88 protein-coding genes and 1 tRNA gene (2 of these 89 cut by a window edge) are annotated in these 115,343 nt (G+C 41.9%); 68 read left to right on the top strand and 21 right to left on the bottom strand.

The window, feature by feature from the left end:
* From hemH to LCH52_06210, 22 genes are all read left to right on the top strand, one after another.
* A protein-coding gene (gene hemH / locus LCH52_06315) for a ferrochelatase (GenBank protein ID MCA0388094.1) crosses the window boundary here: on the top strand, positions 1-695 show its 3' portion. The gene continues 310 nt to the left of window position 1, outside the view; the window shows 695 of its 1,005 coding nt (coding positions 311-1,005); the start codon falls outside the window, past its left edge; the stop codon is at positions 693-695.
* Between the two features lies 1 nt (position 696).
* Positions 697-2,073 (top strand): protoporphyrinogen oxidase, encoded by a 1,377-nt coding sequence (hemG, locus tag LCH52_06310; GenBank protein MCA0388093.1) that lies wholly within the window; start codon positions 697-699, stop codon positions 2,071-2,073.
* Between the two features lie 74 nt (positions 2,074-2,147).
* Positions 2,148-3,293: a HAMP domain-containing histidine kinase gene (locus LCH52_06305; protein ID MCA0388092.1), complete on the top strand. Its 1,146-nt coding sequence runs from the start codon at positions 2,148-2,150 to the stop codon at positions 3,291-3,293.
* A 6-nt stretch (positions 3,294-3,299) separates the two neighbouring features.
* Positions 3,300-4,364 carry a cobalamin-dependent protein gene (locus LCH52_06300; GenBank protein MCA0388091.1) on the top strand — a complete coding sequence of 355 codons (1,065 nt, stop codon included), beginning with the start codon at positions 3,300-3,302 and terminating at the stop codon, positions 4,362-4,364.
* Between the two features lie 14 nt (positions 4,365-4,378).
* A complete protein-coding gene (locus LCH52_06295; protein ID MCA0388090.1) occupies positions 4,379-5,569 on the top strand; it encodes a HAMP domain-containing histidine kinase in 1,191 nt (396 codons plus the stop codon).
* On the top strand, positions 5,570-5,842 hold the full coding sequence (locus tag LCH52_06290; GenBank protein MCA0388089.1) for a circadian clock KaiB family protein: 273 nt from the start codon (positions 5,570-5,572) through the stop codon (positions 5,840-5,842).
* A 19-nt stretch (positions 5,843-5,861) separates the two neighbouring features.
* Complete coding sequence (locus LCH52_06285) at positions 5,862-8,597, top strand: response regulator (protein MCA0388088.1); 2,736 nt, start codon at positions 5,862-5,864, stop codon at positions 8,595-8,597.
* A gap of 72 nt (positions 8,598-8,669) precedes the next feature.
* A complete protein-coding gene (locus tag LCH52_06280) occupies positions 8,670-9,164 on the top strand; it encodes a MarR family transcriptional regulator (protein MCA0388087.1) in 495 nt (164 codons plus the stop codon).
* A 75-nt stretch (positions 9,165-9,239) separates the two neighbouring features.
* Positions 9,240-9,983 carry a 3-oxoacyl-ACP reductase FabG gene (gene fabG / locus LCH52_06275; GenBank protein MCA0388086.1) on the top strand — a complete coding sequence of 248 codons (744 nt, stop codon included), beginning with the start codon at positions 9,240-9,242 and terminating at the stop codon, positions 9,981-9,983.
* 4 nt (positions 9,984-9,987) lie between these two features.
* Entirely contained in the window at positions 9,988-10,977 is a 990-nt protein-coding gene (locus LCH52_06270; GenBank protein MCA0388085.1) for a ketoacyl-ACP synthase III, read from the top strand.
* 12 nt (positions 10,978-10,989) lie between these two features.
* The gene (locus tag LCH52_06265; GenBank protein MCA0388084.1) at positions 10,990-12,498 is read left to right on the top strand and encodes a sodium:solute symporter; all 1,509 of its coding nucleotides are present in this window, start codon (positions 10,990-10,992) and stop codon (positions 12,496-12,498) included.
* A complete protein-coding gene (locus tag LCH52_06260; protein MCA0388083.1) occupies positions 12,495-14,003 on the top strand; it encodes a long-chain fatty acid--CoA ligase in 1,509 nt (502 codons plus the stop codon). The genes LCH52_06265 and LCH52_06260 overlap by 4 nt, the downstream gene beginning before the upstream one ends.
* A 12-nt stretch (positions 14,004-14,015) precedes the next feature.
* Positions 14,016-14,942, top strand: a complete 927-nt coding sequence (locus LCH52_06255; GenBank protein ID MCA0388082.1) for a hypothetical protein — start codon at positions 14,016-14,018, stop codon at positions 14,940-14,942.
* A gap of 79 nt (positions 14,943-15,021) precedes the next feature.
* Positions 15,022-16,563, top strand: coding sequence for a hypothetical protein (locus LCH52_06250; GenBank protein ID MCA0388081.1), 1,542 nt, complete (start codon positions 15,022-15,024; stop codon positions 16,561-16,563).
* Between the two features lie 11 nt (positions 16,564-16,574).
* Positions 16,575-17,516 carry an alpha/beta hydrolase gene (locus LCH52_06245; protein MCA0388080.1) on the top strand — a complete coding sequence of 314 codons (942 nt, stop codon included), beginning with the start codon at positions 16,575-16,577 and terminating at the stop codon, positions 17,514-17,516.
* Positions 17,516-18,382 (top strand): alpha/beta hydrolase, encoded by an 867-nt coding sequence (locus tag LCH52_06240; GenBank protein MCA0388079.1) that lies wholly within the window; start codon positions 17,516-17,518, stop codon positions 18,380-18,382. The genes LCH52_06245 and LCH52_06240 overlap by 1 nt, the downstream gene beginning before the upstream one ends.
* Before the next feature lie 261 nt (positions 18,383-18,643).
* Positions 18,644-21,907, top strand: a complete 3,264-nt coding sequence (locus LCH52_06235) for a choice-of-anchor A family protein (GenBank protein MCA0388078.1) — start codon at positions 18,644-18,646, stop codon at positions 21,905-21,907.
* Positions 21,908-22,062: 155 nt separating this feature from the next.
* Positions 22,063-22,959 carry a succinate--CoA ligase subunit alpha gene (sucD, locus tag LCH52_06230; protein ID MCA0388077.1) on the top strand — a complete coding sequence of 299 codons (897 nt, stop codon included), beginning with the start codon at positions 22,063-22,065 and terminating at the stop codon, positions 22,957-22,959.
* A gap of 19 nt (positions 22,960-22,978) precedes the next feature.
* Positions 22,979-23,413 (top strand): nucleoside-diphosphate kinase, encoded by a 435-nt coding sequence (ndk, locus tag LCH52_06225; GenBank protein MCA0388076.1) that lies wholly within the window; start codon positions 22,979-22,981, stop codon positions 23,411-23,413.
* Positions 23,413-23,961, top strand: a complete 549-nt coding sequence (locus LCH52_06220; protein MCA0388075.1) for an NUDIX hydrolase — start codon at positions 23,413-23,415, stop codon at positions 23,959-23,961. The genes ndk and LCH52_06220 overlap by 1 nt, the downstream gene beginning before the upstream one ends.
* 11 nt (positions 23,962-23,972) lie before the next feature.
* Complete coding sequence (locus LCH52_06215; GenBank protein ID MCA0388074.1) at positions 23,973-25,241, top strand: DUF1343 domain-containing protein; 1,269 nt, start codon at positions 23,973-23,975, stop codon at positions 25,239-25,241.
* A 22-nt stretch (positions 25,242-25,263) separates the two neighbouring features.
* Entirely contained in the window at positions 25,264-26,298 is a 1,035-nt protein-coding gene (locus LCH52_06210) for a DUF6263 family protein (protein ID MCA0388073.1), read from the top strand.
* 64 nt (positions 26,299-26,362) lie between these two features.
* On the opposite strand, the gene LCH52_06205 is transcribed toward LCH52_06210, so the two are convergent.
* A complete protein-coding gene (locus tag LCH52_06205) occupies positions 26,363-27,685 on the bottom strand; it encodes a nodulation protein NfeD (protein ID MCA0388072.1) in 1,323 nt (440 codons plus the stop codon).
* A 130-nt stretch (positions 27,686-27,815) separates the two neighbouring features.
* Between LCH52_06205 and LCH52_06200 the strand changes: the two genes are divergently transcribed.
* From LCH52_06200 to LCH52_06115, 18 genes are all read left to right on the top strand, one after another.
* Positions 27,816-29,183 (top strand): GDSL-type esterase/lipase family protein, encoded by a 1,368-nt coding sequence (locus LCH52_06200; GenBank protein ID MCA0388071.1) that lies wholly within the window; start codon positions 27,816-27,818, stop codon positions 29,181-29,183.
* 13 nt (positions 29,184-29,196) lie between these two features.
* Positions 29,197-30,903, top strand: a complete 1,707-nt coding sequence (locus LCH52_06195; protein ID MCA0388070.1) for an AMP-binding protein — start codon at positions 29,197-29,199, stop codon at positions 30,901-30,903.
* 15 nt (positions 30,904-30,918) lie between these two features.
* Complete coding sequence (locus LCH52_06190) at positions 30,919-31,149, top strand: acyl carrier protein (protein MCA0388069.1); 231 nt, start codon at positions 30,919-30,921, stop codon at positions 31,147-31,149.
* A 12-nt stretch (positions 31,150-31,161) separates the two neighbouring features.
* On the top strand, positions 31,162-32,673 hold the full coding sequence (locus LCH52_06185) for an MBOAT family protein (protein ID MCA0388068.1): 1,512 nt from the start codon (positions 31,162-31,164) through the stop codon (positions 32,671-32,673).
* A 65-nt stretch (positions 32,674-32,738) separates the two neighbouring features.
* On the top strand, positions 32,739-33,878 hold the full coding sequence (locus LCH52_06180; GenBank protein ID MCA0388067.1) for a C40 family peptidase: 1,140 nt from the start codon (positions 32,739-32,741) through the stop codon (positions 33,876-33,878).
* Positions 33,879-33,885: 7 nt separating this feature from the next.
* Positions 33,886-35,016: a dipeptide epimerase gene (locus tag LCH52_06175; GenBank protein ID MCA0388066.1), complete on the top strand. Its 1,131-nt coding sequence runs from the start codon at positions 33,886-33,888 to the stop codon at positions 35,014-35,016.
* Positions 35,017-35,033: 17 nt separating this feature from the next.
* Positions 35,034-36,362 (top strand): insulinase family protein, encoded by a 1,329-nt coding sequence (locus tag LCH52_06170; protein ID MCA0388065.1) that lies wholly within the window; start codon positions 35,034-35,036, stop codon positions 36,360-36,362.
* Position 36,363: 1 nt separating this feature from the next.
* Positions 36,364-37,866 (top strand): insulinase family protein, encoded by a 1,503-nt coding sequence (locus LCH52_06165; GenBank protein ID MCA0388064.1) that lies wholly within the window; start codon positions 36,364-36,366, stop codon positions 37,864-37,866.
* 57 nt (positions 37,867-37,923) lie between these two features.
* The gene (locus LCH52_06160) at positions 37,924-38,532 is read left to right on the top strand and encodes a sterol desaturase family protein (GenBank protein ID MCA0388063.1); all 609 of its coding nucleotides are present in this window, start codon (positions 37,924-37,926) and stop codon (positions 38,530-38,532) included.
* Positions 38,529-40,232: a glycoside hydrolase family 9 protein gene (locus LCH52_06155; GenBank protein ID MCA0388062.1), complete on the top strand. Its 1,704-nt coding sequence runs from the start codon at positions 38,529-38,531 to the stop codon at positions 40,230-40,232. The genes LCH52_06160 and LCH52_06155 overlap by 4 nt, the downstream gene beginning before the upstream one ends.
* A gap of 164 nt (positions 40,233-40,396) precedes the next feature.
* Positions 40,397-41,695 (top strand): hypothetical protein, encoded by a 1,299-nt coding sequence (locus tag LCH52_06150; protein MCA0388061.1) that lies wholly within the window; start codon positions 40,397-40,399, stop codon positions 41,693-41,695.
* Between the two features lie 8 nt (positions 41,696-41,703).
* Entirely contained in the window at positions 41,704-44,598 is a 2,895-nt protein-coding gene (locus LCH52_06145; GenBank protein ID MCA0388060.1) for a tetratricopeptide repeat protein, read from the top strand.
* 125 nt (positions 44,599-44,723) lie between these two features.
* Positions 44,724-46,121, top strand: coding sequence for a glycosyltransferase family 2 protein (locus LCH52_06140; protein ID MCA0388059.1), 1,398 nt, complete (start codon positions 44,724-44,726; stop codon positions 46,119-46,121).
* A gap of 18 nt (positions 46,122-46,139) precedes the next feature.
* Positions 46,140-46,616 carry a hypothetical protein gene (locus LCH52_06135; GenBank protein ID MCA0388058.1) on the top strand — a complete coding sequence of 159 codons (477 nt, stop codon included), beginning with the start codon at positions 46,140-46,142 and terminating at the stop codon, positions 46,614-46,616.
* A 53-nt stretch (positions 46,617-46,669) separates the two neighbouring features.
* Positions 46,670-48,499: a polysaccharide deacetylase family protein gene (locus tag LCH52_06130; protein MCA0388057.1), complete on the top strand. Its 1,830-nt coding sequence runs from the start codon at positions 46,670-46,672 to the stop codon at positions 48,497-48,499.
* 17 nt (positions 48,500-48,516) lie between these two features.
* The gene (locus LCH52_06125; GenBank protein ID MCA0388056.1) at positions 48,517-49,818 is read left to right on the top strand and encodes a hypothetical protein; all 1,302 of its coding nucleotides are present in this window, start codon (positions 48,517-48,519) and stop codon (positions 49,816-49,818) included.
* Between the two features lie 9 nt (positions 49,819-49,827).
* Entirely contained in the window at positions 49,828-53,229 is a 3,402-nt protein-coding gene (locus LCH52_06120; GenBank protein ID MCA0388055.1) for a PAS domain S-box protein, read from the top strand.
* A 4-nt stretch (positions 53,230-53,233) separates the two neighbouring features.
* A complete protein-coding gene (locus LCH52_06115) occupies positions 53,234-53,974 on the top strand; it encodes a glycosyltransferase family 2 protein (GenBank protein MCA0388054.1) in 741 nt (246 codons plus the stop codon).
* Position 53,975: 1 nt separating this feature from the next.
* Here the strand turns inward: LCH52_06115 and LCH52_06110 are convergent, their stop codons facing one another.
* The 4 genes from LCH52_06110 to rplU form a co-directional block, all read right to left on the bottom strand.
* Complete coding sequence (locus tag LCH52_06110) at positions 53,976-55,643, bottom strand: glycosyltransferase family 39 protein (protein MCA0388053.1); 1,668 nt, start codon at positions 55,641-55,643, stop codon at positions 53,976-53,978.
* Between the two features lie 100 nt (positions 55,644-55,743).
* Complete coding sequence (gene mdh, locus LCH52_06105) at positions 55,744-56,670, bottom strand: malate dehydrogenase (protein ID MCA0388052.1); 927 nt, start codon at positions 56,668-56,670, stop codon at positions 55,744-55,746.
* Positions 56,671-56,684: 14 nt separating this feature from the next.
* Entirely contained in the window at positions 56,685-56,945 is a 261-nt protein-coding gene (gene rpmA / locus LCH52_06100) for a 50S ribosomal protein L27 (GenBank protein ID MCA0388051.1), read from the bottom strand.
* Between the two features lie 11 nt (positions 56,946-56,956).
* Positions 56,957-57,265 (bottom strand): 50S ribosomal protein L21, encoded by a 309-nt coding sequence (gene rplU / locus LCH52_06095; protein ID MCA0388050.1) that lies wholly within the window; start codon positions 57,263-57,265, stop codon positions 56,957-56,959.
* A 223-nt stretch (positions 57,266-57,488) separates the two neighbouring features.
* Here rplU and LCH52_06090 point away from each other — a divergent pair, with 223 nt between their 5' ends.
* From LCH52_06090 to LCH52_06075, 4 genes are all read left to right on the top strand, one after another.
* Positions 57,489-59,879 (top strand): sodium-translocating pyrophosphatase, encoded by a 2,391-nt coding sequence (locus LCH52_06090; GenBank protein ID MCA0388049.1) that lies wholly within the window; start codon positions 57,489-57,491, stop codon positions 59,877-59,879.
* A 123-nt stretch (positions 59,880-60,002) separates the two neighbouring features.
* The gene (locus LCH52_06085) at positions 60,003-62,480 is read left to right on the top strand and encodes an AMP-binding protein (GenBank protein ID MCA0388048.1); all 2,478 of its coding nucleotides are present in this window, start codon (positions 60,003-60,005) and stop codon (positions 62,478-62,480) included.
* Between the two features lie 193 nt (positions 62,481-62,673).
* On the top strand, positions 62,674-68,391 hold the full coding sequence (locus LCH52_06080) for a choice-of-anchor J domain-containing protein (GenBank protein ID MCA0388047.1): 5,718 nt from the start codon (positions 62,674-62,676) through the stop codon (positions 68,389-68,391).
* 201 nt (positions 68,392-68,592) lie between these two features.
* Positions 68,593-71,895, top strand: coding sequence for a T9SS type A sorting domain-containing protein (locus LCH52_06075; GenBank protein ID MCA0388046.1), 3,303 nt, complete (start codon positions 68,593-68,595; stop codon positions 71,893-71,895).
* Between the two features lie 114 nt (positions 71,896-72,009).
* On the opposite strand, the gene LCH52_06070 is transcribed toward LCH52_06075, so the two are convergent.
* From LCH52_06070 to LCH52_06050, 5 genes are all read right to left on the bottom strand, one after another.
* Positions 72,010-72,420 carry an ATP-binding protein gene (locus tag LCH52_06070; protein ID MCA0388045.1) on the bottom strand — a complete coding sequence of 137 codons (411 nt, stop codon included), beginning with the start codon at positions 72,418-72,420 and terminating at the stop codon, positions 72,010-72,012.
* Positions 72,421-72,478: 58 nt separating this feature from the next.
* Entirely contained in the window at positions 72,479-74,389 is a 1,911-nt protein-coding gene (locus LCH52_06065; protein ID MCA0388044.1) for a hypothetical protein, read from the bottom strand.
* Positions 74,386-75,336, bottom strand: a complete 951-nt coding sequence (locus tag LCH52_06060) for a hypothetical protein (GenBank protein MCA0388043.1) — start codon at positions 75,334-75,336, stop codon at positions 74,386-74,388. The genes LCH52_06065 and LCH52_06060 overlap by 4 nt, the downstream gene beginning before the upstream one ends.
* A 151-nt stretch (positions 75,337-75,487) precedes the next feature.
* Complete coding sequence (locus LCH52_06055) at positions 75,488-76,594, bottom strand: hypothetical protein (protein ID MCA0388042.1); 1,107 nt, start codon at positions 76,592-76,594, stop codon at positions 75,488-75,490.
* A 74-nt stretch (positions 76,595-76,668) separates the two neighbouring features.
* A complete protein-coding gene (locus LCH52_06050) occupies positions 76,669-78,069 on the bottom strand; it encodes an MBL fold metallo-hydrolase (GenBank protein MCA0388041.1) in 1,401 nt (466 codons plus the stop codon).
* A 137-nt stretch (positions 78,070-78,206) separates the two neighbouring features.
* On the opposite strand from LCH52_06050, the gene LCH52_06045 reads away from it, so the two are divergent.
* The 6 genes from LCH52_06045 to nuoF are packed head-to-tail and all read left to right on the top strand — an operon-like array spanning position 78,207 to position 82,635.
* Positions 78,207-78,575: an NADH-quinone oxidoreductase subunit A gene (locus LCH52_06045; GenBank protein MCA0388040.1), complete on the top strand. Its 369-nt coding sequence runs from the start codon at positions 78,207-78,209 to the stop codon at positions 78,573-78,575.
* Positions 78,566-79,087: an NADH-quinone oxidoreductase subunit NuoB gene (nuoB, locus tag LCH52_06040; GenBank protein MCA0388039.1), complete on the top strand. Its 522-nt coding sequence runs from the start codon at positions 78,566-78,568 to the stop codon at positions 79,085-79,087. Before LCH52_06045 ends, nuoB begins: the two co-directional genes overlap by 10 nt.
* Complete coding sequence (locus LCH52_06035; protein ID MCA0388038.1) at positions 79,077-79,565, top strand: NADH-quinone oxidoreductase subunit C; 489 nt, start codon at positions 79,077-79,079, stop codon at positions 79,563-79,565. Before nuoB ends, LCH52_06035 begins: the two co-directional genes overlap by 11 nt.
* Positions 79,566-79,573: 8 nt before the next feature.
* On the top strand, positions 79,574-80,827 hold the full coding sequence (nuoD, locus tag LCH52_06030) for an NADH dehydrogenase (quinone) subunit D (protein ID MCA0388037.1): 1,254 nt from the start codon (positions 79,574-79,576) through the stop codon (positions 80,825-80,827).
* A gap of 13 nt (positions 80,828-80,840) precedes the next feature.
* Positions 80,841-81,314: an NAD(P)H-dependent oxidoreductase subunit E gene (locus LCH52_06025; protein MCA0388036.1), complete on the top strand. Its 474-nt coding sequence runs from the start codon at positions 80,841-80,843 to the stop codon at positions 81,312-81,314.
* 10 nt (positions 81,315-81,324) lie between these two features.
* On the top strand, positions 81,325-82,635 hold the full coding sequence (gene nuoF / locus LCH52_06020) for an NADH-quinone oxidoreductase subunit NuoF (GenBank protein MCA0388035.1): 1,311 nt from the start codon (positions 81,325-81,327) through the stop codon (positions 82,633-82,635).
* A gap of 748 nt (positions 82,636-83,383) precedes the next feature.
* On the opposite strand, the gene LCH52_06015 is transcribed toward nuoF, so the two are convergent.
* Positions 83,384-85,087, bottom strand: a complete 1,704-nt coding sequence (locus tag LCH52_06015; protein MCA0388034.1) for an AMP-binding protein — start codon at positions 85,085-85,087, stop codon at positions 83,384-83,386.
* A 187-nt stretch (positions 85,088-85,274) separates the two neighbouring features.
* Between LCH52_06015 and LCH52_06010 the strand changes: the two genes are divergently transcribed.
* Positions 85,275-85,712, top strand: a complete 438-nt coding sequence (locus tag LCH52_06010) for an Rrf2 family transcriptional regulator (protein MCA0388033.1) — start codon at positions 85,275-85,277, stop codon at positions 85,710-85,712.
* Positions 85,713-85,716: 4 nt separating this feature from the next.
* Here the strand turns inward: LCH52_06010 and LCH52_06005 are convergent, their stop codons facing one another.
* Complete coding sequence (locus LCH52_06005) at positions 85,717-86,778, bottom strand: GDSL-type esterase/lipase family protein (protein ID MCA0388032.1); 1,062 nt, start codon at positions 86,776-86,778, stop codon at positions 85,717-85,719.
* Positions 86,779-86,874: 96 nt separating this feature from the next.
* On the opposite strand from LCH52_06005, the gene LCH52_06000 reads away from it, so the two are divergent.
* The 12 genes from LCH52_06000 to LCH52_05945 all read left to right on the top strand — a co-directional run bounded on the left by LCH52_06000 (position 86,875) and on the right by LCH52_05945 (position 101,474).
* On the top strand, positions 86,875-88,491 hold the full coding sequence (locus tag LCH52_06000; protein MCA0388031.1) for a hypothetical protein: 1,617 nt from the start codon (positions 86,875-86,877) through the stop codon (positions 88,489-88,491).
* 21 nt (positions 88,492-88,512) lie between these two features.
* Complete coding sequence (locus LCH52_05995; protein ID MCA0388030.1) at positions 88,513-90,696, top strand: LysM peptidoglycan-binding domain-containing protein; 2,184 nt, start codon at positions 88,513-88,515, stop codon at positions 90,694-90,696.
* A gap of 18 nt (positions 90,697-90,714) precedes the next feature.
* Positions 90,715-92,193 (top strand): MBOAT family protein, encoded by a 1,479-nt coding sequence (locus tag LCH52_05990; GenBank protein MCA0388029.1) that lies wholly within the window; start codon positions 90,715-90,717, stop codon positions 92,191-92,193.
* Positions 92,194-93,573, top strand: a complete 1,380-nt coding sequence (locus LCH52_05985) for a M20/M25/M40 family metallo-hydrolase (GenBank protein ID MCA0388028.1) — start codon at positions 92,194-92,196, stop codon at positions 93,571-93,573.
* A gap of 115 nt (positions 93,574-93,688) precedes the next feature.
* Positions 93,689-94,159 (top strand): transcription elongation factor GreA, encoded by a 471-nt coding sequence (gene greA / locus LCH52_05980; protein MCA0388027.1) that lies wholly within the window; start codon positions 93,689-93,691, stop codon positions 94,157-94,159.
* 4 nt (positions 94,160-94,163) lie between these two features.
* The gene (ribD, locus tag LCH52_05975) at positions 94,164-95,261 is read left to right on the top strand and encodes a bifunctional diaminohydroxyphosphoribosylaminopyrimidine deaminase/5-amino-6-(5-phosphoribosylamino)uracil reductase RibD (protein ID MCA0388026.1); all 1,098 of its coding nucleotides are present in this window, start codon (positions 94,164-94,166) and stop codon (positions 95,259-95,261) included.
* On the top strand, positions 95,261-95,899 hold the full coding sequence (locus tag LCH52_05970; GenBank protein MCA0388025.1) for a riboflavin synthase: 639 nt from the start codon (positions 95,261-95,263) through the stop codon (positions 95,897-95,899). Before ribD ends, LCH52_05970 begins: the two co-directional genes overlap by 1 nt.
* The gene (tilS, locus tag LCH52_05965) at positions 95,892-97,250 is read left to right on the top strand and encodes a tRNA lysidine(34) synthetase TilS (GenBank protein MCA0388024.1); all 1,359 of its coding nucleotides are present in this window, start codon (positions 95,892-95,894) and stop codon (positions 97,248-97,250) included. Before LCH52_05970 ends, tilS begins: the two co-directional genes overlap by 8 nt.
* On the top strand, positions 97,243-97,794 hold the full coding sequence (gene hpt, locus LCH52_05960) for a hypoxanthine phosphoribosyltransferase (protein ID MCA0388023.1): 552 nt from the start codon (positions 97,243-97,245) through the stop codon (positions 97,792-97,794). The genes tilS and hpt overlap by 8 nt, the downstream gene beginning before the upstream one ends.
* A gap of 15 nt (positions 97,795-97,809) precedes the next feature.
* Positions 97,810-99,819, top strand: coding sequence for an ATP-dependent zinc metalloprotease FtsH (gene ftsH / locus LCH52_05955; GenBank protein ID MCA0388022.1), 2,010 nt, complete (start codon positions 97,810-97,812; stop codon positions 99,817-99,819).
* Positions 99,812-100,480, top strand: a complete 669-nt coding sequence (locus tag LCH52_05950; protein MCA0388021.1) for a dolichol kinase — start codon at positions 99,812-99,814, stop codon at positions 100,478-100,480. The genes ftsH and LCH52_05950 overlap by 8 nt, the downstream gene beginning before the upstream one ends.
* The gene (locus tag LCH52_05945; GenBank protein ID MCA0388020.1) at positions 100,467-101,474 is read left to right on the top strand and encodes a DUF4837 family protein; all 1,008 of its coding nucleotides are present in this window, start codon (positions 100,467-100,469) and stop codon (positions 101,472-101,474) included. Before LCH52_05950 ends, LCH52_05945 begins: the two co-directional genes overlap by 14 nt.
* A 2-nt stretch (positions 101,475-101,476) precedes the next feature.
* Here the strand turns inward: LCH52_05945 and LCH52_05940 are convergent, their stop codons facing one another.
* On the bottom strand, positions 101,477-104,260 hold the full coding sequence (locus LCH52_05940; GenBank protein MCA0388019.1) for a cation-translocating P-type ATPase: 2,784 nt from the start codon (positions 104,258-104,260) through the stop codon (positions 101,477-101,479).
* 148 nt (positions 104,261-104,408) lie between these two features.
* On the opposite strand from LCH52_05940, the gene LCH52_05935 reads away from it, so the two are divergent.
* The 3 genes from LCH52_05935 (at position 104,409) to LCH52_05925 (ending at position 105,598) form a co-directional block, all read left to right on the top strand.
* Positions 104,409-105,014, top strand: coding sequence for an SCO family protein (locus tag LCH52_05935; protein ID MCA0388018.1), 606 nt, complete (start codon positions 104,409-104,411; stop codon positions 105,012-105,014).
* 2 nt (positions 105,015-105,016) lie between these two features.
* On the top strand, positions 105,017-105,460 hold the full coding sequence (locus LCH52_05930) for a copper chaperone PCu(A)C (protein ID MCA0388017.1): 444 nt from the start codon (positions 105,017-105,019) through the stop codon (positions 105,458-105,460).
* 65 nt (positions 105,461-105,525) lie between these two features.
* Positions 105,526-105,598, top strand: a tRNA-Ala gene (locus LCH52_05925).
* A gap of 5 nt (positions 105,599-105,603) precedes the next feature.
* Here the strand turns inward: LCH52_05925 and LCH52_05920 are convergent.
* Positions 105,604-105,999, bottom strand: a complete 396-nt coding sequence (locus LCH52_05920) for a helix-turn-helix domain-containing protein (GenBank protein ID MCA0388016.1) — start codon at positions 105,997-105,999, stop codon at positions 105,604-105,606.
* A 415-nt stretch (positions 106,000-106,414) separates the two neighbouring features.
* Here LCH52_05920 and LCH52_05915 point away from each other — a divergent pair, with 415 nt between their 5' ends.
* Entirely contained in the window at positions 106,415-108,307 is a 1,893-nt protein-coding gene (locus tag LCH52_05915; GenBank protein MCA0388015.1) for a T9SS type A sorting domain-containing protein, read from the top strand.
* A 151-nt stretch (positions 108,308-108,458) separates the two neighbouring features.
* Here the strand turns inward: LCH52_05915 and LCH52_05910 are convergent, their stop codons facing one another.
* The 7 genes from LCH52_05910 to LCH52_05880 all read right to left on the bottom strand — a co-directional run bounded on the left by LCH52_05910 (position 108,459) and on the right by LCH52_05880 (position 114,867).
* Positions 108,459-109,277 carry a sterol desaturase family protein gene (locus LCH52_05910; protein MCA0388014.1) on the bottom strand — a complete coding sequence of 273 codons (819 nt, stop codon included), beginning with the start codon at positions 109,275-109,277 and terminating at the stop codon, positions 108,459-108,461.
* A gap of 11 nt (positions 109,278-109,288) precedes the next feature.
* The gene (locus LCH52_05905; GenBank protein ID MCA0388013.1) at positions 109,289-110,170 is read right to left on the bottom strand and encodes an N-acetylneuraminate synthase family protein; all 882 of its coding nucleotides are present in this window, start codon (positions 110,168-110,170) and stop codon (positions 109,289-109,291) included.
* A 67-nt stretch (positions 110,171-110,237) separates the two neighbouring features.
* On the bottom strand, positions 110,238-110,768 hold the full coding sequence (locus LCH52_05900) for an HAD hydrolase family protein (protein MCA0388012.1): 531 nt from the start codon (positions 110,766-110,768) through the stop codon (positions 110,238-110,240).
* Complete coding sequence (locus tag LCH52_05895; protein ID MCA0388011.1) at positions 110,762-111,583, bottom strand: SDR family oxidoreductase; 822 nt, start codon at positions 111,581-111,583, stop codon at positions 110,762-110,764. The genes LCH52_05900 and LCH52_05895 overlap by 7 nt, the downstream gene beginning before the upstream one ends.
* A gap of 1 nt (position 111,584) precedes the next feature.
* Positions 111,585-112,922 (bottom strand): aminotransferase class III-fold pyridoxal phosphate-dependent enzyme, encoded by a 1,338-nt coding sequence (locus tag LCH52_05890; protein MCA0388010.1) that lies wholly within the window; start codon positions 112,920-112,922, stop codon positions 111,585-111,587.
* Between the two features lie 27 nt (positions 112,923-112,949).
* The gene (locus LCH52_05885; GenBank protein MCA0388009.1) at positions 112,950-113,759 is read right to left on the bottom strand and encodes a glycosyltransferase family protein; all 810 of its coding nucleotides are present in this window, start codon (positions 113,757-113,759) and stop codon (positions 112,950-112,952) included.
* Position 113,760: 1 nt separating this feature from the next.
* The gene (locus tag LCH52_05880; protein ID MCA0388008.1) at positions 113,761-114,867 is read right to left on the bottom strand and encodes a hypothetical protein; all 1,107 of its coding nucleotides are present in this window, start codon (positions 114,865-114,867) and stop codon (positions 113,761-113,763) included.
* Between the two features lie 115 nt (positions 114,868-114,982).
* On the opposite strand from LCH52_05880, the gene LCH52_05875 reads away from it, so the two are divergent.
* Positions 114,983-115,343, top strand: partial view of an LD-carboxypeptidase gene (locus tag LCH52_05875; protein ID MCA0388007.1) — the 5' end (the start) only. It continues 563 nt past the right edge of the window; only the first 361 of its 924 coding nucleotides appear in the window; its start codon is at positions 114,983-114,985; its stop codon lies off the right edge, out of view.

Below are 115,343 nucleotides of genomic sequence, written 5' to 3'. Positions count from 1 at the left end.
TGCGTTACTGGAATCCACTGACGGCAGAGACAGCACAAAAAGTTGCTGCAGGAAACTATGACAAGGTTATACTGCTTCCCCTCTACCCGCATTACTCCATCACGACAACCGGTTCATCATTCAATGAGTGGAAACGGGTGTACAAGGGCGACATGTCCCGGGTTGCTTATATCAGAAACTACTACAACCAGCCTCTTTATGTGAAAGCCATTAATGAGCGAATCGATGAGTGTCTTCTCAAATTTCCAGAAGAACGAAGGAATATGGTGAATATTCTTTTCAGTGCACACGGCACCCCCGTCAGTCTCGTAAAAAAAGGTGACCCGTACAGCGGTGAAATTCGAAACACCATGGAGACGGTGATGAAACTGCGCAGTTATTCCCACATGTATCATCTTTCGTTTCAGAGTAAGGTAGGTCCCGTAAAATGGCTGGAACCGGCGACTGACGACAAACTAATGGAACTTGGAAGCAAGGGAGTGAAGGATGTGCTTGTTGTCCCGATAAGTTTTGTCTCCGATCATGTTGAGACATCATTCGAACTGGACATCGAGTACCGGCATAATGCTGAAGAGGCTAAAATTGAAAATTACATAGTAATGACAGGATTGAACGACTCAAAAACTTTCGTGGAAGGTCTTGCTGAGCTTGTTTCATCTGAACTTACCGGAAAAAAAGAAATATTGAACCCCTGATATGAAAAATATTGTAATACTTGGCGCAGGAATTTCTGGGCTTACAGCAGCTCACTGGTTGTTTCGTGATAGAGTGGATTTCACGATACTCGAAGCGGGTGATAAACCGGGCGGAAGTATAAGGACTGAAAAGGAAAATGGCTTCCTGATGGATTTTGGTCCCAACAGCGGACTCGAAACTTCCCCCTACATTCGTGAAATGGTCAGCCAGCTTGGGCTCGATGATGAGATGATTTACGCAAGTGAGACTTCGAACAAAAGGTACATCCTTAAAAATGATGAACTGATGTCGTTGCCAACAAGTCCGGGTGCTTTCCTTAAAACGAGGCTCTTCTCACCAATGGCAAAAATCAGAGTGATGAAAGAACCGTTTGTTGGAAAATCGAAGGATGGATACAATCAGAGTCTCGCCGAATTTGTAACGAGAAGACTCGGAAGGGAATTTCTTGATTATGCGATCGATCCCTTCGTTTCTGGTGTTTTTGCAGGAGACGCCGAGAAACTGAGTGTGAAATCAGCCTTTCCAAAACTCTACCGTTTAGAGGAGTTATACGGCGGACTGATAAAGGGCGTGATAAAAGGCGCAAAAGAGCGTAAACAGGCAAAAGCCCGCAATGAGGAGTCGAAACAGAGTGCGAAAATGTTTTCGTTCCGGTCGGGGATGGGGATTCTTCCTGACACAATAGCTGCACAATTTCCTGACAGAATTCACTACAATTGTAAAGTTTCCAAGGTGACCAGGGAGGGGGATGGATATTCCGTTACATATGAGAAGAACGGTACTCCTCACACGATCAAGTGCGACATACTTCTCTCGACACTTCCTGCACATGTCTCGGCAGATGTGTTTGCAGATTTTGACCGGGAACTTTCATCACATTTCAAAGAAATCTACCATCCTCCTGTAAAAGTACTCTTCGTCGCCTTCAAAAAGAGCGAAATCAGAACACCTCTTGACGGGTTTGGTTTTTTGATTCCAAGCAAGGAAAAGAAAATTTTCCTCGGTGCGATCTGGAGTTCCGTAATTTTTGAAAACAGGTGTAACTCGAATCTTGCCGCCTTCACTGTTTTTATCGGTGGTGCCAAGAACTTCGATGTGTTCCGTCGTTTTGGCAACGAAATCGAATCGAAAGTGATTGAGGAATTGCGCCACATCATGAAAATTTCAGGTGAACCTGTTTTTTCCAAATCAAGGATGTGGGACAGGGCGATACCGCAGTATAACCTTGGTTATTACCTGCACGATATTTATTTCAACAAAATTGAAGCAGAAAATCCAGGGCTCTTATTCTCCGGAAATTTCAGGGAAGGCATTTCGATAGGTGATTGCTTTAAAAACTCAAAACCGGCGGCGGAAAAGGTAAAAAAATACTTGTAGTCTCTGAATTTTCTTGAATATTAGTTAAAATTATTTTAACTTGAAGTAGAGATAATTTAAATAACGAGACAACTATGAGTACCGCACTCAAAACATCGTTCGCACCTCCCGAACGGACCCCTGAACATATTCTTCTGGCTCAAATTAATAAAATTGAGTCTCATTCAGACATAACTTCCGTCTTACACGCAATTCCTGAATTTGTCATGATATTAAACAAAGAACGGGAGATAGTTTTTGCCAACAAGAGCCTGCTGAATTATCTTGCCGCTGAAGACGATTTTCTAAAACGGGGATTCAGACCCGGTGAGGCTATAAACTGCCAGCATGCCTTCGAGAATGAAGCCGGATGTGGAACATCAGAATTTTGTAAAACCTGCGGAGCGGTGATATCCATTCTCAATTCACAAAGCGGGCAGTATGAAGATGTTCAGGAATGCAGGATCATTCAAGGTGACGGGTGTACCGCGCTTGACTTGCGTGTGAAATCGACTCGACTCTCACTTGAAGGAGAGGATTTCACAGTATTTACCGTTGCCGACATTTCCAACGAAAAGAGGCGTCAGGCTCTCGAAAGAATTTTCTTCCACGACATTCTCAACACTGCAGGTGGTATTTTAGGTTACACCCAGATTCTCCGGGAAGCGGAACCTGATGAACTCGAAATCTTCAGTGAAAGCATCGAAGAATTATCCAATCGTCTTATCGAAGAAATACAGGCTCAAAAACAGCTTATAGCTGCTGAAGGTGGGCAACTCGATATCCGTCCCGCAACATTCAGCAGTGCCAGGATGGTTCACGAGACAATCGAGCTTTACAAAAATCATGTTGTCGCAGAAGGGAAATCACTCGTTCCGGGAGAAGTGACAGATATTGAAATAGTAAACGACCGAAGCCTGCTTGGGAGAGTTCTTGGAAACATGGTAAAGAATGCCCTTGAAGCAGATCCCGTCGGTTCTGTAATAACGGTGTCGTGTGTGGAAAAAGAGGGCAAAATTATTTTCTCTGTGAATAATCATTCCTTTATGCCGAGTATCGTTCAACTTCAAATTTTTAACCGTTCTTTTTCGAGCAAGGGAAAAGGAAGAGGACTTGGGACTTACAGCATGAAACTTCTCTCTGAAAAGTATTTGCAGGGAAAAGTCTATTTTGAATCTTCCAATGAAAAGGGCACAACTTTTTATGCCGAGTATCCTGTATCAATTAATCAGAATGAGTAACCCGTTATGAAGGAAAAATCGAATTTAATCGGCAGGAAGCTTGAGGGAAACAAAAAAATGATTTCCCGGATGGTATTGGACAACCATTTTGAAGTCTCCCCATCGTTCAAGAAAAGCTACACTCAGAGACACATCGATCTCTATCTGCAGGATTGCGAATACAAGCTCAGCTATCTTGCAGAAGCTGTCAGACTTTCGCAGCCCGAATTGTTTATCGAATACATGAGATGGGCAAAAATCTTTTTTTCCTCTCTAAATATTGTAAACGACGAGTTTTATCGGTTCTTCGACCTGGTGCGGGATAATTTGAGGAAATTTCTTTCAGAGGAGGAATTTCTTGTGACAGCGACAGTTTTCGACCAGGGTGTTGCTGCATTTAGAGAGAATTCGCCCGCTGATTACAGCTATTTTGATGAGGAAAATCCTCTTAGGGAAAATGCTGCTGAATATCTCGACTATCTCTTAAAAGGGGACAGAAGATCGGCGATGAACATTGTTATGAACATGTATCATTCGGGCACACCGATCAAGGATATTTATCTTAATGTTTTTCAACCGGCGATGCTGGAGACAGGACTGCTTTGGCAGAGGGGCAAAATTACCGTTGCCCATGAGCATTTTGTTACAGCAGCGACCCAACTTATAATGTCACAGCTTTACCCTTTTCTTTTCAACTATGACAACTCGGTAAACAGAAATATCGTTGTCAGTTGTGTCGCGAATGAATTGCACGAGATAGGTGCGAGGATGGTAGCCGATTTTTTTGAAATGGAGGGGTGGAGCAGTTACTATTTCGGAGCGAATACCCCGGTTGACAGTATTCTCAGAGCTCTCGAGAACCACAATGCCAAAGTGCTGGCAATTTCTGCCACCATGACCTATCATATTAAAGATGTTGAAAGTTTTATTTCCAAAGTAAAAAACACCCCCGGTTTTGAGAATATCAAGGTACTTGTCGGTGGGTATCCGTTTAAGATCGCAAAAAACCTTTGGAAAGAAATAGGTGCCGACGGTTTCGCAGAAGATGCAAAAGGTGCCATCGAATTAGCTAACGGCTTTATTCTGAACTAATAGAAACAGACATTATGGAAAATACCGGACTTGTACTCACTTGTGATATTTCCGGACGGGTTTTATCGGTAGAGATAAACAATACCGGACTTGAAAACAACCGTTTTATTGACCGGCTTTTAATCGAAATATTTTCAAACGAAGATATCGCGAAAGTCCTGGAGTTCTTCGTTGAAACCAAATCCGTTGGTGCATCCTTCAGTAAACAACTCTCCATTATCAGTGGTGAAAAAACAGCAAAGTTCTTTTTCAATTCGGTCAAGATCGACAACAAAATCATAATTCTGGGAACAAATCACAGGGCAAACTTTGATGACATGATGTCTCAGATGATGTCGATAAATAATGACCAGACCAATATGCTCCGTCAGTTGTTTAAAGCACAGATGGCCCCTGAGGATAAAAAAGAACGGGTAATCGAGACAGTCCTTTATGAAGAACTAAGCCGGGTGAATAACGATCTGGTTAATATTCAAAGAGAACTGGCTAAAAAAAATCATGAACTTGAGGCTCTGAACAAACTAAAAAATCAGTTTTTGGGGATGGCGGCTCACGATTTACGAAATCCGCTCGGGGTTATAATGAATCTTTCAGAGTTTATACTGGAGGAGAAGGAAAAACTTTCGGAAGAGGCAGTCAGTTTTTTGGAAAAAATTGATTCTTTGTCAAAGTTCATGCTAAACATGGTGACTGAGTTGCTGGATATCTCCAGCATAGAGTCCGGACAAATGAATCTGAACAAGACACGGTTTGATCTTGTACAACTCGTGAGGGATGCAGTTACCCTTAATAAATCGCTTGCAGAAAAGAAGAATATCTTCATAAATTTTGTCTCTTCGGAGGAATCACTTCCACTATACGCCGATCTGAACAAGATAGATCAGGTCATCACCAACCTTTTAACAAACGCTGTAAAATACTCATACCAAAACACCACCACAGTTGTTGCCATCATGAAAGACCTGAAAAAGGCGAGGCTGGTGGTAAAAGATCAGGGGCAGGGGATTCCCTCGAATGAAATTATAAAACTTTTCAAACCATTTGCCAAGACGAGTGTAAAAAGTACAGGTGGTGAAAAAAGTACCGGACTGGGTTTGATGATCGTTAAGAAAATCGTTGACGGTCACGGCGGGACAATTACGGTGGAAAGTGAAGTGGGAGCGGGGACAACTTTTACCGTGGAATTACCCCTGGCGGAGGAATAAATGAGGAAATATCAACTAAAACTCTATATAACAGGTAAAACTGCCCGCTCGGAACAGGCGGTGTCAAATCTGAAAAGCCTTTGTAAATCAAATTTAAATGATGACTATGAACTTCTTATTATAGATGTTCTGGACAGTCCTGAACTTGCCGTGCAGGATCAGGTGCTCGCAACCACGACATTGATAAAAATTCTTCCTCTTCCGGTAAGAAGAATTGTTGGTGATCTCACTGATACTCAAAGAGTATTGCTTGGACTTGAAATAAAAGTGTAAATTGAAATTAAAAGAGAAAATGAAGAACGAAACTATCTCAGTACTTATTGTTGACGATAATCCCGATTTAATTCAGAGTCAGGAATATATTCTCAAGAAGGCCGGATTTAGAACATTCACTGCGGTTGGGGGAAAAGATGGTCTGAGGATGGCTCAGAGCATCTTTCCTGATATCATATTGCTTGACATCGAAATGCCTGATCTCTCCGGCATAGAACTCCTCAAAATCCTCAAAGCGGATACCCTTACCAGTAATATATTTGTAATACTGATAACCGCATACCTTAAAGAAAGTGACCATCAGGTCAAAGGACTTGAATCGGGCGCCGATGCGTATCTAACGCGTCCGCTCCCCTCCAAACTTTTTCTCGCACAATTCCAGGTTTACGCCGATCATGTGATGGCTCTGAATCTGGTCAAAAAGTCGGAAGCAAAACTAAACAAGGTAATTCAGCAAAATCCTGATCCGATGCTTGTGGTCAATCAGGAGGGGATTATCATCTTTTCAAATCCGGCTGCTGAGGAGATGTTCAGGTTGAAAACCTCACTGCTTGGAAAAGAATTCGGATTCCCGGCGGTAGCAGGCACCAAATCAATAATCAATATATTGACCGGTACCAATGAAATTAAAACCTGTGAATTAAGGGTCACTCCGATCGAATTTGATCAAAGACAGTCATACCTTTGCTCGATTAGAGATGTTTCTCATCTGATTCGATACGAAAATGAGCTTGAGAAGCTTAACAGGTTATACAGAGTTCTGAGCATGGTAAACAGAAGCCTGATGACTATCGAAGAGGAAACGGTTCTGATACAAACGATTGGTTCCATTTTCCTTGAAACTGCCGAATTTGATCTTGTAACCCTTCTCCTGTGTCCCTGTCATTTCAAGACAGCAGAACCGGAAAAATTTGTTTTTGGTAATGATCAAAAAAGGATCCCTGAATCCGATCTGTTTCTTTACCTTGATGAACCCATGGTGAGAGAGAATATTCTTACTCACAAGAAGCAATTGATTTTTAATTCGATCAAAAATTCTGTCATCAATCAGTATGAACTCCGTTCCCTTGGTATTTTCCCGGTGGTAGTTAATGAAGAAGTAAGATTTATTCTTCAACTCTTCTCGAAAGAGCCCGGATTTTTTGATAAAAGTGAGATAGACCTGATAAATGAGATATCGGGTGATATTTCCTTTGTGCTCAAACATGTAGAGAGCGAGAGAATCCGAAAAGAAGACGAGCAGCAACTCGCAGCACAGAAGGAGCTGTTTGAGAGGATAATCAACACTATTCCAGTTATGATTACCCGGTTTGACCCGAAAACTAATGTAACAATGGTCAATGCCGAGTTCGAAAAGAAGACGGGTTATTCGAACGATCTGATCAACAGGATTAATCTGATGGAGGAGGCATATCCCGACGAAGGAGAAAGACAACGGGCTGCTGATTATATGCTTCGGGCAGAAATCGCATGGGAAGAATTCCGTGTGAGAAAACATGACGGTGGATATCTTGATTCAATCTGGTCAAACATCCGGGTGTCGAGCGGTCTCCTGATCGGAATTGGAATCGATCTTACCGACAAAAAACTGATCGAGTCGACAATAAAGTATGCACAAATAAAAGGAGAGGAGCTGAGCAGAATCAAAGCCAATTTGATGGCTAACATGAGCCACGAGCTCAGGACTCCAATGATAGGTATACTTGGATATGCTGAGATTCTGGAAGAAGTTGCCACGGACTCTGAAATTCTCGAGATGGCAAAAATCATAAATTCGGGAGCTCAAAGATTAATCGAGACTCTGAATTTGATTCTTGATTATTCAAGACTTGAAGCGGAAAAGCAATCTTTCGATTTGTTCGATTTTGATCTGTTGACCCTTGCACAAGAGGTAATCAGACTGAACGATAAAACTGCAAAGAAAAAGAACCTGTCAGTAGAGTTAAAATCTGATCACAAACAGGTAACAGTCTACTCGGATGAGAGAGCATTCTTTCAAATATTTAACAATATAATCAGCAATGCTCTTAAATATACACTGAATGGAAGTGTGACCATTTCAATTTCTGTTTTGGAGGAGGATGAAACAGAATTTGTGGAGATTGCAATAGCAGACACCGGAATCGGGATAAAACCGGAAAATCTGAATCTGATCTGGCAGGAATTCAGACAGGTTAGTGAGGGGATGGGGCGTAATTTTGAAGGAACAGGCCTCGGCTTGACCATAACAAAGAAACTTTGTGATCTCCTCGGAGTGAAAATTCGAGTTGAAAGCAAAGAAAATATTGGGACGACATTTCTGTTGAAATTACCGAAGTCAACCTCGACCAAAAAAAGAAAAACAGTAACCCGCACTTCAGTTGAGGAATTAACGGTTTCTTCCGACAAGTTGGCTACACTTCTGTATGTTGATGATGAAGATACACCTTTTGAAATAGTGTCGATGCATCTTGCAAAAATTTGTAAAGTACAGCATGCCAGAAATGGAGAAGAGGCATTAAAACTTTTGGAAGGGGATGAAAAATTTGCTGCCATCCTCATGGATATAAACCTCAGGGAAGGTCTGGATGGCGTGGAACTTACAAGACTTATTCGTAAAATGCCCCGGTTTGCTCTTTTGCCAATCGTTGCAATAACAGCATTTGCGATGCCGGGTGACAGGGAAATTTTCCTGAGTGAGGGGTGCACCGACTATATTGCCAAGCCGTTTAAGCGTGACAGTCTCATCCATACGATAAAAAAGTACATCGTCTGATTTTTTTCTTGCACATGAATTATCTTTTGCTTAATTTTAATCGTTTCAAATTTTTGAAATGTTAAAAACCCAATGATAGAAAACGAACAGATAAAAAATGATATGATTCGTCGCTTCGGCGATGCCTACAAGGCTTTCGGCTTGAACAAGCTGATGGGTCATATAGTGGCGTTGTTGATATTCAGTCCGCAACCTGTTTCTCTCGACGATATTTGCGAGCAACTTGGGAGGAGCAAGGGTCCCGTCAGCCAGATTCTCAGAAGACTCCGTGACAAAAAGCTGATTAGAAAAGCATGGGTAGCTGAGAACAACAGGAAAGATTATTACGAGATAGAGCCCGAAATTTTCGAGAATGCGTTTCTTAATAATTTTGATCTCATCCGGAATAATACAAGAATTGCCGGCATATTGAGAGAAATGGCAAAGGATGCCGATCTCGAGAAAAACAGTGTTACCGCTAGACGGCTTGAAGAGATGGAGAGATTCTACAAATTAATGGAAATTCATTATTTGAATTTTCAAACCGAGTGGGAAGAGGAGAGAAAAAGACTTTACTCTGAATATTAAATGAAAAATATTCAGGGAAGGTTGCGCTCTTTTCGTTTTAAATTTTTCAAACGATAAAAATGGAGATTAAAAAATATGAAAAGACTTGAAAACAAAGTTGCAATCGTCACCGGTGGTGCAAGAGGCATCGGGAAAGCAGCAGTTCTGAGATTTGCTGAAGAAGGCGCAGCCGTTGCAATCTGGGATGTAAATGAAGAACTTGGAAATGAACTTGTGTCTTCCCTTACGAATGAGGGTAAAAAGGCTCTGTTTGTAAAGGTGGATGTGACAGACTTCAAGTCAACAACCGAAGCTGCTGCAAAAACAGTTGAGACTCTCGGGACCATTGACATCCTTGTGAACAATGCCGGAATCACCCGTGATGCGAGTCTCGCCAAAATGACCCCAGAACAGTGGAAAATGGTAATTGATGTAAATTTGACCGGTGTTTTCAACTGTACAAAGTCAGTAATGAATGTAATGATTGAAAAAGGATCCGGCAAAATCATCAACACTTCGTCTGTTGTCGGTCTGTACGGAAATTTTGGTCAGACAAACTATGTAGCTACAAAATCGGGTGTTATCGGGATGACAAAAGTCTGGGCAAGAGAGCTTGGCAGAAAAGGAATATGTGTTAATGCTGTAGCTCCCGGATTCATCGCCACCGAAATGGTAGGTACAATTCCTGAAAAAGTAATTAACATGCTTGTTGAAAAAACTCCACTCGGAAGGCTTGGTGCCCCTGAAGATATTGCAAACGCATATCTTTTCCTCGCTTCTAATGAATCCAATTATGTAAATGGAACCGTCCTTAGTGTCGACGGTGGACTGGTGATGTAAGAAGATGATCAGAAAAGCCAGAATTGCAGGTATTGGTGCCTTTGCACCGGAAAAAGTGGTGACGAATCAATTTTTCAACGATATTCTCGGAGAAGATGTCGACACCTGGTTGAGAGAAAACCTTACGATCAGAGAACGCAGATGGTGTTCGGAGAATGAATCCACAGCCGATCTTTGCGAAAAAGCGGCTGTGGAAGCTATCAAGGATGCCGGGATTTCACCGGCTGATATTAATCTGATAATAATTGCGACAGACACTCCCGAATTCGTGTCACCGTCCACAGCATCAATCATTCAACACAGAATTGGTGCCGTCAATGCCGGAACATTTGACATTAATACCGCTTGTGCGGGTTTTGTTACAGCTTTAAATACTGCAGCAAAATTTGTTGCCGGGGACCCGGATTGCAATACCGTTCTTGTGATTGGCGGGTATGCAATGAGTAAATTCCTTGATTTACATGATAAAAAAACTGTAACCCTTTTTGCCGATGGTGCCGGAGCGGTTGTCCTGACATCTTCAAACGATGGTGAAGGTTTCCTTAACGGAGAACTTTTCTCTGACGGGCAATACAACGAGTGGATGGGAATTTATGCCGGTGGAACTAAATATCCCTTAACTGCTGAAGTACTGGAAAAAAAGGATCACCTGCTTAAATTTGTGAAAAAATTCCCAAAAGAGCTGAATCCTGAAATCTGGACAAAGATGGTTTTAAAAGCGTGTCAAAAGGAAGGAATTTCTGCGGATAAAGTTGACAGATATTTCTTTACTCAGATCAATATCAATTCAATCTGGCAGACACTCGACAATCTTGGAGTACCGCGGGACAAAGGTGAAGTTATAATGTCAACCTACGGCTATACCGGTTCTGCATGTATTCCGATGGCTTTAAATGAAGCGTACAAGTCGGGCAGAATTAAAAGGGGCGACTATCTGATGTTCGTTGGCTCAGGTGGCGGTCTTGCATTTGCGTCAGCTTTGGTAAAATTCTAAAGGAGAAACGAAATGGGACTTGCCTCAAGTGAACTTGTAACTGCGGGTTGGGTTTTAATATCGGCTTATATCGCTGTGACTCTTTTCTTTGTAATCAGAGGTGCGCTCAAAGTCAAATCGATGGATGACTATGCAGTTGGAAGTGTAAATTTCCCTCCATGGACTGTCGGATTTGCACTTGCTGCCTCGATGACAAGCGCTGCTACTTTCGTTATTAATCCCGGTCTTGTGGCTACATACGGAATCAGCGGATTTATTTCTTACGGACTGGTTTATCCGGCGGCTGCTATAATTTCGCTGATTGTCCTGACGATTGGATTTAGAAAATTCGGCTCCTCAGTTAAGGCGGGCACACTCGCACAGTGGATGGGTAAGAAGTATGAAAGCAAGGGATTCGGACTCTATTTTGCAGTTTTATCACTTCTGCTCCTGACTTTTATTGTGCTGATAGCAGTCGGACTCACAAAAGTGATTGCGAAAACACTTGATGTACCCGAAATATATGTTCTCATTGGAACAGTAATATTTGTGTTTGGTTATATGATGTTTGGTGGCGCCAATTCAATGGTCTATACCAACACAGTTCAGGCAATAATAATGCTCTTTGTGGCATTTATCATGCTTGGATCAGGGTATCACTATTTCAATGATGGAATAAGCGGTTTCATAGATAAACTAGGAAGTATTGACGGAAGACTGGTTCAGGTTTATAACGAGTCAAGCTTTCTTTTCAGGGATTTCTTCGAGATATTTATCGCACAGATTGTGATCGGGGCAGCTATAGTGTGCCAACCCCATATAATCACAAAATCGCTCTTGATAAAAGATCCTAAGGGCGTGAAATCTTATCTTATAAGTGGTGCAATTGCCCAGGGGATATTTTTCCTCGTTGTATTTGTCGGACTTTACGCCCGGTTACAGTTCCCGGATCTGAAAGCAGGAGAGATCGCCCTTAAGACCGACGGCATAATTCCTGCATATGTGGTAACGGTTTTCCCTGTTTTTGTCTCCCTCTTTGTGGTTTTGGGATTGATTTCTGCGGGAATTTCCACACTTGAGGGTCTTATTCAATCACTCTCAAGCACTATAACACAGGATATTCTGAAACCTTTTGTGATCGACAAATACTTTAAGTCGGAGCCTGACCAAAGAAAGATGATTCTCATAAACAGGGGAGTAATAGCAATACTTGCAGTAGTATCAATATTACTGACCTATGATCAGCTTGTCAACCCGAAATTGAGTGTTGCCATTTTTGCACAAAATGGCGTCTATGCTTATTTTTCAGCGGCATTCGTGCCAATTATTTTCGGTATGTTTGTCAAAAGTGTTAACAGAACCGGTGTGATGGTTGCATCTGTGGCAGCAGTCGCAGTTCATTTTACAATGTATTATGGCAAGATTGCTGTTCCATTCACTGTTGCCACAGGAGAGAATCCGGGAGTGGCTGCTGCTGTAGCGATTATTATTTCATGTTTGCTAGCACTTTTGTTTCAAAAATTGCCGGGAGGAAAGAAATGAAAGAGTTTTTGGAAACCGACTGGTGCGGTAAATGGGCAACATATTCGCCCGATAAATTTTTCCTTAGGGAGCATTCGACAGGGAAGGAATGGAACTACTACGATTTCAACTGTCGTGCAAACGCACTTGCCAACTGGTTCATTTATGATCTCAAACTCGAAAAAGGAGACAGGATCGCTGTTTACTCGAAAAACAGAGCAGAATTTATACTGCTTTTTGTTGCCTGTGTAAAAGCCGGAATGATACTCGTTCCGTTAAATTTCAGACTTACTCCGAGAGAGCTTGATACTCTTATTTACGATGCGGAACCATCGGTTTTTATCCATGAGTCGGTTTTTTCCGGTGAAGTAAAAGCACTTACGACTCTCGAACCGATTCCACATAAAATTGAAATGGAAAGCATAAACACATTTTTGACGGCTGAATTTTCAGATACAAAATTGCAGTTCAAAAATGTTGCTGACTTTGAAGACCCGGTAATGATCCTTTATACAGCCGGTACAACCGGCCTTTCAAAAGGAGTCATAATCACAAATAAACAACTTTTCTGGAATGCGGTTAATACTGTCCTGCGGTTAAATCTGACGCATACGGATCATACACAAAGCTACGCTCCGTTTTTCCATACCGGCGGGTGGAATGTTCTCCTAACTCCGTTCCTTTTTGTCGGTGGATCACATACATTATTAAATTCTTTCGAACCTGATACTATTCTCGATCTGATGGAGAAGGAAAAGACAACTCTTCTTTTTGGTGTTCCGACAATGCTTCAGATGTTATCTGATTCTCCACGCTTCGAGGAAACTGACCTGAGTTCAGTGAGATTTGCCATTGTTGGCGGTGCGCCGATGCCGATTCCTCTCATAAATCTTTGGCACAAAAAAGGGATTCCGATCAGACAGGGTTTCGGACTAACTGAAGTAGGTCCAAATTGTTTTTCACTACATCACGATCATGCGATAAGTAAAAAAGGTTCAATAGGATTTCCAAATACATACATTCAGGCAAAAATAGTTGATGAAAATGGAAATGAACTCCCTGTTGATACTCCCGGCGAGTTGTGGTTGAAATCACCCGTTGTTACACAAGGCTACTGGCGGAAACCGAAGCAAACCGCCGAGGCAATCACTGATGGATGGTTTCATACAGGTGATATTCTGTTAAAAGACTCCGACGGATTCTTTTTCGTGGTTGACCGGAAGAAAAACATGTATATAAGTGGTGGTGAGAATGTATATCCATCAGAAGTTGAAAAATATCTTTATCAGAATCCTGCAATAAAAGAATGTGCCGTTATCGGAGTGCCGGATGAAAAATGGGGTGAAACAGGGAAAGCCTTCATCGTGCTAAATCAGGATCATAATTTAAATTCCGAAGAGATAATCCACTTTTGCAAAGAGGGACTTGCAAAATATAAAATTCCTAAACACATTGAATTCCTCCAGGCTCTCCCAAAAAACGAGGCAGGGAAAATAAACCGACAACAATTAACCAACCAAAAATAACCGGAGAAAAACATGAAAAAGCTCTTTTCACTCTCAATCCTTTTCCTCGCAATCGTGCTGACAGGTTGCAACAAAGACGAAAACCCGGTAGTACCACCGACACCAACCGTTGACCCGCTTGTTGGAACCTGGGTCTCTGAGGGTACCGATGTGGCACCAGGCCTCGTTTCTGTTTCAAAAACAAAAAGAGTTGTAGCCACCTTCAACACCAACAAAACCTACAAAGTGGTTTCAACCGACTCTTCAAATGTACAGGTAACATTCGAAGGTACATGGACTTATACGGATAATACCGGTTCGACCATAAAGACCATCACACTCTCCCAGACAGTTCCAACTTCACTTACCTCAACAGGTATTTTTGAAGTTAGCACAAGCGGCAACCTTACTTATGAAGTAATTCAGACAAATCCTGCAATTACAGGTTTCACAGCTCCAACTGCAGCCGAAGGATTCGGATCAACAAAGTACAACGGTATTAAACTTGGTGCAACATGGACACAGAAATATGTTCCACAGGCTCCAAAAACCGAACCACTTATTGGAACATGGCTTTCAGATGGCGCTAATGTGGCTCCGGGACTTAAAACAGTTTCCAAAACCAAAAAAATTGACGCCACTTTCAATGCAAACGGCACCTATAAAGTAATCTCAACTGACTCTTCGAATGTACAGGTTACATTTGAAGGTACATACTCAACAAAAGCAGTTGCAGATATGTCAATCAGAGAAATAACCCTGAACCAGACTGTTCCATCAGCTCTTACATCCACAGGTATCTACCGCGTAAATACAGCAGGACTTTGGTATGAAGTTATTCAGACCACCCCTGCGATCACAGGTTTCACAGCTCCAACAGCAGCAGAAGGATTTGGCAGCACCAAATATAACGGCTTCGCTCTTGGTGTTACCTGGATCCAAAAATATGTAAAAAACTAAACAAAAATTCCTGAACACGGGCGTAACGGGGTCGGAAAAGTGTCCGACCCCGGTCACCCCGTTCCATGCCGGAGAAACAATGAAACAAATCAGACTTCTTATTCTCGCCCTGGCGATACCGCTGATTGCTTTTGCACAGGACACCAGACTCGAAGAAAAACCTCCCCGTGAATTCCAGTTTATCGGATATTCGTTTACACGAATGACATCAGGAAATGTATCTCCAACCAATGATGTTCTTCAGGGGCAGGTTATCGGAAGACTTTTCGGTCAAAACTCAACATTCACGATTCCGCAGACAACATGGTATTTCGAACAAAGATTTGTTCCCATGTTCATCTACAAACCGCAAATACTAGATGATTACGCCACTTTCCGTGCTTTATTTAAAATTGATTATACCTGGGGTGACCAGGCTTACGGTGTCGGCAACAATCGTGGTGGAGCTATAAACGGCGGACAGATCAACCTCCAGACTCTCATGGCTAATGTCGAGCTAAGACCCGAAGATGCCAACTGGAATGTAGTAATCGGAATGCAACGCATTTTTGATAATGTCAGAGACCCGAATATTAATACGCTCACGACTGCACAAACGAGTGCATATAAACTATCTTACTGGGGAACACAGGGTGTTGGTATTTCATCTTACATCGACCCTTCACCATCGACAAAACTAAGACTTGGAATGTTCCAGCTTTGGGAAAATGAGATAAGCAAAGATGATGATGTCATCCTCTGGATGATCGATTTCCTCTGGCACCCTTCTCCATTGATTGAAGCAGGAATAGACGCCTGGTATGTTTATGATAAGGGCAAAGGCGGTGGTGGCATATCGATTCTTGGCCAAGGATTGAACTCTGCTCTCGCTGATTACAATGGTGCAACCAGAGTAAAATTCCCCGGTGTAAATCAAAAATATGAGGGACACATTGGCTGGCTCGGTGGTCATTTCGCATGGAACCGCGACTTTTTAGCTTCCCGCTGGTGGATCGACGGATTCTTTATGTCAAATTTTGGTATCCTTGATACTGTTGGAAGTTCCAATGGCAAAATATCAGATATTTTTGGCTTCTCTGCAAATGCATCAGTTCAGTACAAATATGGTATGACAGCCAACGATAAAGTTTCTTTCGAGGCATTGTACACTTCGGGAGATGCAAACGGAGTAGCTGATGGAACTCTTTCATCTGTAATTACCGGAAATGTTTACGGTTCACCCGTTGGAATCTATTCCAATCACAGAGCCTTCCTTCTTTTCCCCGATCCTCAGGTCGTTAACAGATACTATTCGGCAGTGCACGACATTTCCAACATGGGTCTTGGTGTCACAGCGGGATTCCTCAACTTTTACAAAGATTTTATTCCTAACAAACTTTACGGCAAAGTCGGATTTGCTGCAGCTCTTTCGAACAACAGTCTAAAAGGCGGCGGGAACTTCATGGGGAGTGAAATTAACTTTGAAATGAAGTACAATCTCAAAGTCTTTCTCACAATCGGAGTGCATGGAGCCTATATGATGACAGGTGATTTTTACGATTCTCCGCTCTCGACATATACCGGAGAGAAACCGAAAGACCCTTGGACATTTTTTACAACGCTTAGCTGGCTCATGTTCTAAAGGAGGAAACGATGAAAAAAATATTTGCAATTGCGCTTACAGGACTCTTCCTTTTTACAGGATGTGCGGGCTTTAAATACACAGATGCACCGGCACTTCAATTTCAGGATGTCGATTACTCATATCCAACGAAGACCGTTCTCGAAAATCCGTCTGTGGCTTATGCTGACCTTGGGTCGGGTGACAACACATTGATTCTGATTCACGGCTTGGCAAGCAACGCCGGATTCTGGAGATATGTTGCTCCCGAGCTGGCAAAAAAACACAGAGTAATTGTTGTCGATCTTCCCGGTTACGGCAAATCACAAAAAGGTGATTACCCTTATACTCTCAGTTTTTATGCTGAAACGGTCAAAAAATTGATCGAAACTCTCAAACTGAAAAATGTTTCATTAGTTGGTCACTCGATGGGTGGGCAGATTTCGATGATTTTCGCCCTGAAATACCCCGGATTGATTAAAAGCATCGTTCTTGCTGCCCCGGCAGGTTTTGAACGATTCCAGTACGGGGAAGGGGAGTGGCTTAGAAACGCACTGACTCCCAAAGGTGTTCGCCTGAACCCAGAAGACGGTATCAGAAGAAATCTGGCGAGTAATTTTTACAGTTGGGATGACAAATGGGAATGGATGGTGGAGGAGCGTGCCAGAAACGCAAAAGCCACTGAGATGAAGGAATTCACTTATGCGGTGCTGAAATGCGTAGGTGCGATGCTTGACGAACCCACCTGGAACAGGCTCCAAAACATTACTGTGCCGACACTTATTGTTTATGGAAAACAGGATGGACTTATCCCTAATCCGTATCTTAATCCCGGATTCACTGAAGATATCTTCAAACCCGGTGCTGCTAAAATTCCAAACAGCAAGCTGGTTGAAATCGATCAATGCGGACACATGTTGATAATAGAAAAAGCCTCTGAAGTCAATAAAGCCATACTCGATTTCATAAAGTAATGGAATTCGAAAACCTCAACTATAAGTTTGAGATAACGAAAACCGAAATTGAAGCGGGAACCGTCATCGCCCATACTGACATGGGCGATGGCGAACCCGTCGTATTCCTTCACGGTCTTGGCAGTTACATCCCAGCCTGGAATAAAAATCTGGACTTCCTCTCAAAACACTTCCGTTGCATTGCTGTTGACCTGCCCGGTTATGGTAAATCTTCCAAAATTCTCCATCCGGCAACCATGGACTACTATGCTTCAGTAATCATTGAACTGATGAAAATTTTGGGCTATGATAAATTTACAGTATGTGGACATTCAATGGGAGGTGTTATAGCATTAAAACTGGCGATTGATCACTCCGACAAGATTAACAAAATGGTTCTTGTTGCTCCGGGTGGAGCCGAAACCTATTCGGATGATGAAAAGCTCCTGATTGAAAGTTATTTGAATGCAGATAAGATAATCTCCAATAATGAACAGCAGATAGCCAATAATGTTAAGGTTAACTTCCAAAACTTCCCTCTAGACGCACAATTCATGATCGACGACCGTACAGCGATAAGAAATTCATCTGAATTCCGGCTCCATGCCACAATAATTGCACGAAGTGCTCTCGGGGTAATTAATTCCGATGTACCTTACCGGCTCGATGCAATTAGAACTCCTGCTTTAGGAATCTTCGGCGAGCATGACAAACTGATTCCAAATACATTCGTCCATCCCTGGTTGACCCCTAAGGATATCATCGAAACATTCCGTTCCAGGATTTCTAATTTTACGATAAAGACTTACGACGAAACAGGGCATTTTATCCAGTTCGAACAACCGGAATATTTTAACCGTGATGTTCTGGAGTTTATTTTACAATAATGTCTCATAATGAGGCATTAAAATCAGCAAAATTTAATAAAACACTTAAAACTGCATAAATCCTGCCGCTAACACCTCTCAGACCTCTTTTCGCGGCTGTCCATTTTGATTCAGCGTAAATCCATTAATCTCAAAATAATACACATCAAACATTGCTTCATAACCCCTTCGCGTACTAAATCATGTAATAACAAGTGAAATAAGAGTTTGGCACGCTTTTTGAACATTGTGATTCGAATTTTAATCACATGAGGTCAAAAAGTGAAAAGAATCAACCTTTTTATTCTGTTTTTATCAATCACAGTATCACAACTTTTCGCAGTGGTACCTGATTCAATCTCAAACAAACCTTCAGTTGTCCCGGTCACACCACCTGTGATGTCATCCGGCACTACTGTAAGGGTTTTTGGAACCGGAACAGGACAAAATGTCAGTTTCCAGTTCCCAATCGGGACAACAATGAATGTCTGGGCAGGAACTCTTAACGGAGACTTGAACGGGACTGCAGCCAAGTTCTATTGCATCGACATTTCGCATTGGCTTGCTACCTGGTCGACTTCCTCCCCAAACGAATATACTGATGATGGTCCAACCAATCAGTATATTTCCTACATTTTAAATAATTATGCTCCTTTTACAGGAACTCCAACGGCAACTGAAGCTGCAGCAATTCAGATCGCAATCTGGCACTTTAGTGATGGAGTTGACGCAAGTACAGTAACAAATTCAACAATCAAAAACAGAGCTTTGAGCATTATTGCCGATGCGAATGCAAATTCGAACAGCGGATCGATACTCTCAACTCTGCTTTTTAATCCCGGAACACAATCGATTCCTGTTGGACAGAATGCAGTATTTAACCTGACAGCGTATAACGCATCCTTTCAGACAATGCAGGGAGTGAATGTTGGTTTTACATCGACTTCAGGAAGTTTAAATTTCTCATCCGCAGTTACAGATGCAACCGGAACAGTCAGCAATCTGATACTTACCCAGGGCTCACAAAATACCGCAACTGTTTCAGCCACTGCACATCATATAATTCCACAGGGAACCCGCTACATTCACAAAACAAGACCAAACGATCAGCAAAAAATCGTTTTGGCAACTCCTGTGAATACAACCGTGACAACCAATGCAAGTGTTACATGGGTTTCATCAGCAGATTTAAGCATTTCAAAAACCGCCTCTTCCACAAGTGGTAACCACGGTGATGTTATCTCGTTCACCATTACAGTTACCAATCATGGTTTGAGCGGAGCAACTAATGTTGCAGTAACTGATCATCTTCCTTCGGGCTTGACTTTCAATTCCGCTTCAGCATCACAGGGAAGCTACAACAGCAACACAGGAGTGTGGACGGTAGGAAGCCTTGCAAACGGAGCTTCTGCAACCCTTCAAATGACAACAACCGTAAATCTTCAGTCATTAAACTCAAACTATTTCAATCTTGGACCTGCAACTGGCTACAACCTGTTTGTATTGAATGATGCATTCCAGCCTTCATCCGATACAGAAGGAAAAGTTGCTGTCGGTCATAATGCACACTTTGCCGGGTACAGTGTTGGTGACAAACTGACATTTGCTCCCGGAACCGAAGATGTTCTTGTAGTAGGTAACGATCTTACCTACATTTCGGGTGCTGTCTATTCAGGAAATGTTGTTTACGGTCATTCAACAAATCTTCCGATCAATGCAGTAAGCATCAACAACGGTTCTTTAAGACAAGGAAGTGTTGTCGATTTCGCAGCAGCTTCCTCTTATCTCTTGAATTTATCTACCTCACTCTCAAATTATCCTGCAAATGGAAATGTAACTTTCCAGTGGGGTGGTTTGGAACTGAACGGAACTCATCCACTTCTTAATGTCTTCAATGTTGACGGTGCACAGCTTTCACAGGCAAACAATATGGCAATCAATGTGCCAAACGGTTCTGTGGTACTCATAAACATTAGCGGAACCAGTGTAAGCTGGAGAGGTGGTCTTACAGTTACCGGCACTTCGATAAGCAATGTACTTTACAATTTCCATCAGGCTACAAGCGTTACCATACAGGGAATTGACATACGGGGTTCCATACTTGCTCCAAAAGCAGACATGAACTTCGTTACCGGTGTTATTAACGGTCAGATGATCTGCAAGAACTTCACAGGTCAGGGACAGATGAACAATACCGGATTCACAGGTAACATTCCTGTAGATGCAAATGTGATGAATATTGCTGAAATAACTCATTCAGATCAGTATGATCCTGATTCCACACCGAACAATGGTATCAACACAGAAGATGACTATGCCTCTGTTACAGTTCACCTGTTCAACTACACTGGTGGATCGGGTGGCTCAGGCGGATCAGGTGGAAGTTCGGGATCAGGAACCGGCAACTGGACAACCCAGGGTCAGTTTATGAGTAACGAATTTATCTGGGCAATCACCTCTGACAACAATGGTAATCTGCTTGTTGGCACGATCGGTGGAAAGATATACAGGAAAAATGGCTCAACATTTGAGAGAATCAATCCAACGATGACTGTTGGCTATGTTTGGTCAATCGCAGTGGATGCATCCGGAACCATATATGCAGGAACAGAACAGGGATTGTTCAAATCAACCAACGGTGGAACTTCATGGTCGCTGACTTCGCTCACAGGCAAAGATGTCAGGGCGATAAAGATTGATCAGTCAGGCAACCTTTATGCAGGTACATGGGGATTCGGAGTACTTAAATCAGCAGATCATGGTGCCTCATTTACATCATTGAATACCGGTGTGTTAAGTACTGCAATTCATGCACTCGCAATAGATGCCTCCGGAAACATATATGCCGGATCATTCGGTGGTGGTATCATCAAGTCAACCAATGGTGGAGCAGCCTGGACAGATCTTAACTCAGGTTTCCCTCACATTTGGGCACTTGCAATTTCACCAAATGGAAATATTTATGCCGGAACATATGGTGCCGGTGTCATCAGATCAACAAACAACGGGAATACCTGGACCTCCACACCGGTCGGACAGGCATTCATTTATGGAGTAACGACAGATGCAAACAACAATGTTTATGCGGCTTCATGGTCAAATGGTATTTTTGGAAGCTCAGATAATGGAAGCACTTGGACTAACCTGGGACTCTCAGGTCTCGGTGCCGGTTCGGTATTCTCAACACCTTCTTCGAATATCGTATGGGCGGGAACAGAAAATGGAGTACTCTACTCACTCGACTCACCAATGTCTGTCAAGACCACAGGTGCCACAGTACCGGTAGAATACAACCTTTCACAGAATTACCCGAATCCTTTTAATCCTTCGACGATTATAAGATTTGCGATTCCAACTGAAAGCCCTGTCACAATAAAGGTTTACTCGATTACTGGAGAGATGGTAGCAACCATACTCAACGAGGTAAAAACCGCAGGTGAATATGAAGTCAGCTTTGACGCTGCAGCACTTCCTACAGGCGTCTACATTTACAAGATAGATGCAGGAAAATTCAGCAGCACAAAAAAAATGATGCTCGTGAAATAATCCAATAATGCAGTGATGCAATAATCCAAAAATATTTTGGAACCCAAGGCTGCCCGGTAAAACGGGCAGCCTTTTTTTTTCAGATAAATTAATTCTTTACAAATAGTTATCTTGCATGATTATTTTGAAAATTTTGCAGAATAAAGGATACGAATATGAGCATTCTTGTTGACAAGAAAACCCGCCTTGTGGTACAAGGGATTACGGGAGGAGAGGGATCTTTTCACACCAGACAAATGGTGGAATATAAGACAAAAGTGGTTGCGGGAGTAACACCCGGAAAAGGTGGAACTGAGTTTGAGGGAATACCCGTATTCAATACAGTTCAGGAAGCAGTGGATATTGCAAAAGCCAACACTTCTGTGATTTTTGTCCCTGCATCGTTCGCTGCAGATGCAATACTTGAAGCTGCAGACGCAGGAATAAAAGTGATCATATGCATTACCGAAGGAATTCCTGCGGCTGATATGATTCCTGTTTATCATCTGATCAGACAAAAAGGTATCGTGCTGATCGGACCAAACTGCCCCGGTGTTATTTCCCCCGGGAAAGGGAAAATTGGAATTATGCCCGGTTTCATCCATAAACCGGGTAATGTTGGTGTTGTTTCCCGTTCAGGAACTTTGACTTATGAAGCCGTAAAGCAATTAAGTGATCTCGGTATCGGACAGTCAACCTGTGTCGGAATTGGTGGAGACCCCGTCATTGGTTCAAGATTCATTGACATTATCAAACTGTTCAATGAAGATCCTGAAACCGAGGGAATCGTGATGATCGGTGAGATCGGCGGATCCGCTGAAGAAGAGGCTGCCGAATTTATCAAAAAGAATGTGAAAAAACCTGTCGTAGGATTTATTGCCGGACAGACTGCACCTCCCGGAAGAAGAATGGGACATGCCGGTGCAATTATCTCCGGAGGTAAAGGTACTGCCGCCGAAAAGATGGAAGCGATGAAAAAAGCAGGTATCAAAGTTGTAAATTCGCCCGCAGAGATTGGTATCACAATGAAAAAGGCACTCGATGCCAAATCAAAGAAAAAAGTTAACGCATAAATCTAAATTTTAGGAGAAAATATTGAGCAATCTGACTTTTGCAATCATTAAACCTGATGCAGTAAGAAACAATTATATCGGTCAAATTATCACAATGATAACCGAAGCCGGATTCAAAGTAAAAGCGATGAAAATGACAAGAATGAGCGCGGATTCAGCAAAAGGATTCTACGAAGTTCACAAAGAGAGACCTTTCTACGGTGAGCTGGTTGAATTCATGTCATCAGGACCATGTGTTCCATTAATGCTCGAAAAAGAAAATGCAGTGGCTGATTTCAGAAAACTGATCGGAGCAACAGACCCTGCACAAGCAGAAGAGGGCACAATCAGAAAAAAATATGCCGGCGGTAAAGCTGAAAATGCTGTGCACGGTTCCGACAGCGATGAAAATGCACTTATAGAGATTTCTCATTTCTTTTCCCGTGATGAACGGTTGAATAACTACCCTCTTTAATGCCAATTTCCCGCTGGAAAAAACTTAAGAGCCGGGAGTATCACAGAAATCCTTTCTGGAATTACCGCATTGATGATTTTGTAATCCCCTCAACGGGTTTCAAAGGAAAATATTATTATGTGGATACTAACGGCTCTTCAATGGTCATTCCTGTAAATGACGAAGGTAACCTGCTTCTCGTGGAACAATACCGTTATTTGAACAAGAGGTTTTCTCTTGAGTTTCCGTGTGGCGGAATTAAAACAGGTTCGACACCTGAGGAAACTGCTATGCTCGAATTAAGGGAAGAAACCGGTTTTTCTGCAAAAAAAATGACAAAAATCGGCAAATTCTGTCCATTTAACGGTGTGACGAACGAAAACTGTTTCGTTTATTTTGCAAGAGACCTTGTCCCTGACATGAAGAACCCGGACGATACAGAGGAATTAAGGGTAGTGGAAATTCTCATTCCCATGTTTGAAGCGATGGTCTACCAAGGAAAAATATTTGATGGTATGACACTTGCAGCATGGGCTATGGCTAAGCACAAAATTATGGAGAAGCTTTGATCAGGATTTCTGTGGCTGTTTTTTTTCTTCTCCTTCCTTTTACTTTATTCGGATGTCAAAGAAATACAGAATCAGGATCAGATACATCGTTAAATGCTTCTGAAAAAGAGAAATTCAAAAACGGTGTTGATGTGTTTCTTGAAGAGAAGGTCCCGGAGATTGCAGGAAAACGGGTTGGAGTGGTAACAAATCATTCTGCGATTACGGCAGATGGTAAACATCTCGTAGATGCTCTCCATTTCGATAAGAAGATCAAAATTACTGCTGTGTTTGGTCCTGAGCATGGTTTCCGTGGTGATGCGGCTGCAGGAAAGAAAATAGACGATTCCAAAGATGAAAAAACGGGATTGCCGGTTTATTCGTTATATGGGGCGACAAAAAAACCAACCTCTGAAATGCTCGCCGGGGTTGATGTCATGCTTTTCTCAATAAGGGATGTCGGAGTTAGATTCTACACATACATTTCAACCCTCTATTATGTAATGGAAGCGTGTGGTGAAAAAGGGATACCGGTGCTGGTTATCGATCAACCGAATATCATCGCGTGCACATATGTGGATGGTCCAATTGTTGACGAGTCTCTTTTTTCATTTGTCGGTATAACAGCATTGCCCATTGCGCATGGGATGACCGTCGGCGAACTTGCACTCTTTTTTAAGGATGATATTCTAAAGAGAAAAGAGATTAAGTGTGATGTCGATGTTGTCAGGATGAAAGGTTATTACAGAGAGACGGAATTTGACTCTACAGGCATGAAATGGTTGAATCCGTCACCGAATCTAAGGTCGGTACTTGCGGCAAAAGTATATCCCGGTAACTGTCTTCTTGAGAATACGAATCTCTCGGAAGGGAGGGGAACCGAGGATCCGTTTCTGATCTTTGGAGCTCCATTTGTAAATTCAGGCGAACTGGCTGAAGCGATCTCACGATTCCCCGGCATCAAAAAAGTGGAAACAGTTGAATTTACTCCCCGTGAAAGTGCTGCAGCGACCAAGCCCAAGTATTTGAATGAAAAATGCAACGGGGTAAGAATAAAAGAAACAACTCCTGAATTCGAGTCTGTGAAATTCGGTTTTTTCCTCCTTGATCATTTGTTAAAGGCTTATCCGGGAAAATTTGAAATCAGGGAAAAAGGATTCAGCGGTAAAGCCGGGAAAAATGGGATCAGGGAAGTTTTGGAAAAGTCAGGGTGGGAGGCTGTTGTTCAAGGTTACAAACCGGAGCTGCAGCAGTTCATGCAACTTAGAAACAAGTATTTATTATACACTAACTTAAGGTAACAACATGTTATTAAGAAAACTAATGTTTTCAATATTCGTTCTGTCTTCCGTCGTGATTCTTTCGGGATGTGGAGAAAAAGGTTCTGAAGCCGTTCAGGGTGCCACAGAAATAGATACCAATTATCTCAAAGTGGAAGATGTAAAAGCCGCAGAAGGTGTTACAACTTTCGGTTACAAACTGGAAAAAGGAGATAAGTTCACTTACAAAGTGGCTTTTATCAACAAAATTACACAGGATATGAAGGCTGATACCGTCATTTCGCAAAAAGTTGATCAGAGAAATGTACTTATTATCGATTTTGAAGTGAAGGATGTTGACAAAGATACAATAGCAGAGGTTGAAGTAACAACCAGAAGCGTATATGTGAAATCAGATCTAAACGGTACCGTAAAAGAGTATAAAACGGGTGACAAACTCGATTCCACAAGCAGAATCGATTTTGGCTTCTATGAGGCTTTATCCGGTAATTCTTTTATGGCAAGAATCGATAAAAAAGGGACAATTCGCGAAGTCTACAAAGTCGATAAAATTGTTGACAATGCACTTCCAAAAACAAATGGTAAAGATTCAATTTCTGCACAGCAGAGAGAAATGGCAACCACTGAAGTTGCAGAGAATCTTAAGGGAATGATTCTTCAGGTGTTTAGAAACTTTTCGAATGGCAGCCTTAAAGCCAATGAGACCTATAGTGACAAAAAACCACCCGTTGCAGATCCCAGCAGGATGTACCAGTTGAATGCTACACAGCTTTACACGCTTAAAGAAAAAGGTAAATTCAACGGTAGCGACATTTCCATAATTGATGCAGGATATGATGCATCGTATGAATTTAATCCCGAACTCGCACAGCAGGGAATCAAAGTTGATAAAAGCTTGATTACCGGTGGCGGCAAGGTTTACTACAATGATAAAGAAGGCAAACTTCAGAAGTCAAGAACAAATCTTGTTGAGGAAATCGCTTTCAGCGGTGAGATACCCGACAAAACAGGTAAAAAGATTCCATTCACGAGTGTTAAAAAATCACTCATCGTGAACATAGTTGAGAAAATTAAATAATCTCAACTGAGTAAGTTATTCTTAAGAGGCTGCCCCGATATCGATTATCCGGCAGCCTTTTTTTTTACATCCGTTTCTGAACCACTATTCTTACACCCTCCACCATAATTACTTTGAGGGGTGAGTCCTTTTCGATATAATCTCCCTGAGTTACAACATCGTACCTCTTTTCCTCAATCAAAGCTGTGCCTGCAGGTCTCAGGACAGTAAGCGCTGTACCTTCCTTTCCAACGAGTCCGGAATAATCAGGAGCAGAAGTAAAGCCGGTTTTTGAACCCGATTCTGTATCCAGTACGAAAGCCTTGAATGTCCTGGTGTTTGGAAGGAACTTGTAAGCAAGAAATCCGAGGAAAAAGAATCCAAAAATTGCCGACCCCAATTGAATAATAGCCATCTGAATAAGGGAAGAGTCGAAATATCCTTCGGTATTAACCAGGGAAAAGAAGAGGGAAGCGATCATAAGGAGAATACCGACCACACCGGCAACTCCAAATCCGGGAATCAGAAATATTTCAACCAGAATAGCTGCAAGGCCCAAGATAAAAAGCACCACTTCGAACCATGAAGCCAGATCAAGAATTAGAGAAGATCCAAAAAACAGAGTGAGAAATACAATGCCAAGAATACCCGGCACACCGAATCCGGGAGTTTTGATTTCAGTATATATACCCGCGAGTCCGAGCATTATAAGCAGGGAGGCGATTATCGGGTTGTTCAAAAATCGTACGAATTCTTCAGCCCAGTTGGTTTTCACATCGATGATCAGGGGATTGGAGTAACCAAAAGCCTCTGCCGCAGCTTTTGCCGAACCGACTATTGTGTCAGCCATTTTCAGGTTCACTGCCTCGACATCATCGAGCGAGACCAGTTGTGTGGAATCCACCAGCCCGGGTATTACAATTCTTTCGTCGACCATGCCCTCAGCAATTTTAGGATTTCTGCCGTTTTTTTGTGCCGTAGATCTCATCTCAGCCCGCATATACGACTGATATTTTTCAGATCCTTTTTTACCCTCCTGGTCAACCACCGTCGCGGCTCCCATCGTGCTTCCGGGTGCCATGGCAATTTTTTTGCAGGAGAGGGTAATGAGTGCACCCGCAGAAATGGCTCTCTTATTAACAAAAGCCAGGGTAGGAATTTTTGCATCAATCAGCAGGTCTTTCAGTTGCGTGGCAGCGTCAACTCTGCCGCCAAAGGTGTTTATCTCGACTATCAGAGCATCTGCCTTCTCTTTTGTTGCCAGTTCAAGTGCCCTTTTTAGGTAGGGAACGAGAGAAAGTGAGATTTCCTCATCGAATGTAACACGGTAAACCGTCGATTGGGCAAAGCCGAGGGAACTTAAAAGTAATACGATAGTACAAATTAGAAGCGAAGTTTTTGATTTCATGACTTTTAATGGATTATTTTGCAATCTTGTTTGCTAATATAATGCGATTTATCGGAATAATTTATTAAATTTGTATTTAAATCAGACCTCATTTTTCGTTAACCGAAAACAATTTAATATGGAGAATAACATGTCAAACAAATTTGCCGGATTTCGGTCTTTCCTCCTGTTGGCAATCGCCGCTATTACCATGTACGGTTTTACTTACATCCCCGAAGGAATCGAAATCGGTCCTTTTACAACCAAGAAAGTGGATGTTCTTTCGGATGTAAAAGCTGACGAGATAACTCAAAGAATTGATGAATACAACTATTTCAGAGGGCTCGCTGATGCTTATGGCGTACTCGTGAACAACGATGTTTTAAGTGTCGAGAATTACAGTTCTGAGCTTAGAATTGAGGGTGATTTACAATCGAAAGTACCCATTTCGGGAAACACATCCCAGCTTAAAGGATTTGCCTCTGCTTTAAAGGGCTCAAAAAGCGGTACTGTAAGAATTGCTTATTTTGGAGATTCAGCCATTGAAGGTGACAATATTTGTGCAGATTTCCGCGAAGCACTTCAGGAGAAATTCGGCGGAACCGGTGTCGGTTTTGTTGCAATTACTACTCAGGATAAAGCATACAGAGCAACCACGAAACTTGATTTTTCGGGAAACTGGGACTCACAGCTCGTAATCAACGGCAACCCTAAAAGAGGCGCAGGTATTTCCGGTGGAGTCTTTGTTCCAAAAAGCGGAAGCTGGGTAAAGTATGAAACAACCTGGAAATATAAAACTGTAAGAACTTTCGACAAAGTGAGAGTATTCTACACAGAAGGTTCAGGTAATTTCAAATACGAATTTGATAAAGGTGGCGAAAATTCAGCTCCATTCAAATCCGGAAAAGGTGTAAATGTCACTGACATTACCTACAAAGGTTCAAAATCATTCAAACTTACTGCTGACAAAGACAATCAGGCTGCACTTTATGGAGTAAGCCTCGAATCCGGCAACGGCGTTTATGTAGATAATTTCCCGCTTAGAGGAGATGATGGTAACGCTCTCAAAAGAATTCCAAAAGATAACATCAAAGCTTTTCATGGCTATTTGAACTATGATTTGGTAATTCTAAGTTTTGGTCTGAACTCAGTAGACAAAGTGAAAAACACAACGAACTATGAAAAAGAATTTACCGATGTGGTAAACCATATTAAGAGTGCAATGCCCGGTGTTCCAATCCTGATTGTCGGAGTTGGAGATAAAGGCAAAAAAGTCGGTTCGAAGTTCGAAACAAACGATATGGTGAAAAAACTTGTAACAGTCCAAAAGAATGTCGCTTCGAAAGCCGGTGTTGCGTTCTGGGATCTTTTTGCTGCGATGGGTGGCGAAGGTGCAATGGAGCGTTGGGGCAAAGACAAACTTACCACTGCTGACATGACACATCTCAGTGCAGAAGGTTATAAGAAAGTAGCCCGCATGCTTTTTGATGCACTGATGGATTATTACGGTAAAAACTAACTTAGAGAACCATTTGAAACATTATAATAATGTTTGGCAACGCTGGGAGGATAACTCCCGGCGTTTTCCCAATAAAGACGCCATAGTTCACTGGAGAGCCGGTGAGGAACCATTTAGATGGTCATTCAAAGATTTGTTGGAAACCGCCAACAAATTTTCCATTTTATTAAAGAAACAGGGAATAAAGAGAAATGAAGTGTGTGCCATCATAATCAGGCACAACCCGATGTTTTTCCCTTTATATCTCGGTGTAGCAGGCTTGGGTGCCATCCCGGCAGTGCTTGCATATCCAAATCCCAGACTTCATCCTGACAAGTTTAAATCCGGTGTGGAAGGGATGTCCCAGCGCTCCGGACTCGACTGGATATTTACTGAAGCGGACCTTGAACCGATTATTGCCCCGCTCGTGCACCACGAGGGGAGTACGATAAAAGGGCTCTTCTTTCCTTTGGAATGGGAGAGAGAATTTTCACCCTCAGCAGAAGAAATTAATGATTTGACATCAGTCAGAGACTCAATTGTTGAATCAGATCCTTTCCTTCTGCAACATTCATCAGGAACAACGGGACTTCAGAAACCGGTGCTGCTCTCCCAGCGGGCAGTTTTGGATCATGTGGACAACTACGCCCTTTCAATAAATCTGACTGAGGATGACAAAATTGTAAGCTGGCTTCCATTATATCATGACATGGGGCTGATAGCTGCTTTCCATCTTCCACTTGCATTTGGAATAACTTCTGTGCAGGTTGATCCTTTTGAGTGGGTGCTTGCGCCTTCACTACAGTTCGAAGCTTTGAATGCGGAAAAAGCCACAGTGTGCTGGCTGCCTAATTTTGCCTACAATTTCATGGCTGACAGGATTGAGGAGGATGAGATGGAATCTGTTTCCCTCGAATCTTTGCGACTTGTGATTAACTGCAGTGAACCTGTAAGAAACGAGAGTCATAAAAAATTTAATGCCGCTTTTGGCAAATATGGATTTAATCCTCTCGGTTTATCGGCTTCCTATGCGATGGCAGAAACAACATTTGCCGCAACACAAACAGAACCGGGTAAACCGATTACCACCATCGAAGTGGATCGTGAAAGCCTTGCTCAGGGAGTGGTCACTCCACCAATTCCGGGGAAAACATCAAGAATCTGCGTTTCTTCCGGAAAGGTAATAAAAGGATGTGAAGTAAGGATTGTTGATGAGAAAGGTAATGAGCTTCCTGAACATGGAGTTGGCGAGATAATCATCACATCGGTTTCTATGTTCGACGGCTACAGAAACTACCCTGAAAAAACTGCTGAAGTTCTCAAGGATCGCTGGTATCACAGCGGAGATTACGGCTTTAAACAGAATGATGAACTCTTCGTAATTGGCCGTAAAAAAGACATAATTATTGTCGCCGGTAAAAACATTTATCCCGAAGATGTCGAAGATGCCATTGGAGTGGTAAGCGACATCATCCCGGGCAGGGTAATTGCATTCGGCGAAGATAATGTGGAACTCGGCACGGAGGAAATCAGCGTTGTTGCCGAAACTCCACTAACTGACGAGAAAGAGAAAAAACGACTGATTCAGCGTGTGAAGGAGAAAGGGACTTCGGTTGATCTTACGATCACGCATGTATATCTTGTACCTCCAAGATGGCTGATTAAAAGTTCTGCCGGTAAACCGAGCAGAAAAGCCAACAAAGAGAGAATCGCCGAAATGAAAGAATTGAACAAACATTAGACAGAAAGAACCATAATGATATCAGAGAGACTAAAGAATACTATACTTAAACAACTTGAACTCGAAGATTACGACATTCAGGATGAGACTAAAGCAAATACTGTACCCGGTTGGGATTCACTTAGTCATGCCAATGTGATCCTTTCGATTGAGAAAGAATACAAGATAAGACTGAAGCACATTGAAGTTCTTAAATGCAAAAATCTGGGTGACCTTCAGAGACTTGTCGATTCCAAAATTTCGTAAAAAGGTACTGTATTGAATTCTGTCATCGATTTTTCCAAACTGGCGGGGCTGTTCGTTTACAGTCCGGACAATCCGCTTCAGTTTGGTACGCTTACTTTTATGTTCTTTCTTGCTTTGGGACTTCTTGTTTATCATGCAATTTACCCGAATCAGAGATTAAGAGCTACATTTCTACTGTTGTTCTCGGCGTTTATCTACTACAAAATTGGCGGTTTATTCCTCATCCTCCTGTTGGGCGTCGGGGTTGTAAACTATTATTTTGGAAAGATACTCTTCGGAATTGCTGATACAGACAAGCGAAGGTATGTACTTTGGGGAATGGTGATCCTGAATGTCGGATTACTTGCATACTTCAAGTACACAAATTTTGTGCTCAGTCAAATTGCAACTCTTCAGGAGACAGAATTTACAGCACTCGATATCATGCTTCCAATCGGTATCTCATTTTACATATTCAAGGTATTAAGCTTTCTTTTCGATATTTATTACGAAAAATATGAGGAATTGCCCCGTCTCGATGATTTTATGCTGTATGTTGCCTTTTTCGGGAACATTCAGGCAGGTCCTATCGACAGGGCGGATGAGTTTATTCCACAGATTAAACAGGACCTCCTCACTTCTCCGGAAGGGAAAACGACAACCGGACTGGCAGTATTTTATCTTGCTTCGGGAATAATCAAAAAGCTGATTATTGCCGACTATATATCCTTGAATTTTATCACAAGAGTCTTTGAGGATCCTCTAAGATTCACCGGCGCAGAGAATATACTCGCCATATATGGCTATTCGATTCAGATTTATTTCGATTTTTCGGGTTATTCTGACATGGCTGTGGGGATGGCTTTGCTGTTCGGATACAAAATTATCGACAACTTCAATTCACCATATAAAGCCACAAGTGTTGCCGATTTCTGGAGACGCTGGCATATCTCTCTTTCGAGGTGGCTGCTTGATTATCTTTTTACCCCGATGCAAATGGGGTTAAGGAACATGAAGCAATACGGGAATGCAATAGCGCTGATTGTAACATTTGCCGTCTGCGGACTTTGGCACGGAGCCACCTGGGGTTTTATCATCTGGGGTACCGTTCATGGCATCATAATGGGATATTCAGTGCTGACGAAAAAACTCCGGGCAAAAGGATTGATGAAAGCTGGTGTGAAGGAAGGGGGAAGAGTATTGAATTTTGTTAGAGGTTTCATCACTTTCAATATCATCACCATTACCTGGATATTCTTCAGAGTTGATTCATTAGACAAAATTCCAATGATCTACACACAGATTACAGAGAACCTGCACGCTGTGGTTTTTACTCAGTTCTATGGTGGATTCCCGGGAGTGCTCATCTTTTTTGTGATTGGACTCATTATCATCTTTTTCCCTGAAGGAGCAAAAGAGAAGATAAAAACGGGGCTTATGAATTTGCCATTCTGGGCACAGGGACTTGTTCTTGGATTCGTAATCTATCTGGCTTCTCAGATAATGATGGCTGAAATGGTTCCTCCTATCTATTTTGAATTTTAATTTTTAGAAGGTTTATGAAAAATATTGCAGTTGTTTTATGTCTGATCTTAATTTTAGGAACCGGAATGTCAGCACAAGTTGCCACCATATCGCAGATAGATGGTGTATATATGGTCATTACTGAAAAATATGCCCCGGATAAGCGGACGGCTATTCTGGATCTTAAATTTGATTTGGATATGCCGCGTAACATCCTTACTGTCTCCGGCGAGACTACCGTACCGGCAGCACTCGAAGATATGAAGAAGATGCTATATAACTACACAATCAACGATATCGTTGAAAGGCTCCCTTCAAAATCCCTAAAAGGTTATGAATATGGGGTGGTCACACTTTCAGTAGCGAACATCAGATCGAAACCTTCTCATCCTGCGGAACTTGTTACTCAGGCTTTGATGGGAACTCCTGTCACTATTTTGAAAGAGGATGATGACAATTGGTTTTTGGTTCAGAATCCTGAAGGATATATTGGCTGGGTTGATGATGCCGGAGTTCAATCGTTCACCAAAAAAGAGATGGAAGGCTGGTACAGAGCCGACAAGGTAATCTTCACAGATGTTTATGGTTTTGTTTATGAAGATGAGAATGCAAAAGGCGGTACAATATCGGACATTACAGCAGGGGGTATCCTGCAGGTTAAATCGACCGGCAAAAACGGTTATAAAGTGACACTTCCGGATGGCAGAGAAGGTTTTGTATCCAAAAAATCGGCTTCACCGCTTAAAAAATGGATCAAGGGACAAAATCCCGATTCAAACGCAATAATCAAAACCGCTAAAAAATTCCTGGGAGTGCCTTATCTCTGGGGCGGTACTTCCCCAAAAGGAATGGATTGCAGCGGATTTACCAAAACGGTGTATTTCCTGAATGGAATCATGCTTGCCAGGGATGCCTCTCAACAGTGTCTGTATGGTGAGGAGGTCGATGTTTCAAAAGGATATGATAACCTGAAAAGAGGGGATTTGCTCTTCTTTGGTCCTAAACCCGAGGAGGGGAAAAAACAGCGAATTACTCATGTTGGCATTTACATGGGGAACAAAGAATTTATCCATGCAGCCGGGATGGTGGGTATTAACAGTTTTGACTCCGCAAGCCCGATCTTTAGCGCTTACAGAACCGGGATGCTTGTCTCGGCAAGAAGGATTTTGACCAAGGTTGATTCACCCGGAATTAAAAAGATTTCGGTTTCAGACTATATCAAATGAGACGATAATGGATTCCAGAAGAGATTTTATAAAAAAAGCTTCGTTACTGGCAGGAGCTGCGGTAGTGGCAGGAAATGGAGCCTCAATAACAAAATTCGCAATAAATAAAATGAACAGCAATAAACTAAAGTTAAGTTTCAGACCTTATACCCTTGAACTAAAACATGTTTTTACTCTTGCAACGAGTTCAAGAACCACCACTCCAGTAATGCTTACTGAAATTCAGTTTGGAGATGTTACGGGTTACGGTGAAGCCTCAATGCCACCCTATTTGGGTGAAAGTCACGAGACGGCAACTGCTTTTCTTTCAAAAGTGAAACTTGATCAATTCAGTGACCCTTTCAAACTGGAAGAGATAGTAGATTACATCGATACTGTGGATACAGGGAACTACGCTGCAAAAGCCTCGGTTGACATAGCCTTGCATGATCTGGTCGGTAAATTGATCGGACAGCCCTGGTATAAAATCTGGGGTTACGATCCTGCCAAAACTCCTAATACAAGTTTTACAATAGGAATAGACAAACCGGAAGTGGTAAAAGAGAAAGTACGGGAAGCTGCCGAGTACAAAATACTTAAGGTAAAACTCGGTCGTGATACGGATAAAGAGATGATTGAAACCATTCGCTCGGTTACCGATAAACCGATTTGTGTCGATGTTAATCAGGGTTGGAAGGACAAACAGGCGGCTCTGGACATGATTCATTGGCTCAAAGAAAAAGGTGTTGTTTTTGTCGAACAGCCGATGGACAAAAAGAATCTTGACGATAACGCATGGCTTACCCAAAACAGCCCTCTGCCAACCATAGGCGATGAAGCGGTTCAGGGGCTTGCGGATGTTCTAAAGGCTAAGGGAGTTTACTCAGGTATCAACATCAAACTGATGAAATGTGGCGGAATGAGAACAGCCAACAAGATGGTAAGTCTTGCTGATGGATTGGGTTTAAAAGTGATGATAGGTTGTATGACCGAGACTTCATGCGCCATTTCAGCCGCAGCACAGCTTTCACCGATGGCGTTATGGGCTGATCTTGATGGAGCACTTCTCATCAGCAATGATATTTATAAAGGAACTACAATAACGGATGGAAAGGTTACTCTTTCATCGTTACCAGGAATTGGAATAGAAAAAATTTAATTAACGGAGACATCTTAATGAAACCCGGTTATTCAATAACTAAAATTATCCTGCTATTAATTATCATGACAGCTACTGAAATATTTGCCGGTGGTGTTTTCCCTTACAAAGTTCACAGGGTTACACTTCAAAACGGATTTAAAGCCCTTCTTATCCCGATGCCGGGAAGCGGTCTGGTTTCATACTATACCGTCGTCAGAACGGGAAGCCGTGACGAGTGGGAACCCGGAAAAAGCGGATTTGCCCACTTTTTTGAGCACATGATGTTTCGCGGTACTAACAAGTATCCGCTTTACGACTCGGTTACCACTTCCATCGGTGCCGATGCAAATGCCTATACAGATGATGACCTTACGGTTTACCATTTGAATTTTGCTGCAGAAGACCTGGATAAGGTCATGGATCTGGAATCCGACCGTTTCCAAAATCTGAATTATAAAAAAGACCAGTTTATGACGGAAGCAGGTGCTGTTTACGGTGAATACAGAAAAAGTGTCACAAATCCGTTTTCAGTGCTTTTTGAAAAATTTCAGGATATGGCTTTTGACAAACACACTTATAAGCATACGACTATCGGATTTGAAGCTGACATAAAAGAGATGCCAAACCAGTATGAATACAGTCTCTCTTTTTACAATCGTTACTACAGACCCGAAAATTGTGTTCTCGTTATTACAGGTGACTTTGATGTAGCGAGTGTGACGGGAATGGTCGAAAAATATTATTCATCATGGAAAACAGGCTATACTCCTCCAAAAATTGAAATGGAGCCAAAGCAAACAGCGCCGAGGGAAGCAAAAATTAAATATGACGGTAAAACTCTTCCTCTTCTGGCAATCGGATACAAGTATGATGGATTTAATGTTTTTAACAAAGGTTATATGTCGATGATCCCGTTTGCGGATATTGCCTTTGGAGAGACGAGTGAATTGTACAAAAAACTCGTGCTTGACGAACAAAAAGTCCAGTTTATTGCCGGTGGAGCTCAGACCAGAAGGGATCCGTTTCCATTTATGATCTATTCGAGAGTTAAAGCGGAGAAAGATCTGGATTATGTTAACCAGGAAATCGAAAAAACGATTGATTATTACAAAAACAATCTGGTCTCAAAGGAACAGTTGGACAAATTGAAGAAGAGGATGAAATACCAGTTCCTCATGGGTCTAGACAGTCCCGAGGCGGTCGCCTCAGTTCTGCCGATGTTTATTACGCTTTCGGGAGATATCGAAATACTTGATGAATTTTACACCCAGATGATGGACATAACTCCTCAGGATATTCAAAATGCCGTCAAAAAGTATTTTGTTAAAGAGAGCAGGAACCAAGTAATTCTTACAGGAAATTGACATGATGAACCAAACACTTAAATACACCGGCTTTTTATTTTTACTGATACTCGTAACGAGCGTAAACTCAATGGATAAAAACAGAATTGTATTGTTAAAAACCCAGGAACCGGTAGTAACATTCAGAATCTGGTTTAACGCAGGTTCCAAGGATGATCCTAAAGGAAAAGAAGGGCTTGCTGCTCTCACCGCTGCCTTACTAAATGAAGGAGGCACTTCCAAACTTACTTATTCCCAGATTTTGGAAAAACTTTATCCGCTGGCTGCGGGTTATTCGGCATCTGTTTCAAAAGAGAATCTTGTATATTCCGGGTCGGTACATCTTGATAATCTTGAGGAGTACCTTACACTTTTCACTGAACAACTCCTTGATCCCGGATTCAGAGAAGAAGATTTTCAGAGGGTGAAAGATGAGGCAATCAGTTATCTTTCAACCACTTTGAGATATTCGAGTGATGAAGAGCTCGGTAAAGCGGTGCTCTACAACAAAATCTTTCAGGGCACTCCATACGGTCACTTGACTACCGGGACAATCGGAAGTTTGAAAAACATTACCCTTGATGATGTAAAATGGTTTTATAAAAAATATTTCAACAAGGAGAACTTCATACTTGGTGTAGGAGGAGGATTCGACGACCGTATCGTACAGAATCTCTGGGTTAATCTGCAAAAACTACCCGATGGATTGAATAATCCCGGTGTTCAAATCAATCCCGGTCAGGTTTCAGGGTTAAAAGTTGTGATTGTCGAAAAAAAGACCAATGCAACAGCAATATCCATGGGTTATCCGATTGATCTGTTACGGAGTAATCCGGAGTGGTATCCATTAGCCCTGGCAAATTCATGGCTTGGTGAACACAGAAATTCAAGTTCACATCTTTATCAGGTGATTCGGGAAGCTCGGGGATTGAACTATGGTGATTACAGTTACATCGAATACTATCCGAATGGTGGAAGACTTTCGAAACCACCGGTGAATGTTCCTCTAAAAAAGCATCTGTTTGAGATGTGGATCAGACCGGTTCCGAATGAAACAAAACATTTTGCCTTTAGAGCAGCAATGCGTGAGTTTGATCTTCTTGCGAAGAACGGTATCGGAAAAGATGATTTTGAGATGACTCGTAAATTTCTGCAGAAGTATGTATTACATTATGCTCCCAATACCGATATGCGACTCGGATATGCGCTCGATGACAAATATTATGGTATCAAAGAACCGGGCCATCTGCAAAAATTCAGAGAAATGATGTCAGGTGTGACGATTGACGCAGTTAATTCGGCAATCAGGAAGTATTTTAGTCTTGAAAATATGGTAGTGGTGTTCGTAACAGAAAATGCGAGTGACCTTAAAGATAAACTTGTAAAGAACACACCATCACCGATAGTTTACCAGACTCCAAAACCGGAGAGTGTTTTGAAAGAAGATAAATTTATTTCTGAATTTCAGATAAAAATCAAACCTGAAAATGTGGAAATAATTAAAGTGGAAGACCTTTTTAATTAACGGTGGAGAGATTAGTTGTCTAAAAACTTCATTTCAAATAAAAAGGAAACACCCAGAATGTTCGAGAATGACATTCTCGAATTTTTTTCAAAGGTGCACCCTTCCATTCCGGTGATTATTTTTGTTCCGGTGATTGCATTCCTGTTTTATCAGGCGACGCTCACCGGCTTAACAGCGTTGACGATATTTTTGCTCGTAACAGCAGGTTTTATTGCATGGGAGATTTCAGAGTATACCATTCACAGGTTCCTTTTCCATTTCGAATTTCAGTCTGAGTTTGGGAAAAAGATCCATTTCCTTATCCATGGTGTGCATCACGACTATCCCTCTGACCCTTTGCGACTGGTTTTACCTCCTTCTGTCAGTATTCCATTGGCGATATTGTTCTATTTCGTCTTTATGGCACTCTTAGGCGAGGTTTATTTTTATCCCTTTTATACGGGATATGTCGGGGGGTACCTGCTTTACGATATGACACACTATGCAATCCATCATTTCAGGATGAAGAATAAATTCTGGCTGGCGATTAAAAATCATCATATGAAACACCATTTCCAAACGGACAAGGCAGGATTTGCAATAAGCCTTCCTGTGTTTGATAAATTTTTTGGCAGTGATTTCAATCAGCTTGAAAAAAAGGATAATCTTCAGAGCGGTAATACATGAGCAGAAAAACCATTTTTATTTTCCTTGCAGGACTTTTGTTTTCATCCTGTTTCTTTTCCTCAACCAACAAAGCTGACGATAATGTCAAACTTATCCCGGTGGTTACTGATGACAGGGGAGACTTTGCATCAGATGTCTTTGTGAGGGTCAATCAGGTCGGATTCAGGAGGCTTGATGTAAAAACTGCCGTTGTGCTTTCAAAAAAGGACATGGGTGGCGTTAAATTCTACATTAAAGATGTGAAGTCCGGAAAAGATGTCTTTGAGAGCCGGATACAACCGAGCATTGCAGGGTGGGGCGGGTTCAATTTCTGCCATGTAATTGATTTTACCGGTTTTGGTTCGGAAGGCACCTTCGTTATTGATGTGGATGGGAGCCGTTCTTCCAATTTCAAGATTGGAGAGGGTATCTATAATACAATAGTTGATTCTCTCCTGCTGTTTTTTAAAGTCCAAAGGTGCGGACCCACAGGTCCTTATTTGCATAAAGTATGTCACCTTTACGATTCTCCAAATGTTGTCGGTGATGACAGGGCAGGGAAGACTGATGTAACAGGAGGTTGGCATGATGCGGGCGATTTTACAAAATTTCTGAATACAACTGCATTTTCAACCTACATGCTCCTTTTTGCATACGAGTTCAATTCCAAAAAAATGGAATTTGACAAGAATAAGGATGGAGCTCCCGATGTTCTTGAAGAGGCAAGAGTCGGACTTGATCTGTTGCTTCGTATGAATTATAAACCGAACAACCTGATTATTCAGGTACAGGACAAAAGAGATCAGACTGTCGGCTGGCGGATGCCTGAGAATGATACCCTCAAATTTGACAGACCCGCTTTTGCCGGAATGGGTAAAAATCTCATAGGTATCTATACGGCAGCACTTGCAATGGGAAGCAGAATCTGGAAGACCCGTTTTCAGGATGCTGCTTTCTCCGATAAGCTGATGAAGGCCGCAAACAATATTTTTGCTTTGAGAAACAGTGCACCTGATGTGGATACCAATCCGATAGGGTTGTATCAGGACAGCAAGTATGAGGGAAAACTTGCATTGGGAGCAATTGAGATGTACATTTCCACAGGTATCGCCTCTTATCTTGAAGAGGCTAAAACCCTCGCTAAAAAAGCAGATTCAGACTACTGGTGGAGCTGGGGGAATATTAATTCCCTGGCACAGTACAGAGTGGCAAAATATTCGTCAAATATGAAACAGTACATCGAAAACAATCTTTCAGCCTTTAATGACACCCGGAAAAAAACTCCTTTTGGAGAGGGTACTTCATTCTCGTGGGGAACTACACATACGCTTCTCGGAATTGCGATGCAATCCATACTTTTTAGAGATCTGACGAAATCTTCATTATACGATTCCGTGGCAAGCTATCAAAGGGATTATGTTCTCGGCAAAAATCCATGGGGTGTATCATTTATTTACAACATCGGTAGCAGATTCACACGAAATTTTCATTCACAGGTCGGCTATTTTAATAAAGGTTATCTTCCCGGTGCGGTAGCGGCAGGACCGGTTCCGGCGGAAATTTTGAAGGGTTATAATATACAACGGACGAATTCAACTTACGACAAATTCAATTCGCCGGAAGTAAAATATTATGACGACAGGCAGGATTATATCACAAACGAACCAACAATTGTGACGAACGCTACAGCAGTATTCGTTTTTTCTCATTTTTATAAATAATTGTCTCATAATGATACACTATGTAAAAGTGTCTCATAATGAGAATTAATCGAGTAAAAGTTTACAGAAATGTTTTGAAAATGCGTTATTATCGCCGTTTTCGAACAAGTATGGGTTGGCATGATTATTGCTAATTATCCACGACAACAAAAAGCAAAGAAGATATGGCAAACGGAAAAATAAATCTTATAAACACCGGCATCTCAATAGTTGATGAGTCCTGGGGTGGTTTTTACCGTGGTGGAACTTATGTTCTCATAGGTCCCCGCAAATCAGGAAGAACTACTCTCGGTCTTCAGTACGCCATGGCAGGTATCGAGCAAAAAGAGGTATGTCTCTATTTTACGAGCATGCGTCCAAAGGATTTGATGATCCTTGCTGCTTCAGTTGATTTTGATTTGCAAACTCATATGGATAACGGTGAACTTATCGTTGTAAAGGTGACCCCACCTCTTGATGTTTACGAGTCTGGCAACCCCGACAACTATCTTGTTGAATATCTGAATGATATCGTCAATGTCGTTGAACAATATCAACCGGCACGGCTCGTCTTCGATGAGTTGACTTATTTTGTTGGATTTGAAAACATAACCCTGCTTCAGCAGGCGTTTCTCCGTACTATTGAAAGTATAGAAGATAAAAATGTAACAAGTTTATATATTCTTGGTGAACCGGCAACGCCATTCGCTCAAAATATTGTTGATAATATTGTTCAGTACACTACTGCAATTATTTATCTTCAAAAAGGTGAGGGAAGCAGGGGACAGGGCGGAAAAGCCACTATTACCCCAAACATCGGACATACTGAGGGTCAGTTTACCACACCATTCTCGTTTGAACCTTACAAGGGAGTGGTTTTCGAGTCGACTACCGGCACCAGATCTGAGATGTTGAATCCCTCACAAGGTCAGGGTTTTCAGCAGTCTGTAATTCCTACTGCCCAGGCTTATCCGGTAGCTCCGCACGGTAATGCAGTGAACGCAGCGGCACCGCCTCAGGTATCAGCTAATATTCCTCCGAAATACCGTCCTATAATTGAAGTGGAAGTGGTTCAGGTTCCCATGACTCATACTAATCAGTACAGCAAGGAGGAGTTTAATCTGATTTTAAATAACCAGGTTGCACTCTATAAAAGTACTGGACAGCCGTTCACTTTGATTGCTCTTAAACTCGATCCTCAGGCAGAGGCTGCCGGAATAGTTTCGATGAACCAGTTTGGGAATGCTGTCAGGTTATCCTTGACATTAAAAGAGAAATTGTGTATTGACGGATTCACGATACTTGTCCTCTTAAGCAAGGCTGACGAAAGAGCTCTTAGTGTACTGATTGCAAAATTAAGAGCAAATCTTCAGTCCAACGACCCGAATTTTATCCAGCGTGCTTTTGGTTTGATCTACTCCTATTCGTATGTATCAAACGCATCCACTGAGAATGCAGACGCAATTTTAAGAGAAGTTTTATAGGCTTTTGCATGAGAAATCCCCGTATCCTGATTTTTACAGCACTGTTTTTTCTTGCTTTTATCTCATTGGCACATCCGCAGGGAAATCCTGAGAAGTATAAAAATGATGCCATAACCATGATGAATGGAGGCAAGTACGGGGAAGCTATCGATTTATTGAATAAATATGTGGGCGCATTTCCTTCAAAACCTGACGGATACAATCTTAGGGGGAAATGCTATGAGAAGCGTAATCAGCTTGTAAACGCTCAAAATGACTACAGAATTGCTGCCAAGCTTGCTCCTGGTAACAACGAATATCAGAATGATCTTGCCAGGGTAAACCAGAAGCTTAACAGTGATTTAAACGCTCTTATAAAGGGATATCAGCGTGAAATAGCCATCAATCCAAAGAATCCGAAAAACTATCTTGAGATCGCAAAGTGTTATAAACTGATGTTTAACTGGGTTCAGAGTGAAGAATGGTACGACAAATATCTCGAACTGGAAGAACCTTCCTCTGATGAAGTTATCAGATACACCGAGGTTTTGAGTTATCTTAAAAAGTATGCAAAAGCAGAGCCCATCCTTGCAAGATTCGTGAAAAAATTCCCTAATGATCACAGACTGTGGAGCCGTTACGGCTACATTCTTTACTGGCTGGGAAAGAGCGAGGAAGCAAAAGTTGCATTCGAAACCGCCTTAAAACTGAGACCCTACTTTAAAGAAGCTCAGGATGGACTTGATCAGGTACTCGGTAAATACTTTACAAATCTTTACAAAGACACAACCGGAACCTGGGAGCAGAAAAATCAGAAGCCACCTCCACCTCCACCGGAGTTTGCCATTGATAAATATTACAGGATACTCAGAAACAATCCAAAAGATGATAAAACCCGTTTTCTTCTTATTGATGAACTGATTGTTTATAAGAGATGGGAAGAGGCATGGCAGCAACTCATCATTCTTCAGGAAAAGTATAAAGAAGATAAAAAATGGATGGCTTTATATGAAAAAGTTAAAGCCGTAAGAGTTGAAAGTTATACAAAACGGATTTTAGAACTTGAAAAACTGCTTCAAAAAAATCCAAACGACATCAAGGCTCTCACAGAGATGGTGGGATTGCTTAGTAATCTTGAGAGGAATGAAGAAGCTTTTAACCTGCTGAAAGCTTACTTCGAAGCAAATCCTGATTCTCCTGACTGTAAACTGAGAAAGATATATGCAAGAATTGCTGTTGACTATCAGGATAATTACACAGCCTTGGATCAGCTTGACTTCTGTATTGCGAAAGATCCAACAGATCTCGAGTTGAAATTACAAAGAGGAATCGTATCGGTCTGGCTTGGAAAAGATGAAGATCTGGCATATCAGTACTTAAACGAAGTACTTAAAGCAAAACCTAAAGAGGTAACAGCACTCGTCGGACTGGCATCTTTGGAGATGAAAAAAAATAATTTTGACAAGTCAGCCGAATATATCGAGATGATTAAAACCATCGAGCCGACACATCCGGAACTGGAAACGCTTCTCTCCAATTTGGAGACTTCCAAAGCGAGAGCAGCCGAGGAAGCACTTTTTGAGAGTCTCGAAAAGGGAAGAGAGATGATCCGGGCGGGTGATTGTACCGGTGCTCTAACAGTTTATGATGACTTTCTTTCGAAGCATGAAGGCAACAGAACAGTCCTGAAGGAATATGCTGACATTAATTCCTGTTTGAAGAATTATGACAGGGCAATTCAAATTTATGATTCTCTTCTGACCGGTGAATACGATTACCTTATCGATCTGGAGAGAGCGAAAGTATTTTTCTTCAAAGGTGACTACACTAAATCGATCACCGAGTTTGAGAGACTTGTGAAAGAGGATAACGCAGATTTTGCAGTTAAACTGTTTCTTGGTGACGCCTACGCACAGACTCAAGAGTATGGTAGAGCGCGGGACATTTACGATTCGCTTTTGGTCGGAAATACTGACACAACTCAAATAGCGCTTATAAATCAGAGAATTGGCTGGTTGCCCGTCACCGGTCTGGGTGCACTGCTTGGTTCGTTTCCACAGTACATTCTGTTAAATCCGTTTATCTCATATTTCGGTGACAATACTGATTTCAGCTATTTAAATTACGGCATTGCATCAGATATGGGAATCACATCCTTTTTATCTCTTGGTTTGCAGGGAAGTCTGGGGCGACTTGCGAGTCCCTACACAAAGGTGGAATTGAATACCTGGAAGGGGTCTCTGTTCATTCGACCGTTTGAACCTTTTCTGATTGGACTTTCATATGGTGAACAATCGTTCTTGTCGCCAAAGAAAAAATATCCTTTGTACGAGGCATTTATTCGTGCGAATGTTGAGAAAGAGTATCATGCTCAGATTACTTATATCCAACAGGAAGCTGCCACCATGCTTTATTCGGCAGCGCTGGTTTATCCTTTTGGAGCATTAAGAGACAGACTCAGAGTGGAAATGATAAAAGGTGAAGGATGGTATAATCTTCCCTCAAAATACAGAGTCTCAGGAGCTTATACCTATTTGATGATATCAGATGGCAACAGGGGAGCCAATACTGAATTGAGAGTCGGCAGATACTTCTATCCCGAGTTACTGGCAGGTTACGAATTCTATTCGACGATATACGCCAGGAAGTCAATATTCTATTATTCACCGCAGAGTTTCCTGTCGCACAGTTTGTTCGCCGACTGGAATTTTTACAAGGATGATCAGCTTGATCTTTCTGCGGGCGGAAGATTCGGTTACATTCCTGAAAGTTCCTACTGGTTGAGGGAATTCTACTTTCAGGGATCGTATAATATTCTTTCCAATCTCCGGATAAACGGTAGAGCCCAAATCGGAAGTACCTCCAGAGAAACAACCGGGTACAGCTCGAGATCCTTCAGCGCCTCACTATTCTGGATGCTTTAGGCGTCTCAAAATGAGATATTCGATGAAATTTAAAAACGAAAAAATTGATTATTTGAACTGTATATGCAACTTTGTAGTTTGGTATGGAATTTGATGATTAACTGTGGAAAAGAATAAAGGAACCAATGGCTCAAAATAAGATAAGATCTACCCGGATCACTGTTAAAAACACTGAAGCGACTGAAGTTGCCGGAGAGAATCGTCTTAGACAAATTCTTAGAAGGATGATTTCTTCCGGTGTGTCTTCGCTTGCATTGATTCTCGTGATTGTCTTTACGATGCCAATGACCGTACTGTCGTATTCCGCTCTCTTCGAGTACTCTACGATGATTTCCCTGCTGCTGTTCCTTTTGATTCTGTTGATCAGATATTTCGGACTTTTGGGGATGGCTTATTTATGGCTGAATAACTACACTTTTTCGAAGAGACCTGATTTTCAGCCCTTTGTATCGGTCATAGTACCAGTGTACAATGAAGGAATATTACTCAAAGATGCGATCATGTCGCTTCTTGAACTTGAATATTCAAATTATGAAATTATTATCGTTAACGACGGTTCATCTGACAATACTTACGATGTGGCGAAGACACTCGTCGGATTTCAGCAGGGATTATACGGAAAAGTAAAGGTTTCTTTGATCAGTAAGCCGAATGGCGGCAAGGCAAGAGCTTTGAACGCCGGGATCAGCTACTCGAAATCCGAGATAGTGCTTTGTATGGATGGTGACAGTCAGCTTTCACCTGAAACAATCAGAAATGCCGCCAGACATTTTATCGATCCAAGAATCGGAGCTGTTGCAGGTAATGTAAAAGTATTGAACAGAAAAAGATTTTACGCCGACCTTCAGGCTCTCGAGTACATCGAAGGTCTTAACATGGCACGGGCAGCTCAGAGTTTTCTTAAACTCGTAAATATTATACCGGGACCCATCGGTTTGTTCAGAAAAAAAGCAATTGAAGAAGTCGGTTACTATTCGAGCGACACATTTGCTGAAGATGCAGATCTTACCTTGAAGATATTATCCAAGGGATGGAAGGTTTATTATGAACCAACAGCAATTGCATGGACGGAGGCTCCGGTTAAGCTGCAGCAGCTTCTGAAGCAAAGATATCGCTGGACGAGGGGAATTCTCCAGGCGATCAGAAAACATAAAAATTTGCTTTATAATCCCACGATTAACTTTGGTGATACCTTTATTCTCTGGACAATGTTTTATGAAGCATTGATCTGGCCTACGATGAATATAGTTGCCAACTTTTTCTTTATAGTGGTCTCGATTTTTTACGGTTACACCAGTCTGATATTTTTCTGGTGGGTATTTTTGGCTTTACTTGATACAGTGACGGCACTATATTGTGTAGCTGTGGAAGATGAAGAATTACGACTTGTACCTTATTCTTTAGTGTACAGAATGTTTTTCGTATTTGCAATTGATATTTGTAAGATGATGTCGACCATTGAAGAGTTCCTCGGTTTGGATATGAACTGGGGAAAACTGGAACGCATCGGAACCGGTAAATAGAATAAACAAGGAATTTATATGGAATTAATACCTATTCTCGCAACAATCATTCTGGTGGCAACCATCAGTACCTTCTTCCTCTCGATCGGAGCGTATATACTCTTCAAGATCAGGGAGGCTCAGGGTGTCAGGGCAAAAGCAGTGCCCCCGGCAACAATTCAGGCTGAACTTGTAACTCCCGAATTGGCTTCTGAACGGACCTCCGCTACCATGTCGACCCGTGAGACACAGAGAAGAACCGGACAGACCTTTGAGACAACCCATGCGCCCGAATATAGGGCAACGAGTGCCCCGAGCAGAGTCACCGGTAATTTTGCCACAGAGAATGTTCCGGCTGCTCAGCAGTATGCGCCTCCCAGAAGAGAAGCACCTATCTCTGCTGTTACTACGAATGCCAAGAAATTTGTTAAAGTTACATCTGAAACCGCACAGGAGCAGCAACAACAGCAGGCTCCACAACAGCAAAGACAAGGCGGGAATCTTAAGTGGCGTTAAAAAAGAGAAATGCCTTTTTTACAACGCTCCTGATTTTAATCGCAGGAGGGCTGATGCTTGTGACCTCCGTCCTGATTTACAATTACATTCTTCAGGGCGTCTTCGGGTCTTATGCATTTGCGTCTGACGGATTTTCTCTCGAGGCATTTTCCAAAATATTTGGTGCTGACCAGACCAAGGTTGCCATTCTTTATTCAAAGAAAACCGAGAATTTTCTCCCTAAAGGTTCCACTTGGATCAAAGATAATGTGACTGCATGGGAGCGCTACACCCAGGGGAATAAATTCCCCGTTACCGTGATAACTGAAGACGATCTTGAAAAAGGAGTCCTCACTCCCGAAAATTATCAGATTCTCATCATGCCCAGTATCAAGGCTCTTAGCGACAGGGAAATTCTTACAATTAAAGATTATCTCGACAAGGGCGGCAACATTATGGCGACCGGGGCAACCGGCACATTCTCTGCTGATGGCAAGTGGCGCGGATGGGAGTATTTTAAGGAAGTTTACGGAACACTTTTTACTAAAGAAACAGCAAAAATTCCGTCACCGCGATTGCTGACATTAAAAGGCGGGTCTCCAATCACATTCGACATTCCCACCGGGTACCGGTTAAAGATTGCGACATGGGATAACATGGTTGCGACGAGAGTTTTAGATCCCAGAACTCAACAACTGAGTTTTTGGTATGACTTTAAAATTGACTCAGGTCTTGTTAGAGAAGAAGTTCTAAATACTTCGGGACTCTGCTATGGCACATACGGCAAGGGGAGATTTGTATGGTACGGATTTGACATTATCACAATTGTAGGGCAAAGGGAAGAATACCTTGTACTCGACAAACTGATAAGAAATTCTCTAAACTGGCTTGCAAAAAAACCGAGTGCTTATATTGTTGACTGGCCCGGAAATAAAAAGGCTGCTGCCATCATTCTTGCATCTATTGGTGAGGAGCCGGGAAATATCAAGAATCTCCTTCCAATCCTGGCACAAGAGGGGGTAAAGGCTACTTTTCTTGTTGAAGGGGGACTTACCGGCACGAATGCAGATCTTGTCAAAAGTCTTTCTGCTTATGGTGACATCTCGGGCGTTGTCGATATCGGATTTATGAATTCGGTGAATGATACCGTGAACAAGCTTAAAAAACTTGAAGTTCAGGAAGCGGATTTTAATAATTCAATTAAAACTTTCAAAACCACCACTGGTGGTACATTAAAAGGCATCAAGCCGCTTTACGGATTGTTTGATGACAACTCTCTTATGGCTGCTGCTGCAAGCGGGATAAAGTACATAATTACCGATTCTTTGACCGACAGATCAGTTCCAAAATATGTGGTTAAAGGTGAGGAAGCCATTATTACGGTGACCAAAACTGTAAGAGATGACAAGGAAATTGTAGGAAAATACGGTCTGGTCGAACACGATTATCAGCTTTACACCTACTTGGAAGATGTTGACAGACTGATTTTTGAGGGTGGATTGTATGTCCTGAAATTGCATACCAATTTCCAGTTGAAACCGGAGTATGTTTCGGTTGTTAAAGATGTAATCAAGTATATGAAGGAAAAGGATATGTGGATAACCAGCATGCCTGTACTTTATACCTGGTGGACAAACAATAACAGGGTAGAACTTAGAGTGGAAGCCAGAGGAACAAGCAGAATGGTAATAGCTCTATCGAATGTGGGAAATACCATTTTGAAAGAGGTACTTGTTCCCGTTGATTTCACTCTTATGCCTAAAACTTATAAAATTTCAACAGAAATTATTAACACCCCGCTGCCTGATACTGATGTGAACAGAGAGCTTAGAAAATTGACATTAAGAATTAAAAATTTAAAACCGTCAGAATCCAGAATTTATTACATAGACTACAAAAATTAAGAATTTGGTATTTAATCATGATAAAAAAGTTTGCTTCGATCGCGCTTCTTTTAATAACAGTTTTAACTCTCTCCTCGTGCGTTGAACCACTGGGTGGAAGTGATTCCATCCCTCCTTCAGTTGCACTCTATAAACCAACTACAAATGATACAATAATCCTCGGACCACAGGAGATCATTTATGATGCATCTGATGACCAGGGCATTGCGAAAGTGGAAATTTATGTTGACGGATTGCTTGCAGGCAGCTTCCCGGCGGAAAACGGAAACAGACCCAAGGTTACTCTCAACCTTGATTCAGCAACTTTCGTAAATAAATCATTCAGTTATTACATAAAAGTGTATGATCTCGGTGGAAATTCAACGGCAAGCGATACAAAAACAAAAATAGCGGTCGTGACTTCAAAATCACCACCGTCTGCGCCCTACGGACTCGAAATAATTGAGCCTGAAGGTTCATCTGATATTATTCTGTCCTGGAAGGATACTTCAAAGCTTGTTGACGGCTATGAGATTTGGTTGAGTGAAGTAAATACTGATAATTCGTCATTCTTCCTGTACACCACCGTTTCGGGAAATACACGACTTTTGCCTTTGCCCAAGCCATTTTTAATTAACTATTACAAAATCAAGGGTTTCAACAAGATTGGGAAATCGAATTTCAGTACCATAATCAATTCAGAAGGTGGTTCGGGAAGTGGTGTTCTTGCACCAACCAGTCTTACAGCAACCCCTTGGGGAACCAGGGAAGTGGAGCTTTCATGGGTAAACAGGGCTTCAAACGCAGTATTCCTTAATGTCCAGAGAAGAGCGGCAAGTTCCGTACTCTGGACGAATATAGCCACTCTTTCATTGAGCAGGACTTCCTATACCGACAATTCCGGCGGTTTATCATCAGGAGGAACCTTCTACTACCGTCTTAAAGTTGTGGCTCAATCTGATTCAGGTTTCTCTAAAGAGGTCTCTGTAACAACCTGGCCCTTCGATTTGACACCCGTTACAAATCTTGTCGGTGTATTTGCAGACACCCCGGCAGTTTCGAAGAAGATGATTAAGTTGACCTGGAAAGATAATTCGAATCAGGAAGAGAATAACATTGTCGAAAGAAAAGATGGTGCCGGGGGTACTTATCAGGCAATTGCGATACTCAGCCAGGATGTAACTGCATTCGATGATACCTTGATAGTAAAAGGGCGAACATATTACTACAGAATTAAAATCAGTCGCAACGGATATGTTTCCAAACCATCCAATGAGGTTTTCGTAACCGTTTCGGAACCGGCACGGGCATACATTCGTGATCAGAAAAAGGGTAAATAGAAGGGTGTGATGATCGACGCCGCTTCTTTGAAACAACTTTTCGACAGCTTCGCAGGAAGTGCAGTCTATCCGTTTGTTATAATGGATATGAAAGGAAAGTTGCTCTCTTTCAATGAGAAGGCAGAAATCCTCTTCGCCATCAAAGATGGGAATGATTCGTTTGCTGATTTGTTCCTGATCTCGGAGGGGCTTAAACTCAAGAGTTTGCTGGTACCTGAGACAAAAACCGATTTTTCTGACTCTGTGACCCTCTATCTGAGGAACGGGAAAGAGATAACAGTAAGCTACTCCGTTCAATCTCCGGAAGTGGCAGGTGAGAAATATCTTTTCTTTCAGTTCAAGGAATCATCACAAAGAGGTGTCAACCACCTGAATCTGAATGTCTCCAAAAAAGAGATGAAGGATCTTGGAATTCAGGATGAACTTTCAACTTTCCTTGGTGAAATAGAATCGTCATATCCCTTTACCTACCTCGCAAAAAACAAACTTCAAACAAAGGCGAACCAGTTCACCGAGATGATCTGGTTAAAAGATTCGGAAGGGAAGTATGTCCTTGTAAATGACAAGTTCTCAAACCATCTTAACCTGAAACCGGGGCAGATGGAGGGCAGGGCAGAAAAAAACTTCATTCCTAACTATATCAACGATTTTTACACCGCTCTCGAAAAATACCTTAAAGAGAGTCTCTCCATTGCAATCATGACTTCCGACAAAGTTAAAGGGGTTGCTGTTGGTACTCCTCACGAAATTATCGAAATTCCGCTTCTCGATCTTGATGATAATCTTGTTGCCATCCTTGGTGTTGCAAGACCGTCGGATGAAAAAAAGCTCTCCGGGGGAGAGGATTCAGAGAATAATCTTATATTTGCGGACGACAATAATTTTAATCTTGAAACCATCCTAAAGTTAAAAAACAAGATGTATGAATTTATAATCAGCAAAAATCCTGATGCAATCTTTATTTATGATCTGGAATCCTTTAAGTTTCTTGATGTAAACGATGCCGCCTTGAACATATACGGCTATTCGAGGCAGGAATTTTTGCAAATGGATCTGACTGACCTTTATCTTCCCGAGGAAATTCAAACAATTGCTGAATCAGCAAAAAATGAAGAAGGCTTGTTTGTGGGTCCTTTCAACCACCGAAAGAAGGATGGGTCGCTAATTCAGGTGGAGATATGCAAAATAGCCTTTACTTATGAAGGTGCGGAAGCCCACTTCAACATTGTCAGAGATATAACAAAAATTCTTGAAATCGAAGAACAGTTGCAGATGATGCGAACAGTTTTCGAATATTCTCAGGACATCTTAATTGTAACTGACAATACAGGTTTTATAAATTATATTAATCCCGCCGTAGAAAAACATCTTGGTTTTAAGAGGACTGATCTTCTCAATAACAGCATTATCAGTCTCGCCTCCGAGAGTTCGCGCGCCGATTTTCTTAAGAAGAGCGAAACACCCTATAATTTTAGTGCCACAATAAAGAACAGTGCCAAATCTGATGTTGCCATTGATGTAACCTCGGTTGCATTCTCAGGAATTGACGGTGAAGTTTCTCAGGTAGCATATATTGGCAGAATCGCTGATGTGGTTTCAGAGCCAAAAGAAGTTGTCGTCGAAAAAGAAGTCGAAAAAATTGTATATGTCGACAAACCTGTCGAAAAAATTGTATATGTCGAAAAACAGACACAGGGCAACCACGAGATCAAAGCGGGAGGTATAGATCCGGGGCAGCTCTCATTTATCTTCCACGAAATTCTTACACCAATTAATGTGATTGTCGGATTTATTTCAGAATTGAAGGACACACTGGAGACTCCTTCCGAGGAGCAGGAAGAGGCAATCGGTTATATTGACGAGAACAGAAAAAAGCTCCTCTATACGATGGATTCCATCTCGGAATATGCACAAATCGAGCAGCATTTTGGTGACATAACAAAAACTCATTTCAATCTCGATGAACTCGTGCAGAAAGTCTTCAAAGAAATGCATGATTCCCAGAGCCCCTGGAAAAAAGAAATTGTTCATGACCGGGTTTCGATGGGTGTTCAGATAAATTCAGATCAGGAAAAAGTACTGAATCTTGTCTGCCTTATTCTTAAGGTAATTTCGCATGTTACTGACGAGCGTGAAGTAATTATCAGTGCCTACCAGCTTGATGATGCAAATTTCATTGTGACCTTTAGAGATCACCACTTGAAAATTCAGCAGAAGCTCCTTTACATCATCCAGAATCTTTTTTCAGAACAGGATGTTTCTAAGTTGAGGGCATTTGGAGTATCAAGATTTACTATCTTCTCCGCGCAACGGTTGTTTACACTCTTGAATGGCAGATTTGAAATTGTTCAAAAATCGGGTTTACCGTTCGAGATTGGATTAATTCTTCCAATTAATGCGGAATTTGTTTCGGAAACGGAAGCTGTGGAAGAGCAGAAGGAAAATATTTTCAGACCTGCCATAACCGCTGAAAAGGTCAATCCACCCAGGACTTCAGCCGAATATGCCGACACTCCAGCGATTGGCAATCCAATGGAAAATGTAAGCGGCTCCCAATATGATTATCTGGTGCCTAAACAGGAACCACCTTTAAAATCTGCTGAAAAAGAGAAGAGCGAGTATATCGATTTTGATTTTGACAGTGAACTCGATTTCTTAAGCAGACGAAAAAAGAGAGAAGCCGACAGACGGGAAAGTGAGAGAAGTGATACAAAGAGTTTCCGCAGATCTTTCGAAGAACCGCCTTCGCAAAGAGATGAATTAAGGGAGCCGGCGAGGCGATCGGATACTTCATTCGATTTCAATTCAAGTTTTTCGCGGTCGGATTACAGTGAGAAAAAACCGTCAAAACCGTCGCAGACCTCTTATCCTGACACTTCATCCCGAGAGGTTACTCCACAGAAACCCCCGCTAAGGGATGAACAGCCACCCGTACCAAAGGAACCGGTCAGGACATATTCGCCACCACCAGCCCCGGAGCCACCTGAAAGCCGGTTTGCTTCTGTCGCCAAGGTGACGGAAAACAGGGAGCCATCTTCGATTGATCTTCGTAACATGAGTTGTCTTTATATCGAGGATCAACTTGATTCACAGATACTCTTTAAAGTTCAGATGAAAGAGCTGAAATCGATCAAGTTTTCTCAAAGTTTTGAAGATGCGATACCAATGCTTGAAAACGAAAAATTTGATTTCATAGTGCTCGACATCAATCTTCAAGGTGAATACAATGGATTGGATGCACTGAAAGTGATAAGAACCATGGAGGGACTTGAGTCGATTCCAATAATCGCTGTCACAGCATATGTTCTCCCGGGTGACAAGGAGAAATTTATTGCAACCGGGTTCACCGATTTTGTTTCAAAGCCTATCTTCCGAAACAAACTTGTGGAAGTACTTAGTAAAATATTCTGATTAAATGATTAACGATAAGAAGATAGTTGTTGTTTTACCTGCCTATAATGCAGCGAAAACACTTGAACAGACTTACAATGAGATACCATTTGATATAGTGGACGATGTAGTGCTTGTGGATGATGCGAGCAAAGACGATACATCCGAAGTCGGAAAAGCCCTTGGAATAAAGCATATTATTAAGCATGATAAAAACAAGGGATACGGGGGTAATCAGAAATCGTGTTACAAGAAGGCTCTCGAATTAAATGCTGATATAGTTATCATGCTGCATCCCGATTATCAATACACTCCTAAACTTATTCCTTCAATTTCTTGGATCATTGCCAACGGGCTCTATCCTGTCGTACTCGCCTCAAGGATATTGGGGAAGGGTGCATTAAAAGGGGGAATGCCAATCTATAAATACATCGCAAACAGAGTTTTGACCCTTGTACAAAACTGGCTGGTTGGTCAGAAATTATCTGAATATCATACAGGCTACAGGGCGTTTTCAGCGGAAGTGCTACGCGATCTGAATCTGGAAGCCAATTCTGATGATTTCGTTTTCGATAATCAGATGCTCTCCCAGATTATCTTCAAAGGATATGAGATTGGAGAAGTAACCTGCCCGACAAAATATTTTGAAGAAGCTTCCTCAATAAATTTCAAACGCAGTTCCATCTATGGAATCGGGGTACTCGTTACCTCGGTAAAACACCGTCTCCAGAAAATGGGCTTTGCCAGATTTGACATCTACAATTAGCCTAAGGCTTTTCTCTTCTCTGTAAAAAAATAAATCCGTTTTTCTCGTAAAGAACCTTGAGATTGGGGATTTTTGTCCATTTGTCTCTTTCGTTTATCTTAGTCACAAAATAGGCAGGTTTCTTAATGTCTCCATTAATCAGGAAATCTTCGATATCTTTGTGCAATATTCCAATACCGGAAGCGCTGTTTTTCTTCTCCTTTTTACTGTAATAGATATCGGCATAACTCCGGAATCCGACAGCTTTCACATAGACATCCTTCCCCTGGAGTGATTCATAAAATCCAACGGGTGCGCCCTGTACATAATTTTCAATTTGAGGCAACATCAGAGGCAGCATCAGAGAAAGGGTGAGAGCAGTCCCTCCAAAAAGAAACAGGATTCCCTTAACCGGTTTTCTTTTGTTTAAAAGAATCACGGAGAAAATTGTGGTCCCAACGAGCAACAGTCCAATCACCGGTTCCCAACCATACCATAAGGAATCAGCCTTAAGGTTTGCCCTAACAAATTCATCCTGTACATATGGAATGATATCCTCTTTGAAAATTCCGATCATTGCCAGTGCAGAGATCAGTAACCCGATAAAAACCCCGGTTGTGGTGATTGCGATTTTCGTCCATCTGAAATTTGTGAGTCGTTCATTTACGATCTCGTACAGAGCCAGTGCCCCCAGGAAAGTAACCGGATAGTAGGAAAGAGAGGAGTAATGCACAATCTTCGTTTTGACCAGAGAAAAAATTATCATGACCACTGAGAGCAAAATAAACATGACCAGTTTGAAATTTTTCTGCCCCTCCGTGAGTGTATCCTGCTTTTTAAATGAATTGAAGACAAAGAGAGAAGCCGGGAAACAACCAATAAGAACAACGACCAAATGGTAGTAAATTGGACCGCTGAACCCTGCATCACCGGTCGTAAGCAGCCGGATCTGGTATTTGAAAAAAGCTTCAAGAAATACAGGACCGTTTACAGACAATTCGACGCCGAACCAGACCCCTGCGGTAAGAATTGCGACAATTCCAAAAAGGAGCATCTGAACGATTTTAAACCGGAATTTCTTTATAGTAATGAGGTTAAAAATAATGAATGTCAGTCCCGGAAGCAGTAATCCGACCGGACCCTTTACAAGAATTGCCAGCCCTGAAAATAATCCTGCATTGAGGTGATTGTAATTCTTTTCCTCCTCATCATCAAAAAAACGAAATATGTACCACGCTGAGATGAACATGAAAAGATTGAAGAGGGGATCGAGGATTCCGGACCTGAAGTAGAAGTAGGGAAGGATTGACCCCGCATACGCAATGACCCACAGCAAACCGAATGTTCTGTCGAAAAGTTTCTTCCCAAAGGAATAAAGCAACAGAAGTGTGATTATACCAATGATTGCATTGGGAAATCTTGCACCAAATTCATTAATACCGAAGATTTTCATCGAGACTACCTGAACCCAGAAGAAGAGAGGGGGCTTTTCGTAGAATGGTTCGTAATCGATGTGGACGCGTAACCAGTCGCCCGTTTCGATCATCTCCCTGGAAGCTTCGGCAAAATTGATTTCGTCCCAATCAAAAAGGTGTACACTCCCCAGAAAAGGGAGAAACAATACAGCCGCGACAACGATAATACTCAGCTTTAATTTCAGATCGGATAGATTTTTTATGGTTTCAATCATAACTTCAAGTTGCCTGTTATTTAAAATAGAAAAACCCTTCACCATTTCTGACGGAGGGTTTTAAATTTATTAATCAACTGATTTGCAGGAAGCAGTCACCTTACAAACTGAGTTTTGCGATATTAGCTTTCACATCGTTGGCAGACCGGTGAAGTTCTTCAAGTTCACTATCCGTCAAGTTTAGTTCGATGATTTTTTCAATACCGTTACTTCCAAGTTGAACAGGAACACCAACATACATGCCGTCAAGTCCGTATTCACCTTCGAGATAAGCAGCACAGGGGAGGATTCTCTGCCTGTTTTTCACAATGGCGTCAACCATTTCAACTGCTGAAGAAGAAGGCGCGTAGTATGCGCTGCCTGTTTTAAGGTAGTTGACTATCTCAATACCCCCGTTGCGTGCTCTGTCAACGAGTTGAGCAATTCGCTCAGCCGGAAGGAGTTCACTAATGGGAATACCTGAAACTGTTGAGTATCTAACGAGGGGAACCATTGAATCACCATGACCACCAAGAACGAGAGCCTGCACATCCATAACAGATACATTTAGCTCTTTTGCAATAAAAAGACGGAAACGGGCTGAATCAAGAATTCCTGCCATACCAACAACGCGGTGTTTTGGGAATCCACTTGTTTTCATGGAAACCCATGTCATTACATCGAGGGGGTTGGAAACAACAACAATGACTGAATTCGGTGACCCCGGAACAATCTGTTCGGTAACTGACTTGACAATTTCTGCATTTTTCATCAGAAGGTCATCGCGGGTCATACCGGGTTTTCTTGCAAGACCGGCTGTTATCACAATGATATCAGATCCGGCTGTATCTTTATAATCGTTAGTACCAATTACGGAACTGTCAAAATCCTCGACTGGGGCACTTTCCCACATATCGAGGGCTTTACCTTGTGGAATTCCTTCTATAACATCAAGCAGTACAACATTCTCTGCGAGATGTTTTTCAGCAATCCTCTGAGCTGCAGTTGCACCGACATTTCCGGCGCCTACCACGGTGATTTTTTTCATTATAGCCTCTTAAACTATTCAGTTGGAGGTATTACAGAGATAAACTGACGGTCGTTTGCCCGGGCTCTGAACTGAACTGTTCCGTCTGTGAGAGCAAACAGAGTGTCATCTTTGCCTTTGCCAACATTAAGTCCCGGATGGAATTTAGTGCCTCTCTGGCGGACGATTATGGAGCCTGCTTCGACGAACTGACCGCCGAAAGCTTTCACTCCCAATCTCTGGGCATTACTGTCTCTACCGTTCTTGGTCGATCCTTGTCCTTTTTTATGTGCCATTTACTAACTCCTTATCCGATTTTTAAAATTTCAATTCTGGTAAGTTGCTGTCTGTGTCCATTGAGCTTGTCATAGTCTTTGCGTCTCTTTTTCTTGAAAACGAGAACTTTATCATCTTGAACATGGCTCAGAACTTTTGCGGTAACTTTTAAGCCTTCCACATACGGCTTGCCAACTTTTACGCCGGCATCGTCTGAGTAAAGCAATACATTATTGAATACTACTTCACTTTCAGGCTCAGCGTTTAGAAGGGGAACGAAATGTTTCTCCTGTTCTAAAACTTTAAACTGCTGTCCTGCTATATCTACAACTGCAAACATTGCGGTCCTTTATGGTTTGTAAAAAAACATTTTTAACAGATTACAAATATAGTCAAGCAGATACCTAATTCAAAAAAAAACTTTAAATTATTTTGACTGTCTGAAAAATTTGTAGTAATTTAGTCCATTGTTTTTTACCCCACCCGCAATAGCGATTTTGTACTGATATAACTGCATTAACTTGATAATTTATTCATTAATAAACAACTCAAATTGAGGAGTCATGTTCAAAAAACTACTTTTCGCTTTTTCTTTCCTGTTCTTGTCTGTCGACCTGTTCGCCAGCGAAGCAGATCTGAAAATTCCTGCTCTGAATGATAATCAAACCATTCTTTTATATTATGGTTTGGTGGTATGCTTTGCAGGGCTGGCTTTTGGTATATATCAGTACCTGAAGGTTAAAAAACTAAGAGCTCACAAATCGATGCTTGACATCGCCCAGGTGATTTTTGAGACGAGTAAAACCTATCTTGTACAGCAAGGTAAGTTCCTCGCCATTCTTTTTGCATTTATCGCTGTTTGTGTTGCATTTTATTTCGGCTTCCTCCAGGGGAATGGAGCGGGTAATGTTCTGTTCATTCTCGGTTGGACCGTAATAGGAATTCTCGGCTCTTACAGCGTTGCATGGTTCGGGATACGAATGAATACCTTGGCAAACTCGAGGATGGCTTTTGCATCACTTGAGCGTAAACCAATTAAATTGCTTAACATTCCTCTCGATTCGGGAATGAGCATAGGTGTAATGTTGATCTGTGTTGAACTTGTAATGATGCTCATCATACTGCTTTTTGTTCCCAGTACTCTCGCCGGAGCAAGTTTTATCGGATTTGCAATTGGTGAATCACTCGGAGCAAGTGCATTAAGAATTGCAGGCGGTATCTTTACAAAAATCGCAGATATCGGAAGCGATCTTATGAAGATTGAATTCAAAATAAAAGAAGATGATCCAAGAAATCCGGGTGTAATCGCTGATTGTACAGGAGACAATGCGGGAGACAGCGTTGGACCTACAGCAGATGGTTTTGAAACCTACGGTGTTACGGGAGTTGCCCTGATAAGCTTTATAGTGCTTGCGGTTGGATCGGTGGAACACCAAAAGGATTTGTTGACCTGGATATTTGTAATGAGAATACTCATGATCGTTACATCTGTAGTTGCCTTTGGTTTGAACCGGGTACTCAGCAGCCTCCTCTACGGTAAAAGCGATGATATCGACTTTGAAAAGCCCCTAACGAATCTGGTTTGGATCACTTCAATTCTGTCAATAATCGTAACATTCATCGTAAGCAAGATTCAGATTGGTCACCTTCCAAGTGATTTATGGTTAACCTTGTCAGCTATAATAAGTTGCGGGACACTTGGTGCTGCACTTATTCCCGAATTTACGAAGATATTCACAAGTACGAAGTCAAAACATGTTGCAGAGATCGTTGCTGCTTCAAAAGAAGGCGGACCGTCATTGAATATTCTTTCCGGATTTGTAGCCGGAAATTTCAGCGCGTTTTGGAAAGGAATCCTCTTCATTATTCTAATGTATTCCTCTTTTTACTTTTCACAGTATATTCCTGATGGAATGATGGCATACCAGGCAATTTTTGCATTCGGACTTGTCGCATTTGGTATGCTTGGAATGGGACCTGTTACAATCGCGGTTGACAGTTACGGACCCGTAACAGATAACGCCCAGTCGATTTATGAACTTTCCCTTATCGAAGAAGACAAAAATGCCTCCAAAGATATCGAAAGGGATTTTGGATTCAAACCCGATTTCGAAAAAGCAAAACATTATCTCGAAGAAAATGACGGTGCCGGCAACACATTCAAGGCGACCGCAAAACCTGTTCTTATTGGTACAGCGGTGGTCGGTGCCACAACGATGATCTTTTCACTGATTCTGGTAATCAAGAAGTCGCTGGGCATCGAGCCGGAAGCACTTCTAAATCTCCTCAACCCGTATACCATCTTTGGACTGATTGCCGGAGGTGCTGTGGTTTACTGGTTTACAGGGGCTTCAACACAGGCAGTTACGACCGGAGCTTACCGGGCAGTCGAGTATATAAAGAAAAACATCAAGCTCGGTGATTCTGCAGAGAAGAGTGCATCAATAGAGACTTCGAAAGAGGTTGTTAAAATATGTACACAGTATGCCCAAAGCGGTATGTTCAACATATTTGTGGCTGTTTTCAGTTTCGCTTTGACATTTGCATTTCTTTCAGCTCCTGCATACGGAGCAAAGGAGCCTGTTGCTTTCTTTGTCAGTTTCCTAATATCAATTGCAATTTTTGGACTGTCACAGGCAGTTTTCATGGCAAATGCCGGTGGAGCCTGGGACAATGCAAAAAAATATGTGGAAGTGAATTTAAAGGAAAAGGGAACTCCGCTTCACGATGCAACAGTGGTAGGAGATACCGTAGGTGATCCGTTTAAGGATACATCCTCTGTAGCACTCAATCCGGTGATTAAGTTTACAACTCTTTTTGGGCTTCTCGCAATGGAGATTGCACTCGAAGTGAGTTTCAGAGATACAGCACCTCTTGTAGGATTGTTATTTTTTGCCATTGCTCTTTATTTCGTTTGGAGATCTTTTTATAAGATGCGGATTATAAAGAAATAGGTTACTGTTCTTTTGGTGAGCTGCTTCTGCGAAGAGGCAGCTTTTTTTTTGCCGGAAAAACAGGTCGTAACTGATTGCAGGATTTTCCGTATTTTAGAAGTTTAAAAATAAACGGAGATTAGTTTGAAATTTACCATAAGAAACAAGACTGCAATAATCTGGAAAGACAGGAAAATTTCGTATCAGGAATTCTTTCAGCAATCGCAGTATTATGCATCTCTTTACTCGGAAATTAAAGCAGATAAAGTTGCGATTTATTCACCAAATCGCCCTGAGTGGACTTTTGCGTTTTTCTCCGCCTGGCTGAATAATGCTACTGCTGTACCCATTGACTTCATGTCGCAGCCTTCTGAAGTTGCTTATATACTGAATGATTCAAGACCTGAGGTGTTATTTATTCCTGAAGAGTTTCGTGAAAATTATACAAAGATTGAAGAATCTCTCCAATACAAACCGAAGGTAGTGGTTTTTGAAGAAATGACCGGCGATTTCGAGAAATTTACGGCTCAGGATTTTGTTCAGGAAGATCACAATAAAACTGCTGTTATTACCTACACTTCAGGTACCACAGGAAACCCGAAAGGGGTGATGCTTTCGTTCGAAAATATTTTGAAGAATCTTGAGGGAGTCTGCGAAAGTGTACCGATATATACACCGGAACGAAATACGCTTGCACTTTTACCTATGCACCACATTCTTCCCCTTTTAGGATCGTTCATTGCACCAATCTATTCCGGTGGTACACTCGCTTTTTCGCCTTCAATGGTTTCTGAAGATATCATTGCAACTCTTCAAAACAATGGAATTGCGATCATCATCGGTGTTCCGAGGTTGTACGAAGCCATTCGCAAAGGAATAATGGATAAAATAAGAAAGAGTCCGGTTGCAAGAGCGCTCTTTGCGCTGGCAAAAAAAGTGAATTCAAGAAGTTTCTCCAAAAAGATATTTGGGACTGTGCACAGAAAATTTGGCGGAAAAGTGGAATACATGGTTTGCGGTGGGGCAAAACTGAACGAGGAAGTTGCTTCCGATTACAAGACGCTCGGATTTGAGATGCTTGAGGGTTATGGTATGACGGAATGTGCCCCAATGATCACATTCACCAGACCGGGGAGGTGGAAAATTGGTTCGGCAGGCGAATTGCTTCAGGGCGTTGAACTCGAAACCCGTGACGGCGAGATTTTTGTCAGAGGCAGAAATGTGATGAAAGGTTACTACAACAAACCTGAAGCCACTGCAGAAGTGCTTCAGGATGGATGGTTAAAGACAGGCGATTTGGGTCATCTCGATGAAGAGGGCTACATTCACATTACCGGCAGGTCGAAAGAGATAATTATTCTCTCAAACGGGAAAAACATTTCACCCGAAGAGATAGAAGGGAAGTTGAAGGAAACTTCCGATTATGTCTCAGAAGTGGCTGCTTATGCTGAAAATGACAATATAGCTGTAGCCATTTACCCGAATTTCAAGAAACTCGCTGAAAAGGAAATTCATAATTACGAGGAAGCCTTTAGATGGGAAGTGATTGATAAATACAACAAGAATGCACATCCCTCTAAAAAAATTGCAAAATTTGTTCTGTTTAAGGAAGAACTTCCAAAGACAAGACTCGGCAAAATTCAGCGGTTCAAGATCGCATCTCTGGTGGCAGAAACTGCAAGGGATAAAGCTGTTGACAAGAAACCTCAACCTGATTTTGAGGAATATATCGTTATCAGAGATTATCTGACAGAGCAGAAGAAAACCGCCGTCTATGCTGATGATCATTTCGAAATGGATCTTGCTCTTGACAGTCTTGACAAAGTAAATTTTCATGTCTTTCTCGAATCAACTTTCGGAATTAAGGTAAAAGAAGACATTTTTGTCCATCACCCGACTGTCGAAAAACTCTCGCACTTCATGAAAGAAAACAAAGCCAAAATCAGCGTGGAAACGGTCAAATGGTCGGAAATATTTAAAGAGAAAGTTGACCTTAAACTCCCCAAAAGCTGGTTTACCCAAAATCTTTTCAAAAATTCTTCCAAAGTTTTCCTTAAACTTTATTTCCGGGTGAGGGGAGAAGGCTTGGAGAATCTTCCTTCGGGACCTTTCATTCTCGCACCAAATCATCAAAGTTTCTTTGACGGACTTTTTGTCTCCATGTTCATCAAAAACTCCATTTTTAAGAATACATATTTCTATGCCAAAGAAAAACATGTTAAAGGGAAATTTCTTAAGGCTCTTGCAAACAGGAATAATGTTGTGGTGATGGACATAAACAAAGATCTGAAAGAGTCTCTGCAAAAGCTTGCATCACTTCTCGAAAAAGGGAAAAACATCATAATTTTCCCTGAAGGTACCAGAACCCGCACAGGTGCTTTGGGAGAGTTTAAAAAGGCTTTTGCCATTCTTGCTCATGAGAAAAATGTGCCTGTTGTACCTGTCTCAATTGACGGGGCAATTGATGCGCTGCCTAGAGGAAGTTTCGTCCCAAGACCCAGAAAAAAGATTAAAGTAAAATTTCACAAACCCGTCTACCCGGAAGGTCACGACTATGACTCACTCGTGGATGCTGTTTTCGAACAGGTTTCCGGAGAACTCAAACAGGCACAGTCAGTATAATTGAACTTATAATTATCCGTGCCTTTTTGCTTTTTTTAGTTCAGGGAAAATGTTTACCTTAAGGATGAGGAAAGTTGTGATATCATAATTTTTTTCCTCTTAGAATTCATTTTTGAAGAGGTACATACGGGTTGCTGACAACAGTTATCCGGAAAATTTCATCAATCAATCATTCATTAAAGACAGGTGGTTTATGCGAAATAAACTTACTTTTACGGTTAGTGCCTGGATGATTGCTTTATTCCTGATTCTAGGAATAAATCAATCGCAAGCACAATACCGGACGACACTTTGGGAGAAGGGTGCAAAGCTCGCCTCTCTTCCGGCGTGGTTTGGCACCTCTAACTCAGAGCGTGGCCTTGCTTACGGCAATGGTAAAATTTATGTTTCAACAACTAAATACGGGACCAGAGTGCTTGTTCTGGATGCTGCTACGGGAGATTCTGTTGGCGTTCTTGACATGACAGGCGTTTCCGGTGGTTCCGGAGCAGCAATTGCTGATGTTGAAGTGGATGCAGACGGAGCAATCTATGCCTGCAACCTTGTTACCACTGCCACAACATCGGCATTCAAAATTTACAGGTGGGCAAATGATGCGGCTGTGCCTGTAAACATCATTTCGTCATCCACTCCTGCTGCAAGACTTGGTGACAAGTTTACGGTAGTTGGGTCAACAACTAACAACACACTCGTAATCTATGCTGCCACTTCAACCACCAACAAGGTTTACAAGTGGACAACTGCAGATAACGGCACTTCATATTTACAGGATTCAATTACTCTCACAGGTGTTTCAACTACTTCCCCAGGTTCAACTCCTGCTGTGTATCCTCTCACAACCGGATTATCTGAATTCGTTTACAAGTCAACCGGTTCACAGGGCAGAAGATTCAATGCTGATGGTACAGTAATAGATTCTCTTGGTTCGAATGCTGTCGGTAATACCGGATCCAACGCTCTTCGTTACTTTACGATGAACGGACGGAAGTACATTGCCATTTATCTCTACACAGGAAATCCACAAAATGGAATTCGTTTGATAGATGTAACCAACCAGTACAGCACTCAGCACCTGGTACTGGACTATACCCCCGGTTTAGGTACAACTTCTAATGCCAATGGTACAGGTGATGTTGCGATGTTGCTTGGTTCAGGAGAAGTGACTTTTTATGTACTTGCGACAAACAATGGTATCGCTGCGTATAAATACTTCTTCAATGGATTACCCGAAACAAACACCGTTTCATCATTCCCGTACACCTATGATTTTACCAATGGTCTAATCACAGCTAACGGCTGGTCAGGTAATTTTATTGACAGAGGTACTGAATCCAGGACCAATTATGCCGCCAGATTCCTCTACAATTATATTCCTACCACCCAGGCAGGTTTGACTTTCGGTAACCTTACTTCACCGAAAATAGAACTGCCAGCCGGACACAGAGTAAAATTCTGGTGGAAGGATGATGACATTACTGCTGTGATTGGTCAGGATACCACATTTTTTGAGGTCTCAACCAATAATGGCTCTACATGGACTACTTTAGGTTTTATGTCAAGAGCAAGTTCCATGTCCGCATATGAGGAAGCCATTTTTGATTTGAGTGCATATGCGGGAAATAACTTCAGGATGAGATGGAGAGACAGAACCAACGGTTCATTTTCAGCTTATGGTTTTGGTCTTGATGATATCCTCATTGAACCCGTTCCACAGGTTGCAGTTATCGGATTGAATCCATCCACTACTGCATTTGGAACAACCTATGTTGGTGGCAACATGCAAAAAACTGTTGTTGTCAGCAATACGGGTGGTGTGCCTTTAACTGCCACGCTGACACTTCCTGCCGGAATAACAGCGAATTCAACTTCATTGAATGTTGCAAATGGTCAGTCATTCAATCTTATACTTACATGGACACCAACAGGCGCAGGTGCCTATAGTGATTCAATAAGATTCGTAACAAATGACGCTACCGCAAGTGATTTTTACTACAAACTCACGGGTACCGCTGTTACTCCATTCGTACTGAATGAAGTTGTTCAAAATTTTGATACCTCCACAGGTACGATTCCTGCCAACTGGACAGGTAACTATACTGTTGTAGCAAGTGGTGGTGTGGGCTGGTCAAAGAGACTTAGCCGAAACCTTTACGGTACTTCAACAAATATGACCGGTTTGTTTACCACACCTTTCTTCTCTGCAACTGCAACTTCAGTTCTCAGATTCAAATACAGAGCGGTAAACTTTTCCGGATATGGAACCGGTACAGCAACAGCCACTCCGGCATCTGATTTCAAAATTTGGATATCAGTATCAACCAACTACGGTGGATCATTTACTGTTGTTGACTCAATTGGTTCACATAACCATGTTGCAGACACCAACTATGTCCAAAAATCGTGGAATCTGAATGCTTATGCCGGTCAGAACATTCAGGTAAAAATTGATGGTCTTAAGTTAAATGCTGCTGATTTCTATTCCGATTTCGATGACTGGTTTATGGGGACACCTCCTGTTTCAGCAATCGACTGGGGTAACCTGCAATGGCCAGCTACTGCTACCATCACCGCCGGTGACTCGGTTACAGTTTACGGTCAGGCATGGAAAAGTGGAGTCACCGACTCGACAGGTCAGGCTTTTGGTTTGAAGGCATGGGTTGGTGTTAGTGCTACAAACACAGATCCATCAACATGGTCTAACTGGACACAAGCAACTTTCAATGTTCAGTCTGGTAATAACGATGAGTTCATGGCTTCTATCGGAAAAACCCTTGCACCCGGAACTTATTACTACGCTTACAGATATGAATATCTTGGCGGACCATACCGCTACGGTGGTTACAGTTCCGGTGGCGGTGGATTCTGGGATGGCACTACCAATGTAAGTGGTGTTCTTACCGTCAATCCATGGACTATAACTTCATTCCCTTATTTCCAGGGATTTGAAGATGTCGCTTTCCCTCCAACAGGCTGGGTAAGAGAAGATAAAAACGGTGGAACCACATGGACGAGAGCAACCGCTTCCCCGAGAACCGGTACCGGTCACATGCGTTATACATATAACGGCTCTCTACCCGGTAACGACTGGATGATTTCACCCGGGGTTCAGATGACCGCCGGTCAATCGCTTCAGTTATCATACTGGTATAAAGCAGCATCAAATGCCTACCCTGAAAAACTGAAAGTTCTCGTTGGTAAAGGTGCACAGACAGCAGACAGTTTAACTACCGTTCTTGCTGATCATCCTGCTATAATTAACACTGTTTATGAAAACAATGCTGTTTTCTTTACAGCCCCGGCTACGGGAGTCTATTACTTTGGATTCCAGGCTTATTCCATAGCAGATCAATGGAATCTTGATGTTGACGATATCACTATCTCGGCTCCAAGACTTGTTGACTATGCTGTTGTTGGTGTAACCCAGACCACAGGTCAGTCTGATGGATTCAGATCATTCAATATGTCGAAGAAAAATCCTACTCTTCAGCTTGACATGAAGAATGCAGGAAGAGCTGCTTCAAATGTGAACAACAGTTCCATGATTAAATCTGAAATACTGACTACTGAACTTGCAGGACTTCTTCCTGTTTACATCCAGTCAACAATCAAGAGACTCGGAAGTACAGGACCGGCATTTACCGTAAATGCTTCGTTCGATGGAACAGGTGCAACACCTGTGAACAGACCGGGAATCGGAACCATTGGACAGATTGAAAATGTACCGTTCCAGTTCACCCCGACAGCGAGAGGAACTTTCTCTGTATTGTCATTCGTGACATCAGCAGGTGATTCTGTAACAGCAAACGATTCACTCTATAATCATAAAATTCGTGTATATCCGGATTCAGCAATTGTTCTCAAAAATGATGATCTGGAAAACAATCCATTGACTTCCATCGGATTCGGAACGAACAATCTGCCTCTTACAGCGGGTGTTCGTTTTACTGCTGACAGAAACATGAGACTTGCAAACATAGATGCGATTTACAGAAATGAAAACGCACCTGATTCGATAGAAGTAAAAGTTTGGGCTGCCGGTGTTGATACACTTGCTCCGGGTGCTTTGCTTTATTCGAAGAAATTCGCAGGTATCAACTACATCAACAGTGGTGCAGCCACACAACTGGTTACATTACCACTCGACAATAACGCACCAACCTTCCTTAGCGGCAGCGATTTCTGGGTTAGTATCTCATTCGTGGCTGCAATCCAGTTCCCGATGGGCGCTCACACAGGTACAATTCCCAAACCGGGAAGAAGCTTCCTGTCGTCTGACGGCGGTGCGGTCTGGTTGCCATTAGTATTGTCATCCACCCCTTATGCATGGACCATGCGTTCTGTTGGTGTGCCTTATACACCTCCACCACCACCGGTTTACAGCACATTGTGGGAAAAATCACAAGCTCAGGGTTCGCTTCCAAGCTGGTTTTCAACAACCAACAATGAAAGAGGATTCGCTTTCGGTCGTGTGAATGACGGAACCGGAAACATGGTCAGCAGACTCTTTGTCGTCTCCAGAAACGGTGGAAACAGCGTCAGAGTTGTTGATCCGGCAACCGGTACCGACGCAGGTACTCTTACAATGGATGCCATTATTGCTGGTGGTCTCATCGTGATAAATGACATCGAAGTTACTTATGATGGCAAAATTCTTGCATCCAATGTCGTTGGTTCTACAGCGGGTGCAGAGTACAGAGTTTATATGTGGAACAGTCTGACAGCTACTCCTGTTTTAGCAATGTCATATATGACTCCCGCAAATACTCCGGCTATCAGACTTGGTGACAAGTTCAGAGTTACCGGAAACTTCTATAACAACACAGCAGTTCTATGGGCGGCAGATGCAGCCAACGCGAAGGTATACAAATTCTCAATGAGTAATGGTGCATTCAGCAACATTCCTGAGATAATAACCCTTAGCAATGGTGCTTTTGGTGGATCAGCTTCTGTGGCTCCACTTCCTGACGGTTCATTCTATTACAATGCCGGCGGTAAGAATGTTATGAAGTACACCTCAACAGGTACAATTATCGACACTATTCCTGGCTCGATTATCGGAACGGGTTCAAACTCAATCCAGTATCTTGGAAGTGTATCGAGAGCTACAAACGAGTATATTGTTACTTTTGCTCATGGTGCCGGAAATGAAAATGGATTTATCGCTCAGGTTCCTGATGGAAATCCAAAACTTGGTACCCTTTATGGTAAATCACCGGCACTCGGTACTAATGCGAATGCCAACGGAACAGGTGATGTTGCCTTCATGTTCAATGATGATAACACGATCACTGTATTTGTTCTTTCCTCGAATAACGGCTTCGGTGCTTACAAGCTCTTGAACACCGTTCCTGTTGAATTGACATCATTTACTGCAACAGCAACCGGTTCAAATGTTAACCTGGCTTGGGCAACTGCAACAGAAACCAATTCTTCGGAATTTGTAGTGGAAAGAAAAGCAAACAACGGAAACTGGGAATCAGCAGGTTCAGTAAAAGCTGCAGGTACTACCACTTCACCAAGAGCCTACTCGTTCATCGACATGAATGTTGCCTCCGGCAAATATTCCTACAGACTGAAACAGGTTGACCTTGACGGAACTTCCACTACTTTCACAGCAGTTGAAGTTGAAGTCGGAACACCCGCAACATTTGATCTGAGTCAGAACTATCCTAACCCGTTCAATCCAAGCACCAGAGTTAACTTCTCTTTGCCAACAGCATCGAATGTAACTCTCGAAGTCTTTGATATCTCGGGTCAGAAGGTAGCTACTGTAATCTCAGGTTACCTGACTGCTGGTTATCATACAGCAGAAATCGATGCGCAGAAGTTCGGACTTTCCTCGGGTATTTATCTCTATAAATTGTCCGCAGGTCAGTTCACTTCAACGAAGAAGATGATACTGATGAAGTAGTTTGGAGGTGTGAAGTTTGAGGTATGAAGTTTGAAACTTAATACCTGATACCTAATATCTTATAATAATTAAGCTGTCTCAGAAATGGGGCAGCTTTTTTTTTGCAAAGCACAGATATTTATGAAAATATTGCTTAATTTGCACTTTACAGAAATTATTAATTTAATTATTCACTACAAACAAATAAATAAGGAACGAGTTATGAAAAAACTTGTTACAATCTTACTGTTTTTGAGTATAGCATCAAGTTTTGCTTTTGCTCAAATGCAGTATAATTTCGGCAGGGCCACCTCAGCTTATGAAGGTAATACTGCCGGTTCTCAATTCACATGGACAGGTACCGCAGACGATGGATATTCAGCTCCTGTTCTTATAGGATTTCCTTTTACATACGCCGGAGTAGCCCGCGATACTTTCCAGGTATCGACAAATGGTTTTTTGAGATTCGGATCAGGTCTCGCAGCTGCCACATTCTCTAACGCATTAAACGGTACTCTCAGAAGCATTCTGGCACCGTTGTGGGATGATTTAAAAGCTTCGGATTCCACTAAAGTAACATACCAGGTTACAGGAGATGCTCCTAACAGAATCCTGACTGTTGAGTGGAAATTAATGCACTTCCCATACAATAATCTTGACCCGAATTCTAATTTTATGGTCAGGTTGTATGAGACAACAAATATAATCGAGTATGTATATGGTGGTTTTGTTGTACCTACTTCAACTACTATTCCTACTGCATCAATTGGAATGTCGAACTCAACCACGATTCTGACTGCAGGCCAGGCAACCGGTCAATTCTTTTCGATCAATATCGGTGGAATCGCTGGTGCACGAGTATTCCATCAGTCCATGGGTCAAGAATTTAACGGTGTGGCTGCATTTCCTGATTCAGGAACCGTTTTTACTTTTACACCGACAACACCCAACCCTCTCTCCGGCAACTATACTGTTGGTAGTGGTGGAAATTTTGCAACGCTTAGTGCTGCAGCAATGTTTTTGAATAGAAATGGTGTGTCGGGACCCGTCACTCTTACGGTTAATTCAGGAACATATGATGACATTTTTCATCTTATAAATGTGGCAGGAACCTCTTCTACCAATACAATTAAACTTGTTGGTTCAGGTACTGTTGTCCTTTCACCACTTAATGGAAGTTATTCAACCACTGCTCCCGGTGCTGCTTCAGGTGATGCTATTATCAGACTCGAAGGTGCTCAATATGTAACCATTGAAGGTCTTCAACTGGTTGACAACCTGAACAACCTGACAACCAGAACCAAGTTTAATATGGGTGTTCTAATGCGTAATGCAGTTTATCCTGTATCAGGCGTTGCAACATTCGTTGGCTCTAAATATAATACAATTAAAAATGTGTCGATCGATCTTAACGCCATGAACGGACAGCCAAATGCCGGAGCTATTGGTATCAGGTTAGGTACCTTGGGAACAAATACTGCAGATACTCTTGGTGCAAACAGCTACAATACAATTCAGAATTGTATTATTGAAGATTTCTGGAGAGCTGCTGTTCAGATGTACGGTTTCGCCGGCGTCACAAATCCTGACAGAGGCAACAGAATAATCGGTACAGACGGCAGTTTCTGCGAATTCAGAAATGTTAATGTCAATGCAGGTGCTGCAGCCGACATCAGAACCATCGAGATGAATGCCGAGTTTAATCCTCAGATTGAAAATGTCAAGATATATAATATCAAAGCATCAGTCATGGTCACAAACAGTGTTTATGGTATCAGATTGAATCCAGCTAACTCTGCAACTGATCATATCTCAGGTAATATCGTTATCAGAAATGTCAGCATTGAAGGTATCTGGTCTGATGGCACAACACCAACAACAAGTCTTGCTGTTGGTATGGACATTCAGCAGTTGGGATTAAACTCAACATTGCTCATTGACAAGTGTTCAATTAAGGACATTTACAGCAACGGCAGCACAACCGGTAGAGCGTTTGGACTGCAGTTAAATAACGGTTTCGCCACAGGCGCGAATGTTACAACCATTCAGAACAATTATATCTACGATCTTAGAGCTCCAAGGTCAACCGCTTCGGGTACTGCAACAGGCCCTGCCATTCATGGTATGAACCTGCAGGCTACAGCCGGCGCTGTAACATACAATGTTTATTACAACACTGTATTACTTGATGGCAATACTGCCCCAACCCTTGCAGCGATGCATTCAACCAACCTCTTCTGGGGTAACTTTGGTTCGGGTGTACTTGATCTCAGGAACAACATCCTCGTTAACATGACCCAGGGCGGAACAGGAAGAACTTCAGTTCTTTTTGCATCATCCGGAACAAACTTCCTTAAACTTGCTGCAACAACAAACAACAACCTGCTTTATGCTGATACAGCTCAGGTACTTGATGTGATAGCTTACAACGCAGCAACTGACTATGTAACTTTGGCTGATTACAAAGCTTATGTAACTCCAAGAGATACATTTGCCGTAACTGAAAAAGTACCATTCCAGAGTTATGCAGCTCCTGTAAATCCAAGAATCAACACAGGCATGCCAACCCAGGCTAATGCCGGTGCACTTCCGATCGCCGGAATCACAACCGATTTCTATGGCAATTTCAGAAATGCAAATACTCCTGATATTGGTGCTGAAGAGTTCACAAATGAAGTAAATGCTCCATCGAACCTCGCTGCAACCAGTAACAATCCATACTATGTTCAACTGACATGGACTGACAATTCAGGTAATGAGGAAGGTTTCTATCTTGAACGCAAAGATGGTGACTCAACCAGCGTGAATGCTTATTCTGTTATCAAAACCCTTATTGCAGGAGCAACCTCTGTTAGAGATTCCTCAATTCAGGGTTCAACATCGTACACATACAGAATCAAAGCCTTCAACGGACAGATTAGCTCCGCTTACTCAAATCAGGCTCAGGTTGTTACAATTGTACCTGTAGAGCTGACTTCATTCACAGTAACCGCTGACAAAAACAATGTTAATCTTGCCTGGTCAACAGCTACTGAAACAAACTCGAATCAGTTCATTGTTGAGAGAAAAATAACGGGTGGTGAGTGGACAGAAGCCGGAACAGTAAAAGCTGCCGGTACTTCAACGACAACCAAGACCTATTCGTTCTCGGAGAAGAATCTTACAGCAGGAAAGTATTCCTACAGACTAAAACAGGTCGATTTTGACGGTTCAACCCAGACATTTGACGCTGTTGAAGTTGAGGTAGGAATTCCAACTGCATTCGACTTAAGCCAGAACTATCCAAATCCATTTAACCCGACTACAAGAATCAATTTTGCAATTCCGACTGCTTCAAATGTTACCCTCGAGGTATTTGACATCTCCGGTCAGAAGATTGCAACTCTCGTTTCAGGTTTCATGAACGCCGGATATCATTTTGTTGATGTGGATGCCGTTAAATACGGAATGTCTTCAGGAACATATATTTACAAGATTCAGGCAGACAAGTTCTCTTCAGTTAAGAAGATGATACTCGTCAAGTAGTTATGAATTATAAGTTTTGAGTTATTAATTAATTCGAAGCTTTGAATCTTTAAAGCCTCTCATGAAAATGGGGGGCTTTTTTTATTTATGAGTTATGAATTGGGATTAGTCAGGTTATATTTCGAATTCGAGAACGGTTTCGGTTCCGAAAGGGGATGGGGTGAAACTGAGTGACTTGGAGTAGATTCTCATGAGGAAGAGACCTCTGCCGGAATCCTTAAGCAGGTTCTCAGGTTTAGTCGGATCGGGTATGGAGGTCGGGTTAAATCCCGGTCCCTGATCTTTGATTGAGACGACAAAGAGTCCATCTGAAACAGTAATGTTGATGGTGACGGTTTTGTCAGGATTTTGCTTGTTGGCATGGAATATGGCATTGGTAGTAGCTTCAGAAACTGATAGCATAATACCATAAAGTTTGTCTTCCTCTATTGCCATTTCCTCGGCGATTTTAAGAAGAAATTCCTCGACAGTGTAAAGATTGTCGGGGATGCTTTGTAATTCCAGAAAAAACTTTTTTGTTTCCACTAACTCTGTTTTTTTTATTGCAAAATAGCAAAAATTAATTTTATTTCAAGCCGGAAAATCACAAAAACCACTTCACATTCAGATTTAAAGTGGTTAAATAGCGTCTCTCGTTTCCTTTTGAATCTATTCTCTCGTACCAGCCCTTGATTGAGAGCAAAAATGAATTGTAAAACAGGGCGCTTACTTCAGTTAAAGGGGCAATTCCGGAATAAAAATTTTCCTCTTTGTTTACTCCGTTTACTATTATATCAGAATTATAGGAGTAATATCTAAGTCCTAATTTAAAGGAATAATTCCCAAAATTTGTAACCAGTGCCGGCAGCAACAGGAGCTCCCTGATTTCGCGGCTTGGTTTAATTTTGTACTCACTCCACCTCAAGTCACCTTGTTCACTCAACTTGTAAAAACCTGTAAATTCAAACTTAAAATCCTTGGAAATTGAGATAGAGGCAGAATCAACCAGGGAAATTTGTCTGAAACTGAAACTTTTAAATCCGGGATTCAGATCTTCAAAATCATACACAAGATAATTGGCAATTATTTCAAAAGTACCGTAATTTCTTACCGCTGCAGAGTTGTAGATGTAACCTGTGTTTAGCCTGAAAATTCTGTTTGTATTATTGTTGGAGCTTCGGGCAGCAAGGATGTAAACCAGTTTACCATAGGAGAAGTCAAATCCTGCAAAGAGAGAGAGATTTGAATTAAGGACCCTTGTATAACGCGTTCTAAACTGGGATAACAGTTCATCTCTTTCGTCAAAATTCTCCAGAGATGGAGTATCGTATCTGAGTTTGAAATGTGAAACTGTTAGATCCACTCTGTCATACGGACTTATCAGAAAGGCACCGGTAAAAGAGAGAAACACCTGTGAAGCAATATTGTTCTTCACCCCTTCATTTTTTTGTTTCTGTTCGAAATAGTCAGAATTTGCATCCGACGGATTAATAAGCAGAAATTTTTCATTTCTTTCCGCATAACTTGCGAACAGTTTCAGATCAAGAATCTCCGAGAGATAGTTAATGCCTCCACCCAGGTCAAATTTTAATTCCTCAATTTGCGAGTCAAAGGAGGTGGGGAAACGGTCGCCGGGGAGCTTGTATTTTGTCGTTCTTTCAACTATTCGATCTGAAAAATTGAGTCGAAAATTGACCGAGGTATTTTTCACCACATCACTGTACAGGAATTCATCTGAAAATGCTACTTGTCTGTCATTCCTTCGTTGCAGGTTCTTCTCAATGGAAAACAACGGTTTCAGTGATGAATCGGCATCGAAGAAGAAATCCCTGCCCGACTCATGATAGTTAAAAGCAAAACGGTTTTGGATTCCCGGGTCAAGAAAATTCTCAATTGTGGTTCGGAATTCCCTAAGTGTGTTTTTCCTCGGACTGATATCTTCATTTCTGAAGATCAAATTTCCGCCAATCAGGAATTCAGACAGTTGCGTTTTGTCCATTCCTGCCTGAATACCGTAGATCCCTCCACTGTTTGAGATACCTGACTGCACATCCTCAATGTAACCGGCAAAGGGGAGTATGTCCAGCAGATTTTCTACCAGCACACGGTTATACAGCATACCATAGTTCGAGGCGGCGGTGTTGATGTCAGTCGATCGTGAGTCACTGTATATTTTGCTGCTGACGAGTGCACCGGGATTGAACCAGTTGTTGAATTTATAGTCTCCGGAGAGTTTTAGAACATTTTCATCTCTTGTAGTATTTGAACCCGCGTATTTCAGAAGGGAGGAATTCAGATTTTCATTCAGTCTGAGGTTAAGCCCACCAAGGAAAGTAGCATATTCTATGTTGGTGACGAGGGAGTAGATGCTCAATTCCTTGTTGAATACTGTGGAAATCGAATTTTGTTTTGAAAAAGGGAAAATATAAGAGCCGGTTGAATCACTTTCATACTGACCGAACAGTGAAGCGGGGAGTAGAACAAAAATGAGGAGAATGTTTAGATGCCGGTTCAATTGAACTGAGAAATTTGGAATGATGAGAGGTCTGACCAATAGACAGCATTTGTTGATCCGGGAAGATAGACTGCAACTCTCCAGTAATATTTTTTATTGAGAGCTAAAGAATAAGCAGTGAAGGGGATAAAAAGTTCTCCTGTCTCTGATCTTCTGTACCTGTTTGATCTCCAAAACTCATTTATTACAGGAGAATCGTAAACTATAATTTCATATTCAATATCCCAGGGAAGAGACCTGACAGAAAAAACATCAAACAATGGAAGTATGGCTCCATTCAAAGGAAAGAGTTTTTCCGACTGTGGAAACAGAAATGCCGGATAATCTTTTGAAAATCCGCTGAATCTTCCACCTTTGTCGGCTGTCCGGAATTTGTAGTAGTAGTTAACCGAGTGAGAGAGAGCAAGCGAATCGGTATCATTTGAATCATCCAAAAGAAGCATGAAGTCATTCGGAGTCGGGACGAATCCTGCATTTGTTGATCTGTACACCTCGAGTCCCTTTAGATCGGGATTCTCATCTCTGCTCCATTCGAAGGACACTATCAGCCTTCCTTCGAAGTTTACAGGTCTGACATTAATTAAAAAGGGGAGTACAGGGTCTGTGTTATTAAGAGGTTTGATGCCCTGGAAAAATGCTTTTCTGCTCTCCTTCCCGTTTCTGCCAACTGATGACACTGCGTAAGTGTAGGTGGAATCGTAAAACAATCCTTCATCCCTGAAAAAATTGGTTCTAAGCTCTTTATACATTACGAGATTAACCGAATCATTGATCCCCCTGTAAAGCCTGTAGGAAGAGTATTCCGGGTCAATGTTTTCCCACCATCGGAGAATAATTACACCATCACTTGCCGTTACCACTCTCAGGTTCTCCGGAACGGCAGGAGGCAATCCCGAATCGTAGGGCGAAAGAGGTGTAACCTGCTCACACCCTGAAAAGGGCAGCATCAGCAGGAATAATAAAAACAGAGCCGGTGGCGATTTTAATAAGATGGTTTAATCCGCAATTTGTATAAATCAGCATTTCAAAATAACAGATTTTGACGAGATTTAAAGCCCGAATAACGGGTAAAAACGGATACTTGAGTCTCAGAATTACCTACTTTATACCGGGATTAAATTCAATCTCAGAGAGATTGAACACTCCATATGTAAATTCACCGTCAGGATAGTGCCATACTGCCTCACCTCTCGAAAGAACATTAACTCCGTTTATCTTTTTGTACTCCTGAACGGGAGTTGAAAATCTGTAGCTTTTCATGTCGGAAATCGCATATCTGTCGTCAGAGACAAAATTTGTTAATTGTCCTTCGGAGTTAAAATACAATGTTGCAGAAATGGTAATATTTCCATTTGTGAAAGTTGCTTTTGTTGACAGCGAGTCTGTTTCCTCCCATTTTATTCTTCCGTCAATAAGTGAGGCGGGAGCCATTAAACACATGTCATTAAACAAAGTAACGGTTTCCGCTTTATTCATGATATCACCCTCTGCACCCATAACAGTAAAAAATCCAAACAGCCTTACATCCATGTAAGCCTTTCCTTTTGAGTATTTGTGATACCCCGGTACTGTTAGTCCAAACATCTCACCTTTCATAAAGAAGAGGCGGGTAGGGTTATCAAAAAAGTTGTATTGTTCCGACCTGAATGAAAACCAGTCCTTCCCCTTTTCCCGCATCTGACCTTCGAACACTATCCTTACAGATTTTACTTTTTCTTTTCCGACAACTTCTGTGTAGTGAAGGTATTTCTGAACCGGAGCGGGGAGATGCTTAATGTCATTCTCAGAGAGGATATCAGATTTTTGCAATGCAACTCTCTTTTCGTTCGCTTCATAATCATTGATGAATTTGTTTTCAAAGTTCCACATCCCAAAATGGGCGATCACGGGAATGAGAATTATCAGATTGGCAATTGTTCCGTACTTTGCCGACTGCCAGTTGTTAAATATCAGTATCTGCGAGATGACTACGGCAACTCCGCAGAACAACCACCAGTTTCGGTTTCCGGTTAGATACAATATGGTGGAAAGACTGAAAAGAAGTGTAACGACAAGCCAGAGCATTCCTTCCGGTTTGCCAATATGTTCGCTGATCTGTGGCATTTCGGAATATCCGAAAGCTTTGGCAAATCCCATCAAGTGGATTAAACCATGAATTAACAGGATCGCTGATAAAATAATTTTTGTTATATATTCAACTTTCATGCATGTTCCATTGTATCACAGGCTGCCTCCGTTACGAAAACAGCCTGATGAAAAAATTAAGTTAAACCGGTTAATTATTTCAGAGTAAAATACTCTCCTTTTTTCGGAATCCTTACTGATTTGAAGTGGTTCAGAGTAAGGCGATTCGCAAATTTCTCCTGCTGATCGGGTTCGCCATGGACGAGGAAAATCTCCTTCATCCTCTCACGGCTGAATTTATTTACATAATAGATTAATTCATCAGAATCGGCGTGAGCAGAAAGTGAGTTGAACACCACCACTTCCGCTTTCAATTTATATGGCTCACCAAAAATATTTATTTCAGGATTTCGTTCAATTATTCTTTTGCCGAGAGTGTGTTCCGCACAATATCCCGTCATCATGATTATATTGTTCGGATTTTCAACATTATTTGCCAGATGGTGAAGAATTCTTCCCGATTCCGCCATACCTGATGCCGAAATAATCATCATCGGACCCTCTCTGTCATTCAGTCTCTTCGATTCCTCAACTTCTGTTATATAAGTCAGTTTGTTGAATCCCAGAGGGTCTTCATTCTGAAGGATATGAGCTGAAGTTTCGAGATCATAACACTCGGTGTGTCGTCTAAAAACAGCGGTGGCATTAAAGGAGAGGGGAGAGTCAACATACACAGGGATGTTGGGAACCAGCCCTTTTTCAAAAATTGTATGCAGAAGGTAAACCAGTTCCTGGGTTCTTCCCAAACTGAAGGCAGGGGTAATTATCTTTCCTCTTCTTTCGATTGCCCTCTTTATCACCTCAACAACTTTAGCCTCCGACATATCAAAATCTTCATGGAATCTGCCACCATAAGTGCTTTCACAGATAAAATAGTCAACATCCGGAATGATCTCAGGGTCTCGAAGAATCGGCATGTTTGGTCGCCCGAGATCTCCCGAAAAACCGAGCTCGATCAGTTTCCCGTTCTCAATAATTCTGATATAAGTAACCGCACTCCCGAGGATATGACCTGCATCGTAGAACGAGGCCGTTATGCCGGGTAGCACTTCAAACTCCTGATGGTAATTGACACCCTGCATAAGTTGAAGTGTATCATCCACATCTTCCTGCGTATAAAGCGGCTCAAAGAGGTTTTTCCCCTGTTTAGCCCTCTTTTTGTTTACAAATTCAGTATCTTTTTGCTGGATGTGAGCCGAATCGGCAAGCATGATCTCGCAAAGATCTTTTGTTGCATGTGTGCAGTAGATTGGACCTCTGAAGCCCTTTTTTACGAGGTTTGGCAGGTTGCCTGCATGATCGATGTGTGCATGCGACAAAATCACAGCATCAACATCTTTAGGATTGTAAAAATCAAATGTTCTGTTTAACTCAAATGCCTCTTTTCTCTTACCTTGAAACATGCCACAATCGAGGATTATTTTCCCGGCTGCTGTTCTAAGAAGATGATTCGAACCGGTAACTGTTCCGGCTGCGCCAATAAATTGAATGTCCATAATTCTCCCGTGTAATTGTCTCGTAAAATTACAAAAAAGTTACGAGATTTATCAATAATCAAATTAAAAATTGACTATATTGAAAAATTATAATAAATTTAAAGTTTGAGTTTTAAGAAATAATTGCCGGATAAATAATGCTTGAAAATTATATTCCATTAATTGTAGTTTTAGGTTTCGCTGTGGTTTTTGCCGTAGCCGTAGTGGCTTCGTCGAAGCTGTTCGGACCCCAAAGGCCCACCAAAGTGAAAATGTCGCCTTACGAGAGTGGAATGAAACCGATTGGCTCCACAGAGGAGCGGGTGTCGGTTAAATATTATGTAGTCGCAATGCTCTTCATCATTTTTGACCTCGAAGTGATTTTTGTCTATCCCTGGGCGGTCAAATTTATCTCCCTCTTCAAAGAAATTGGAATTTCCGTCTTTGTTTCGATGTTTATATTTTTAGTTGTGTTTGAGCTTGGTTTCTTGTATGCTTACAAAAAAGGAGGTTTTAGATGGGATTAGAAGCGAAATTGATGAATGATGGTTTTATAACGACCACTATTGATGCTATTGTCGGGTGGGCAAGAGAAAGTTCCGTATGGCCCATGCCGATGGGAATTTCCTGCTGCGGTATCGAGATGATGGCAGTGGGAGGACCCAAGTATGACATCGCCCGGTTCGGCTCAGAAGTTATGCGTTTTACCCCAAGACAGTGTGATTTGATGATAGTTGCAGGCACAGTGACCTACAAAATGTCGCATGTTGTCAGAAAAATATATGATCAGATGCCCGATCCCAAATGGGTGATTGCAATGGGTGTCTGCACCTCCACCGGCGGAATGTACCGTTCATATCCCGTTGTTCAGGGTATCGATCAGTTTCTCCCTGTCGATCTCTATCTTGCAGGATGTCCTCCGAGACCCGACAACCTCCTGAACGCTCTTATGCTTATTCAGGATAAAATAAAAAACACAAAAGCCAGAGAATTTCAAGATATACCACTTTTGGAGCCTGTGAAAGTAAATGGAAATTAAAGAGAATATCCTCAGACTTCTTGAGGAAAGATTCCCCGAAACAAGGTTTGAAACCACGGATTTCAGGGGAGATCTAAAGATAAAATTTGACAAGGCGCTGATCGTCCCGGTCGGCGAATTCCTCAAAACTCACCCGGAACTTCACTTCGAAATGTGCGTGGATGTAACTGCTGTCGACTGGGCAAAGAAAAAAGGAAGATTCACCGTAGTCTATCATATCTACTCGATCGAAAACAAATTCCGTCTTCGTCTTGCATGTGATGTGGAAGAGCATGAAGCACATATCAATACTGTCACATCAGTCTGGAAATCAGCAAACTGGTATGAGCGGGAGACTTACGACATGTATGGAATAAAATTTGACGGTCATCCGGATTTCAGAAGAATGTATATGCCCGAAGAATATGAATACCATCCGCTTAGAAAAGAATATCCGCTGATGGGAATTCCCGGTGATTTAACCCTCCCAAAGAAATAAGTGAGTTTATGGAAAGATTAACTAAAGACGATGTGCATCCAAGTATTGTGAAAGCTCTCCTGGATCAGGAATCAAATATTTCTTTCGAGGATGCACTTGATAATGAAATGATCCTGAACATGGGTCCTCAACACCCTGCGACACACGGTGTACTTAGAGTGCTGTTGAGACTCGACGGTGAAACAGTTGTTGCCGCCGTTCCCGATCTCGGCTACCTCCACAGAGGTTACGAGAAAATGGCTGAAAATATGTCTTACTACGAGTTTATACCTCATACTGACAGACTTGACTACATTTCACCACCGGCTAATAACAATGCTTTCTGCCTCGCAGTCGAAAAACTTGTTGGAATTGAAGCCCCGTTGAGAGCTCAATACATCAGAATGATAATGTCGGAGCTGGCAAGAATTACCTCCCACCTCGTGGCAATCGGTGCCCTCGCAATGGATGTCGGCGCTCTTACTGTTTTCCTCTGGTGTCTGCGTGAGCGCGAAAAAGTGCTTGATGCATATGATATAATCTGCGGTGCAAGATTTACCACCAGCTATGTCAGAATCGGTGGTGTGGCGGCTGATATGCCTGATAATGCAATCAAAATTATCAAAGATTTTATTGCCCAGTTTGAAGAAAAACTTGATGAAGCTGAAAGACTGCTTAACACAAACAGAATTTTTGTCGAAAGACTTGAGGGCGTTGGTGTGGTTTCCAGGGAAGATGCCATCTCTTTGGGGATGACCGGACCAAGTTTAAGAGGTTCGGGTGTAGATTTCGATCTTAGAAGAGCTAACCCTTACCTGCAGTATAACGAAATCGATTTCAAGGTACCTGTTTACAACGAAGGTGACAGCCTTGCCAGATACTTCGTGAGAGCGGATGAACTTCGTGAAAGCTGCAAAATAATTTTACAGTGCCTCGATAAAATGCCGAAAGGCGATATCATGCTGAATTCTCCCAAGAAGGTACTTCCCAGAAAAACTGAGATTTACACAAAAATGGAAGAATTAATCCATGACTTTATGATCGTCAACTTTGGTGTGAAGCCTCCGGTTGGTGAAGTCTATCAGGCGGTCGAAAATCCAAAAGGTGAGCTCGGCTTCTATATTGTCAGCACTGGTGAGGGACATCCATGGAAAATGAAAATAAAATCTCCCTCCTTCTCTAATTTACAAGCCCTCGGACCATTGGTAAAGGGGCACATGATCTCCGATGTTGTGGCAATAATCGGTAGTCTCGACCCTGTAATGGGTGAAGCCGATAAATAATAAGAGGATATTAATGGAATTCAAATTCACTGAAGAAAATCTTGAAAAAGTGAACCGGGTATTCAAAAACTACCCGACGAAAAAAGCTGCGGTTATGCCGGTGCTCTACATCGCACAGGATCAAAACCGTTACATTTCAGGCGAAGTGATCCAAGAGGTTGCCAAAATTCTCGAGATCACCGAAGAAGAGGTTATGGGTGTCGTAACTTTCTACACCATGTATCATCAGCATCAGCCAGGCAAGTACCACTTGCAGGTTTGCACCAATGTATCATGCATGCTTCGTGGTGCTTACGAAATCTGGAATGCGGTTAAAGAGCGTACAGGGCTCCAAAATGGACAAACTTCAGAAGACGGACTCTTCTCCCTCGAGGAAGTGGAGTGCATGGGATCGTGCGGAACTGCTCCAATGATCGCTGTGAATGAAGATTTCCATGAAAATCTGACAAAAGAAAAAGCCCTCGAATTAATTGACTCCCTAAAGTAGAAGTGGTGATATGGAAAAGATTGTTTTACCTGAAATAGAAAATTTACATAAACTGGAAGTCTATCGTGCCAACGGTGGATATGAAGCCATCAAAAAAGCTCTCGCAACCACTCCCGATGATGTTATAGACATCGTTAAAAAATCAGGACTAAGGGGCAGAGGCGGTGCTGCATTTTCTGCAGGACTGAAGTGGTCGTTCATGCCTAAAACAACAGATAAACCAAAATATCTTTGCATCAACGGTGACGAATCGGAACCCGGTTCGTTCAAAGACAGACAAATTTTCGAATACAACCCGCACCAGTGTATCGAAGGCATTCTTATTGCATCCTATGCGATTGGTGCACACGACGCTTATGTCTATATCCGCGGTGAATACCATAAATGGATAAAGCTCTTCCAAAAAGCTCTCGATGACGCTTATGAGGCAGGTCTCGTAGGTGAAAAAATGAAGAAGACTTTTGGTACCAAATTCCATGTGAATATTTATGTTCACAAGGGCGCAGGTGCCTACATCTGTGGAGAAGAGTCATCACTGATGAATTCCATCGAGGGAAAGAGGGGATATCCAAGAGTAAAACCGCCATTTCCTGCTCAGAATGGTCTTTGGGGCAATCCAACCACCATCAATAATGTGGAAACTCTTACAAATGTTCCTGCCATTATCAACAAAGGCTGGGAATGGTTTTCGAAAATCGGAGCCGAAAAACATCCCGGTACAATCCTCTATGGAGTCAGTGGTCATGTCAATAAACCGGGTGTTTACGAACTTCCTTCCGGAACCCTCCTTACCGACATAATCTATAATTATGCAGGCGGGGTGCCGGGTAACAAGAAAATTAAATGTGTCATCCCCGGCGGATCCTCCATGCCACCACTTCGCGGCGATCAGCTCGAAGGAATTGCCATGGATGCCGAATCACTAAAGGCTGCAGGAAGCTCAATCGGCACCGCAGGTATTATGGTAATGGATGAAGATACCGATCTCGTCGCCGTACTTGCCCGTATAACCAAATTCTACTACCACGAAAGCTGCGGACAGTGTACACCATGCCGTGAAGGTACAGGCTGGATGCTTAAAATCCTTAACCGGATGGCACAAGGCAAAGGTCAGAAAAGTGATATCGAATTACTGCTCAATGTCGCCAACAACATCGACGGCAACACCATCTGTGCACTCGGCGAAGCTGCCGCATGGCCCGTTAAGTTCATGGTCACCAGATTCAGAGATGAATTCGAAGCCAGAATGAACGAAACCGTTGACCTCCCCTCCAGAAACAAAGTTCACTCAATGAGGCACACCGGCATAGGAGTCGAGTGAGTACCTGAGAGACCAGAGAAACTCGAGTATTTGAGAAACCTGAGAGACTTGAGTACTCGAGAGACTTGAGTGATTAGAAATTGTTGGTTGTTTGTTTTTAAGCCTGTGAGAAATCACGGGCTTTTTTTTTGAACACGATACTCAGGATGTCAAAGAATAAAAAGGATGCAACCCCCGTAGCGGGGTTATATGTTCGTAGAAAACGACAAATTTCTCTCAATCATCCCCCCACCTTTATAAGGAGGGGGGCAAGGGGGGCGGTAGAGGGCAGGTGTCATGTTCGTAGAAAATCGACAATCCCGATACAATTGAACCTGCCTGGGCAGGTGGCATGTTCGTAGCAAGAAAGTTTTTAATCTGCGTATATCTGCCTCACCTAGCTATATGTCACCACAAGGGTTTTCTTGGAATTGGTCGATTTCTCAGCGAAGATGTAACCCCACTACGGGGGTAGTTTAGTTATGAGATATAAGTTATTAGTTATTATTTTTTTTTGGTGAAATGGAGGTCTGTCTGTAGGACAATCGAGACGATTGTCGCTCCTTTTCTGTTTCTTGGGTCGGTTATCTACTTTCTACGAACATTTAACCCCGCTACGGGGGTTGCATCCTTTCCATTCATTAACATCCTGAATATCGTGTTCAAAAAAAAGCCCGTGATTTCTCACAGGCTTAAAACAACCAACAACTTCTAATTACTCAAATACTCAAGTCTCTCGAGTTTCTCAAGTCTCTCAAGTCTCTCACCCTCACTTAACCAGGTACCTCTTGATCTTTTGGGTGGTGGTTTTTTCGAATTCTTTTTCTCTCAGATAAAACTTCTTTATCTGTTTATATGCCGGCAGGTGTTTGTTTGTCTCTTTTACAATTTCGGCAACAATTTTTTCCATCATATCTTTGTCGATTTTGATGCCGTTCTTTTCAGAATATTCAATGAGGGTTTCGGCATTAAGAACAACCTGAACTGCAATTATTTCGGTGTGTTTTGCATCCTCCTCGCCATAAACGAATGATTCGAGAATCAATGGATTTCTGTTGATTATATCCTCGATCTCCTCGGGGAACACATTCTTACCGTTGCTTGCAATTATTACATTCTTTTTCCGTCCTCTGATGTGTAGGAAACCGTCTGAATCGATATAACCGAGGTCACCCGTCCGGAAGTAACCATCCACGAAAGCTTCTTTGGTCAGAGCTTCGTTTTTGTAATATCCGAGCATGACATTTCCGCCTTTCACAAAAACTTCACCAACACCATCCTGATCGGGTTCAACTATTTTAATATCAACGCCAGGGAGTGGAAGTCCGGCAGCATCATCCTTGAATGCCATGAGTCTGTTCAGGGCAACAATGGGAGCTGTTTCTGTTAGTCCGTAGCCCTGTACAAATGTAAATCCAAAATCACGAAGACCTTTAGCCACTTCAGGGTCGGGGGCAGCACCACCCGCTATAAAGATTCTTACATGTCCGCCAAACCTTGCATGCAGTTCTTTAAAAACTTTGGCTTTTATCTCTTTAATACCCAGTTTCTGTAAAAATCCGGTGACTGTCACGAGTGGAGGCACAATTTTGGATTTTACCTTGTCTTCCTTGATCGATTTGGAAATTCTCTTGAACATTTTGTCAAACAGTAGCGGCACCCCAAGCAGTACCGTGGCTTTCACCACCTGCAAGTCATCCACAATTGTTTTTAATGATCGGGCAAAATGCACGGAGGCACCCGAGTAGAGAGGGCACAGCATTCCACAAGTACATTCATAGGTATGATGTATCGGCAATACAGACAGGAACTTGTCCTCGGGATAGATAAACATCATGCTCGTCATGCTTACGAGATTTACAGCAAGATTTTTCTGAGTAAGCATAACCCCTTTTGCCCTTCCAAGAGAGCCTGAAGTAAAAATTATCTCCGCCATCTCTTCGTTATTTATTTTTGGCAGGGAATTGATGTCGACGGGAATGGAGGAATTGATAAGAGCGGACATGGAGATTACATCCCCTTCGTTTTGAAGGATGTCCATGTTTATTTTCATTTTGAGTTTCTTTATTGCAGCCGCCTCTTCACTCATCAGATTGCTGAATCCTTTTGAGAAGACAATAGCTTCTGATTCACTCTCGTAGATAATGTTTAATATTTCATTGGAGGTAAGATTTTTATCAATAGGCACAATCACATAATTAAATGTCATCGCTGTCAGATATGTGATGCTCCACTGCACGCGGTTTTCAGAAATCACTGCTATATGCGAGCGTTCTTTTAGACCCAGCTTTTGAAGACCAGATCCGAACTTCAGAACTGTTTCCAGCAGCCCGTCAAAAGTCAGACGCTTAAAGGGAGTATCGTTCAGATCCTCAAGAGCAATTTTCCCTGCATATTTTTTACTGTTTTGGAGCACCATTTCCTGTAGATTGGAAATTTTCGGAACATCATACAGTTTGTGTTTAAGATCCATTTTTTCCTCAAAAATCTTGTTTTAATAACAGGAAATTTAATTAATATTTCCTTAACGATTGTGAAGAATAAAATTTTTTTAATCCGTCATAGCTTCCAACTGTCCTTTTTTCTTTTGCATTATTATTTAGAAATGTTATATTAAACGGTCTTTTTTATCTGATTTATTATACCGGGATTTAAAGTAAATGACCGTAATCTTCTCCAAAAAATGTGAACTTGGTTTACAAGCTGTATTATATTTGTCAACACTCGACAAAGATCAGAGGGTCAGTGCTGCTAATGTGGCGACCAAACTGAAAGTGCCTAAAGAGTTTGTTTCAAAAGTGATGCAAATCCTGACGGATTCGGGAATTGTTGCTTCAAAGAAGGGGAAAAACGGCGGATTCTATCTCGGGAAAAATCCGTCTGAAATAAAACTCATCGACATAGTGATGGTTTTGGATGGAGGGGATGTCTTTAATACCTGTATTCTGGGTTTTCCCGGCTGCTCTGTCTCTACTCCGTGTCCGATGCATGACGAGTGGGGGAAAATCAGAAATATGGCTTTTACGATGTTAAATGCAGAAACTTTGGAGAGTATGAAACACAAATCGATCGACAAGATCGAGTCACTCACGAAATAGTCTGTCACTCTTTTTTGTATAAATCGATGATTGCTTTGGCGAGGAATTTTGCGGCTGTTTCGTGACCTTCCCTGGTCAGGTGAATATAATCCTGAATTGCGAGCTTTGATTGCACCAAAGATGGCATAATCGTGTCTCCACCCATCACTTCGCTTAGATCCCAGTAACTCAACCCTTCTTTTAAGGAAAGGGAAGTTATTCCCTCCTTTAATGTCTTAATGTTTTTGTTCGGTTTGAATCCTTCTTTACTGTACGAATAAAAAGTAACGGGGGAAATCAGTAAAAATGATGCATCAGGAGATTCTTTTCTTAGCCTCTTCAGCAAATTTCCATACTCGACATCAAAATAGTTTTTGTTGAAATTTGGTCCCGCACAGTCATTTGTACCAAGATAGACAATTATCAGATCAGGATTTACTGTTTCGATAAACGGGAAGAGGTAATTCAGTTCGGTGTTGTATGTCCTTATAGATGCCGAAATCTTGCCAAAAAAAGTGGAAACAACCCCTTTTTCTGTGAAAGCCAGAATCCCTTTTGTCGATTTTTGTGGAACATTTTGCCGGTTAGTTATGTAGAAACTCTCGACAGGTGACGAAAAAGTGACCTTAATCGCACGGCCCTTGTTCACTGTATTGATTGCAAAGGGAATTTTCTCTGAAGATGCATCCTTTACTTCGATGGAACTTGAATCGGCGTTGGAGTAAAGCTCAAATCCTTTTAGAAGGGATGATTTTTTCTTCAGCTGCAACGGGTTGTAGGGGAGAAGAGTCGGAAATTCACTCTTCAGTGACAGTTTGATCTTTCCACCGTCTCCAAATTCTGCTGCAAGCTCATCCTCAAGGCAATGAACAAAATCACCTGAGGCAGTGTAGGAGTCACCGATTACGAATATTTTAAATATCTTTGAACCGGAGGTGTCAGAAAAGGTTTTCTGCAATTTGGCTTGAATAGATTGCGGATTGCCGATTTTATTGAGTTCCGGTCGCAGGAAGGGAAATTCATTATTGGATTTTTGAGAATATGCGATGGAAAAACACAATAGCAGGCAGATTATTACTTTTTTCAAGATTGAATTCATTAATGGCATTTTTCAGGGATATTTTATTATACCGCGTAAAAGGACAGGATTAATTAAATTTGATGTTTGAATATACGGAAAAAAATGAATAAATATTCTCTTCAAATACTCTTCAGCATCCTCATTGTGAACGGGATACTTCTTTCGTTCTCTCTGGCAGGTCCCGAATTCAGTGTACCCAATCCCTTCTCGGATGAGGATTTGGTCATTAGTTTTCCTGATATTAAAGAGAGCCTCTTTAAATCGGCTGAACAGAAAAACGAGAATGCTGAAAATTTTCTAAGCAAGTATGAAACTGCTGATGAGAATGCACTTATTGATGAGAAACCGTCAGTTGATAAAAATGAAGAGAACGGATTTTTGATTAATCCGGAAACAAGCGGAAAGAAGGCGCTCGACAATTTTTTTGAAGCCTTGGAGAAGGAAAGCAAAACCGGAACAGTGAGAGTTGCTCACTATGGTGACTCACAAATAGAAGGGGACAGAATAACTTCATATCTCCGGGAAAACTTTCAGAAGGAATTTGGCGGTGAGGGTATCGGCTATGCTCCGGTGGATGATATAACCGACAATGTGAATTATTTCAGAAGCACTTCTGAAAACTGGGAAAGATATAATGTCTTCAACCATGCATACTCTTCCGGAAAATATGCTCTTTCGGGACTGGTTTTCAAATATGGAAACGGTAAATCAAAGAAGGATAATGATGAGCAGGAGCCAAAAGGGAAAAAAAAGAAAAAACAATTGGATGAAAAACCCGCTGAAGAGGAGCAACCCTCGGACAGTTCAACCGTCTTAAACAAATACGGTTTATCACATTCTTTGCTTGCAGACACCTGGTTTGCGGTAAAATCCGCTTTTCTCTCCTCTCCAAGGGATAAAACAGATGTGGTTGCGGCACTTCGGGGGAGAGTATCTCTTAATTTTGTGAAAAATGCAAGGTTCTCCAAAATAAGGGTTTTTTACGGAAAAGTCGGTGATGAATGTGAAGTAAGAATTAGTGACCAAAAAACAGGAACTGTAATTGGTACATTGCAACTCAACGGTGATAATCCCTTCAATCTTGCTTCAACCGCATTCAGAGGTGACGGCAGTTCTATTAGATTTGACATCTCAAGCGGGAGAAATCCTGAGATTTATGGCTTCTTTTTCGACGGAGACAGAGGGGTTCAGGTTGATAATTTTGCGATTCGCGGTCACTCGGGTGACGGACTCCTGAAAATAGACAAGGAATTTTTATCTGCTCAATATGATGAATTGAATGTAAAACTTATTATTTTGCAGTTCGGTATGAATATTATGCCGACTGTAACAAAAGAAAAAGATTTAAAACGCGTCAGGGATTACTATAACCGCCTCTACGCAGGTATCAGAGAGAGAGCGAAAAATTCTTCTGTTCTCGTTGTCGGTCCCGGCGATATGGGTGTTATCAGAAGGGGAAGCTCCGTTTCGCATCCTTACATCGGGGAAGTGGTGAAAATCATGAAGGAATGTGCCATAGAGAACGGCTGTGCTTTTTGGAATACATATGAACTTATGGGGGGTGAAAACTCTATTGCAGCATGGGCTCAGAAAGGATATGCAGCCCGCGACGGTCACTTCATTAACAGAGGACAAAAAATAATTGCCGCCGAATTGTTCAAGGGGATTAATGATTCGTACCGGCAATATTTAGACAACAAAAATTCAAATAACCGTTAAATAAACAGAACGGATGGCAATATGACCAATCAGTTACATTATCTGAACGGAGCAATGAAGAAAGGCGGAAAGCTTTTCTTGATTGCTTCGTTTGGCACTCTGGGAGTCCTTTTCGCCGGTTCCATTAACCATGAACTGAACCACAAAACGAAATTCTCCCCACCCGATTCAATTGTCTCACAGTCGCAGGATTCGATTAGTGAGACCGAAAAGCAGCCTGCTGTCAATTCCGGATCAACAACCGACGGAGGTTCGACCAGACTCGGTAATTTCCCGTTTCTGCGTACAAATCAGAATTTTATTGAATGGAAAAACAGGGAAGTGGCTCAAAAGTTCTTTACAAATCTTGCAGATGCTAAGCAAAAAAAGCTTCGGGTCCTTCATGTAGGTGACTCCCACCTCCAGGCAGACATTTACACCGGCTATATTCGTGAAGAACTCCAGAAAATGTATGGAATTGGAGGGCGAGGTCTGGTTTTCCCTTACTCTGCAGCTAAAACCCACTCTGCATACGATTACTTTACCTACTCCAAAGGGAGCTGGACATTCTCAAAGAATACCGAGCAAAACCCGGCTCTCGATATCGGATTGACGGGTTACTCGATTCGTACTATCGATCCAAACTCCAATTTTAAGCTCGTCTTTTCGAAAACAATTCAAAAAGCCTCGAACAACATTCTTAAAATATTCTCAAAAACCGGTCCATCAGTGTTTGATATGGTGCTGAATATTAAAGGAATTAGCGAGCCGATCACGGTAAAAGCGGATGCAAATTCGGGACCGTACATAACTGTACCTGTTAATTCCGATTGCGAGAGCATCGAAATATCATTCAAAAAATCCTCCGATTTGCAGAATGAGTTCGTTTTGTATGGCATTTTGATCGAGGCTGACAATCAGGGTGGCGTCTTGTATGCCAGTACAGGTGTAAATGGTGCCACGCTCTCGAGTATTGTGCGTGAGTCAAGATTTGAAGAGGAAGTTAAAGCATTTGAACCCGACCTGTTTATCCTTGATCTCGGGATAAATGATTTTTTTGGCGGTGGTTTCAATGCCACATCCACAAAGGAAAATCTCGTTTCCATTATTCAAAAGGTAAAAAAATCATCACCGGATGCCGTGATTCTTTTAATGAATGTTCAGGATGCCTTTAATAAAAGAACCAATGTCTCCGCATGTCTCGATTTTGCAAAACTTGTGGCAGAAGTTGCCATGGAAAACGATTGTCTTCTCTACGATATCTACAATGTAAGCGGTGGCAAAAATTCAATGCTCAACTGGCGGGCAAACTACCTCGCCAATGTGGATCAGATACACCTCACTTCAAAGGGTTATAATCTTAAAGGTGAACTTTTTGTTTCTGCAATCCAGAACTCATATGACAAATTTGTTGCAGGTGAATCGACACTTCTTGTCGCAAACAAGCAGCTTGAAAGTGAAGTGCCTGAAGGGCTCGCAATCTATGTTGACAACAATGAAAGCCAGAGTGTTTCCGCTGCAAACACCACTGTTATCAACGGTGTCTCTGCTGCCGGTACTCTGAAGGATGATAAAGGCGAGTACAAAATGCACAAGGTTTTGGGTGGAGAATCGATCCGCTCTATCGCAAAACTGTATAATGTGGAGATCAGCGATATAAGATCATGGAACGATTTTTACGGTGCACTCTCGATAAATCAGGAATTAAAGATTTATGTGAAGAAAGGGAAATCCAACCCAGCACTCACAGCAAAGGTGACAACACCTGTAAAACCCGGAAATACTGCTGTGCCCGGAAGTTATTCTGCAAGAAATACCTACTATGGTAAAAATTACAGTTATAACGCAACTCCAAAATACACTCCTCCTGCAACAAACTACAGTGTGAGGAACGGTGATACCTGGTTTGCTATTTCTCAGCGAACCGGAATACCCGTCAATCAGTTGAAAGCTGCCAATGGCTCTAAGGGTGATATTATCAGACCCGGACAAAAGATAAAGGTTCCGGCAAAAACCACCTATACTGCGCCCAAAACAACTGCCAAATATGGTACTAAATACAACACAAATAAAACTACCAAGAAAACCACTGTAAATCAGGGGAAAACCACTACCAAGAAGACTACTGTAAAATCAGGAACAACTCCTGATAAAACAAAACAAAAGACGACAACCAAGACGCCGGCAACCAATAAAAACAATCAAAAACCGGCTAAAAAGAAATAAAAAGGAATATTCTGTTTTTTGGATGTAATCGAGTTACTAAAATATAATTCCGGAAATCCATTACTGTTCAATTCGGTATTGTTCTTTTTCCTGTTTACCATTGTTTATCTGATATATACAGGTTTCGAGAAGAATATCAAAGCAAGAAACCTTGTGCTTCTGCTGTTCAGCCTCTACTTTTATTACAAGATATCAGGCGGATACATCGGAATCCTGATTGCAGTTGGCATAATTGATTTCTTCGTCGGGAAATTTCTTGTACGGGAAAAATCAGATATCAAAAGAAAACTGCTGCTTTCGTTATCTGTTCTGGTGAACATCGGAATTCTTGTCTATTTTAAGTACACTTTTTTCATTGTGAATGAATTTGGATTGCAATCATCCCAGTTCTTCTCATATTTTACCAGAGAAATTCTTACTCCTGTTGGAATTTCCTACTACATTTTTAAATCTGTCGGGTACACACTTTCCATTTATAGAGAGGAAATTGAGGAAGCCGAGCAGAATCTTTTTACCTACCTTCTTTATGTCTCATTTTTCCCGACAATAGTAGCCGGACCAATCTCCAAAGCTGCAAATCTTCTGCCTCAGTTCAACAGTCCAACAAGAATTACCCGGGAAAATGTCAGCAAGGGAATTTTCCTCCTGATTACGGGAACCCTGAAAAAAGTGCTGATCGCAGATTTCATCGCCCTGAATTTCGTGGACAGGGTTTTTGAAAATCCCGATCTTTTCACATCAATCGAATGCCTGCTCGCCGGATATGGAGCTTTCCTCCAGATATATTTTGATTTTTCGGGATATACTGACATCGTCAGGGGGATGGCGTATCTCTTCGGTTTTGAACTTGAAGAAAACTTTAAAAAACCGTTCCTCGCCAATTCTGTCAGTGAGTTTTGGAGGCGATGGCACATTACCCTCTACACTTTCCTTAGTGAAAATATTTTCAATCCTCTAAGCTTTTCTCTCAGACGACTTGGAGTTTACGGTATCTACATTGCCATTCTCGTAACTTTTCTGGTTTCGGGAGCCTGGCATGGTGCCAATCTGACCTTTATTGTGTGGGGGCTGATACACGGGGTTTGTATCGTCTTCGATGCCATGTTCCGAAACATCCGTAAAAAGATTGTTGGTGTGGTGAATGAAAAGTTTTTCAGGATGTTGGAGATTGTTATCACTTTTCATGTTATTGCATTTTCATTTATCATATTTAAGTCACCATCCCTCGACAGTGCCATGGTCTTTATCGGAAAGCTGTTCAGTGAAATCAAATTTGCTCATATTGAAAAGTGGTTGAGTTTCTATCTCGTACCATTCCTGGTTATGGTTGGGGGACTGATTCTCGCAATTGTGCCTGAGAGGTTCTATAAGGTACTCTTCATCAGGTTCGCTGCAATCCACTGGAGTTTGAAAGCGCTCACTTTTGCTGTCGTCATTATTTTTGTTTATCAGGTTCTCGGAACTTCCACATTACCATTTGTTTACATCGAGTTTTAAATGAAAAAACTGCTGTTTCTCCTCATCGTTGTTACACCATCCTTTTTTGCCCAATCCTTTATAGCGGCTCTGACTGGTAAGGCTTTTACTTCCAACTATGGGTACTATATGATCAGAGATGTTTGTGATCTCGCAGGTGGAAGGTTGATGGGCAGTGAGCCCAACAAAAAAGCATTTGAAATGCTAAAAAAAGAGTTGGAAAATAAAAGCTTGAAACCCTTTTATGAGAAATTTACATCTCCCGTTTGGTTCAGAGGTGAAGACAAAGTGGTCTTAAAACTGCCTTTCAGAAAGAACCTTCGTGCTTATGCCCTCGCTTGGGTGTCACCCGCAAAAATTGAAGATGCGAAGGCTGTTTTTGTTTATTCCGGGTATGAGGAAGATTACAGGAATATTGATGCAACGGGAAAAATTGTCGTTATCAGTCAGGAAAGACCTTCGGGAAGAGATGAACTTCTAAGGGGAGAGGCAATCAAAATTGCTGCCGCCAAAGGAGCTGTTGCATGCCTTTTCATAAATGAGGCAAAAGGCGGAAAAGTGTTGTGCGGGGTGGGGAATTTCAAAGGTGACCCCCTCAAAATCCCTGCATTCACACTCACATTTGAGGAGGGAGCAAAACTTAGGAGACTTCTCGAGAGGAAGGTGAATGTTGTACTTGATGTCGTGTCAAATTCACGCGTGGAGACAGGGGAGTCCAACAATCTTGTTGCCCGCATAGACGGAACAGGAGACGAGAAAATAGTGATTGGCGGTCACTTCGACAGTTGGGATCTCGGTGATGGCGCTGCGGACAATGGGCACGGAAGTGCAGTCATGTTTGAAGCCGCCGCACTTCTAAAGGAATTTGGAATCAGACCAAAAAGAACTATCGAGTTTGTCTGGTTCAACGGTGAAGAAACCGGTTTATGGGGTTCTAAAAAATATGTCGAAGCCCATAAAAATGATAAAATATTTGCCATGATAAATCTCGATATGCCGGGAAAGATTAACGGCTTTAATGTTATGGGTTTTGACTCCTTGTCGCCTGCCATCAAATCAATTACCGACACTTCCGGTTCTTTCGATCTTTCCAAATCAATGAGCACAGCCTGGACCAACAGCGATCATATGTATTTTATGTTTAATGGTATCCCCGTTATCACTCCGGTTGGCGGGATGACCAAGGAAATGACTGACCACTATCACGATTTTGGTGATTCCTTCGATAAACTCGACAAAGATTACATCTCTCACGGCGCCGCTGCAGTTGCTTTTCTTGCTGCTGGTCTCGCAGATTCTGATTTTAAGTTATTCAGACTGTCCCCTGATGAGGTTAAGGAACTCCTGAAAAAGCACAACCTTGAGAAACGATTGAAAAAGCAGGAAGAGTATCCTTTTTAGGCTCTGCGATAAGGGCTTGATTATCTGATAAAAATTGTTTAAATTTGCAATGCCACACCCCCGGTATTCCCGGGGGAGTGGCTATTTTTTTTGTAAATTTTCATACTGGAGTGTCATGTACGATATTGTATATCTGTCACAAGAAAGATTGATTGAGCTCGAGAAAGAGCTCGCGGAAATGAAGTCATCAGGAAGAAAGGAAATTGCCGGCAAAATCGCCGAAGCCCGTGCACACGGTGACCTTTCTGAAAATGCTGAATACGATGCTGCAAAAGAAGCACAGGGACTGTTTGAACTTAGAATTCACAAACTTGAGGCTGTGCTTGCCCGTGCAAAGGTGATCGATCCTGCTTCGATGCCAAAGGATAAGGTGCACATCCTTGCAAAGGTTAAAATTAAAAACCTTAAGACGCTTAAAACAATTGAATATCAGATTGTATCCAACGAAGAATCCAATCTGGAAAATGGAAAGATTTCAGTTTCCTCTCCCGTGGGGCAGGGGTTGCTCGGAAAGAAAGTAGGAGAAATTGCTCAGGTAAAAGCTCCCGCCGGTTTGATTCAATTTGAGATCCTCGAGATCCGCTGATATCATGACAAAAGAAGACAGGAAGTATCTTGGTGATTGTATCATTCTGGGATCGCGAGCCGAAGGCAAGGTAAGTCCCAATCCAACTGTCGGTTGTGTCATTGTAAAAGATGGCAAAATACTCTCAGTTGGTTATCACCGGGAATTTGGCGGGGCTCATGCAGAAGTGGATGCGATAGCAAGAAGCAAGCAGGATATTACAGGTGCTACTCTCTATGTCAGTCTTGAACCTTGCTCCCACTTTGGCAAAACTCCTCCATGTGCTGATCTTCTTATTTCGAAGAAAATTGCGAGGGTTGTGATTGGTATGACCGATCCTAATCCTTTGGTCTCCGGAAAGGGAATAGCCAGGTTAAGAAATGCAGGAATTGAGGTGGAGGTCGCAGACCTCCCCTTGTATAAAAATTATTACAGGAAATTTTCCAGGTATATAACAGGCGATTTACCATTTGTAACCATTAAGTCAGCCCTGACCCTCGACGGAAAGATTGCCGGTACCTCCGGGGAATCAAAATGGATAACAGGTGAGAAATCCCGGCGACTGGTTCATCTTTTGAGAAGCAAGCATGATGCTGTTCTTACTTCTTCAAAAACTGTTCTTGTGGATGACCCAATGCTGACTGTCAGGCACAACCACAAACCTTCACCAAAAAGAGTTATGGTCACTTCAAAGCTCTTTTTTCAGGACGGCTACAATTTCTTCCGGAACGAAGATCGAAAATCTTATATTGTAACCCTCGAAGAGGAACAGCACAACGAAGAAATCCTTCAAAAACTCAACTGGTTTCAAATTCCGATTATTTTTGTAAAACCCGACAAAAGGGGTAAACCGGATATGATAGAGACATTAAAGAGTCTTCATTCTCTTGGAATTACCTCCGTTATGGTGGAGGCAGGAGCCAAATTGACGACTGAAATGATAAATTCTGAGCTGTTTGACGAATTCGTCTGCTTTATAGCCCCCAAACTCATGGGCAATGGAATTAATCTGTTCGATGGTATAAGTAATCATGGATTGGCAAAAGCCAGGAAATTGAAACTTGATCATGTGAAACAACTGAATGGTGATGTTGCACTCTTCTTTTCAAAAATGGAGCAATAATGTTTACCGGACTGGTGGAAGAAACAGGCGTTATCATCGATATAAGAAACAGAGGAAACGAAATTTCCCTGCAGCTAAGGGCGAGCCTCATTACGAACGATGTGAAAGTTGGCGACAGCATCAATATTAACGGTGCCTGTCAGACGGTGGTTGAGGTGCGCGGTGATATGCTGCTGTTCGATACAGTTCAGGAAACATTGAAGAAAACCACCTTGGGTACTCTTAAAAAAGGTGACAAGGTAAACCTCGAACGGGCTCTTCGTGCAGATTCACGACTCGGAGGGCATTTTGTCCTGGGTCATGTGGATACTACAGGCAAAGTCACGGAGCTTGTAAAATTATCGGGAAGCTACAATTTAAAAGTCTCTTTCGACTCAAAATTTGACAAATATGTAATTCCTGTCGGGTCCATCTGCATCGATGGAGTGAGTCTGACCGTTGCAGAAAAGGGGAGTGGATGGTTAAAAACTGCTATAATCCCTCACACATGGGAGAACACAACTCTTGCATCGCTTAAATCCGGTTCCCACATCAATCTCGAATTTGATGTTTTGGGAAAGTATGTTCTTAATCTGGTAAGCGGGACAAATTACGGGGGCATTTCCATTGAGAAACTTAAAGAATCCGGGTTTGCCTGATACACTATTCCTAAAATTTAAGAAGTTTTGCACTGACCAAAAACTTCTCGCACAAGGTGATAAAATCCTTGTGGCGCTCAGCGGAGGGGCTGATTCAGTACTCCTGCTCCATTTCCTTATTAAACTAAAATCCCTCCATGCCTTGCAACTTGTCGCTGTGCACTTGAACCATCAGCTTAGAGGCGAAGAATCTGTCAGAGACCGTGATTTTTGTGTCGAACTCTGTAACTCGCTGAATGTCGAATTAATCGTGAAGGAACTTCCCGTAAAGGAGTATTCAACAGTACATAAAATTTCGATCGAAATGGCGGCAAGGGATTTACGGTATCAATCGTTGCAAAACCTCCTGACGGAATTGAAATATGACAAAATTGCAACAGGTCATAACCTCGATGATAACGCCGAAACGGTTATTCTCAACTTGATAAAAGGGAAAGGTCTGACAGCAGTCTCCGGTATTCCTGTAAAACGAGATAATCTTGTAAGACCCCTTCTTTCCATCTCAAAGAAAGAAATTGTAAGATATCTGGAAGCAATAAATTCAGGTTTCGTGACTGACAGTTCCAACTTCGAATCCATATACCAAAGAAATCTGATTCGCAACGAAATATTTCCACTGTTCGAGAAAATAAATCCCCGTGCAGGCGAAGCCCTTTTTCGATTCTCGGAAATGATGCACTCGCTCCCTGCATCGATCATCCCAACTGAACCGGTTACTTCCTCACAGGACGGAAAAATCCTTGTGATAGATTTGGCAGCGGTGAAAAAATCAAACGAATTCAATCTCTATAACGAGTTATCAATTAGATTTATTGAACTTTTTAGTTTAAATTTAAAGTTCGAAAATTTTTATACTCTAAACGAATTATTCGAGGCGCAATCGGGCAAAAAGATTTCTTTGGGTAATAACCTGATAGCTGTCAGAACAAGAGACAATGTGCTCGTTTCCGTAAAAAATGAAGAATTTCTTCCGGAAATTGACTTTAATCCCGGGGACACGGTGGAATTTGACAATTTCAGGATTTCCTGCCATTTCAATGAAACCGGTGATTACAACGGTTGTGAATCAAAGCATGTTGAATATATAGACGGCGACAAAGTTGCAGGAAGTCTGACTGTCCGTCCGCCAAAGAAAGGGGAATGGTTCCTGCCGGTAAACGGCAAAGGGAAAAGGAAAGTATCTGATTTTTTTAATGATATCAAGCTGGAACCTTCGAAGAAATGGAGTCACCCCATTGTCTCATCGGGTGATCAAATCGTTTGGATTTGCGGTTTCAGGCTCGATGACCGATTTAAAATAACTAACGAGACAAAAAGAATTTACAAGTTAGAGATCGAAACATATGGATAAGCTGGTTGTTAATAACGAAACATTTGAGATATTTCTTTCTGAAGAAGTTATTCAAAAAAGAATATCTGAACTTGGTGCTCAAATTTCGGAGGACTACAAGGGCAAAGTGCCCATTTTTATCGGTATCCTTAACGGTGCCTTTATGTTTCTTTCTGATTTGTTGAAAAATTTCTGCGGTGAGTGTGAGGTCGATTTCCTCAAACTCTCCAGCTACCATGAGGCTAAAGTCTCTTCAGGCAAAGTGGATTTGTTAAAAGATATCAATGCTGACTTGAACCAAAGAGATATTATAATTGTTGAAGATATAATAGATTCCGGCTTGTCTGCAGAATTTATTATGGCGCACCTCGGAAAGCACAATCCTGCTTCAGTAAGGATTGCGTCACTTCTACTTAAGCCTAAAAGTGTTAAGTATAACATCAGTGTTGATTATGTAGGATTTAATATTCCAAATAATTTTGTAATAGGTTACGGACTCGATCTTGTTCAAAAATACCGCAATCTTAGGGCGGTATATTCAATGGTCGAAGAAGGAAGCAAATAAGGAAATACGACTAAGATGGATCAAAAAAACAAGAATAAGAATAGTAACAAACCTGACGAGAATTTCGACTGGAATAAAATCATGAGGGTGGTTTTCGGCTGGGGGGTAGTTATCATTGCAGCCGTTATTGCCATGCAACTCTTCAAAGGTGAAACAGTCAAATATGTTGAAATACCCTACTATCAGTATGTTAAAATCCTTAATGACAGCCTGATTAAATCGGCTGAAGTGAACATCACTGATTCAAAGGTTCACACTTTTCAGGCGGAACTCAGGGAAAAAGTAAATGTCGGAATTGCTGAAAAAAAAGTGTTGACAGACAAAATAACTGTGAACATTGCCGAACCGGATTTTGAACTCGAGAAGAAAAAATGGGATGAAAAAAAGATTGATCTGACTATTAATCAGCAATCAAATAATTTCATGACAATTCTTATCAGCATGATTCCCTGGATTCTCATCATAGGTCTCTGGTTCTTCTTTATGAGAAGAATGCAGGGCGGTGGTGGAGCCGGTGGTCAGCGCGGTATCTTCAATTTCGGCAAGAGTAAAGCCAAACTGATCAATCAGTCGAACAATAAAGTGACATTTAAAAATGTTGCCGGTGCCGATGAAGCCAAAGTTGAATTGCAGGAAGTTATAGAATTTCTCAAAGAACCTTCAAAATTCCAAAAACTTGGCGGAAAGATTCCACGCGGCGTCCTCCTTTTGGGACCTCCGGGGACAGGTAAGACCCTTCTTGCGAGAGCAGTTGCCGGTGAAGCAGGCGTTCCATTCTTCTCGATTTCAGGTGCTGATTTCGTTGAGATGTTTGTTGGTGTGGGTGCCAGCCGAGTGAGAGACCTGTTTGAGCAGGGAAAGAGAAGTGCCCCATGCATCATATTTATCGATGAGATTGATGCCGTCGGTCGTCACAGAGGTGCCGGCCTTGGTGGCGGTCACGATGAGAGGGAACAGACTTTAAACCAGCTCCTCGTCGAAATGGACGGGTTCGAACAAAACAGCGGCGTCATAATTATAGCAGCCACAAACAGACCAGATGTCCTCGATCCTGCTTTGCTCCGACCGGGAAGGTTTGACAGACAGATTGTTGTTGACAGACCTGATGTTAAGGGAAGAGAAGGCATTCTTAAGGTGCATACCAAGAATACTCCACTGGCGGATGATGTGGAACTTTCAATACTTGCCAAGGGAACACCGGGTCTCGCAGGTGCCGAACTCGCAAACCTCGTAAATGAAGCTTCACTTCTTGCAGCGAGAAAAAACAAATCCAAAGTTGATATGGATGATTTCGAAGAGGCAAAAGATAAAGTCATGATGGGCATGGAGCGGAAGAGCATGATTATCTCCGATGCGGAAAAGAAAACCACCTCATATCATGAGATTGGACATGTTCTTGTTGCAAAAATGATTCCCGAAGCTGATCCTGTGCACAAAGTGACAATTATTCCGCGTGGAAGGGCACTTGGTGTAACGAGTTACCTGCCTGTGGATGAGAAACACACTTATTCAAAATCGTACCTTGAAGCTGTTATTACCTACGCTTTGGGTGGCAGAGCGGCGGAAAAAATAATTTTTAACCACTACACAACTGGTGCCGGAAACGACATTGAGCGTGCGACAAATCTCGCCAGAAAAATGGTTTGTGAGTGGGGTATGAGTGAGACACTCGGACCGCTTAATTATGGTACTAAGCATGAAGAAATTTTCCTCGGAAAGGAAATTCAACAGCACAGGGATTACAGCGAAAAAACTGCCATCGAGATTGATGAGGAGATAAAACGAATCATCAATTCATGTATGGACAGGGCTATGATCATCCTCAAGGATAATATTGAGATGCTCCATAAACTCTCCGCTGAATTGCTCGAAAGAGAAATCCTCGATTCAGATGAAATCGACAAAATTATGAGAGGCGAGGAATTGCCTCCTGTACCAAAAGCTGACAAAAAAGAAGAACTGCCGGACCATGTAAAAGAGATGCTGAAAAGCAGATCAACAGTTGTTAAACCGGCTGATGAATAGTTCTGAACAAACTCAGATAGACTACAAATATGAGATCTATCGTAAGATGATCCATACTTGTAGTCTGTCTATTCCTGTTATTTATTACTTTATTCCAAAAAACACGGGACTGATTATTCTCGGTCTCGTTCTTCTAATCTCCTTGATCGTTGATGTCGGAAGATTTGTAAGCCCGCCGTTCGCCAAATTTGTTTACAAGTTTTTCGGTTCCATTTTTAGAAAGCACGAGCTTGACGAGGGGAAAAAACAACTTTCAGGCGCCACCTGGTTGCTCGGAGCCGCCATACTTTGCATTATTGTCTTCCCGAAGGCAATAGCCATCGTTGCTCTCCTCTTTCTTATCGTTGGTGATACTGTGGCTGCCCTGATCGGCAGGAAGTGGGGCAAAACCCGTTTCCTCAAAAAAAGCCTTGAGGGTACAGGAGCTTTTTTCCTCAGTACAGTTGTCATTGCATTTCTGACACCGAAATTCACCGATTCATGGATCGAAATCGGCATGATTGTCTTTAGTGGCTTTGTCGCTGCTATAGCGGAGAATGTAGCCTCAGGTGTACTCGATGATAATGTAGCCATTCCTCTCTCGACAGGGACTGTCCTGTGGCTTTTATACTGGCTCTTCTTCCCGAATCTGGAACTGGTTCTGAAGAATGTTCCGGTGTAACCTCTTCAGGTTTTATTTCCCCCTCTTTCTGTTCTCTCTTGCTTTAATCAGTTGTAACAACCAGCTACCTGAATCCTCCGGAAAAATTACTGAAATTCAAATAATTACCGATGAGACCGTCACAGGTTCTCAGCAGGAAATTATTGACTCAGTCATCTCATCAGTCTCGCTCGAAGGACTGAACGAACCTTTTTTTGAATCAGTGACCTTTATAAAACAGAACTTCGATAAAACCCCTTCAGGAAAAAATCTCCTAATATTTCTGAGGACTTCCTCCGGTTTAATGGCTCAACGCTTCAAAAACATATTTAGTAATGAAGTAATTTCCGGAGCAGAAACAGGAAGTGAACCTGTCATAATCAGGAAGGATAATTTATTCTACAACGGGCAGACAGTCTGGTTTATGATATATGGAAGGGAGTTTAATCTCGATACCTTCCTGACAGCTTCCTCCGGTACCCTGATCCAAAAAATGAAAGACGATTGCCTGAACATCTCCCGGTCTTCGAAAATCCCTGAAAAATATGAAAAAGAAATTTCAGACTCAATTAAACTTGTTCGTGCGGTTGATATCAGAGTTCCTGTCGGGTTTGAGCCTGTATTGCCGCTTAATCACAAAGGATGGTCCTTAATGAGAAGAGGAGCCGGCACCAAAACCGAAGAATGGATACTGATTGCTGAGATTCCCGACACAGGCTCCCTTAGTGATACTTCACAAATGAGGAATATCAGAGATGCTGTCATTCGCAAGGCGATTGTTTACAGAGATGGTTCTATGATGGAAAGCGGCAGGCTGTTTATGGACTCGACATTAACCAACTCTTTTCGAGGAGACTGGACCACAAGTCCATACCCGATGGCAGGGGTGTTCACGGGAAGAATTCTGAAACAGGGGACTAAAACATTTTATATTGAGGCAGGAATATATTCGCCGGGCAGACCAAAAACTTTGAATCTGCTCCGGCTTGAAAATATGATAAGAAGTGTTCGTTAGAATTACTGTTCTGCTTTGTTCTTGTAAAACAGCTTGAGCAATTCTGAGAAAATTATAACCGAAAATGAAGTGACTGCTGCTGCAATTATTTCACTCGTGGTTACATGTGACAAATCAAACGCATTTCTCAATGGCTCGATGATGAAAATCAATGCAATGATTCCGATCGACGCCAGTATGTTGTAGAGAAGTGTCTTGTTGCTGAAAAATGGAATCGCGAACATCGATCTTGAAACAGACCGGCAGTTGAATCCATTGAAGAATCTCGCTGCAAGCAGGGTAATAAAGAATACTGTTGAAGCTTCTTTCTCAATCAATTTGATATCAGTAATTCCGGCAACATGACCATATTCCATTGAGTATGCGTAGGCAGCAGTGGTAATTATCGCAATCCAAATACTCAGAATTCCAATGGAACGAAGAGCCGGCGTATTCAAAATTCCTTCCTTCGTGTTTCTTGGTTTTCTGTCCATTATTCCCGGCTCGGGTGGTTCTACCCCCAGAGCGATCGCGACAAGTCCATCCATGATAAAGTTAATGAACAGGATCTGTACTGCATTAATGGGAAGGGAATACCCAAGGAAAAAAGTAATAAGGATGCCGAAAACAGTCCCCAGATTACCACTGAGAAGATAAACGAGATATTTCCTGATGTTCTCGAAGATACTTCTCCCTTCCTCGATCGCTGAAACAATTGAGGTGAAGTTGTCGTCCGTCAGGATCATGTCGGCTGCTTCCTTGCTTACATCCGTTCCCGTAATACCCATCGCAACGCCGATATTGGCTTTCTTCAGCGAGGGTGCATCATTGACACCGTCACCTGTCATTGCAACAATATTTCCCTTTTTCATCAGAGATTCAACGATTTTCATCTTGTGAGCAGGGGAGATTCTGGCATAAACATCCGTATTGTCAACGCTGTCCAAAAATTCCTCGTCAGTCAGCTTATCCAGTTCCTGTCCGGATAATGCCCCTCCATGCTTCAGAATACCAAGTTCACGGGCGATTGCTACAGCGGTATCCTTGTGATCACCTGTGATCATGATCGGTCTGATGCCCGCTTTGTCGCAAATTTTAATGGCTTCCTTAACCTCTTCGCGAGGTGGATCGAACATACCCACCAGTCCGAGGAAAATAAGATCATTCTCAATTATATGAATCAGATCCTGCCTGATATCCTCTTTTTCATTCGCTTCTTCTGCAACTGTTTTGAAGGCATCGATATCCAGTTCGACTTTCTTCCCGCAAATCGTCAAAACGCGCAGGGCATCGTCAGCAAATTCCTTGTAATGTTTCTGAATCAGATCGATGTCATCCTGTGTGATCTCACCAATGCCGTCAGCCCTGTAGATATACTTGCAGGAAGCCAGTAACATCTCCAGTGCACCTTTGGAAGAAACCCAAAGCCCCTCCGAAGTCTTGTTCACAGTTGTCATCTTTTTTGTTTCGGATGAAAAAGGAATTTCATACAGGCGGGGATTATTTGAATTAAATGTACTGTTACTAATGCCGGCTTTTTCGGCAACCACAACAATGGCTCCTTCAGTCGGATCGCCGATGATTTCCCACTCGTCATCCTCTTTTACGAGTTTTGTGTCATTGCAGAGTACACCACTCTCCAAAGTATGCTTCAGGGGAAGAGGCAATTCCTTGACTTCAACATCACCTGCAAGAATGCTCCCTTCCGGTTTATACCCGTTTCCGGTTACCTTGTAAACAGTGCCACCCGTAAACATCTTTTTGATGGTCATTGCATCCTGTGTGAGGGTACCAGTCTTGTCGGAACAGATAATATTGGTTGCACCCAGAGTTTCAACCGCGGGAAGTTTTCGTATAAGAGCTTTTCTTTTTACCATTCTTCTCACACCGAGTGCCAGAGAGATGGTAACCACAGCCGGAAGTGCTTCAGGTATCACTGCTACTGCAAGAGCAACACCCCAAATAAACACATCCATGATCTTGTCGGAAGTAAGTGCACCTGAGGAAAAAACCCTGATGAGTTGAAACACTGACATGATGACCGAAAGAGAAATGGCAAAAATTCCGAGTTTTTTCCCAAGCTGGTCAAGATTTACCTGGATTGGTGTCCTTTCATCCTCGGTATTCTGAAGCATTGTGGCTATTTTGCCAAACTCAGTTTCCATTCCGGTAGCGATCACAATCGCAGTCCCTCTTCCGAATGAAATAGCGGTACCTGCAAAAAGAATGTTGTTACGGTCACCAAGAGGGATGTTTTCACCATGAACAGGGTCTGTGTGTTTATCCACCGGTACAGATTCACCGGTCAAAGCAGCTTCCTCAACCTTAAGATTTGCACATTTTATTATCCGTGCATCGGCGGGAATTTTTGCACCCATCGAAATCTTAATTATATCGCCGGGAACCAGTTCTCTTGACGCAATTTCCTGTTCCTTGCCGTTTCTGATTACTATAGCCAGAGGTGCTGCCATCTTCTTTAAAGACTGCAGTGCCTTTCCCGCTCTGAATTCCTGAATGAATCCCAGAACACCGGCAAATATCACGATAATAATGATTGAGATAGCTTCAGTAATTTTTCCAAAGCTCAAAGATACTATTGCTGCCACGAAGAGTATAATGATCAGCAGACTGTTAAATTGCGAGATAAACAGGGCAAGAGGGGAGACTGCTGCCTTTTCTTCTATTTCGTTGTAACCATACTTCGCAATTCTTTCGCTCACTTCCTGAGTTGTCAGACCGTCGGTGTGAGAATTTAGCTTTCTGAGTGTTTCGTCCGATTTAAGAGAATGCCATTGAATGTTGTTCATTATTCACTACCTGATGATTAGAAATGGATAAATTCCGAACCTGAATATAATTTGTAGAAGATTAATAATCGCATAAAAAGAATATTTTCTCTAAATTAGCTTCATGATTTTGGCTTTTACTTCTTGATAATTTTGCTGATATTTACCTATGATAAATTTTAATTTTCAAAAGTATTTATTAGCTTCATTCGTTTTCCTTTTGCTCCTTTTTTCCGGATGCAAATCAAAATTCGAACTTGACGAGAATCTAAGAGGTTTTTCTTTTAAGTTGTTGGATCAGGACGGACAAACCGTGGATTTTCCAACCGACTTTGAGAACAAGGTGGTTGTTGTTGGATTTGTCTTCACACACTGTCCTGATATATGTCCTTTAACAGTAAACAACATGCAATTGGTTCAAAATGAACTGACCGGCAAGGGAGAAACCGACGATGTGGTTTTTGTGGCGATTTCCTTCGATCCGGCAAGAGATACCGTCCCCCTGTTAAAAAAGTTTGCAGCGCTTAGGGAAATAAACGAGAAGAACTTCAGATTCCTTACCGGGGACAGAAAGATAACTGATTCACTCATGTCAACAATGAGAATAGTTGCAGTACCTGAAGATTCGACAATAGTTGACGGCACATTGTCATATTTCTTCACGCATACAGACAGGATATCATTGATAGACAAAAAAGGATTTTTAAGAAAAGAATATTCCGGAAGTAAAGCCAACACTTCCGAAATCGTTGTGGATATTGAAAAACTGAGGTAAAAATGTTTAAATTAGTCACAAGTCTTTTGTTAATCACTGCACTTGCTCCCAAAATTGATGTTTCATCCAACTGGATACGACCCAATTCCAAGGGCACCAATACAGCAGTATATGCCAAAATCACTAATAAAAGCGATAAAGCTGATACGCTCTATGCAGTCGAATCCGATCTCGCGAAAGTGACAGAGATTCACGAATCATTTGATGATAACGGCAAAACCGGAATGCGAAAAGTCGATTTCATTGTAATTCCTGCAAAGAAGACCATTGAGTTGAAACCCGGCGGGATGCACATAATGCTGATCAAACTGAACAAAGACATTGCAAAAGGAAAGAAGTACTCTTTGACATACAAATTCAAAAGAGCAGGTAAAGTAAAAGTCAGTGCCGTGGCATCAGATAAAGCTCCTGCAAAGAATACCAAACCAAGCAAAAAGAAAAAATAGAATCCCGAGGTACCCCTTCTCATGCAATGAGGACAGGTACCCAAATCCCGCAAACTTTATGATGGGGGGCTATAGCTCAGTTGGTAGAGCGTTTCGTTCGCAATGAAAAGGCCCGGGGTTCGAATCCCCGTAGCTCCACACCCTTATCTCATATCGTTTTCCCGTCTGTAGGAATTCAGTTCGACTGATAGAGATTCCAGCGCAGATTCAATTCTCTGAAGACGCAGATTAAATATTTCATTGTCTCTCATCAAGACAGTGAAATCCCGTCTTAAAAGTTTGAATTCGTTTGGGATCGAAATCACCTCCGCATCCATGTTTTCCGAATTTCCCGTCATTAACCACTCGACATCACACCCTATCTCGCGCAACCTGTTCTGCATCGTGTTACCGGGAATGCTTTTGCCTGTTGCATATTGCGACAATGTGCTTGAAGTTACTCCGAGTTGTCTCGCCAACAACTTCAGACTACCAAACTTCATGTGCGCATAATACCGTAATCTGTCAGCTATCTCCTTTTTTGTGCTATCACATAACATATCCTGCCTCATTTGTATTTTTCACCATTAATTAAGTTAGTATCTTTGATTATATACTATTTCACATCTAATATGACTGAAAATTACAAAAAAAATTTCAAATTATCTGCATACTATTTTTATTTTGCAAAAATATTTTCTGCTTTCTGATTGTTACGGATTCAGTATCCGCTATAAATTCAGTGAACTGGCGCCATTTGCCTTCCAAAATTTCCACTCATGGAGAGAAATATGAATCAGGTACTCTCTATCAACAATAATTGGATAAAAATTCCTAAATTGCATAATCAAATTATTATTATAAATAAATGAAGAAAACATGCGATACCTAATATTATCCTTACTTTTTACTATTAACCTATTTTCTCAAAACTGGTCAGAAATGAAGGGAGTGTTTAATCCTACAGGCCTGTTAATGAAGCATTTCACTGCACCGTTTTTCATTGACTATGACAACGACGGAGACAAAGACTTAAGTCTGTGTTACCTTGGCAGTGATGCCAGATTTTACCGTAATGATCCGGTAAACGGCAAACCTCATTTTACAGAGGACACTGTCTATCTCGCACAAATTGCTCTTTTGGATCCTACAAACAGCTATTCATATGGTGTTTTTGTGGATCTGAATGGTGATGGTAAAATGGATTTTGTAACAGGAGGATTCAGAGGATTTACCTGTTTTCTAAATTTTGGCACAATATCAGCTCCGGAATGGGTGAAAAAGGACTCAATTTTTATTAATGTGAACAATCTGATTGGGACTGATGCCAAACCTGAATTTGGTGACCTTGATGGAGATGGTGATTTTGATCTTTTAGCCGGAATAGGGGAGTCGCTTCTTGGTGGACCAACCCCGGGACTTACTCTTGGTTTCAGGAATATCGGCACTCCGACAGAGCCTGTATTCGAACAGTATCAGGCATTTGTTGCCGGAATTCCGGACATAGGAAGAAATTCCTACCCAAGACTTGCAGATTTGAATAATGACGGGAAACTTGATCTTTTGCTTGGCAGGGATCTGGCTTCTTTTCTTTATTACAGAAACAGCGGTACAGTGAATGCACCCGTTTGGACAGGCGTTGCTGATGTTTTTACGACCGAAACTTCCCACTACTGGAAGAATCCTGACCTTGTGGATATCGATAACGATGGTGATCGCGACCTCATCTACGGGACTGATGATGGCAACATTTTAATGTATCAAAATAATGGTACCCTGACATCACCTGTCTTTGCATATAATGGTACATATTTCCCCGTGGTTAAGGTGTCCGGCAACTCAACAGCATCCCTCGCAGATTTTGATAATGATGGCGATTTTGATTTGATAACAGGAACTTCCACAGGACAGATCAGACTCGTGCAAAACAATGGTACTAAATTTGCTCCCCAGTTTGCCCTGACCTCCGGTAATTACGGGAATATGTCAACTTCCTCGTATTCGATACCGAGATTTGCTGACTTCGACAAAGATGGAGATTATGATGTGGTTACCGGTGCCACCGATGGAAAAGTTTACCTCTATTTAAATAATAACGGCAGTTTCACACAGGCTAACTGGTTTTCAGCAGTTGACATTGGTTGGACGAGCGTTCCGGCACCCGTCGATTTGGATGGAGACGGAGACATGGACCTTCTTGTCGGAGCTGAAACAGCATCAAATGTAGTTTTTATGGAGAATGTCGGAAACAACACCTTTACCTCCAATCCTTCGATGATAGCCGGGATCAACTTTGGATCTTACAACCGTCCCTCGTTCGGTGATGTTGACAATGACGGTGATTACGATCTCATAATAGGGAGCCTCTGGGGAGACCTTAAGTATTATGAAAACTCCGGAACTGCAACTGCACCTGTCTGGACCAACAACAGTACTCTGGTTGCAGGAATTGAGATGGATCAAAATTCCACACCATATTTTGCTGATATCGATGGAGACACAAAAAAGGATCTGATAATCGGAGATTCGGATGGAAACTTCTTCGCATACAAAAATCTTTTTGCACCTGTTTCAGTGAATGACGTCACCCCTGTACCAAATACATTCACGATCTCAAATGCATATCCCAATCCGTTTAATAATATGGCGAAAATACAGATTTCATTTGCGGATGCAGGAGAGTATACCATTCAAATTACCGGAATTACAGGCGAAGTGATCTCAAGGAAAGTAATGAATGTATCTCAAGCCGGAGCGGTTGACTATTCGATTGATTTTTCGGAACTTTCAGTACCCTCGGGTGTTTATCTGTTTTCAGTTTCAAACAGCAAAACTTCCGGAGTGGTTAAAATAGTTTATCTGAAATAGATAACACTGCAAACTGATAATTTAGATCTCAATAAAAAAGGCTGCCGAAACCCGACAGCCTTTTCTTTTGCAATTCATCCTTCGCTATTCAGCCTTCTGACTTCATCCTTCGCTATTCATCCTTCACCATTCATTCCTCAGCCTTCGTAATTCATCCCTCTTCTCTCATCCTTCTGAATGCGTAGAAGAACTGTTTTACATAATTTGAGGGGAAAAACTCAGACAATCCGTAATATTTTGGTTTTTCGCCATCAGGGAAGAAAGCAGACCCAAAAAGATAATCCCAGAAAGCAAACTTGGTTGCATAATTGGTGTTATAGGCTTCCTCGTGTTTGTCTGAATGGTGCCAGCGGTGCATTTCAGGTCCGTTAATTATGTAGTGGAGTTTCCCGGTGTGGACATCGAGATTCGCATGAATCCACATTCCCCAGACAGCGGAAATACACCCTTTAATAATGGCAGCCTCAGCAGGAGCGCCCAACAGAATGAAAGGGGCAAACTCAACAGTCTGGTTGATCAGGATTTCCAGAGCATGTGACCGGGAGCCCGACAACCAGTCAACCTCCTTCGTCGAGTGATGAGCCTCATGCAGTCTCCACAAATATTTGTTGTTGTGCATCCACCTGTGGAACCAGTAGATATAGAAATCGTGAAAGAAGAGGGAGCCGAGTACGATAATCCACACCGGCACATCCGTAAGAAGCTGGTATCTTTGGATGCCGGTCTGACTGTCGATAAACTTAATTAATTCACCGATGACAAGTCCCAAAACATACGACTGAACAATGGTGTAAAGAACAAGATCGTTGAAAAATCCCTCACGAAGGAGCTTTTGCCCTTTTGTGTAGGGAAATTTTTTTTCGAGAAGTATGAGGGTTATGGCGAAGATGACGATTATCGAACCTGTTACAACAGTCGCTGTGTCAAGATTTAGCAGGTAATTTTTTATGAAATTTATGATGATTTCCAAAACAGACTCTCCTACAATACTCTTCTCAGTTTTTTCCTTGGACCTTTTTCGCTCTCATAAACTTTTTTGATACCGTCACCCAGAGCTGTCTCGATATCTCTGATATTGGCGACAAGCTTCGCAAATCCTCCGACTTCTACTGAAGCAGCCTGATCAGAGCCCCACATTGCCCTGTCGAGGGTAATATGTCGTTCTACAAAAGCTGCACCCATTGCAACAGCAGCCTCGGTTGGTGCCAGACCCGTCTCGTGACCTGAGTAACCAATTACAGTGTGAGGGTACATGGTTTTGAGAGTTAAAATCATCTTCAGGTTTAGTTCCTCAAGTGGACAAGGATAAGTTGAAGTAGCGTGAGCCAGTAAAAGATTTTCAATATCAAAAACTTCAACGGCTTCTTCAATTTCATCTATCGTCGACATTCCTGTAGACAAAATACATGGTTTTGCCAAATTTACATGTTTTTTTAACAGATTATGGTCAGTCAGGGAAGCAGATGCGATTTTATAAAGTGAGGGATTGAACTCTTCAATAAAATCGACAGCATCTTCATCCCAGCACGAAGCGAACCACTCAATTCCTTTTGCCCTGCAATGTTCTGCTATTTCTCCAAACTGGTCGGGTGTAAACTCCATTCTGTGACGGTAATCGATATAGGTCATTCTGCCCCATGGAGTGTCTCTCTCGATATTCCACTGATCCCTGGGTACACAAATTTCGGGAGTCCGCTTCTGAAATTTGACTGCGTCGCATCCTGCATTTGCAGCTCCGTCTATCAGTTTTTTAGCAATTTCAACTGATCCATTATGATTGATGCCAATCTCGGCAATCACAAAACAAGGTTGTCCGTCACCAATAAATCGATTACCAACCTTAATTAATCTTTCATTTCTCAAAAAAAACCTCTTATATATAAGAATTTGGTCCGCTTAACTTGTAAAATACCTGTTCAAACCCGATTGGTTAATAATTCTGCCTGAGATGGATTATCAGTTCGGCAAAATCTCTAAAGGCACCATAACCCGCATTCACTGAACAGACATAATCAACAAGGGATCTGATATACGGCATTCCATCGGCAGGGGAAGCCGTGAAAGCTGCCTCTTCAATAATGCCGATATCGTTGTAATCGTCTCCAATGAATGCTATTTCTTCCGGTGAAAAATTTCCTGAAGCAATAATTTCCCGGAAGACTGATTTTTTGTCTTTTATTCCAGGGAAATAGTGAACGATTTTCAGTTTTTCCGCCCGTTTCGTGACAGCCGGCGAGTTTTCACCGGTCATGATACCTGTATCAACTCCACACTCAGTGCGCAGTCTTTCGACTCCCATTCCGTCCCTGATGGAAAACCTTTTCATCGCTTCCCCTTCTGCGGAATAAAAAACCCCAGTATCGGTAAGAACTCCGTCAACATCAGTGATGATTATTTTTAATTTTTTTGCTTTTAAGACTGCCTCATCGAGAGGAATCTTAAGTCCTGACAAATCTACCATATTGTGAATCCTCCATCAACCACAAGGTTGGCTCCTGTCATGTAAGAGGAGGAATCTGATGCGAGGAAAACAAGCGCCCCCATGTAATCATCAGGTTGAGCCATCCTTTTTAATGGTGTGCGTTTTGAATATTCATTTATAAAATACTCATCCTGATTGTTCTCGACTCCGCCGGGCGTGAGAGTGTTTACCCTGACCCCCTTTTCACCCCAATAGGCGGCGAGATATTTTGTGAATGAGATTACCGCTCCTTTGGTTACAGGATAGGCAGGAGTTTTATAGAATTTCTGAACTCCTTCAGAATCTATATACAGGTCCTGATTGGGAGCAACAACCCCGTAAGTTGAAGCGACATTTATAATGCTGCCTTTACCTGCATCTGCCATCACTTTACCAATAATTTGAGAACAAAGAAACATACCGGTGACATTTACAGTCAGGGACTTGTTCCACAGGTCAAGAGGGTAGTTCTCAAATTTGGATTGCTCAAAAAGTGCTGCGGGATCTTCAAATTTGTCGTTAATTGCAGCATTATTGACGAGAATGTCGATTCTTCCCAATCTTTCCAAAGTGAAATCACGCAGATTCTCTATTTCCTTTGGAGAAGTAATGTCTGCTCCGAAACCAATTACTTTTGTCGAGTCATTGTCAGGGGAGATTTCCCGTGCAAACTCTTCACATTGCGCACCATTTATATCGGTGACCACAACATTCGCTCCAGCATTTATAAGAGCCCGGCAGTGATTTTTTCCGATCAGTCCGAGTGAACCTGTTACAATTGCAACCTTTCCGGACAGGCTAAATATATTTTCCATTTTAACCTATATTCCTGGGTTTCATATTGAAATTCGATGTTTTACGGAAGACAGGTCCGACTGGTTCACCGCGAAGCAATTCCTTAACATTGCCATCCTGAACTGCTTTTTTTAATATGGGGAGCACTTCTCTGTAGCAGGCAATCACATGTTCTATGTCCTCATCAGTGAGTGAAAAACTTACATTGTGGAATCCGCCCCAGAGCACTCCTCTCTTTATCATTTCCTGCTGAACAAGTGATTTCATTTCAAGGGGATTTCCGGCGGAGGCGTCAAACGACATAATGGTTCTGCAGTCGAATCCTGAACATGAAGTGTAATTCATTCCGAGTTCCGCGGCAATTTTATTATAGCCATCCTTCAGTTTTCTTCCTTTTTCTGCTATTACACCCTGCACATTGTTCTTCTTCATGAACTCAATCGTAGCTTTGGTTGCGGCTAACGAGAGGGCTTCACCACCAAAAGTCGTGAAGAAAAACACATCCTTGTCAAGCAGTGCCATAATGTCCTTCCTGCCTGTCAGGATGCCGATTGGCATTCCATTTGCAACTGCCTTTGAGAAGAGAGCGAGGTCCGCCCTTACTCCAAAATACTCCTGTGCACCTCCGAGGGCTACGCGAAATCCTGTCCACATTTCATCGAAAACAAGAAGTATCCCTTTTTCATCACAGATTCTTCTTAGTTCCTGAAGAAAATTATCTCTTGGTTCCTGAAAAACGAAAGGCTCAAGGATAATGCATGCGACATCTTCATCGATCGAATCGATTACCGATTGGATGTCGTTGTAATTGATTGTAAAACTCATATCCTCAATTACTTTAGGAATACCTGCGTTGCGATCGGTGACAGAAATATACCAGTCGTGCCACCCGTGATATCCACAACAGAGGATTTTATTCTTTTTTGTAAAAGCTCTTGCCAGGCGAACAGCAGCACTTACCACATCGGCACCAGTCTTGCTGTATCTCACCGATTCAGTATTTGGCACCACTTCTCTAATCAATTCTGCGACTTCAACTTCCAACGGATGCATCAATGAGAAGGTGATGCCGTCTTCCAGTTGATCTTTTATCGCCTGATCAATTTCAGGGATGGCGTAACCGAGAGAGAGAGGACCGATAGCCATATTCAGATCAATATACTCGTTTCCATCCACATCCCAGACATGGGCGTTTTTACCTCTTTTCAGATATTTGGGTGCGACACCGTTTACATATTGTGCGGGTCCTTTTGCCAGAGTCTGAGTGAAGGCAGGGATAAGCCCCTTCGATCTCTCATAAAGTTTATTCGACTCGGAGATGTCAGGATAATTCTCGTTAAACGCTATTTTATTGCTCATTCAAATACTTTCTTGTTTTTCTAACTACTATAAAATTTTGGTCTGTTCACTGGAAATTGTATGGAGTTCGTTGAGGTGGTGCCTGTACCAGTTTACTCCCGCAAATTTGCTGTTTATTGCAGCGATTGAGGGTTTTCTATCGAGCAGATTTAGAATATCAATCATGGAAAAATGGTAATCCGGCGACCAAAGCTCGTCGTACACCGTTTTGATAAACAGGTAATCCTCTTCATAATCAATGGTCCATCTGTGGGACATTGAGTAGTCATAACCAGTCTCCCAGGTGACATTACCGATTTTGAAAAGGTGAGGATTTTCCCAAAGATAGGGGGTGGTGTGTTCTCTTTCAAAATCTTTGGTTGCCTCCCGGTCAGCTTTTCGTAGAGCATCAATTTTCATGATCTCCACATCATTTCCATCAGGATAAGTTGCAGGATGGAGATTGGAAAGATAATCATAACCGGCACCGTCTCTAAAAAATTCAGTAACAACCCGTCCTATAACCCCTGTATCAATCAGCGGGACATCTGAAGGAATCTTGATTACGAATTCTGCACCAATCGTTTCGGCAGCACCAAGATGCCTTTGAAGCAGATCATTCAAACTCCCGCGATAACATCTGATTCCTTCACTTTTACAAAAATTTTCCACAGGATCATCGGATGAATCTGTTGAGGTAGCAATTATTACACTTCCTTTAAGTACCGAGGCATTTACTCTTTCGTACAATCTTTGTAGCAGGGGTTTCCCCGCCAAAGAAAGCATCACTTTATACGGAAGGCGGGTAGATGACATTCTCGCTTGAATAACAGTGGCGATTTTTTCAACAGGTATCAATCTAAAATTTCTCTCTTGTGGAAAGTGAACGGTTTAACCGGGTTTCTGAAATCGATTTCGATTTGTCTGTAAAGTTGATTTTGGAGGATGTTGTGCCCCCATTATTGCTTCCTTTCACTTCATCGAGTGACATTTCAAGCAGTGACATACCAACCTGAGCTATCGATCTTGCTGAAGTACCTTTGTTTTGGAGCGGCAGCATCTTTTTGAGGTCTTCTATGTTGAAGTATGAGTGAACTTCCTTGCCAAGTGCCAATCCGACATATGAACATGAAGAGTACTGCGTAACCAGCACATCAGCATTTGCTATCATCTCATTGATGTTACCTGTCGGATAGATTATTGCATCAGGGGCAAGTGCTTTGATCTCAGCGGTTGCCCTCTCCACTTTTTCGTTCGGATGAAGTTTAAATATCAATTGTCTGCCACCGGCTATTTTGATTGCTTCTTTTATAAACTTTATACGGTTCTCCAATTTGAGAGTTTCTCTTGCATCGGATGTGGCGACAAGAACGAAATTTTTATGAGGAAATTCGTTCCGCAGGAACTGTTCACAATTATCAAAATTGGGAATGCCGGTAACGACCAGTTTTTCTTTTTTTATTCCTTTTTTGATGAAGTGTTCCTTGTATCCTTCAGATGCCACACAAAAGCGGTCGTACAAATCAGAGAGTCCTGTGGTTGAAGTGCTGGCAGCGTACCGGGGGAATCCAAGATATTTTACGAGGTAATACATAATGTTTTCCGGGTCTGTCATACCTTCCTGAACGAGAATTACTCTCGAATTTTTAATGTTTTTCGGGAAGATCAAATCCTGACAGGTGAAAACGAGGTCATATTTTCTCTGCAAACCCCGGTAGTCGATTTTAAGATTGTTCTCTTCAAGGTACCTCATTGTTGTTTCGAAGAATTTACCTCCAAGGATTGAGAAATCGAGAATTCCTGCCCGTCTTAACAAATGGATGTAACCGTCACCGTAGTAGGGTGAAAAATAGAGGTCGTCGTTCTCAAAATGCTTTGAAATCTCGTGCATCATTGTGGTCTGGTTAAGAGAGCCGCCAATGAAAAGAATATTTCGTTTTTTTGCTTCAGTTTGATTTTGTAGCAATATATAAATCGTATTAAATTGTAAATTTGCAGATTCAAAATTAACGATAAATGAATTGTAAATCAATTACCACTTTCAAACATAACGATAAAATAACACACCGAGAAAACAGAAAATGAAACCTGCCAGACTTCAAGAAAATGACCTGATTGCTTTAATCACTCCCGCATCCTCTCCTTCAAAAATGAGCCGGGTGGCAGAGGGGATTAAATTTCTGAATGAGAAGGGATACAGAACGGTCATGTTACCCAACTGCATGAAGCAAAATGGATATCTCGCAGGAAGTGATGAGGAAAGAATTGACGACATTCATCGTGCTTTTTCGAATGAAGAAATAAAAGCCATAATCTCTTTAAGAGGCGGGTATGGTGCTGGCAGGTTACTTCACGGAGTTGACTATTCAATCATCCGGTCAAACCCCAAGATATTTTGCGGATACAGCGATCTGACCACACTTCAAATGGCGATTCTTGTAA

The sequence above is a fragment of the Bacteroidota bacterium genome, assembly GCA_020161395.1.
GTDB lineage: Bacteria > Bacteroidota > Ignavibacteria > Ignavibacteriales > Ignavibacteriaceae > UTCHB3.
The sequence above is the reverse complement of the archived record's forward strand: the minus strand, read 5'-3'. Positions and strand labels throughout refer to the sequence as shown.

Bases quoted from the DNA above. Each gene is read 5' to 3' on its own strand.
- mdh (MCA0388052.1), bottom strand. From the start codon at position 56,670: ATGAAAAAAATCACCGTGGTAGGCGCCGGAAATGTCGGTGCAACTGCA.
- LCH52_06295 (MCA0388090.1), top strand. From the start codon at position 4,379: ATGGAAAATACCGGACTTGTACTCACTTGTGATATTTCCGGACGGGTT.
- LCH52_05930 (MCA0388017.1), top strand. From the start codon at position 105,017: ATGTTTAAATTAGTCACAAGTCTTTTGTTAATCACTGCACTTGCTCCC.
- LCH52_06080 (MCA0388047.1), top strand. From the start codon at position 62,674: ATGCGAAATAAACTTACTTTTACGGTTAGTGCCTGGATGATTGCTTTA.
- sucD (MCA0388077.1), top strand. From the start codon at position 22,063: ATGAGCATTCTTGTTGACAAGAAAACCCGCCTTGTGGTACAAGGGATT.
- LCH52_06015 (MCA0388034.1), bottom strand. From the start codon at position 85,087: ATGGATCTTAAACACAAACTGTATGATGTTCCGAAAATTTCCAATCTA.
- LCH52_06240 (MCA0388079.1), top strand. From the start codon at position 17,516: ATGGAATTCGAAAACCTCAACTATAAGTTTGAGATAACGAAAACCGAA.
- LCH52_06170 (MCA0388065.1), top strand. From the start codon at position 35,034: ATGAAACCCGGTTATTCAATAACTAAAATTATCCTGCTATTAATTATC.
- LCH52_06035 (MCA0388038.1), top strand. From the start codon at position 79,077: ATGGAAATTAAAGAGAATATCCTCAGACTTCTTGAGGAAAGATTCCCC.
- LCH52_06050 (MCA0388041.1), bottom strand. From the start codon at position 78,069: ATGGACATTCAATTTATTGGCGCAGCCGGAACAGTTACCGGTTCGAAT.
- greA (MCA0388027.1), top strand. From the start codon at position 93,689: ATGTACGATATTGTATATCTGTCACAAGAAAGATTGATTGAGCTCGAG.
- LCH52_05890 (MCA0388010.1), bottom strand. From the start codon at position 112,922: ATGAGCAATAAAATAGCGTTTAACGAGAATTATCCTGACATCTCCGAG.
- LCH52_06190 (MCA0388069.1), top strand. From the start codon at position 30,919: ATGATATCAGAGAGACTAAAGAATACTATACTTAAACAACTTGAACTC.
- nuoF (MCA0388035.1), top strand. From the start codon at position 81,325: ATGGAAAAGATTGTTTTACCTGAAATAGAAAATTTACATAAACTGGAA.
- LCH52_06120 (MCA0388055.1), top strand. From the start codon at position 49,828: ATGATCGACGCCGCTTCTTTGAAACAACTTTTCGACAGCTTCGCAGGA.
- LCH52_05950 (MCA0388021.1), top strand. From the start codon at position 99,812: ATGAATAGTTCTGAACAAACTCAGATAGACTACAAATATGAGATCTAT.
- LCH52_05920 (MCA0388016.1), bottom strand. From the start codon at position 105,999: ATGTTATGTGATAGCACAAAAAAGGAGATAGCTGACAGATTACGGTAT.
- LCH52_06165 (MCA0388064.1), top strand. From the start codon at position 36,364: ATGATGAACCAAACACTTAAATACACCGGCTTTTTATTTTTACTGATA.
- LCH52_06280 (MCA0388087.1), top strand. From the start codon at position 8,670: ATGATAGAAAACGAACAGATAAAAAATGATATGATTCGTCGCTTCGGC.
- nuoD (MCA0388037.1), top strand. From the start codon at position 79,574: ATGGAAAGATTAACTAAAGACGATGTGCATCCAAGTATTGTGAAAGCT.
- LCH52_06270 (MCA0388085.1), top strand. From the start codon at position 9,988: ATGATCAGAAAAGCCAGAATTGCAGGTATTGGTGCCTTTGCACCGGAA.
- LCH52_06255 (MCA0388082.1), top strand. From the start codon at position 14,016: ATGAAAAAGCTCTTTTCACTCTCAATCCTTTTCCTCGCAATCGTGCTG.
- ftsH (MCA0388022.1), top strand. From the start codon at position 97,810: ATGGATCAAAAAAACAAGAATAAGAATAGTAACAAACCTGACGAGAAT.
- LCH52_06140 (MCA0388059.1), top strand. From the start codon at position 44,724: ATGGCTCAAAATAAGATAAGATCTACCCGGATCACTGTTAAAAACACT.
- LCH52_05985 (MCA0388028.1), top strand. From the start codon at position 92,194: ATGAAAAAACTGCTGTTTCTCCTCATCGTTGTTACACCATCCTTTTTT.
- LCH52_06125 (MCA0388056.1), top strand. From the start codon at position 48,517: ATGATAAAAAAGTTTGCTTCGATCGCGCTTCTTTTAATAACAGTTTTA.
- LCH52_06025 (MCA0388036.1), top strand. From the start codon at position 80,841: ATGGAATTCAAATTCACTGAAGAAAATCTTGAAAAAGTGAACCGGGTA.
- LCH52_06110 (MCA0388053.1), bottom strand. From the start codon at position 55,643: ATGATTGAAACCATAAAAAATCTATCCGATCTGAAATTAAAGCTGAGT.
- LCH52_06055 (MCA0388042.1), bottom strand. From the start codon at position 76,594: ATGAAAGTTGAATATATAACAAAAATTATTTTATCAGCGATCCTGTTA.
- hpt (MCA0388023.1), top strand. From the start codon at position 97,243: ATGGATAAGCTGGTTGTTAATAACGAAACATTTGAGATATTTCTTTCT.
- LCH52_05970 (MCA0388025.1), top strand. From the start codon at position 95,261: ATGTTTACCGGACTGGTGGAAGAAACAGGCGTTATCATCGATATAAGA.
- LCH52_06250 (MCA0388081.1), top strand. From the start codon at position 15,022: ATGAAACAAATCAGACTTCTTATTCTCGCCCTGGCGATACCGCTGATT.
- LCH52_06090 (MCA0388049.1), top strand. From the start codon at position 57,489: ATGTTCAAAAAACTACTTTTCGCTTTTTCTTTCCTGTTCTTGTCTGTC.
- LCH52_06180 (MCA0388067.1), top strand. From the start codon at position 32,739: ATGTCAGCACAAGTTGCCACCATATCGCAGATAGATGGTGTATATATG.
- LCH52_05940 (MCA0388019.1), bottom strand. From the start codon at position 104,260: ATGAACAACATTCAATGGCATTCTCTTAAATCGGACGAAACACTCAGA.
- LCH52_05935 (MCA0388018.1), top strand. From the start codon at position 104,409: ATGATAAATTTTAATTTTCAAAAGTATTTATTAGCTTCATTCGTTTTC.
- LCH52_05915 (MCA0388015.1), top strand. From the start codon at position 106,415: ATGAAGCATTTCACTGCACCGTTTTTCATTGACTATGACAACGACGGA.
- LCH52_06260 (MCA0388083.1), top strand. From the start codon at position 12,495: ATGAAAGAGTTTTTGGAAACCGACTGGTGCGGTAAATGGGCAACATAT.
- ribD (MCA0388026.1), top strand. From the start codon at position 94,164: ATGACAAAAGAAGACAGGAAGTATCTTGGTGATTGTATCATTCTGGGA.
- hemG (MCA0388093.1), top strand. From the start codon at position 697: ATGAAAAATATTGTAATACTTGGCGCAGGAATTTCTGGGCTTACAGCA.
- rpmA (MCA0388051.1), bottom strand. From the start codon at position 56,945: ATGGCACATAAAAAAGGACAAGGATCGACCAAGAACGGTAGAGACAGT.
- LCH52_06305 (MCA0388092.1), top strand. From the start codon at position 2,148: ATGAGTACCGCACTCAAAACATCGTTCGCACCTCCCGAACGGACCCCT.
- LCH52_06290 (MCA0388089.1), top strand. From the start codon at position 5,570: ATGAGGAAATATCAACTAAAACTCTATATAACAGGTAAAACTGCCCGC.
- fabG (MCA0388086.1), top strand. From the start codon at position 9,240: ATGAAAAGACTTGAAAACAAAGTTGCAATCGTCACCGGTGGTGCAAGA.
- LCH52_05895 (MCA0388011.1), bottom strand. From the start codon at position 111,583: ATGGAAAATATATTTAGCCTGTCCGGAAAGGTTGCAATTGTAACAGGT.
- LCH52_05995 (MCA0388030.1), top strand. From the start codon at position 88,513: ATGACCAATCAGTTACATTATCTGAACGGAGCAATGAAGAAAGGCGGA.
- LCH52_06265 (MCA0388084.1), top strand. From the start codon at position 10,990: ATGGGACTTGCCTCAAGTGAACTTGTAACTGCGGGTTGGGTTTTAATA.
- LCH52_06210 (MCA0388073.1), top strand. From the start codon at position 25,264: ATGTTTTCAATATTCGTTCTGTCTTCCGTCGTGATTCTTTCGGGATGT.
- LCH52_06245 (MCA0388080.1), top strand. From the start codon at position 16,575: ATGAAAAAAATATTTGCAATTGCGCTTACAGGACTCTTCCTTTTTACA.
- LCH52_06000 (MCA0388031.1), top strand. From the start codon at position 86,875: ATGAATAAATATTCTCTTCAAATACTCTTCAGCATCCTCATTGTGAAC.
- rplU (MCA0388050.1), bottom strand. From the start codon at position 57,265: ATGTTTGCAGTTGTAGATATAGCAGGACAGCAGTTTAAAGTTTTAGAA.
- LCH52_06010 (MCA0388033.1), top strand. From the start codon at position 85,275: ATGACCGTAATCTTCTCCAAAAAATGTGAACTTGGTTTACAAGCTGTA.
- LCH52_06205 (MCA0388072.1), bottom strand. From the start codon at position 27,685: ATGAAATCAAAAACTTCGCTTCTAATTTGTACTATCGTATTACTTTTA.
- LCH52_05945 (MCA0388020.1), top strand. From the start codon at position 100,467: ATGTTCCGGTGTAACCTCTTCAGGTTTTATTTCCCCCTCTTTCTGTTC.
- LCH52_06115 (MCA0388054.1), top strand. From the start codon at position 53,234: ATGATTAACGATAAGAAGATAGTTGTTGTTTTACCTGCCTATAATGCA.
- LCH52_06300 (MCA0388091.1), top strand. From the start codon at position 3,300: ATGAAGGAAAAATCGAATTTAATCGGCAGGAAGCTTGAGGGAAACAAA.
- LCH52_06045 (MCA0388040.1), top strand. From the start codon at position 78,207: ATGCTTGAAAATTATATTCCATTAATTGTAGTTTTAGGTTTCGCTGTG.
- LCH52_06285 (MCA0388088.1), top strand. From the start codon at position 5,862: ATGAAGAACGAAACTATCTCAGTACTTATTGTTGACGATAATCCCGAT.
- LCH52_06075 (MCA0388046.1), top strand. From the start codon at position 68,593: ATGAAAAAACTTGTTACAATCTTACTGTTTTTGAGTATAGCATCAAGT.
- LCH52_06145 (MCA0388060.1), top strand. From the start codon at position 41,704: ATGAGAAATCCCCGTATCCTGATTTTTACAGCACTGTTTTTTCTTGCT.
- LCH52_06135 (MCA0388058.1), top strand. From the start codon at position 46,140: ATGGAATTAATACCTATTCTCGCAACAATCATTCTGGTGGCAACCATC.
- LCH52_06160 (MCA0388063.1), top strand. From the start codon at position 37,924: ATGTTCGAGAATGACATTCTCGAATTTTTTTCAAAGGTGCACCCTTCC.
- LCH52_06150 (MCA0388061.1), top strand. From the start codon at position 40,397: ATGGCAAACGGAAAAATAAATCTTATAAACACCGGCATCTCAATAGTT.
- LCH52_06060 (MCA0388043.1), bottom strand. From the start codon at position 75,336: ATGCTGCCCTTTTCAGGGTGTGAGCAGGTTACACCTCTTTCGCCCTAC.
- LCH52_06130 (MCA0388057.1), top strand. From the start codon at position 46,670: ATGCTTGTGACCTCCGTCCTGATTTACAATTACATTCTTCAGGGCGTC.
- LCH52_06200 (MCA0388071.1), top strand. From the start codon at position 27,816: ATGTCAAACAAATTTGCCGGATTTCGGTCTTTCCTCCTGTTGGCAATC.
- LCH52_06155 (MCA0388062.1), top strand. From the start codon at position 38,529: ATGAGCAGAAAAACCATTTTTATTTTCCTTGCAGGACTTTTGTTTTCA.
- LCH52_06220 (MCA0388075.1), top strand. From the start codon at position 23,413: ATGCCAATTTCCCGCTGGAAAAAACTTAAGAGCCGGGAGTATCACAGA.
- nuoB (MCA0388039.1), top strand. From the start codon at position 78,566: ATGGGATTAGAAGCGAAATTGATGAATGATGGTTTTATAACGACCACT.
- LCH52_06175 (MCA0388066.1), top strand. From the start codon at position 33,886: ATGGATTCCAGAAGAGATTTTATAAAAAAAGCTTCGTTACTGGCAGGA.
- LCH52_05900 (MCA0388012.1), bottom strand. From the start codon at position 110,768: ATGGTAGATTTGTCAGGACTTAAGATTCCTCTCGATGAGGCAGTCTTA.